Source organism: Lysinibacillus sp. SGAir0095 (assembly GCF_005491425.1).
Lineage (GTDB): Bacteria > Bacillota > Bacilli > Bacillales_A > Planococcaceae > Ureibacillus.
Genome location: NZ_CP028083.1, coordinates 3,030,172 through 3,145,514 on the forward strand (window position 1 = coordinate 3,030,172; position 115,343 = coordinate 3,145,514).

Here is a 115,343-nt window from a genome sequence, read left to right on the forward strand (position 1 = left end):
TAGTCTGTAAATATCTCATGGACATGCTTTTCAATAGCAGTCCATGAGACTCTTTAATAAAACAGCTGTAATTAGTAAACAAAATTTCTAATTAGAGCTATTTTTTTAGCATTAAAAATTAGTCGCACAAAAAGAGATAGTAATTGGATAAGGAATAAATGGAGTGGAATTACAGCATCCTAAGAAAAAAATGCCATTGAGGATGACGAATGTACAAATGGAAATACTTGATATCATAATAATGCTGTTTTTTTTAGTTAGTATAATTTGGACTTTTAAATCAGATAAAAGTAAAAGTATTAAAGATAAAACAAATAAAGCAAGTAATACAGGCAAAGAGAAAAAAATTAAGAAACCCACTCAAGTTCCTGCAACAACAAGTGAGGATAGCGAAGAAAACATCGATTATATTAAGCTAAGTGGTGATGATCATAAGCGATGTGATCAATGTAAAAAAGTAATTTGTATTAAAGATAACTTTTGTAGTCATTGCGGACAGCCTAATCCTTAATAGATTTCTTTGAACATAGTTTCACTTACTTCTTCATTTATGAATATTACACAATCGAAGATAAATGATGAGGAATGATTGTAGGATAATAAGAGGTTGGCAAAACAAGTCTTGTATCATATGAATTGGGCTCTATTTTATAAAGTATTTTTCGAATTAAATATTGATAATTACGCAACACTAGTTTAATAATGATTACTTAGCTTCTTTCTAGATAACCTCACGGACTTTTGAAATGACAGGGGCTAGCGCAAGAACATTATCAATTTTAAAAGTTCTCTTCGCATGTTTCAAAAAACAATAAGCACTAAATGAATCCTCTGTAATTTTAAGAATTTTAACGCGTCTCTTACTAACCTTCCCACTTTTTGCAATGTACATCATTTCTACTACCTGATTACGTTGCATTACTTTTAATAAATGACCCTTCATTTTTACCCCTCCAAAGCAAGAATTAATGTTCCCTTTCTTAGTTAATTATAGAACAAACGTTCCCTTTTATCAATATGAAAATAATGTAACTACTGTGAGTCCAGGAGAGCATAACAAAAAGGCCGAGCACAATGCACTCGACCTTTACAAATTTAAAATCATATTTTGCGGGATATAGCCACCCTCAAAGCCTTGATTTTGTTGGTATTATCCGATAGAACCTTCCATTTCGAACTTGATTAGGCGGTTCATTTCTACTGCGTATTCCATTGGTAATTCTTTTGTGAATGGTTCGATGAAGCCCATTACGATCATTTCTGTTGCTTCACCTTCAGAGATACCACGGCTCATTAAGTAGAATAATTGTTCCTCAGATACTTTCGATACTTTTGCTTCGTGTTCTAAAGAAACGTTATCGTTTAAGATTTCGTTGTAAGGAATTGTATCTGAAGTTGATTCATTATCTAAGATTAGTGTATCACATTCGATGTTTGAACGAGCACCAGTTGCTTTTTTACCAAAGCGAACGATACCACGGTAAGTTACTTTACCACCTTGTTTAGAAATCGATTTCGATACGATTGTTGAAGATGTATTTGGTGCTAAGTGAATCATTTTGGCACCAGCATCTTGGTGTTGCCCTTTACCTGCAATTGCAATCGAAAGTGTCATACCACGAGCACCTTCACCTTTTAAGATACATGCAGGATATTTCATTGTTAATTTCGAACCGATGTTACCATCAATCCATTCCATCGTACCGTTTTCTTCAACAACAGTACGTTTTGTAACTAGGTTGTATACGTTGTTTGCCCAGTTTTGAATTGTTGTATAACGGCAGTATGCATCTTTTTTAACAATGATTTCTACTACTGCTGAGTGAAGTGAGTTTGTTGTATACACAGGAGCTGTACATCCTTCTACGTAGTGTACACTTGCACCTTCATCAACAATAATTAATGTACGCTCGAATTGACCCATGTTTTCAGAGTTAATACGGAAGTAAGCTTGAAGTGGCGTGTCTAATTTTACACCTGGTGGTACGTAGATGAAAGATCCACCAGACCAAACAGCTGAGTTTAGAGCAGCAAATTTGTTGTCTGAAGATGGAATTACAGTACCCCAATATTTTTTGAAGATATCTTCGTTTTCACGTAATGCAGAATCTGTATCTTTGAAAACAATACCTAGATCTTCAAGGTCTTTTTTCATGTTGTGGTAAACTACTTCAGATTCATACTGAGCAGATACACCAGCTAAATATTTTTGTTCAGCTTCAGGAATACCTAATTTGTCAAATGTAGCTTTGATTTCTTCAGGAACTTCATCCCAAGATTTTTGAGTTGCTTCAGATGGTTTTACATAGTAAGTAATTTCATCGAAGTTTAAAGCTGAAAGGTCGCCACCCCATTGTGGCATTGGTTTTGAGTAGAAGATTTCTAACGATTTTAAACGATAGTCCAACATCCACTCTGGTTCATTTTTCATTTTTGAAATTTCACGTACGATTTCATCAGTTAATCCACGTTTTGAACGGAACACTGATACGTCTTTATCATGGAAGCCGTATTTGTAATCGCCGATATCAGGCATTTTTTTTGCCATTTTATTCTCCTCCGTTCAAACTAATTATCTTTGTTCGTTTACGCCTTTTTCCATTGCTTTCCAAGCCAATGTTGCGCATTTAATTCGTGCCGGGAATTTTGAAACACCTTGAAGTGCTTCAACATCACCAAGATCATATTTATCTGTATAGTCTTCACCTAGCATCATATTCGAAAAAATTTGAGCTAGTTCAAGAGCCTCATCTAATTTTTTACCTTTAATGACCTCTGTCATCATGGATGCAGAAGACATTGAAATCGAACAGCCTTCACCATCAAATTTAGCATCTTCAACTATACCATCGTTTAATTTTAATGTTAAATGAATACGGTCTCCACAAGTAGGGTTATTCATATCGATTGTAACACTGTCACCATCTAAAGAACCTTTGTTACGTGGTTTCTTGTAATGATCCATAATGACTGAGCGATATAGCTGATCTAAATTATTATTAAAAGACATCGTTAAAATACTCCTTCGCTATGCGCAATCCTTCAACAAGTCGATCAACATCTTCTTTAGTATTATACATATAAAAGCTTGCTCGTGCTGTTGCTGTACATTGTAGCCATTTCATCAATGGTTGAGCACAATGATGGCCCGCACGTACAGCAATACCATTCATATCTAATACTGTTGCTAAATCATGAGGATGTACACCGTCAATGTTGAATGTGATTAGACCGCAACGTTTTTGTGGGTCACGAGGTCCGTAAATAGAGACACCTTCAATTTTGTCCAATTCATTCAAAGCATATTCTACAAGGCTATGTTCATGTTCTGCAATTTTTTCTAACCCAATTTCAGTTAGGAAATCAATTGCAGCCCCTAATCCGATAGCCCCTGCAATGTTGGGTGTACCGCCTTCAAATTTCCAAGGCAGCTCCTTCCAAGTAGAATCATACAAATCTACAAAATCAATCATTTCCCCGCCAAATTCAATTGGTTCCATGTTTTCCAGATGGGCTTCTTTTCCGTAAAGTACACCAATACCTGTTGGACCACACATTTTATGACCAGAGAATGCTAAAAAATCACAATCTAAATCTTGTACATCAATTGGCATGTGCGGTGCAGCTTGGGCAGCATCCACAACAACGATAGCCCCAGCCTCGTGGGCAATTTCTGTAATTTCTTTAATTGGATTAATTGTTCCCAGTACGTTTGATGCCATTGTAATAGCAACAATTTTCGTTTTATTCGTAATCGTTTTACGTACTGTTTCTAGTGTGACTGTGCCATCTTGCTCAAGGTCAAAGTATTTTAATACCGCACCTTTTTCTTTTGCAAGCTGTTGCCATGGTATCAGGTTAGAGTGATGCTCCATATATGAAATAACAATTTCATCGCCTTCATTAAGATTCATGCGTCCGTAAGCACCCGCAACAGTATTTAACGAAGTTGTTGTCCCACGTGTATAGATAATTTCTTTTGTCGATTTCGCATTAATGAACTTGCGGATTTTTTCACGCGCTCCTTCATATGAATCTGTCGCACGATTTCCTAGTGTATGGACACCACGATGTACGTTAGAGTTATCTAACTCGTAATAGTTTCGAACAGCTTCTAATACTTGTATTGGCTTTTGGGATGTAGCCGCACTATCAAGGTAAACGAGCGGATGCCCGTTTACTTCTTGATTAAGTACAGGAAATTGTTTGCGAATTTCATTCATTAGCGAACTTTCCCTTCAATAACTTTCGTTAATTGATTTTTAACGCTTTCGATTGGAAGATTTGTAACTACAGGTGCAAGGAAGCCGTGAATTACTAAACGCTCTGCCTCTGCTTTTGAAAGCCCACGACTCATTAAGTAATAAAGCTGAATTGGATCAACACGACCAACTGATGCTGCGTGTCCTGCCATTACATCATCTTCATCAATCAAAAGAATCGGATTTGCATCTCCACGAGCAGCTTCAGAAAGCATTAATACACGTGATTCTTGCACTGCATTTGACTTGCTGGCACCATGCTCGATTTTACCGATACCATTGAAAATAGTTTGGGCAGAATCCTTCATAACACCATGTTTTAAGATGAAGCCTTCTGAATTTTTACCCCAGTGGCGAATTTCAGTAGTGAAGTTTTGCTTTTGTTCTCCGCGTCCTACTACTACAGTTTTCGTATTTGCAAGTGATCCATCACCAACTAAATGAGTGATACTTTCAGAAATTGTATCAGAATCATTCATTAAACCTAATGCCCAATCAACTTTAGCATCGCGTTTAATATGTCCACGACGATTTACATAAGTAGTAAATCCTTTTGCAAGAACATCGACAGAACCGAAAGTAACTTGTGCATTGTCTAATGCAATTACTTCTTCGATTAAATTAGCTTGTCCATTTGAATGTTCAATTGTTGATACATAAGTTTGTACATATGTTACAGCTGAGTTAGTATCAGCCACTACTAATACGTGGTTGAATAATGATGCATCAGCGTTGTCGTTAAGGAATACCACTTGCAATGGCTTTTCAACAACAACATTTTTCGGAACGTATAAGAATAACCCACCGTTCACTAATGCTGCATGGTAAGCCGTTAATTTATGCTCATCAACTTTAACTGCTTCTGTCATAAAGTATTTTTGAACTAAATCGCTGTGCTCACGAACAGCAGTTAAAATATCCGTAAAAATAACACCTTGCGCTTTTAACTCATCAGAAATTTTAAGGAATGCAGGTGTGTTGTTGCGTTGAATATAAAGGTTTTCTTGACCTTCAATATCAATGATTTCTTTTACTTCTGCAGAAAGTTCATCTAGAGAGCTATATGGAGCACTTTCTACTGTATGTTGAGGGAACTCCGTAAAGTTCCATTTTGAGATGTTTGTTTTGTCTGGTGTTGGCATTGGAAGCTCAGTAGCTTTTTCAATTGCTTCAGCACGCAATGTACTAAACCAAGTTGGTTCATTATTGCTTTCCGAGAACGAGCGTACTTCTGTAGCTGATAACGCCAATTTAGTTTCAACTGTCATGTTATTCGTCCTCTCTTTTATGCTTCTTCTGTTACCGCGTCTGTATCTTCAATTCCTAATTCTTGTTTAATCCAGTCATAACCTTCAGCCTCTAAGCGTTGTGCTAATTCAGGACCACCTGATTTAACTACACGACCTTGCATCATAACATGTACATGATCAGGAGTGATGTAGTTTAGTAAACGTTGGTAGTGAGTGATTGCGATACAGCCAAATCCTTCACCGCGCATTTCGTTGATACCTTTTGCAACTACTTTTAAAGCATCGATATCTAGACCAGAGTCGATTTCATCTAAAATTGCAAACTTAGGTTTAATCATCATTAATTGCAGGATTTCGTTACGTTTCTTTTCCCCACCAGAGAAGCCTTCGTTTAAGTAGCGTTGAGCCATTTCTTGGTCCATTTCAAGGAAATCCATTGTTTTATCTAATTCACGGATGAATTTCATTAATGAAATCTCATCGCCTTCTTCGCGACGAGCGTTAATAGCTGAGCGAACGAAATCGGCATTTGTAACACCTGAAATTTCAGATGGGTATTGCATAGCCAGGAATAGACCAGCTTTAGCACGCTCATCGACTTCCATTTCAAGTACATTTTCACCATCTATTTCAATTGTACCTTGAGTTACTTCATATTTAGGATGACCCATAATAGCAGAAGCTAATGTAGATTTACCAGTACCATTAGGACCCATGATTGCGTGAACTTCGTTTGTATTAATAGTAAGGTTTAAACCTTTTAAAATCTCTTTATCTTCGATTGAAACGTGAAGATCTTTTATTACTAAAGTTGACATTATATTACCTCCGTAGTTGTGCATTGAATGGTAGAACCAATTCTAATTTATTATCATTCTAATCTTAACCGAAATCGCGAAACCATGCAAAACATTTATTCGAAAAACTTATATTTCAACTAAAACCATTAAATTATTGAGGTTTTACACATTTTTATAGTTTTTGAGGAAAGTAAGTTAGATGAAAAGTTGTAGAATTCATTTTCAATAAAAAGATTCTAATTGAGAATTCATTTCACCGCAACGTTCGACAATATTATTTCAGATGCGATATTGAGATTCGCAGATAGTTTGCCAATATGTATTCCCTTCTTATACATTGTCCGAAGAGATTATATTAAAAATATCCGTATTTAGTTTAGTAAAACTTAGCTAATAGTCAAGCTTTTAGACGAGCATTAGCTGGACTTCTATGTATAAATTAGTATTATACTTTCTTATTCTCCAAATAAAAAGCGATTTCCGAGTCTTTGTAACTTCGGAAACCACTTCTATAATTATGCATTCACTTTTAAAGCTAAAAATTCATGTACACTTGCTGCAACTGAGCGACCTTCTTTAATGGCCCAAACTACTAAACTTTGACCACGTCTTGCATCTCCAGCTGTAAATACGCCCTGAACATTCGTTTCAAAATCTTTAATGGATGCACGAATTTTATTATTTGAGACTGTTACACCAAATTGTTCCGGTAATGATTTTTCTACCCCTTCAAAACCAATTGCAACAAATACAGCTTGTGCAGGCCATACTTTTTCACTGCCTGGAATCTCTTTAAAGAAGTAAAAACCGTCGTCACCTAAAATTTTCTCCATTTGAATGGTATGAAGCTCTTTTACGCGACCCATTTTGTCCTTCACGATTTCCTTTGTTTGAATGCAATATTCGCGAGGATCACGGCCTTTTACTGCTTCCACTTCCTCATATGCATAATCAAGTTTATACACATTTGGATCTTGTGGCCAAGGTCGATCTTCTTGTCTAGTTTTTGGAAGCTCCGGATGTTTACCAAATTGATGGACTGAGCGAGCTTTTTGACGAATAGCTGTCGCTACACAGTCTGCTCCAGTATCCCCACCACCGATAACAATTACATCTTTGCCAGCGACATCCAAGGCTTTGCCGTCTTTAAAATTAGAATCCAGTAAGCTTTGTGTTACACCCGTTAAGTAATCCATTGCTAAGTGTACACCATGTGCATCACTGCCTTCCAAATGTAGAACACGTTGCTTTTGGGCACCGATACAAAGAATGACTGCATCATGCTGTGCTTTTAATTCATCTGCCTTGATATCCCTACCGATTTCTGTGTTTAATACAAAATCGATGCCTTCTTGTCGAAGTAAGTTTACACGACGTTCAATTACTTCTTTTTCAAGCTTCATATTCGGGATACCATACATTAATAAACCACCTGGACGATCAGCACGTTCATATACGGTTACACTATGTCCAAGCTGATTCAATTCGTCTGCAGCCGCTAATCCAGCAGGACCAGAACCAACGACAGCTATTTTTTTGCCTGTGCGTGTCTGTGGAATACGTGGAATAATCCAGTTATTTTCAAAGCCTTTATCAATTATAGAGCGTTCAATCGATTTAATAGCTACTGCTGGATCTGTAATTCCCAGTGTACAAGAACTTTCACATGGCGCTGGACAAACGCGCCCCGTGAATTCTGGGAAGTTATTCGTCATATGAAGACGATCTAAGGCTTCCTTCCATTTACCTCTATAGACTAAATCGTTCCACTCAGGAATGACATTCTGGATAGGGCAGCCTGCTGCAGCACCACGGATTTCAACGCCCATATGACAAAATGGCGTGCCACAATCCATGCATCTTGCACCTTGCTCTTGTAGTGTACCGTCTGGCAGCCTAGTAGCATATTCATTCCAATTCGAAATACGCTCTAGTGGAGGCTGCTCTTTCGTTTTTGCTCGTTTATATTCCATAAATCCTGTTGGTTTCCCCATTCTAGAACCCCCTCTTATTTGGAAATCGCTAATTCTTTAGCGCCAGTTGCCTCAACGAATGCTTGCATTGCAGCAGTTTCTTCTGTTAAACCTTGGAATTTGTGATAGCTGATTTTATCAATCATCGCTTTATAGTCCGTTGGTACAACTTTGACAACTTTTCGTACAAATTGATCCCATTTCGCCAGAACATCTAAAGCAATTGTACTTTCAGTAAGTTCTAAGTGTTTAATAATCATGGAGCGTAACGCTTCGATTTCGTTCTTATCTTCTAGACGTTCAAACTCAATCATCTCTGTATTGCATGATTCTTTAAACTTCTCTACATCTGTTGGTAATACATAAGCAATACCACCACTCATACCTGCCGCGAAGTTTTTCCCTACATCGCCTAAGATTACTACACGACCACCAGTCATATATTCACAGCCATGATCACCGATACCCTCAACTACAACGTTGGCACCACTGTTACGAACCGCAAAGCGCTCTCCAGCGCGGCCATTGATATAAGCAGTACCACTCGTAGCTCCATATAGACAAACATTACCTGCAATAACGTTTTTCTCTTGAGCCCCTTTAATAGGTGCAATCGCTACTAATTTACCACCTGAAAGACCTTTACCAAAGTAGTCGTTAACGTCTCCTACGCATGAAAGTGTCATTCCTTTAGGGACAAATGCACCAAAGCTTTGACCTGCATGGCCTGTAAAGTTCAGTTTTATTGTTTCATCTTTCAAGCCGTTTTCTCCGTACTTTTTCGAAATCTCACTTCCGATAATTGTACCGACAACACGGTCTGTATTTTTAATCGAATACTCGAGTTCAATTGCTTCTTTTTCGTTGATGCTTTTTTCTACTTTTGGTAGAAGCTCACGGATATCAAACGTTTCTTCAATGCGCAGATCTTGGTCAGTTTGTTTTGTGCGGGCACCTTGAACTTGGTAAAGCAATGCCGATAAATCAAGCTGACCTGCTTTCCAGTGGGCTTTCGCACGATCACTAATTTGCAGGACATCCGTACGTCCAACCATTTCATCCACAGTACGGAATCCTAATTTCGCCATGTACTCACGCATTTCTTCTGCAACAAAGTACATGAAGTTTACGATGTGATCTGCATTCCCCATAAATTTGGCACGCAATTCAGGGTTTTGAGTAGCTACTCCTACTGGACATGTATCCAAATGACATGCACGCATCATGATACAACCTAGTACGATTAATGGAGCAGTCGCAAATCCATATTCCTCTGCTCCAAGTAAAGCTGCCATCACAACATCTTTACCTGTCATTAACTTCCCATCTGTTTCTAGTGTTACACGCTCACGAAGACCATTTAACATTAATGTTTGATGTGCCTCTGCTAAACCAAGCTCCCAAGGTAATCCAGTGTGCTTGATGGATGTTTTTGGTGATGCACCAGTACCTCCATCATAACCAGAGATGACGATGACATCTGCTCCACCTTTTGCAACACCTGCCGCAATCGTTCCAACACCGGCTTTAGCTACTAGTTTTACAGAAATTCGAGCTTCACGGTTTGCGTTTTTCAAATCGTAAATTAGCTCTGCCAAGTCTTCAATCGAATAAATATCATGGTGTGGCGGCGGTGAAATTAACCCTACTCCCGGAGTTGAACCACGAACATCTGCAACCCATGGGTACACTTTGTTACCAGGAAGCTGACCTCCTTCACCAGGCTTTGCTCCCTGTGCCATTTTGATTTGTAGTTCTTTTGCATTTACTAAATAATGCGATTTCACTCCAAATCGTCCAGATGCTATTTGCTTAATGGCACTATTTCGGTTATCACCATTTTCGTCGATTTCAAAACGGGCAGTATCTTCTCCACCTTCACCAGAGTTCGAACGACCACCAATACGGTTCATGGCAATAGCTAAAGTTTCATGAGCTTCTTTAGAAATTGAACCGAATGACATCGCTCCTGTTTTGAACCGTTTGACAATGGAGTCAACTGATTCTACATCTTCAAGCGGAATGGATTGATTAGAAGATTTAAATTCAAACATGTTACGTAAGAATCCGATTTGTTCTTCATTTGCCATTTCGGCATACATTCTATATAAACCAAAATCATTTCTTCTTGTTGCCGTTTGTAAAGTATGGATTGTTTTCGGGTTAAATGCATGGTGTTCACCATTTGCACGCCATTGGAAATCACTTCCCGACTCTAATAAGTCATTCTTGGAATCTAGAGCTGCCTTGTGACGACGTTTCGCTTCTTCCCCAATTGTCTCTAAATCGATTCCATCGATTTGAGAAGCAGTACCTGTGAAGTATTTATCAACTATCTCTTTACTTATTCCAACCGCCTCAAAAATTTGAGCTCCGCGATAGGATTGAACAGTTGAAATACCCATTTTTGACATCACTTTTACGACACCATCAGCAATCCCTTTACGATACTTTCTAACAGCATCTTGATAGCTGATTGTTAAATGACCTGCCTCAATTGCTTCTTGAATAGAAGCAAAAGCAAGATATGGATTGATCGCATCTGCACCAAAACCAACTAAAGCTGCAAAATGGTGTACTTCACGTGCTTCTCCACTGTTGGCAATAATGCTTACAAGCGTCCGTTTACCTGTACGAACTAAATATTGATGTAAGCTACTAACTGCTAGCAATACTGGAATAGACGGTGTATTCACATCAACTAATTCATCAGACAGCACTAATAAGGAAACCCCATTATCGATCGCTGTATCAGCTTCATCGAATAGTCGCTTTAGTTCGTCTTCCAATGAATTTTCATATTGAAGTGTAAGAACTGCATGTCGGAAATGCTTATTCTTACTACTTGTAATCTCGTTTAACTCACCATCAGTTAATATAGGTGTTTCTAGGAAAATCCGGCGGGCATTATCAGCATTTGGATGCAATAAATTCCCTTCAGCTCCTAGCAAAGTCATCGTCGAAGTTACAATATGTTCACGAATCGAATCAATTGGTGGGTTTGTAACTTGAGCAAATAGTTGTTTAAAGTAATTAAATAAAGATTGTGGACGATCTGATAGCACTGCTAACGGTGTATCATTTCCCATTGAACCAATAGGGTCTTTTCCACTTTCAGCAACAGGTACAATATACTTCTGAACATCTTCAAATGTATATCCAAATGATTTTTGGCGTACTGCCAGTTCATCAACCTCTTTTGGCGTTTCTCCTTGTGCTTCAACAGTTACTAAGTTTTCTTCTAACCACTGTGCATAAGGCTCAGCCTGTGCCATTTCGCTCTTCAACTCTTCATCAGAAACAATTTTCCCTTGTTCTAAATCGATTAAAAGCATGCGACCCGGGCTTAGACGTTCTTTATATAAAACATTGTCTTCCTCAATATCTACAACCCCAACTTCCGAAGAAAAGACAATCATATCATCCTTTGTTACATAGTAGCGTGCTGGACGTAATCCATTACGGTCCAAAATAGAACCAATTTGTTTGCCATCTGTGAAACAAATCGCAGTCGGTCCATCCCAAGGCTCCATCATGCTTGCATGGTAAGCGTAAAATGCTTTTTTCTCTTCCGAAATATGTGGGTTTTCAGTCCAAGGTTCTGGAATAAGCATCATCGCCGTATGTGCTGGTGTACGACCAGCCAAGACAAAGAATTCAAAAGCATTATCCAGCATAGACGAGTCAGAGCCTGTGTTATCGATAATAGGTAACAATTTTTTCAAGTCCTGACCAAAGGCCTCAGAAACAAATCGTTGCTCACGGGCAGTCATCCAGTTGATATTGCCACGCAAGGTGTTAATTTCACCATTGTGAACAATATAGCGATTTGGATGTGCACGTTCCCAGCTAGGAAACGTATTCGTTGAGTATCTAGAGTGCACAATGGCAAATGCTGAAATAAAACTTTCATCTTGAAGATCAATATAAAATGCACTAACCTCTTCTGGCGTCAGCAATCCTTTAAACACCATTTTTTGGCTGGACATACTTGGACAGTAAAATTTCATATCATTCTCTTTTGCCCAAAATTCAGCTTGTTTACGGATTAAATATAATTTACGTTCAAATGCTAAAGAATCCTCAACATTTTCTCCCTTAATAAAAACTTGGCGAACAACAGGAGCTGTTGACTTCGCAATTTCACTTAAAATCTCTTTATTTGTAGGAGCAGTTCTCCAGCCAATTAGCGTTTGGCCTTCTTGCTCGATTAATTCGTTAATTTTGTTTTCAATGGATTCTCTCTCTCTATTATCCTCTGTGAAAAACAGTTGCCCTACTCCATACTCACCTTTTGCTGGCAAGTTTAACTCCGGGCAATTTAGTTTGAAAAATGCATCTGGAATTTGTACCATTAATCCAGCTCCATCGCCAGTTCTACCATCGCCGCCGCGTCCTGCTCGGTGATCTAAGCGACATAACATTTCTAGTCCGTTTTTTACAATTTCATGTGAAGCGTGTCCCTTTATATTTGCATAAAAGCCGATTCCACAAGCGTCATGTTCAAAACTTGGTGAATAGAGCCCTTGTGCCTTTGGAAACTGATGAAAAGTCATGTAAATCCCCCCAAATCTTCGTGAATACCTTATTTACATTGTAAAGTTTTTAGAATAATATAAACAATATATACTTTGGATAGAATTAATCTAATATTTAGATAAATGAGGTGGAAACGTTGGAATTACGCCAATTGCGATACTTTGTTGAGGTAGCTGAAAGAGAACATATCTCCGAAGCAGCCGAACATTTACACGTCGCCCAATCTGCAGTGAGTCGACAAGTTGCAAACCTTGAGGATGAGCTAGGCACACCACTTTTCGAACGAGTTGGTCGAAATGTGAAGCTAACACCAATTGGTAAAATCTTTTTGGAACACACTGTTACCGCATTGAAGGCAATCGATTTTGCTGTCAAACAAGTAGAAGAATATTTAGATCCTGCTAAAGGGACTATCAAAATAGGCTTTCCTACAAGCCTCGCAAGCTACGTCTTACCAACTGTTATTTCCGCCTTTAAAAAAGAGTACCCGAATGTACTTTTCCATTTACGTCAAGGTTCCTATCGTTATTTAATCGATGCTGTCAAGAACCGAGAGCTCAACATTGCTTTTTTAGGCCCTGTTCCACCAAGTGACGAAAGCATAAATTCAACAATTCTTTTTAGTGAAAAAATTCACGCCCTGCTTCCTGCGAACCATCCATTAGCAAATGCTAAAAAAATCGTTCTGCCAGATATCCGAAAAGAGAATTTTGTTCTTTTCCCAGAAGGCTATATTTTGAATAAAGTGGTTGTAGATGCTTGTAAAGCGGCAGGATTCGTACCAAGCATTACTTCTGTAGGCGAGGATATGGACGCTTTAAAAGGGTTAGTGGCTGCCGGTATTGGAATTACTCTACTTCCTGAAAGCTCACTTTATGATTCTACCCCTCGCTTCACCGTGAAGATGGCGATTGAAAATCCAACTATTACACGAACTGTAGGCGTCATCTATCCTACAAACCGTGAACTGGGACCTTCTGAACAAGTATTTTTGAAATTCATCGAGAACTTTTTCTCAAGGTTGAATCAATTTTTATAGAGGTTCGATGTGAAATGAATGCCCAGAGCTATATTAGCTTCTGGGTGTTTTTTATGTGGTTATTTATAGAGTATATCTCTTGTGAGTTACGTCTAAATTTGCTTCAAAAGGGGATAGAACATGTCAATTTGCATTGACGTGTGTTCATTACTTTTATGTAATGCATATCTAGCCAATTTCCCTTCCCAAATGCAGTTCATTAATTTTTCTCTCAAGTATCTTTAAAATAAAAAAACGGTGAGGAAAAAATCATTTTCCTCACCAATTCAAATTATTCGTTTACCGGTACTACAGCGCCGCCCCACTCATCAATGATGAATTGTTGGATTGCGTCAGAGTGCAGTACTTCAACTAAGCGTTTGATTGCTTCGTTATCTTTGTCTTCAGCACGAACTGCAATTACGTTTACATATGGAGATTCTGAGCCTTCAATGGCAATTGAATCTTCTAAAGGATTAATATCTGCATCGATTGCGAAGTTCGAGTTGATTACTACAGCATCCCCTTCGCCTTCTTCATAATACGTTACTAGCATTTCAGGAGCTGAGCTAGCGTCAATCTCTAAATTTTTAGGGTTTTCAACGATATCATCTACTGTAGCTACCGTTTTATCGATTCCATCAGCTAGAGTGATTAACCCTTTAGCTTCTAGAAGAGATAAAATACGCCCTTGGTCAGATACTGAGTTTGAGATAATTATTGTAGCGCCATCCGGAAGTTCGTCTAAAGATTTATATTTTTGTGAGTAAATTCCGATTGGTTCAATATGGATGCCACCAGCATTAACGAAATCATAGCCTTTTTCAGCAATTTCAGTTTCAAGATAAGGAATGTGTTGGAAATAGTTTGCATCTAATTCTTTAGAATCTAAATCTTGGTTAGGCATTACATAGTCTTGGTAAGGTTCGATTTCTAATTCGATTCCTTCTTCAGCTAAAATTGGTTTTGCTTGCTCTAAGATTAAATCATGTAACCCGTTAGAAGCACCAACCTTTAAAGTTACTGATTCTTTCTGTTCAGTTGCCTCTCCATCTGCAGACCCATTTGTAGAAGTATTTGTTTCCTCTTCTTTAGCAGTTCCACATGCAGCTAATGCAAGTACAACTACTGATAATAATAAGAATGATAAAAATTTCTTCATATAGTCTTTCTCCTTTTCTCCTGTTTCTTCTATATGTGAACGGCCAAACCGTCAGCACCAATTACCAAAAAATAGTTGTTAACGTTTATCAGTCTTTGTTGTTATAAAGTCTCCAATAAATTGAAGAATAAACACGATTAATAAAATGACAATCGTTGCCATAAGCGTTACATCATCACGGCTACGTTGGAAGCCATCAATAAATGCCAGGTTTCCTAATCCGCCAGCTCCGATAATTCCAGCCATTGCCGTGTATCCAACTAATGCCACTGCAGTCACCGTAATACCAGAAAATAATGCTGGTAGGGATTCTGGAATTAATACCTTCCAAATAATTGTTGAAGTTTTCGCTCCCATTGATCGAGCCGCTTCAATGACACCTTTATCAATTTCTCTTAAGGCGATTAATACTAGTCGAGCATAAAATGGTCCAGCCCCAATAATAAGTGCAGGTAATGCTGCCTCAACTCCTCGGATTGTTCCAAGCAGGAATTTTGTAAACGGAATTAAAAGAATAATTAATACGATAAATGGGATAGATCTGAATATATTAACAAGAGATCCTGTTAATAAATTAACCATTTTATTTGCCCAAATTTGGTGTGGGCTTGTCAAAAACAGCAATATTCCAATTGCTAGTCCAAGTACAAAGGTTACTCCTGTAGAAATTACCGTCATATATAATGTCTCGTAGGTAGCTTCCCACAATTTTACCCAATCAACATTCGGAAATAATTGATTAAACATGGTCAATCACCTCCGCTTGAATTTCTCTCGTCTCTAAAAGTTTAAATGCTTCTTCAACCTGATTTGGTTTCCCATCGATTTGTACAATTAATGTTCCATATGGGCCACTTGTAGTTTGTGTAATATTTCCGTGAACAATATTCACTTCAACATCAAATTCCTTAATAATTTGTGAAATGACTGGCTGTTCCGTTTTATTCCCAATAAACGTCAGTTTCACTAGTTTCCCTGTTGGGTAGTTGACTAGAATTTGCTCGATTGATTCCTTGGATTCTTTTGTTCCAGAAACCTGCATCACGAAATTCTTAGTGATTTCAGCTTGTGGATTTTGGAAGACCTGTAGCACTTCTCCCGATTCAACTACTTGTCCAGCTTCCATTACCGCTACACGTCGACAAATTTTGCGAATGACATGCATTTCATGTGTAATAAGTACAATCGTTAGCCCGAGACGCTTATTGATGTCTAGCAATAATTCCAAAATTGCATCCGTTGTTTCTGGATCAAGGGCACTTGTTGCCTCATCGCAAAGCAATACTTCCGGATTATTTGCAAGGGCTCTTGCAATCCCCACACGCTGCTTTTGACCACCCGATAATTGAGATGGGTAAGCATTCTCTCTTCCAGTTAAACCAACCAAATCGATTAACTCTTTCACACGTTTTGTTCGTTCTGCCTTCGAAACTCCTGCAATTTCTAATGGAAAAGCAATGTTCTCTGCAACTGTACGCGACCATAGCAGATTGAAATGCTGGAAAATCATACTGATTTTTTGTCTTGCTTGGCGAAGCAGCGAACCTGAAATAGAAGAAATTACCTGACCATTCACTTCTACCGTCCCTGTGGAAGGTTTTTCCAGACCGTTAAGTAAACGAATCATTGTACTTTTTCCTGCGCCACTATAACCGATAATTCCAAATATTTCACCTTTGTTAATGGATAAATTAACATCCTTGACAGCTGTTATCTCTCCATTTTTTGTTTTATATATTTTCGATATGTCTTTAAGTTCAATCATATGCGACTCCTTACTATGCGTTCTATAGCGAACCGTAACTATGTATTCTTATATCTATACTTGAAGGTATTTTCAGTTTACCCATTTAGCGATTGTGAAATTTATAATCTAGCAATTATTTGAAAACAAAAAATCCCTTCTACCAAGACAAGTAGAAGGGAACGTAACTGTATTGTTTACGTTAACCGTTCTCTTATCTTCCAAAGTATCCACTTCGCGTGACTTGGCACCTTTTCACAAAATGTGATGGTTGCCGGGCTTCATAGGGCACTTCCCTCCACCGCTCTTTATAAGAGTTACGATATTAAATTTTAGATTATGGATGTTACTTTACCATGTTAGTTCTCTATGCGTCAACACTTTTTTTCAACTTCTCATAGAGGAATGGTACAGATTGGAAAGCATATACTTTTTCGACATTTCCATTTTCACTGATTAGTAAACATGGAACACTTTCAATTTGATAATCCATTGCTAAATTTCCTAAGTAATTAATATTTGCCTTGCCTAGAGGTAAATCTGGCAAAAGGTTTTCGATAACATCCATCATTTTCGATGCGACAGCACAAGTTCCACACATCGGCGTATATAGATAAAAGGCAACTAAGGAATTTTTCTCCTGTTGTTGCGCCCAATTTTCAATTGTCCATTCTTTCATTAACCATCATCCTACTCGTTCGTTTAGGTAATAATACAACTATTTACGTCTCAATTGATGAAGATAAATATTGCTTATGCACCGAGAATTTGGCATCACTTAACAAATTTGCCAACACTTTTTTAGGAGCATTCGCCACTTCGATATATGTTCGAGGTATGAAAAGATGAACAGCCTCAGAATAAATTCTTTTTGTTAGCTTTCTCAACTTTTCTCCTGAATTATCCGCATCAAATAACGTATAGAGTTTACATTCTTCAAATGGTTCCAGAAGATCTAATAAGGCATCCTCACTAATCGTACCATTCGTACAAATAATTTTAACATCCTCAGCAAAGATTGGTGCAATGTTTAACTTATCCGATCGACCCTCAACAATTATACACTTATCAACTATCATTTGCTTCACCCCACGATTTGTAGTAACACAGCTAAATAACGTCTTCAAATATGCATAAGGATAATGATTGAAAAGCACGGTTTTCATTAGTGAAAATCGATGTCTTTTCTCACTGATTTTGTGAGACTGTCTACAAATGATCAGTGAAATAAAAGATATGGTTATTTATTATATTTAGATTGTAAAAAAAACGCCAGTGGTTTTCTGGCGTTTTCTTTTTATATCATATTCATATTATGCGTCAATTAATTCATCATATTGCTCAGGAGTTAATAAAGCTTCCACTTCTGAAAGATCAGCCGGTTCAATTACTATCATCCAAGCTTGTTCATAAGGTGATTCATTTACAAATTCTGGACTATCTTCAAGCTCGCTATTGATTTCAACCACTTTACCTGAAATTGGTGCGTATAGTTCTGAAACTGTTTTTACAGATTCCACACTACCGAATGGTTCGTTTAATTGAATTTCGTCGCCAACTTGTGGAAGTTCAACGAATACAATATCGCCAAGTTCAGATTGTGCAAAGTGTGTAATTCCAATGCGTACTTTTCCATCTTCAACTTTTACCCATTCGTGTTCTTTAGAGTAACGTAAATCTTTCGGTGTGCTCACTAAAAACCCCTCCAAATATATGTAATTCATACATGATAAGTTTGACATATTTCATAACCAAAAACAAGATAGAGTATGGCTTTATTTCCAAGATTCGATGAAGTCAGACTCTTTAAAGCCTAAAGTAACTTTTTCTCCATCTGTCACAAGCGGTCTTTTGATCAACATGCCGTCAGAAGCCAATAATTTCAGCTGTTCATCTTCTGACATTGAACTTAATTTATCTTTTAAGCCCAATTCTTTATACTTCATACCAGATGTATTAAAAAACTTTTTTAAAGGAAGCTCACTTTTTTCCCAGATTGTTTTTAATTCTTCTTTCGATGGGGTCTGTTCCACAATATGAATCGCTTCAAAGTGAATATCATTGTCCTTCAACCATTTTTCTGCTTTCTTACAAGTTGTACAACGCGGATATTGAATCAATTTAAGCACCATTAACAAGCTCCTTCACCAATCATTAATTTCATCTAACTAAAGTATATCAGAGAATTCTTGTGTGTGTATTGTATGTGTATCAGGTACATAAATAATTCATAGCGTACCAGGTACACACACAATTCTGAATAGTTAGAATAGTTTGTGTACCTGGTACATATACTATTCAATTAAAAAACGGGCATCCTTTGTTTAGGATGCCCGTCTCGGGTAATTATACGATATATTTTTCTGCTTCAATAAGTTTTACTGAAGCTTCGCGTTTTTTCAAGATTAAGTTATAAGGATTGCTTCGAGTTAGTTTACGTAGTGCTGAAAGAGTCATTTTTCCAGCGTCTCCATCAACTGATGCCAAGATGGTTTCTTTTGCTTCTTTTTCGATTTCCGCAAACGCTTCTTGACAGAAGATTTCAGTATAAAGAATTTTCTGTTTCGATTTCTCTACACCCTCACGCTCAATCGCTTTAGCTGTACGAATAACAGCTGATTCCATTGCATACAGCTGGTTTGCAATATTCGCAATGTTAACAAGTACTTCTTGCTCAGCTTCTAGTTTCGCACCAAACCTCTGAGCAGCTACACCAGCTACTAATACACCGATTTTCTTAGCATTTTTCACAAGATATTTCTCTTGTGCTAATGGCTCATCACCAATTTCTTCAGGCATTAGCATCAATAACTCTTCTTGAAGCTTTTGAGCAACTTGAAGTAATGGCAACTCGCCTTTTAGTGCTTTTTTCATGAAAGTTCCAGGTACGATTAAACGGTTGATTTCGTTAGTCCCTTCGAAAATACGGTTAATACGAGAGTCACGGTAAATACGTTCTACTTCATATTCTGCCATGAAGCCATATCCACCATGTAATTGAACCGCTTCGTCAGAAATGTAATCTAATGTTTCTGAACCGAAAACTTTCGCAATCGAACATTCAATCGCATATTCAGCAATCGCTCCAGCAATTGCTTTCCCATCTTTTTGTTCTTCTGCTGAAAGCTGGCTTAAACGATCCTCGAAGTAACCTACAGTACGATAGTTTAAAGATTCAGAAGCATAAAGCTGAGAAGCCATAGTTGCGATTTTTTCTTTAGTTAGATTGAAACTTGAAAGTGGTGTTTTAAATTGTTGACGTTGGTTTGTATAAGCAACTGCTAGTTCTAAAGCACGTTTTGACGCACCTACAGTACCAACCCCTAATTTATAACGACCAATATTTAAAATATTGAACGCGATTACGTGACCGCGGCCAACTTCTCCAAGTAAGTTTTCAACAGGAACTTCTGCATCTTCTAAAATTAAAGTACGCGTTGAAGATGATTTTATCCCCATTTTCTTTTCTTCAGCACCTACAGATACACCTGGGAAATTACGTTCAACGATAAAAGCAGTGAATTTGTCACCATCGATTTTCGCGTAAACAACGAACACATCAGCAAATCCAGCATTTGTAATCCATTGCTTTTCCCCGTTTAATACATAATGAGTACCTTCCTCATTAAGCTTGGCAACTGTTTTGGCACCAAGAGCATCCGAACCTGAGCCTGGTTCAGTCAATGCATAAGCTGCAATTAACTCACCAGATGCAAGTTTTGGCAAGTATTTCGATTTTTGTTCATGGTTTCCGAATAGGACGATCGGTAATGACCCGATCCCCACGTGCGCACCATGAGTAATAGAGAAACCACCTGCTGGTGACATTTTTTCCGCGATTAAAGCTGAAGAGATTTTATCTAACTCTAAGCCTTCGTATTCCTCAGGTACATCAGCTGCTAATAAGCCTAGTTCCCCTGCTTTTTTCAATAAACGTACAGAATGCTCAAATTCATGATGCTCTAAATTCTCAACTACTGGCTTTACTTCGTTTTCAACATAATCTGTCGTTGTTTGAGCGATCATTTTTTGCTCGTCAGTAAAATCCTCAGGTGTAATGACACGGTCTAACTCCACATCTTCAATTAAAAAACTTCCACCCTTAATAATGTTTGTTGTCTGAACCATTTTTACTTCCTCCCCTTTATTCAATAATGATCATAAAACACTTCGAAAGCGATTCTTTCATATTCCCATCTTATATAGAAAAGCTTTAGACACTCATCTCCCGGAGGCAACGGTAGTAGTCGATTGCCTAAAGCTAATCAACAAATTAACAAAACTTATAAATTATAAAACTTCAATTACTCCGGCAGCACCCATTCCGCCACCGATACACATTGTAATAACGCCATATTTTTTGCCTTGACGTTTTAGCTCATGGATCAGTTTTAAGGTTAAAATGGCACCTGTTGCACCAAGAGGATGGCCTAAAGCAATCGCCCCACCGTTAACATTCACTTTTTCCATATCAATTCCCAAATGGCGAACCACTTGAATCGATTGAGAAGCAAAGGCTTCATTTAGCTCCCAAAGGTCGATATCATCAATTGATAGACCAGCGATTTTTAACGCTTTTGGTACTGCTTCAATCGGACCAATTCCCATTACTTCGGGTGGAACGCCACCAACTGCAAAGCCTAAAAACTTCGCCATTGGTTTTAATCCTTGATTTTCTGCTTCTTCACGGTCCATTACAAGAACAGCCGCAGCACCATCAGATGTTTGAGAAGCATTCCCTGCCGTTACAGAGCCTTTTACATTAAAGGCTGGGCGTAATTTAGCAAGACCTTCCACAGATGTACCTGGTCGAACCCCTTCATCTGTATCAAAAGTAAATGTTCTCGATTGAAGTTTATCGTTGCCATCAACATAATGCTGAACAACTTCAATTGGAACGATTTCATCTTTAAATTTACCTTCTTTAATCGCTTTTTCAGCTAATTCATGAGAACGAACTGCAAAAGCATCCTGATCTTCCCTGCTTACTTCATAGCGATTGGCTACTTCCTCAGCAGTATGACCCATACTCATATAATATTGAGGTGCTTCTTCAGCTAGCTTGGGATTAAGACGGACAGTATTTCCTGTCATTGGAATCATGCTCATTGATTCCACTCCACCAGCAAGAACGGCTTTAGAATGGCCTAGCATTACACGTTCTGCTGCATAAGCTATTGCTTGAAGACCTGAAGAACAAAAACGGTTAATTGTGATTGCCGGTGTTGAATCTGGCAGCCCCGCCAATGCACCGATATTTCGCGCAACATTCATTCCTTGTTCTGCTTCAGGCATTGCACAACCCATAATCAAATCATCTATAGGACCTTCATAGCCAGCTCTTTTTAATGTTTCTTTTACTACTATTGCCCCAAAATCATCAGGACGTACGGTTGCAAGTGATCCTTTTTTCGCCTTAGCAATTGGCGTTCTTGCACCTGCTACAATTACGGCTTCACGCATTTGTGTATCCCCCTTATTCATTGCTTATGTTAATTCAGTCTTCGTACAGTTTATGAATTCACAAATCAGTTACGTAGTGGTTTCCCCTTGATAAGCATGTGCTGCATTCTAGCTTGTGATTTCGGATCAGCTACAAGACTTAAAAATGCTTCGCGTTCTAAGTTGAGTAAATACTCTTCTGAAACGCTTGTTCCGTATGGTACAAGTCCTCCTGCAATTACGTAGGCTAGCTTTTTCGCGATTTTCAAATCATGCTCACTGATAAAGCCTGATTGGAACATACCCTGTGCTCCTAATAAAAGTGTTGCATAACCCGGTGCGCCAACAACCTTCACTTTTTTAGGAACCGGTGCTGTATAACCAGCCTCTGAAAGCGCAAGTACAGCTTGTTTTGCATCATAGATTAAATGATCTGGATTAACTGAAATTCCATCAGCAAAGCTTAGGAAGTTATTGTCGCGTGCTTCTTCACCCGATGTAGAAACAGTAGCCATTGCAATTGTTTCAAACACCTTATTGGCAATTGCTTGATAGTCAATTTCCACTCCGTTTGGTAGACCTTTCAAGAATTTTTCATAGAGTGCTAGATTACCTCCACCACCTGGAATTAAACCTACCCCTACCTCTACTAAGCCCATATACGTTTCACTGGATGCTTGGATATGAGCAGCCGGTAAACAAACTTCCGAACCCCCACCCAGCGTCATGCCAAATGGTGCAGCCACAACAGGCTTTGTACTGTATTTCACTCGACGCATCGCTTTTTGGAATGCACGAATTGTATAGTCTAATTCAAAAATATTATCATCTTGAGCTTCCATTAAAATCATGCCCAGGTTCGCACCGACGCAGAAGTTTTTGCCTTGGTTTCCAATCACAAGCCCTTTGTAATTGGCTTCAACTTCATCAATTGCGAAATTCAGCATTTGGATAATGTCTAGTCCGATTGCATTAGATTTCGAGTGGAACTCTAGTAAAGCAACTCCATCCCCTAAATCTATTAAACTAGCGCCTGAATTCGATTTAATAACCCCTTGTTTTTTCTTATAGCGTTTTAAATCGATTACTTTTTCATTAACCGGGACTTTCACATACTCAGATCCGTTGTAATAAGCTAAATCTCCATCTAATTCTGTATAGAATGATTCAAACCCTTGAGATAAAAACTCCTTAACGAAGCCAGGTACTTCCCTGCCTTCTGCTTCCATTTTTTCTACGGATTGCTTAACACCGATAGCATCCCACATTTCAAATGGGCCTTGTGTCCAGCCGAAGCCCCATTTCATGGCATTATCGATTTCCACAATACTATCAGCAATGACACCTGTCATTTCAGCAGAGTAAAGTAATGTTGGAGCAAAAATGTTCCATAATAATTCACCTGTACGATCTTTGGCATAAACAAGTGTCTTCACTTTATTTGGAAGACCTTTTGTTTGTTTGGCCATCTCAATAGAAGGTGTTTGCAGTTTTTTCGCTGGTACATATGCTAAAGTTTCAGGGTCAATCTCAAGAATGTCTTTCCCCTTTTTCAAGAAGAAACCTTGACCTGATTTCGCACCTAACCAACCATTTTCAACTAATTTTTTCATAAGTTCTGGCACTTCAAATACTTTTTGCTCTTCGCTAGTAGTTTGATCATAAACAGTTTTAGCTACGTGCAGGAATGTATCTAGTCCTACGACATCTAAAGTTCTAAACGTAGCTGATTTTGCTCGGCCAATTAATGTCCCAGTTACCGAGTCAACTTCTCCTACTGAATATCCACGCTCTAACATTTCTCTTAATGTCACTAATAACCCATATGTGCCGATTCGGTTCGCAACAAAGTTTGGTGTATCTTTACCGATTACAACCCCTTTACCCAGCACATCTTCGGCAAACGTTTTCATAAAGGAAACAACCGTTGGCAACGTTTGTTCTGTCGGAATGACTTCTAATAGTTTTAAATATCTTGGTGGATTAAAGAAATGTGTACCTAAAAAGTGCTTTTGGAAATCCTCTGAAAGACCTTCACTCATGGCATTTACGCTAATCCCGGAAGTATTTGAACTAATAATTGTTCCTGGTTTACGTACCAAATCTATTCGTTCAAATAGATTCTTCTTAATATCTAAGTTTTCAACCACCACTTCGATTATCCAGTCAACGTCCTTTAGCTTATCTAAATCATCCTCTAAATTCCCCGCAGAGATTAGTGCTAAATTTTTCTTGGATGTGAGTGGTGCTGGTTTATGCTTTAACAATTTTTGAATTGCACTAGTCGCAAAACGATTTCGAATAGCAGGGTGTTCCAGTGTAAGTCCCTTTGCTTCTTCTTCTTTCGTTAACTCTCTTGGTACTATATCTAATAATATTGTTGGAATCCCGATGTTTGCTAAATGTGCTGCAATTCCTGATCCCATTACCCCTGAACCGAGTACGGCTGCTTTTTGAATTTTGTAAGACATAAACATCCCCCTTAATCCTTTGAATGAATACTCATTCATTTTATGCCGAAAAAAAATAAATTCATAAAATTTAATTCTTTAAATCACTTTTTCTGTTCTTAGTGTAGATGATTTCCTTAAATTTAGCAACCACTTTTAACTTAATTTTCTAAATAATTCAGATGATTTTTTCTAAATTAGTAGAGTTATTACTATTTTATGAACAATCATTCATTAAGTCAAAATACTTTTCCCAATAATTTAAAATGTGTACACTACATATAAGGAGAGTGATTATAATGCAAAATATTACTACAAATGAACAATTTAACGAAATTATCGCATCTGAACAACCTGTGATTGTAAAATTCTACGCTGGTTGGTGCCCAGATTGCACACGCATGAACATGTTTATTGATCCAATTATTGAAGAATACAATCAATACACATGGTATGAAATGAACCGTGATGATTTCCCTGAACTAGCAGAAAAATATCAAGTGATGGGGATTCCAAGTTTATTGATCTTCAAAAACAGTGAAAAACTTGCACACTTACACAGTGCAAACGCAAAATCACCTGAAGATGTAAAAGAATTCTTAAACGCTCAATAATTATTAAGTTTGTAGACTTTTAGCTATGAATAGGTTGTAGAAACTTTATTCATAGCTTTTTTTATGCTTACATTAGTGGAAATTATTTAGTCTAAGATAGAATTTAAGGGGATGAAGTTGAATGCCATATGTAAATATCAAAATTACCAATGAAGACGTGACACCAGAAAAAAAAGCTGCCCTCATTAAAGGCGCAACTCAATTACTTGTAGATGTACTCGGTAAAAACCCCGCAACAACAGTTGTAGTGATTGACGAAGTCGATACCGACAACTGGGGCATCGCCGGAGAGACTGTAACCAGCAGAAGAAAAGAAGGAAAATAAATAGTATATTAGTGGAGAAAACCGAATCATCTTCTCCACTCTATTTTTTGCATAGACTCTTTCTAATAGACACTCCTCTGAATCCCCTCCAGCTTTCGTTCAATAACCACAACTACTAGATGATTCTTCAATTTTATTTCATGGCCGTTCGCAATAAACTCTCCCAACCGTCAGTTTCTCTTTCAATCCCTAAGATCCCGTATATTTCCTCTAGCTTGCGGATTTCATAGGTAGGTATAATTTCAGTGCTAAGACGCACTTGTTCCTTAATGTTAACCCAGCAAGTGTCGATTCCGGCATTCCAGCCGCCTGTCACGTCAGCACTAAAGGAATCTCCGATGATTAACGTTTTACTCAAATCTAAATTTTCGATGTGAGAAAAAGTATAGTCGAAAAAGCCTTTCATCGGTTTTTGATAGCCTGTATCCTCTGAAACGAATACTTTTTTAAAATACGGATCTAGACCTGAATCCTTTAAGCGTTTTTGCTGTGTGGGTGAAGCACCGTTTGTCACAATATATAAATCAAATTCAGTATGCAGCCTTTGAATTAAATCCAATGCTCCCTCTATTGAATGATGACCTTCCGAAAGATATCTTCGGTAGTTTTTCTCCAAAGCCACACCGTCCACATTGATGCCATACTGTTCGAATAATAGAGCAAATCGCTTATTTACAACTTCATCCCGGTCCATCTCATCATTTTCATATGCCTTCCATAATGACTCATTTATTTTTTTGTAATTCGCTTTAATGTCGGGTGTTAATGTAAACTGTTGATCGTTAAATAGGTTTTGGAGGGCGACTTCCTCCGAAGCCCCAAAGTCCAGCAGAGTATCATCTAAATCAAATAACAAAGTTTTATATTGTCCCATTGTGCTCTCCTATTCTTTTTTAAAATTCTCTTATAAAATTATAGCATTCATTTGTACACAATACTTCATATCCCATATGATAATAGTAAGAAGGTGTGAGGTGAAGATATGAAAGTTCAACTAAATGTACAAGGAATCTCCCAATATAACAAAGACATTAGCCCACGATATCAGAACTCTGCTTGTGGCCCTACTACAGTATTTGTCATTTTAAATTACCATAACTATCAGCAAGCTAAAAATATCAATGACCTATACAAACTTCTAGGTGGAACTAAAATCGGTCTATTTAGATGGCGACTGATTAAAAATTTAAGAAAACTCTTAGGTCCCAAATGGAATGTATCTCGCTGCACACTAGCTGAAAGCCTGAAAGAACTTGAGGCTGGAAGACCGGTTGCCATGAAATTTGATAAACACTTCACGTTTCAATGGTTGGCAAAACCCACTTTCAACTACCACTGGGTTCCATTAATCGGTTATCTCATCCAGGATGATGAGCTTTATTTAATCCTCCATGATAACGGTGGACGAAATCGTGAAAGCCAAATCAGAAAAGTTCGCTTTGCCGATAACCACAAAGTATTAAGCTTCGTAAAAATAGAGCCAAAGTGATCCCCAAAATCACCCTGGCTCTAATAATTTAAACTAATGAATATAAAGAACGTGCATGTTTCGCAATTAAGCTTAACCCTCTGTCATTAAGACGTGAAAAAGTTTCTTGCGCATAATCCTTCAAAATTAGCTCTTCTAAGTTAGCATCAATCTGCATATCTCTTTGAATTTTAGCTAACTGATGTGAAAGCTTCAACATTTCTAGGTTCTCGCTTACTTTATTACGTTGGGCTGGTTTTAGTACAGCTAAATTCTCCAATACCCCATCGATAGATCCGTAACTTTGGATTAGCTGTAACGCAGTTTTTGGACCAATACCCTTCACTCCGGGATAACCATCACTTGAGTCACCCATAAAGGCCTTTACATCCGCAAACTTGTAAGGTTCAATTAAGTATTCTTCTTTGAAACGTTCTTCTGTATAGACGTCGTATTCAGAATATCCTTTTTTTGTGAAGGCAATTTGTGTAGAGGGATTTAATAATTGAAGTAAATCCTTGTCACCTGAGATGACCGTAATGGAAGCTTCATCCTTCCATTTTTCGATCATTGAGCCAATCATATCGTCAGCTTCCATACCGACTTCCCCAAAGTTTTGCCAGCCAATCATCTCTGATACTTCTTTCGCCATATCGAATTGAGGCAGCATTTCTTCTGGTGGTGCAGGACGATTTGCTTTATAGCCATCAAAAATTTCATTTCGGAAGGTTTGTGCGCCCATATCCCAGCAAACGGCAAGATGGGTAGGGTTATAAATTGATTGAGCAGTTAAAACATGGCGGGCAAATCCTTGAACCCCATTGGTCGGTGTTCCATCTGCCAAACGAATATAATGCCCCATCGCACTAGAGGCAAAAAAAGAACGGAATAATAGAGCCATTCCATCCACTATTAAAAGATGTGGTTTATTTGTCATCTGAAAAATCCTCTCTAAATCTAGTGTTCTTATTATAACAAAACTATTGCCAGATGAGATGACAATTCAATTGTTAATTAATTCATATTGAACTTTTTTCTAGGTAAAAATCTTAACTCGCCTTTAGCAGGTTGAGTTGATGTCTCAACTTTGCAAATACCCAACAGCTTAAAATGGAATGGATTAGCTCCTAATAGCTTAATCTTTTTTTCAAGCCTCTTAAGTTAAATTGTAGAAGCAATTGACTAATAGGAGATGTTGAGACGTAGCCTGAGAAGACCGTTACCATCTTCCCTCCAAAGTTTTCTTTTAGTTCTTCTAAAAGAGTCGAATCCTTAATATCACCAAAATCATAAATTCGATATCCTTGCATTCCAAAATACTTCATATTATCCCAGCATAAAAAATAATTTGCACTTTTACTTAATTTGTCCGATTGTAATGCTTGTCCATTATCATATAACGCCATGACCATTTCTTTACCAGTAACATAAACCCGATAATATTCGGTATCTTTATGTTCATTTTCAATTTTGGTAATAACTAGGCCACCTTGGTCCCGTAAGAGCTTTAGTGTTTGCAAGTCAAACCTGTTCAGTTTTCTTGCTTCCTTTTGTATAGCATTTGAATTATATAATTGTTGAAATTCTTCAATATCTTGATCAGATGGATGATCAAACCTTGTAATTGTCCAGTTCTCTTCCTGGATCTCATCTAACAAATTAATAACGTGATCGGACATTCGATTATATAGAGTAGACTCACCATTTCTTAAATTTATATGGACGGTTTTCTTTGCCTGTAGTTTACGACTTGGTTTTAATACATGAGTATAACAAATAATTTTCGGTTCATATCGACTACCATATTTTGATTCTTGGAAAAAAACTTGATTAAATGGCAGAGCAAATAATTTTCTACTGATTTGCAGCATTGACTACACTCCTTCGATCATCTATTTTCTGAACATTCCCGTGAAAGTTATCTATTATTTTTTATATTATTTTCATTTTAAAAATATGCATTTTAATTATTACTAGTTTCACTATCCATGGAGCCATAAGTTATTTTCTCATTATATTTTTATTTTAAGATAACAATCACCTTTTTATTTTCCAACGAAATATTTCCTTGGTAATAAATGACTATCTGCATAACGCTAGATAAAATGAAACTTTATCTTATGAAAACAAAATGAATCTCAATTCCTTGATGTTTTAAAAAAATAATTTAATGCACGTGCAAAATTAAATACAATAGACAAGATTTTCTCCTAACTCTCCTTTCTAAAATCTCCATATCAGTTTAAATACTAGAGTAAATTAATAGTTTCTAATCTTGCTTTCATTTACCTAATTATTGACAACAAACTTCATTTATAATCCTAAAAAGGAAATAAATGTTTAAAACAAAAAAACCCTTCTCTAAAAAGAAAAGGGCAACTTCTATTCAATTTGTTTCATATCTCGGATTGCTTGAATTGATAGACGAACGAGTAAAATAGCACATAAAAACAGACCAAAATATGCGGCGATATTTAAATAAATAGCATATGCTGTGTGAACTACTTGAGAGATGGCAAGTAAGGCAACTGAAATTACGCCAAACGTAATGCCGACAAAGAGTAGTACGAATCTAGAAAACAGCTGGGTAATGAATTTTGAGTTGTTCTTATCGGAGAAAATATCGTGATGCAAGATGACCTTTCCATCCTCAACTCGTTTAAACAGCTGGTCAACCCTGCGAGGAATTTTCCGCAGATTTGGCAAGAGTAATGCTAATTCCTCTTCCATTCTTTCTTTTGTTGCAAGTGGTTCTTTGAAAGGCTTTTTCAATGTTAGCTTTAAGAAACTACTCGAAAAGATTTTAGCCTCCTCAAAGATGTTAAAGTTACGGTCAATGATCCGCAATGTACCATCTAATGTAACAATGACCCTCAATGCCAGACTGACAGACGGATAGAATTGCAATCCAAAATCCCGTATCACCGAGAAAATCGAGTAAACAATCTCGTCTGTTCGAATTCTTTCTACATACGAAATCTTCAATAGGATTTGACTAATAGCTTGTTCCAATTCTCCACGGTCGACATCATTCCGCTTCTTGACCAATAGCGATATACCGTCATATAGAATCGAAGCGTCACTTTTTTGGACACCAATGAAAAATAACTTTAACCCTTCTTGCTGTGAAGCAGATAATCGGCAAACTGCTCCAAAGTCTAATAAAGTGATTTCTTTTGTTGCACTATCATAATAAATATTCCCAGGATGTGGATCGGCATGGAAGATTCCTGAAACTAAGGCTTGTTCCAAATAGGAAAAAAGTAAAGTTTCCGCGATATCATGACGACTCGTCACTCTTTCTTGAGGTAAATTAGCGACACTTACACCTTGAGCTAAGTCCATCACTAAGATATTTTCATTGCTAAATTCCTCATAAACCTTGGGAATATTTACTCTTAAATCACTTTTCTCCATAACATTACTGATTTGCGTCATATTGCGAGCTTCTATATTAAAGTCAATCTCTTCCCTTAAGGAAGACGCAAACCCTTCAGCTAAATCTCGAAAGCCTAAACTTTCTGCCCATTGTGATTTACTTGTAATCCAATTGGCAAATTCGATTAGGATACTTAAATCTTCGCGCATAATATCTTTTACATCTGGACGTAATAGCTTAACTACAACTTGTTCATTCGTTTTTCGTAATACCGCTTTATGTACCTGGCCAATAGAGGCAGCTGCAACTGGTGTTATATTAAAATAGGAAAATACTTCATCTACTTCACCACGCAGATTTTGTTTTAGAATTTCATGTACTTGATTCTCAGATAATGTATTGACATTTTGTTGCAATTTCTCAAGTTCTTCTATAAATATTGGCGAAAATAATTCTTTTCGGGTTGACAGTACTTGCCCAAATTTAATAAAAATCCCACCGCATTGCTCAAGTGTTTCACGTAATGCTACTGCCAACTCACGGTCAGAATCACGATTCCTAGCATATTTCACCGTTCTTGTAATCCCGTTTGTGACAGCAATTTTGACTACAGTCCGTAATCTTTTTTGGTGTCGCCAATAGCCAAGTAATTTTTTGAAAAAGGATTTTTTTCCATTGTGCCTGCCTGATTTTTCATCAAATGCAATCGGATCAAAAAGTTCAAATAATAAATAGATCAGCATGGAAATGAGTAGCATACTGCCAATCCACAATAGAGTCGTAACATTGACAACACTATTAACCGTATCAAAAGAATATTCTTTCCCCTTTAGGTACGTATACCAGTAGATGAAGGTTGTAGAAGTAACACTTATGACAACCGACAAGACTCGTTTAAAAAGATTGACGTTCGCTCCTATCAATCGACCACTTATAAAAAAAGTAAAAACGGCCACGAGTAATATTAGAAGGATTGGTTTAATAATTGTCATTCCCTACACTCGCTTTCTCTCTGTCAATTTCTACTGTGCGATCTTGCAATCTACAGTAATTTCTACATTCCCTTTTAACGCTTTACTAATCATGCAGGTTTCTTCTGCTTTTAGGGCTAATCTTCTAGCAATACGTTTATTTGAATCGCTACCATCTTGCAGGAAAATCTCGATATGATGAATGATTTGTTTATATGTAAAAATATTATTTTCCACCTGAACAATTCCATCTGATTGAAGAACTAAACGAGCTTTAACATTTGAACGTTCCAGCATCGCAGCCAACGAAATGATATAACAGCTAGCTGCTGCACTTAAAAGTAATTCGTCGGGATTCGTTCCTATACCGGGACCATCCATCTCGCGTGGGATTGATATCGTGGATTTTAGATTCTCGCAGTGTATTTCACTCGAATCATTTCTTCCACCATCCCAGCTTGTTTGAAGCTTAAAAATATGTTCAACTTTATTAGACATTTCCTTCCACCTCACTCTCCTAACTATACCATTTCTACACGATAGGATGAAAACTAAAAACTATAATTCCGGAGAAATGAAAAAAAGGACCCACCTAAGTGAATCCTAACCCATTACTGCTCTATCTTGATATGCTGAGAAGTTACTGTGCTCTACTAAAAATCCAACTCTATAGTTTTTGTTGTTAACTCTGTCATTAAGCCAACTGAGTGTATGGTAATCTCTTTTGAACCTATTGTGAACACGACTCCGTGAAGTTGGCCTCTTTCAAAGATGGCCCCTCCACCATCTATTCCTAGCTTCCTTTGGCAAGATGAAATCCAGATGTCACTTGATTTATCTTCATTTAATAGAACTGTCGGTGTGTGTCCAAATACGACAATTTCTTTTGCTTTATGTGGGACATTATAAAACTCTTCTCGAATCCAATAAAAATCCTCTTCCTTTGTATCTCGGAAATTCTCTACAACAGAAGAAATTCCTGCATGCACAAATAGGAAGGGTCCCCATAAATAAAAACGTCTTAACCCCTTCACAAACTCAATAATCTTAGAATGCTCTTTTTGAATTTTAGCTGTCATCTCTTTTACAGAAAAATTTGTTGTGGCAATATTAAAAGCGGGATCATTGTAAAAACTTTGAACAGTAGCTGCTCCCCCAACCTTTGGATTAAAATAATATTCGGATACCTCTTCTGGTTTATCAAGCCACCCCAAAAATAATTGCTCATGATTTCCACTCAAGGTCACCACATCATAATCCTGTGCTAGTTGGATGACTTTTTGTAATACCCTTAAACTCTCTGGTCCCCGATCTACATAATCCCCAAGGAAAACTAGTTGTTCTTCCTCCGGATTCCATTTGGTTAAAAGGGATTCCAGCAAACTGTAACAACCATGTATATCACCAATTACGAAAACCTTATCCAATTACACACACCCCATTTACATAAACAAACTTCTTACTCATTGTTAGATAAACTTAAAAAGCTAATTTTTGTCTCATTATTCATTCTATTCATACTATATCATATTCAGTTGGAAAATTTTTTATATCTATAAGAAAAGGAGTTTTCTGCATATTTAAGAAGAAAATTTGATATTCTTTAACTTATTCCCTTTCTATAAGCTTCATTAGGCATAATAATCTACCTGATTTTTAAAGTAATATTTCTTTTTTTATTTATCTCTAGACAATCCTGTAATTACCTTGTATAATAAAGCTTATAATAATTATATTGCTTCATATCTAATGAATTCACATGTTACAAAAAGTAATCGTGAACGTTCGGTACTTTTTGTAATGTGTGAATTTTTTTATAGTTTTTGAAGTAATTGGTTATTGATTAAATTTTTTGGAGGTCTATTAATATGACACAAGGTACAGTAAAATGGTTTAACTCAGAAAAAGGTTTTGGATTTATCGAAGTTGAAGGTGGAAACGATGTATTCGTACACTTCTCTGCAATCCAAGGCGACGGTTTCAAAACTTTAGAAGAAGGTCAAAAAGTTGAATTCTCAGTTGAAGAAGGAAACCGTGGACCACAAGCTTCTAACGTAACTAAACTTTAATTTGAAGCTCAAAGGGCAATCTCTATTAAGAGGTTGCCCTTTTTTCAATTGAATATTTGCTTGATTAAACTGTAATACCCCGACTGCGTTTCACATTGTAGAGTGTTTTTCTCCAGGCGGTTACAATTATTAATAATTCTCTCAAAATTATTGGGTCTACTGATTAAATAGCCTTGTACCGCATCACATTCACTATTCACTAAATAATTGAATTGCTCCATTGTTTCTACTCCCTCAGCTACCACATTTAGATTTAAATGCTTTGCCATGGAAATAATCAGGTCCACTAAAGGTTCATGCTCGCTTTCACTCATATTATTGACAAAATCCCGATCAATTTTTAAACAATCAATTGGTAAGTCCTTTAAATAAGAAAGGGATGAATAGCCTTTTCCAAAATCGTCTAAAGCAATCGTGACACCTAATGCTTTTAGATCATGAAGGATTGGCAATAAAAAGTTTTTATCCATTGTCATTGTTTCCGTGATTTCCAGCTGTAAGCTTGCTGGTGGCAATTTTGTTTCTTCTAAAATGGAACTCACTACTTGAACAAAGTTTTCATGGAAAAGCTGGCGAAGAGAAAGATTCACAGCAACATTCACAGGCTGCCCCAAGGTTTCCTGCAGTACTTTTGTTTGTTTACAGGCTGTTTCCAGAACCCATTTCCCTATAGGAACAATCAATCCTGATTCTTCTGCTATCGGAATAAACGCAGAAGGTGGAATCAGACCTTTTTTAGGATGATTCCAACGCACAAGAGCTTCCATCGAGATATCATGCTTTGTTTTTAATTTTAACTGTGGTTGATATTGAAGAAATAATTCATTATTTTGAATGGCTTTATATAAATCATTTTCTAACATCAGCTGTTCTTCTCGTATACATGACATTGCTGGCTCATAAAAAATACATTGTTCAGGAACCTTTCTCGCTTCATACATAGCAAATTGAGCACATTTAATAAGGTCCTCTGCATTTTTTGCATTCTCAGGGTAATAGGCACATCCTATATTGACTGTAATGTTAAGAGAAAAGTGCTGGATGCAAAACGGTTGCTCCATCAATTCCATTAGCTGTTTACACAGAGTAAGAAAAGCTTCCTTTTCATTTTTTCTATCACTTAAGATGACAAATTGATCTTCTTTCAATTTCCCGATAATATAGTCTGGAAATTGATTCTGCAATCTTTCTGTGATTAGTTCAAGCATACGATTTGTATAAAAAGAACCTAAAGAGCTTTTAATGGTAGTTAAGCGATCTACTTCAAATACCAATAGTGCTTTGTCTGAGATACTAATTTCTAAATTCTTATAAATTTTTTCTATTAAATAACGTTCATTAGGAAGCTTTGTAACTTCATCATAATAAGACATAAAATACTTCTCTTTTTCTGAAACAGTTAATTTTTGTTCCGCTTCACGTAAAGTTTTTATCGTATCTTCATAAATGAATTTTACACAAGTTGCTAAATAGAACAGTATCATAATCACAATTGAAAAAAATATATTATTGGAAAGTGAATTCTCTTTAGAAAAAATAAGAATACTTACAAAAGCTAGGAATATTAAGCCAAGCGCTACATATACTATATTTTTCCGATGCAGGTAAGAATAAATATTCATCATCAACCCCCCATTTTTAAATCAAAATAACTAAATCATCCCAAGAACTTCTTAGGTATTTTGGAATGATAAAATTTTCTTAGTAGTTACTTTTTATTTAATCGTACTTATGGGGGGTTTTGATTTTTTGTACACTATTTTATACTTCTTCAGTTATTGAATTTTTATTTTCAACTTTTTTCAATAATTCTTCTAAGTCCGCTTTATATTTCTGATAAATACTTTCATGTCCTAAGGTGTGAAAAATCGTGAATGCCCGGTTACATTTCTCTTTTCCTTGTGGGATGGAATTTTCAACTATATCGAGCATTCCTTCATAATAGATTATTAATGTTTGCTCGAAGAAATCAGAAACTTTCTTATAATATTTTTTGGTTGCATCCAAGACTATTTTCGAATACTGATAGCCCTCGTATTTAAAACTACATTCTAAAAGATTGAAGAATATATAACTTAGCATATTTTTATCCAAGTTTAAGCCTTTATATTTATCTGCACGATTTAATAAGTTCTTTGTCATTAAAAAAGCAGTTTCCGGGGGGAACAAGAGGATAAAATTATTCATAATAGCCAATTCATGATAGCACCACTCGTCCATACTTAATAAGTAATCTGTAATTTCCTTAATATATTCATCTTTAACTTTAGATGAATCCAAGTCGTTCTCTATACAATGGCACAGTATATATAAATGCCTTAAGAAAATATCCCCATTCTTTTTATATTGCTCATTAACTCTGTTTTTAATTTTTGATATTTCTTCCATGTCATTGGCATAGTACAATTCGATTACTCTATTAAATTCATTCATTTTGGATGATTTAGTATAATCGTTTTTTATGTAGAAAAATTCATTATAGGTAACATTACAATATTCTAGAATTTCTGTTAGTTTATCTGAGGAGATACTATTCTTACCAGATTCAATCCGCGCAATATAGGGACGCGTCATGCCAATCGCAGTCGCTAATTCTTGTTGAGTAATTTTTTTATTTGTACGGATATATTTTATAACCTGCCCTATTTCCATTATAAATCCCCCTCACTTTTATGTATAATATAGTTTACATATTAACCTTATTTTAACTCTTTTTAGTACAATTTCATTATATTAAATATCTAAAGAAAGGAATGAAAAACTATGAAAAAGACTTTTAATATCATTAAATTAACAGTAATAGCTACTGCAATTCTTATCTCTACTACTCCAGTAATTAAACCTATGGCTTGGTTAATAGGATACGAGTAATTAGCCATTATTTTTTATTCTATCTTTTATATTTTCCTTATGTTTTCTACCTTTTATCAACCAGTCTGTAATTGTTATTCCTCCTTTTTCTGGAGGATTTTTTTATTACTATAATTTTCCTTACCTTCATTATATATATAACATAAAAACCACGCTATCTAAATGCATAACGTGGTTTTTATGTATATATAACTGTATCTTCCTATCTTTTTGTTGATTAGTATTAGAGTTAAACACTACTAGGTTCAGCTTTACAAAATAGTTCTTCTAAAAGCTCTTTGTTTTTCTCGGCAAATTTTTCGTTATGTGAAGAAACCATCCCATATTGATCGGCTTTTGGGTCGATATACTTCTTCGCGTTATTAACGGCCAGTACTGCATCTTGGAATGTACCGATCAATAAATTTACTTTATCGTCATAAGTAACAATATCGCCAGCACCGAAAATTCCCGGTACAGATGTTTTACACTGTCCCAAGCTAACTAAGTAGTAATCATCTTTACGTATCGGTTTAATATCCTCTGCAAACGTCAATGATACCTCACGATTATAGCCATGACTTATTAGTACATCATCAACCTCTAGTTCATGCGTTTCCCCATTTTGGGAGATGACCACTTTTTCAATCGCCGTTTTACTGTCATTCGAAACGACGGATTTAATTTCCGAATTCAGCATAATTTGAACACCATGCTCTTTTAGTTTATCAACTTGAGATTCATGGGCTGTTAGTTGGTCCTTGCGATAAATAACAACTACTTCTTTCGCGACAAATAAGAGCTCCACTGCCCAGTCAATTGCTCCATTCCCGCCACCTGATACAAGTACCTTTTTATTGCGGAAACGTTCCAACCCTAAAATCGTATAATGTAAGTTCGACATTTCATATTTCTCTGCGCCTTCGATTTCAAGCTTAATAGGACTTAAAATACCTCCACCTACAGCGACAACGATTGTTTTTGAATAATGGACTTCACCCGAATTCGTTGAAATGACAAAAATATTATCTTTCTTTTCGACTTTTTCCACTTTCGTATTTAAACAGATTGTTGGTGAAAATGTGTTCGCTTGGTTGACTAAATTTTTAACAAATAGCTGTGCTTGCATTGGTGGCTGCCCACCTACATCCCACAGTACCTTTTCAGGATAAATATTCACCTTTCCACCCAAAACAGGCTGTACCTCGATAATTTTCGTTTTCATACTACGTAAGCCACTATAAAAAGCACTATATAAACCAGCTGGACCGCCACCAATTATTGTTACGTCATATAACTCCATGTTAACCTCCTGAAATTCCCATCTATCTCAACACCGATAACTATTCTCATTACTTACAATAATATAGATAATGATAATCAATTTCAATAACAATTATGCAAATAAATCAATTCATATGATTATTCGTTGGTTCACCAAATAAAAAAGCTCCTGATAGTTAAGCAGAAATACTCTGCTTACCTAACGGGAGCGACTATTTATTAATTTTGTATACAAAACCATGATCGGTGAACGAGGACTGCAAATACTAAAAATCATTTAATGCAACTGGCGATAAACATGGAAGCATCTTGATTCATGAAAATGCGATTTCCATGATGGAAAGTCTTAATGTCAATCGATTTAAATCCGACTTCGGTTAAAGTTTTATCAAGTTCATCATGCGTAAAGCCGTTATGCACTTTCGGATGATTTATCTGATCGTTCTTGTCGAAATCAATAATGATTAGTTTTCCATCATCATTTAATATGTTGAACAATTCTTGCAAGATTTTTTTAGTGTCCGGAATATGAAGAAGGACTAATGACATTAAAATAATATCTGCCTTAAGTTTAGGAGTTTCTTGAGTAAAATCTGAGAAAAGCACTTTTGAGTTGGTAATTCCTTTATGAGAAATTTTAGCTTTCGCTACCTCCAACATTTGTTCTGATGAATCGACCAATAAAATAGAATCTACTAACGTACATAATTCTAAACTAATTAAACCAGTACCACTCCCATAATCCATCAAGGATTTCGATTTACTATTTTGCAATTCGGATTTTACTTCCTTAACGATCACTTTAGCTAATTCAATTCTTTCTACTGTATCATATCTTTTGGCCATCTGTTCAAAAACGTTATTTTCCATATCCTGCTCCCCTAATCTTTAAAAATGTTACATTGTGGTCATTATAGCAAATGCAAAACCTTAAGGGGCAATTAGACACTTACAAAACCGCCATTAGAAGTTTTTTGGGAGTGAAAAGAACTGATTTATTGTAGAAAATCGACCATTTGCCTATCCATGAATGCCGAAAACCTTTCGAGGCAGCTCACCGCCTTCTCCACCAACCTATTCCTTTTGGAACCCAAGAATAATTTCGTCGACTACTGGTCTTGACTTTCTCGTTATCAAGTCAAACATAACCTCTGTCACAGTTGCTTCGGTTATAACTTCTTCTCTCTGATTTAGAATCTTTTGCTCAAAGACAAAGCTCGTATTCCCCAAACGCAAAGGTATAGTTTTAACGATTAAACGTTCATCTACCTTGGCTTCCTGTTTGTACAGAATCTCTAATTTTAGTACAACAGACTCTATATTTCTTTTGTTTAATTTCTCGAACGATAACCCCGTCTTCTTAAACCAGTCTGTCCTGCCAGCCTGGAGATACTGGAGATAAATCATGTGATTCACATGTCCTAAACTATCAATATCCTCTTCTTTTACTACGATTTCTGTTATTGAGTTCATTTTATCCAAATCTCTCCCTTCGTCAACGATAGTATAAGATACTATGTAAAAAGGATGAAGATTACTTCTTTTTTACTAATTGATACAATAAATTGATTCCTCTCTTTTAGACTTCCAGGAGTTTGTATGGCGTTTTAGTCTAAAAGCGTGCTTCATTCATTTTTTTCGATAGTAAAATAAAACAAAGTCCCATTCCTATTTGATTGTAAAGAATACTTTATATGGAGGATCCTTGCTATATCCTCGATTATTTTTAATCCTAGGCCCTCATTTTTACTTGTAATATCGAATCCAATTCCATTATCTCTAATAGATACGCACTTTTCCTCAACGATTACTTCAAGTTTTTTAGCTTTTGAATGTTTTAAGGCATTTTGGAAGATGTTATCAAATAATCTTTGGAGCCATAGTTCGTTGCTAGTCCAAACCAATTCTTCATCTAACGGACGATATATTAATTCAATAGAATGAATACTATACAAATAATCCCACTTTTTTACCATAGTTTCTAATAAATTACCTATATTTACCTCTTCATTTAAAATATATGAATCCTCAAGTGTATCCGTAGAATGTAAATTAAATTCATTCGTTAAATCAGCAATATAATCTATTTGTTGATATAGTGATTCGAGTATTGGTGTTTGATCATTATATTGACCCTCCAAATAAAATAATTGTAATCTCACAGCGGTTAACGGTGTATTGATATCATGCCTTAATTTATTTAAGAGTTCTTTTTTGATTTCCCTCTGTTGTTTAAGTTCCAATTCTCGATAGGTTGTTCGCTCAATTAATAGATTTACCGACTTAATTAGTTCCGCTATTTCGTCATTGCTTTGAACGTCCAATGTGTTCGGAATCTTTTCGTCACTCGCTAATTTTCGAATGGTTTCATTCAGTATATTTATTTTATTTAATAGTGCATTAATCGACTTTGAAAATAAGAAAGCTAAAATTAATAGTGATAAAATAAATACGACTAGCATCGTAGGATATGCAAAAGATTCATGGAATGGAATACCATTATTCTTCGTTTTAAAAGCAATATTATAGATTATAGACATCAGAACACTAATCGCTAATAGTACTACTGGTACGCTGATAATAGCTGAAAATAATAATAATTGATATTTCTTTTTTAAACTCATTTCTTTATATAGGTATTTAATCTATACCCTTCTCCATATACATTTTGAATAATTTCACCATTTTTATCATTGATCTTTGTTCGTATTTTTTTGATATGTACATTCAAGATATTTTGATTTCGATCTTCCAGTTGCCACAAATAGTCAAAGAAATGTTCTTTCGTTAGAATTCTATCTCTATTTTCATATAAATAGAAAAAAATTTTACGCTCAATTGCCGTGAGCATAACTTCATTATGCAAACTATTACTGAAAACCCTTCTATGGTCAGCATCAATAGATAAGTGTTTGATTTGCGTAAAAGTACCATAATGATTTTCCAGCATTTTCTTCATTCTTAGTAGAAGCTCCCTAGGATCAATAGGCTTTGTCATATAATCCTCTCCAATTGTCAAACCCTGCAGTTTGCTATCCATATCATTTCGGGCAGATAGGAAAATAATTGGAATGTTTAACCCTAGTTTCTTAATATTCTTTGAAATTTGATAGCCATCTTCACCCGGCAGCATTATATCCATTATTACTAGATCCATCTTATGAATAAGATCCAGTATTTCCTTTCCATCAGTTTGCCAGCATACATTGAACGCTTCACGTTGTAAAATTTTTTGCAGTAAATCACCAATCATTAAATCATCTTCAACAATTAAAATATTATATCCTTTCATGACAAAGGCCTTTCTATTATTTCAATTTTTTATTGATAAATTCTATGGAAAGCTTATAAATCTCTTCCGGTTCGTATAAATAAATGCTGTGTGTACCTCTAATTATTTGGACATCCGCTATTTCTAGCTGTTCTGCAAATTCTTTATAATCTTCGTTTTTTTGTTTTGTATATCTAGAGTTTTTATGTTGGTCAGCAATTGCATCTAAAAATAAAATAGGTGTTTCTTTTGGTACCGGAAGATTAATTGATTTTTTACTGTTTTCGTCAGCCCGTAAAAGTTCTTGCTCCATATCATCATTAAAAAATTGTTTATAGGATAATGCTTTATAGATTTCTTTTTCTTCTTCAGATAAAAAAGACTGCCGAGTGACTTCAGGATTGAAAGTAGCAGAAGGAACAAGCCGATGCAAACCAATTTTCGTTAATAAATTCATGCCTCTTACTGTCCATTGATCAATCACGTTCATTTTGTGCGTTACGTATTGTTGAGGTAAACCAATATCCAAAGCAATAATTGCCTTTACTTCACTTGGATATTTTTGAGCCCAGTAGATAGCCTCAATCCCTGATAATGAGTGTGGCATCAATATATACGGCGGTTTATTGCCACTTTGAATTAGCACTTGTCTTGTTTGTTCCAATATTGTATCGATATCTCGATCATCGTCAAAAACATCGCTGAATCCATATCCCGCTCTTTCAACGACGGCAATCTTATTTTCTTTCGAGAACTTGCTATATAGCCCTTTCATTTCATAAACTGGTGCAGCAATTCCAGATCCAGACATAAATACATATGTATCCTCTCCGTCGCCCTCATGATAGACATTCAAATTTTTACTATTAATCTGAACGATTGCTCCCTCACCTTTAAGTAACTTTGATTCCTTACTTAGTTGAACATTATGGTAAATACAAACTGATACTACTACAAGCAAGATAATGGCAATGAACCAAACGATTAATTTCTTTAATATTTCCAAAATCTTTTTCATAGACTGCTCCTTTCAAGTTATATTGAAAGGATATGATAAAAATATAAATTTCTAATTAACTTTTGATCATTATTTTTTCTGTGCTTCAAATCTTTCCTAATTCTAGAGAGCGCCAGATTACTTAATAAAGGAATTCTTCACTGTTCAATAATCCAAAAAAATCAGTCGAAAAAACTATAAGTAAAAAAATGGCTAGTATCACTAATTGAATAGCTGTGAAGATATAATCATTTTTGTTTTCTGCATATCTTTTTTCCATCATTACTCTAACTATTTCAGTTATAAAGATACAAACAAACAAAAGATTATATGTTTCTAAATACCAAATACGGTCAAGAGGATCACGAGTGATATTAATGAAAATACCCATAATCATCATAGCAATAAAAACGATTCTAATTGCCCAATCTATCTTCGTATGTTTTTCATTCACATGGCCATAAGAAAAAAACTTTCTCTTTTCGACATTAAGCCATTTTCGTAAAGCTTTATTAAATAAAAAAAGAAAAAGCCCAAAAATAGATAGCACTACAATTAATTTTAAGAAAATACTCTCCATGAACAATTCACCGCCTATCAATCAATCTTTAATTTTATAACTAATAATATTAATTATTTCAAATGTCCTTCATCTAAACAATACCAATTTCCAAGAAAATGGAACCTTAAAAAGCGCAAATCCATTATATTGGAAATGCGCCATATTATTAAATTGTCCTATGTCTTAGAAACAACTGAATTCCTATTTTAGTTGATGATTGGTGGTACCTCTCTTTTTTTAAAATAATTATTCTTATTTTGTCAGCTCCGGTTATTCTTCTACAGTTATTTTTCTTTGTAGCATTAAAAATAAAAACACTCCTAATAATACAATCAAGCCACCTATAATCTGTAAGGCGATGACGCGTTCTCCCAGAAGAATTATAGCTAAAATTGTTGCCCCAATCGGTTCACCTAATATGCTCATAGAAACGGTTGTTGTGTTTACATAATTCAATAAATAATTATATATTACATGAGCAATCGTAGGGAAAATTGCTAATAACAGAAAAATACCCCATTCTCGTGTATCATAGCCACCAATAGGTATACCTGCCAATAGATTATAGATAGCTAAAGAAATTGCAGCAAAAAAGAACACGCAAAAACTGTAGATCCAATGGGAAATTTTCTTTACATTATTTTGTCCAATTAGCAAATAACCTACAACGGCTATTACACTTAGAAATGATAAAATATCGCCAATGATCACTGACTTACTATTTAAAGCAAAATCGCCCCAACCAACCATAACAACTCCTATCATAGAAATTCCTATAGTCAATAAGGTTAAGACATTCGTTCTTTCTTTAAATAAAAAATATCCTCCTATTAAAGCAATGATTGGTTGTAAAGAAAGTATAATAGTGGAACTAGCTACAGTTGTTAATTTTAAAGATTCAAACCATAATGCGAAATGGAGAGCTAAAAAAACACCAGCTACAAATAAAAACAACCATTCCTTTTTCGTTAGTTTTACAAACTCTTTTCTTTTCATGATTATGATTGGTAATAATAAAATGCATGCTAAAAACATACGGTACATACTTATTACTGTCGATGGTGCCTCCGACCACTTTACAAAGATTGCCGCAAAAGATATAGCTATTATAGAAATTGTTAGTAGTAATCCAACAGGTTTTTTCATGATTGCCTCCAATTAAATATTTATCAATGAATCGATATCTAGTTTAGCTTCTTTACTAAACCATCAATATAGAGACGCTTTATGCCTAACAAGATTCGCTCAACAGAATAGCCCTGATGGATTAGTTGTTCATCCACGTTATTTAATGTTCCTAAGATTGCTTCAACTGTAAAAGGAACATCTAGTTCTGTAACTTCTCCCTTTTCAAGAGCTTCCCACAAAATTTGAGTACATATTTTTCTCATCCATTGGTAAAGAGGTGATTGAATTGGTCGATAATTTGTAGAAGCTCTTGTAACCTCACATACCCAATCCAATCTAGGTTCCAGATAAGCTACAAACTTAATAATAACTTGGTATAGCTTATCTAATGAGGATTGATTCTTGTTTGTATTACTCAAATAATATTGCGTTTCATCTATTAATACCTGACACTCTTCACTGACTATATCCGCACAAATATCGCTAAGATTCCTATATTGTCTATACAAACTTGCCTGGCCGACCTTAGCCGTTTGAGCTATCTGGTGCATATTTACATTTGCAACACCACTTTGAATAAATAGCTCTTTAGCAGCGTTTAACACTTTTCTTTTTGTGATCTCAGTTCTCGGTGTTCTAATTGAAGCAGAACCATGTTTATCAGACAAATATAATTCCTCCTAACCTAAACGGACAAAATGTCCGATCTATGTATATAAAAAAACGGACATTTTGTCCGTTTTTTAAATTTTAGTATTTTAGCACACCCTCGTCAATTCTTTTTGTAAATTATTTATTTTATTCAACTAATTCAATTGTTACCATACGTACTATTCTTGTTACTTTTCTCTTAGAAATTTTAAAATATTAATAGTATCCACTTATTTTTTGTGCAGGACATTTATCTCACAAATGAAATAAAGTCAATATTCACCGGTTCAATACTATCAACCCGGAGCCGTGAGTTAATCTGCCCTCGATGGTAGTGACCATGCAAGGCTACATGAGTTAAAATATCACGTATGGAACTATTGAATTCTTTTCCCTTACTATTTGTATAGGATATTGATTTATCTAAATCTGTTTCTGCTAGATTAGTAAGAAATGCTGAAAAACTCCCTTCATTTTGTCTAACAAGATCCGCACAAACTTCTAAATTGACATCCGACCATATGGGTAGTCGTGAACTGTCCAATCCTTGTATTCTGGTTAGCCATACTTTTTCTGCCAAAAGGATATGGGAAAATAAACGATTCACCTCTTGATTTTCTTCTTCAATACACTGCAATGTCACGAGAATACGTTGGTTAGCCCAATTTAAATGCTCATACATCTTTTGAATCGTTCTCAAGGAGAATCGCACCACCAATCTTTAAAATTTGCCAATTGGGTTTACCACCAACTATTTATTACAGATAACTCCATGTTATTCGAGGGAAACAATAGACTTATATTCAACAAGACTTCCTCGTTCCCATTAAATAGAGTAAATACAAACTCTACTTATTCAAATATATTCAAATCTGTAAAAAATTATATTAATCATATTGAATTGTGTAGATATTTGTCGAAATATATCTATATATAAGTGTGGGGGAAAGCAAATGAAGAAGAAAAATTTACAGTTACGAAGCATTTCACGGAAGTTAATGCTATTAATCACAATGATTATTCTTGCGACAGTAGTAATTATTGGCTCAACAAGTTATTTTGTTGCCAAAAATCAGCTCTTGGATTCAGGTCAAAGAGAATTACAAAGCATTGTGAAGGGGGCTTATTCCTCCCTAGAATTGATTAACGAAGAAGTGGAAACTGGTAAAATCACACTAGAGGAAGGAAAAGAACATGCAAGAATCCTTCTAAATGGACCAGTAAATGAAAATGGAGAGTACGATTATCAAAAGTCCCGTTTTACTTACAAAGAAAATGGATACATTTTAGCTTATGATGAGGATCTGGTTTTACAACTCCACCCTACTAAGGTTGGTGGAGCTCCTGCAGATGAACAAAACAGAAGTAATCGTGAAAAAATAGTTGCAGGCGGCAAGTCCCAAAACGAACCAGATCGATATGTCGTTTATTCAGACAAACAGTCAGATGGTTCTTTTAAAGAGAAAACAGCCTATACAGAATACTTTGAGCCTTGGGGTTGGACGATTGGAATTGCTGTTTTTCAAGATGAATTTTATGAAGGATTAAACATTCTACAATATATCATCCTTGGTGCAACGGTCGTACTCATTATTTTAAGTTCACTTGTGTTTTATTTAAGTATTCGGAAGAAAATAAGTACACTAAAAGAAGTAGCAGAGGCATCTACAAAAATTGCAGATGGCCATATAATTGTTACCACCCTACCGGAATCAAGTGATGAAATTGGACAACTTGGGGCTGCTTTTAATAAAATGTCACAGCAATTACGTACGTTGGTCGAAAAAACTAAAAATACGAGCGAACATTTATTGGATTCAGCATCCAACTTATCAGCTATCTCGGAAGAAACATCTGCTAGCAGTGAAGAAGTTGGTAGAGCAATTACCGAAATTGCTACTGGTACACAAGAACAAGCCCATGATTTGGACAAGATAAACCAAACTGTAGAGCTATTATCAAATTCTATACAAACCATGGAAAAACAAAGTAAAGCTATGTATGACATTACGAAGCATTCAGAAAAGCTCTCATTCGAGGGAATTGAAATAGTTCATCAATTACAACAATCAAATACTGATTCGCTGGCAGCATCACAAGAAGTCAGTCATGAAATTAAAAATTTAAATAGTAAAATCAATCAAATCACACAGGTAATGGAAACAATTGAAACAATCGCAGAACAGACAAATTTACTGGCATTAAATGCGAGTATTGAAGCAGCTAGAGCAGGTGAGTATGGCAGAGGCTTTTCAGTTGTTGCCGATGAAATAAGGAAACTAGCAGAACAGTCCAAAAATGCAACTCACCAAGTACAAGGAGTAGTTTCATCCATTGTTTCAGAAACTACTAAAACAGTTGAAACTGTTGAAGGAACAATGAAAACTGCTAAGAAGCTAAATGATGATGTCGTTCTAACACAAACTAAATTCAATCAGATGTCTGACTCTGTTAAGCAGATAGCAGAATCGATATTAGCAGTTAATAAAGAAATGGACGCAATGTCATCCTATAATAAATTGATGGGTGAAGGAATAAATAGTGCTTCCAGTGTATCCGAACAAACGGCCGCTTCTGTACAGGAAATCGCTTCTTCCATTGATGAGCAAATTAAAGCAATTACTGATGTTGCGAATGCTGCTGAAAAACTAACGGAACTAAATCGCGAATTAAATTCCTTAATGGAGCAGTATACTCTATAAAAGTATTGTTATTCTAAAACTTTTATAAAAGAGAACCCTTTTTACTTAAGGTATTCCAGAGTGTTTGGAACCTTGTGGAAACAAATGCATCGAATCAATGGATTCGGTGCATTTGTTCTTTTTAGAGGCTTCACTCTTCTTTTATCCAGTTTCGAAATGCTCACCATTATAATAATTACTTCTAGATTGGCGATCCGAGAAAATTTCATTTTGCTCGTCATCTTCTTTTTGCCAATATTGAATTCCACCAAGCCTGGAGCCTTTTATATTATTCCAACCGAAGTCTTCATATATCCCTTTGTATTCATTGAGCTTATTATTTGATAAATAATCTTGATAATCCAGTCGCATCACATTTTTGTTGTCGGTTTTTTCGAAAGAGTATGTGCCCAATCCACTAATATTTGTACAGCGATAGCCTTTTTGTAATTGCTCGTTCAGCCATCGCTCTTCCTTTTCAATATCAAAAAACATCTTAAATTTCTTCATTCGATTCACTTCCTTCGTAAAGTGATAATAGGTGCAATAACCTACTTTGTTCCATTTTCAAAATGACGTTTCCTTCCGCAGTTATCCTATATACTTTCCTTCGTCCTGACTCTCCAACTGCTTCAATCCAACCATGCTTATTCAAGTTTTCAATCGCACCGTATAATGTCCCGGCTGCTAAAATAACTGTACCGTTACTTAACTTTTCTATCTCCTGCATTACGGCATAGCCATGGAGTGGCTCACGCAAAGCCAATAAAATATAATGCATGGTTTCAGACAACGGTAATAATTTATGTTTCATATCCTCACCCTCTATTCAGTTCGACTATATAGTTCAACTTAATAATAAGATAATACAGTTCAACTGAATAGTCAATAATATTTTCTAAAATTTGTCAAAGGGATAAAATAACCCTAAATACAAGGAAAAATCAATCTAAAAAGTCGCTTTCCATTCGTGAGGGAAAACGACTTTTAATGTGGTCTTATACAATTTAAATGGCTCTCTAATGATGTGATTCCTTGTTAATGACAGGTGCATTTTTTCCAATTATGACGCATATCACAACGATAATAGCTAAAACAAGCGTTAGCCAAGTAATCGATTCTCCTAAAAATAATACAGAAAATCCAATCATTAAAAAGGGTTGTAAATATTGAATCTGGCCAACTCTTGCTATGCCTCCTAAAGACATCCCACCATACCAAGCCACATACGCTAAAAACTGGCTAACAACACCTAAATAGAACAAACTGATCCAAGCTTTGAAAGGTGCTTCAAACATCTCCACTGTTACACTTAATCCAACAGGAATTATAAAAAACGGGGCTCCAATTAAAATAGCCCAAGCAATAACTTGCCAACTACCTAGTTTTTTTGATAGTTTTCCACCTTCTGCATAACTTAATCCAAGTAATAATATCGCTGCAATAAGTGCAATGTCTCCCTTCTGTAATTGACCTAACCCTAAATATACCGCATAGATAAGCACTGATATAGCCCCTATTGTACTCGCAATCCAATAGCGTTTCGAAGGTCGCTCTCCACCACGCCATAAAGCAAAGCCAGCTGTCGCAAGTGGTAGTAAAGCCACTTCTATTGCTCCATGAGATACTGGCAATGATTGCATTGCATATGTTGTTAATAACGGAAAAGCAAGTACCGCACCTACAGCAACTATAACTAAGCTTCCAAATTGTCTTTTATTAGGTAATGCTTCCTTTTTTATGATAAAAAGGATACTTACGATTATTGCAGCAATAACTGTCCTACCTAACCCGACAATTGTCTCACCAAAATAAGGGACAGCTACGCTTGTAGCTGGTAATGTAAGGCTAAAGCAAACTATGCCGATAAAACCTAGTAGCATGCCTCTTTTCATAGTATTGTCCAAATAGATTCCCCCTTCACAGGAATAAAAAACTATCTCATAATCATAATTAAAAGAATTAAACTAATTAAACATGATTGTAAAGAATAGCCACTCTTTTTTAAACAAGAGAATTCCTCATCTGTCATGGTACAGATCACTAAGGAGAATATATATGACAACGAAATATAATGGTATTTTAGAATGGGTGAAACAACAAATTGAGGAGGAGAAGTTAAAGACAGGAGATAAATTACCATCGATTCGGCTGCTTGCTGAACAATTTCAATGTAGTAAAAATACGGTGGTGAAGGCATTACTTGAATTGGAAAAACAGCATATTGTCTATGCCAAGCCCAAAAGTGGCTATTACGTAGTAGATAATTATCAAATATCTATTCACCATGAATTGGTTATTGATTTTTTATCTGCTGGTCCAGATAGAGAAATCCTGCCCTATGAAGACTTTCAGCATTGCATCAACCAGGCGATTGACCATTATAAAGAGCAATTATTTACTTATAGTGACCAACAGGGCCTTATTTCTTTACGAAAGGAACTAACGAAGTATTTACAGTATTTACAAGTATTCACAACTCCTGATCGTCTTATCATTACTTCCGGATCACAACAAGCACTTCATATTCTATCTGTCATGTCATTTCCAAACGGTAAAAAGAAGATATTAATAGAGCAACCTACTTACTTCGGTATGATAGACTCTTTACAGTTAAATCAAATTACAACATTAGGAATTGAATTAACAATGGAGGGGATTGATTTTGAAAGACTTGAAAATTTGTTTCGTACCAATGATATTAAGTTCTTTTACATAATTCCAAGATGCCATAATCCATTAGGACATCAATACACTAATGAAGAAAAGAAAAAAATTGTGGCTCTTGCAGAAAAATACGATGTCTATATTGTTGAGGATGATTACTTAGCAGAATTAGATACAGCTTCAAAAGCAGACCCTTTATTTGCTTATGAACCCAACGGAAGAGTCATTTATGTTAAGAGTTTTTCGAAAGTATTTTTGCCTGGGCTACGTATTGCTACTGTTGTGATGCCTGAAAAAATGGTTCCCGCCTTCATTCACTATAAATTTAGTGCTGATTTTAATACATCGCCACTTTCACAAGGAGCCTTAGAAATCTATCTAAAAAATGGGATGTTCCAATACCATTTAGAGAGTGTAAAAAAATTGTACATTAAAAAAATGAGTACATTAGTAGAAGCTTGTTCATTATATTTACCAAATTATGTACAATTTACAAAACCAAAGAGCGGTTTTTATCTCACGATTTTTTTACCTTCACATATAGATGTCGATAAATTGATTTACCTGCTTCAAGAAAAACATATTTACGTAGACAATGCTTCAAGAATGTACTTAGCCGGAAACAAACAGAAAGCCATTCGACTAAGCATTTCACAAGTAAATGAAAATAAAATCCATCTCGGTATTGAAAAATTAGCTACTTTTATCATCGATATGTGTGAAAAAAAGAAATACAATCCACTTTCGTTTAAATCCTATCATTAAAGTAATAGAACATTGTTGCTGCATCGTAACTCACAAATTACTAAGGAAGACCACAATTAAGATAAACTAAAAAAGTCGATTCCTTAATCGTACATGAGGAATCGACTTTACTTACATTGACTTAGCCAAGACGAAAAAGAGATTGGGATTTTGATATCCCAAAAGAAACCATATTAAAAAGAGGTTGAAATTACTTCAACCTCTTTTTATGTTAATAATTATTCTTCATCCATAAATGGATAAGCAATATCTGTAGTTGGCGCAAAGTTTTCTTTGATGACACGCGGAGTTGTCCAACGAATCATGTTAAATACAGAACCTGCTTTATCGTTTGTACCAGAACCACGAGAACCACCAAATGGTTGTTGGTTAATCATTGCACCAGTTGGTTTGTCATTGATATAGAAGTTTCCAGCTGCACCTGATAAGCGATTTTCTAAGTGAAGAATCGCTTGGCGATCTTGTGCAAAAATAGCACCTGTTAATGCATACATAGACGCTGTATCAACCGCTTCTAATGTTTCTTCTAATTGATCATTTTCATATACATAGATTGTTAACACAGGTCCAAAGATTTCTTCTGTCATCGTTTTAAAGTTTGGATTTGTTGTTACAATAATTGTTGGTTGAACGAAATATCCAACTGAATCATCGTAAGTACCACCTGCAATAATTTCTGCTTCTTCAGAAGCTGCTGCATAGTCGATATAGCTTGTAATTGAATCAAACGCAGGCTTATCGATTACTGCTCCCATGAAATTACGGAAGTCGCGTACATCCCCAACTTTAAGCTTAGCAGTTTCTTCAACTAAACCGTTCTTTACTTCTTCCCACAGGCTTTGTGGAATGTAAGCACGTGAAGCTGCAGAACATTTTTGACCTTGGTATTCAAATGCTCCACGAACAAGGGCAGCTATTACTTTGTCAGCTTGTGCAGTTTCGTGAGCAAATACGAAGTCTTTCCCACCTGTTTCCCCAACTAGACGAGGATATGATTGATAGTTTGCAATGTTCTCCCCTACTGTTTTCCAAATTGTTTGGAATGTAGCTGTAGAACCTGTGAAGTGGAATCCGGACATACGAGCGTCTGTTAATACTACTTCAGAAACTTGTGATCCACGAGAAGGTACAAAGTTGATGACACCTTTTGGTAATCCTGCTTCTTCTAAAATACGCATGAAGTAGTAGTTTGCTAGAATAGAAGTTGTTGCTGGTTTCCAAACAACTACGTTCCCCATCATTGCAGGAGCTGCTGGTAGGTTCCCACCAATTGCAGTGAAGTTGAATGGAGAAATCGCTAATACGAAACCATCTAATGGACGGTAATCAAGACGATTCCATACATTCTTCATGCTGTCAGGCTGGATTTGATAAATCTGATTTGCATAATCTACACCGAAACGTAAGAAATCTATTAATTCTTGTGCAGCATCAATTTCAGTCTGGATAGCTGTTTTAGATTGTCCTAACATCGTTGCAGCATTCATCACATCACGGTATGGACCAGAGATTAGATCAGCAGCTTTTAAGAAAATAGCTGCACGGTGTTCCCATGGCATATTTGCCCATGATTCTTTCGCAGCCATAGCAGCTTCGACAGCATCACGTAATTCTTTCTCACCAGCTTCTGAGTAGTTTGCTAGAACATGTTGGTGATCATGTGGCATAACTACTTGCTTTACTGTATCAGTTTTAATATTTTGACCGTTAATAATAACCGGGATCTCTACTACTAATTCGGATTGGCGTTTTAATTCCGCTTTTAATGTTTCTCTTTCTTTTGTACCTGGCGCATATGTATTGCCTGGCTCATTTTTAGGTGTTGGTATTTTGAAAATTCCGTTACTCATTATTTTCACTTTCCTTCCTATGGTAAATAGCTTTCTCTTATTATTCTAAACAATCTTATCACATTCGACAAATTATAAAATACTTATTCCATATGTTACTAGTTTTTTGCCCCTTTGAATACGAACCACTACTACTTGCTTCTATAATAACTATCATAATTTAGTATCATGAAAATATTTTATAAAACATTTTGTTTGTCCAATTCTGTCGAATAATAGATACCGTGAAAAAGACTGCACTTTTAATCGCCAGGGCAGTATTACTTACTTGATGGCCACTATAAAGTAGAAACGGTTCTGTGGAATATTATGGTTTCACTAGTTCTGCGATCACCTTTGAATTCCATTTTCTATAGTAGCACGAAAATCGCTTACTTTATATAGAGCCAAGCAAACTTTTTCAGCCCTAAATTTTCCAAATACGTCGTAGAGTTCGTAATATATTGGATTCCTAACTTTTAGTTGATGCTGTAAATGGTATTTACTCACAAAATGGCCCCAATGAAAAAAGCACTTCCCTTATTTTTACAAGAAAAGCGCCCAATCGGAAGGAGAAATGATTATTCTCTTCCTTGTTTTTCAAAACCATCACTAAATTAAAAGGGATGAAAATTATTTCCTTAGAATTTGTCGATTTTTCTCTATTATTTTTTTATTTTTAGCTATTGTTTCCTTTAGGGTTAGAGGCAGTTCATTATCGTTTGTTTCCTGATTATTTATTAGGTTTTCATCCAAGTGAGGTTCGGATGGCTTATTCTTTTCAATATCCATTTTAATCCCCCTCTAATATGACTTTATTCTATTATAAACGATAGAAGACGAGCTTTATATTAAAATTGGATGACAATTACTAACATTTGGAAATATAATAAACTGCTATACAATTTTATTCTAATAGAAACTAATGCACACATTTACCTTGTGCCTCATTCAGAATATTTATATCTTAAATTAAGGCGCCTAGTAGTATTCTTTTTAATAAAAAAATTATTGTTCAGTATCCTCTTGTGCTTTTTCCAATGATGTTTGTATTTGCTCAGAGGAATTCTCGATTGTTTCTTCTAAATTATGTGAAGCTGCCCTGATAATTTCTTTTTGATTCAAAATAGTTTGCTGAATCAAAGATTTAAACCCCTCTTTTTGCTGCTTCAGATTAGTCTTTAATTCTTCCAAAGAAGTTTTAATAGATTCGTATACCTCACCTTGCAGTTGGGTATCATTAACCGATATATTCTCAGTAGAATTATTTCTTGTCACATTCGATGAAAATGAAAATGAGTGATTTTTCCTATTTTCCATTTTTTCACCCCTCCTTGTCTTATTGTTTTACTTATGATAATTACGAAACCGTGTAACCACTGATGTCACATACTGAAAATGCATAGATAACAGTGGGAGCGGTTAAGTTATTCACGAAAAAAGCAACGCAGCCACAAATGTTAAACACAAATAAATTCGAAATAGCATTCGGCAAACCTTTAACGAGAAGATTTACTCCTAATCCAAATGTTTGTGCTGCTCTCAAGTTACTTAGGATTTCACCTTCACAGCAATTTTTCCTCTTATTGCAATCAAAATCATCATTGAAGCAAGTCCTCGCTAAGGATAGTAAAAAGTCAAAGATATCATCATCAGAATCAATATTATCTGTTGCCCGAATCCCTGATACATTCTTAATGAGAATCGTAGACAAAGGTGTTGTTTCTGTTACAGGACGAAATGTCACGGTATCACAGTTATTAACAATGGTGAGTAATTGATCTGTAGTTGGATTACCTAATCCAATTAATCCATTGAAGTAGATATCAATCCCTTGGTTTAATGGATTCTCCACTTCGCTTTGTGCAAGTCGTACCTGATTTAGTAATCTAGCAAGGTCTTTTACACAGCAATCCTTTAAGTCGATGCATTTTTTACAATCCCTTTTATTCTTATCCCTGCACTTGCAATCTTTGCTTTCTTTGTCATCATCCACTGAACAACCGCACTTTACATTAAGCGTGGTATTGACTGTTACACCACTGACTGAGGTTTCAATTATTTGATTGTTCTCCAGTGGAGACTCATTTGTATGTCCCTCAATGAATTGCATGCCTTGCTCTTGAGTTTGATCACCCATCAATTGAAATTGGTCTTCTTCTTGATTTTGATCTTGAATTTGGGCTTGAGCTAAAATGGGCCCTTCTTGGGTTGGCGTTTGGGTTGTATTTTGTTGATTATCGAGTGTAGAACCTTCTTGGATAGGAATTTGTGCCGAGATATGTTCTAGTTCTAACTCTTGCTCAGTCCCATCTTGAGTCGCCAGTTGAATTTGGTCTATTTCCTGCTCCCCACCATCTTGAATCGGTACTTGAGCCGTTATCTGGTCTTGGTCATTGGTCTGTTCCGAGCCGTCTTGAATCGGGATTTGAGCGGTTAACTGTTCTTGTTCATTCTTTTGCTCTGGCCCCATGATATTGCCACTCTGGTCCTGACTACTATCTAGTTCGGGACCCTCCTGAATAGGAACCTGTACAACCTTTTGCTCTTGATTATTTTCTTGTTCAGCTCCTTCTTGAAGATTACATTGCTTTAATACTTTGTCATTATTAGGGCATTTTTTTATACTCTTATTACATTTTTCTTTAGGGTGCTTTCGACAATTACTACAATTGCATAAAAAAGAATTTTCATCATCGCATGGTTTTTTGTAAGACAAAGCTGATTCCTCCTTTCTAAAACCCCTAACGCAGGTAGTTTTAAAATGTATGTGAATACAATGCTATACATGGAATATTTTATGTGATAGAAGTAGAAGGAGCTGTGCAGATGTCCATTGCAGAAGTTGAGGAAAAGATTATATAGTGCTTTCAATTACCAGAACGATTTAATTAATACTCTCAAATTAACTTATTAATAGATTAAATAAAATAATAGAAATAAAAAAATCCCCAAGCAAAATGCTTGTGGAGCCTTGATTCGGATGGGTATCCTTTGGCAAATCATTTACAAAATTTGCAAATTCTTAAATCTTTCATGTTATTAATTTTGTATCAAACTATTAGCTTTACCTTTCAAAAATCCCCCTACAAATCTTCTCAATTTGAATAATTTCACTTGAAATTGGAATCATAATATTAATTCATGACATGAGGTGTGATATTGTGAATCCTGCTCTCGAAAAAGAAAATATACTTGGTACTAACTTAGAAAATAATATAAGGATTATCATGAATTACTTTCATCATACAGAAGATTTGATAAAGCGAGAGATAAGATTCAGTGATAAAAGTGGTGTGATTCTCTACATAGATGGCCTTGTAAAAAAGGAATTTCTTCAGTTTTCTGTTATAGAACCTTTAATTGAAGATCAACAAACTGATTTGGAATATGTTTTAAGAACGTATGAAACGAAAACGACGAATCGGATATCAATCATTGGTGAGGAATTGTTAAATGGCTACTGCATAGTTCTTCTAGAAAATAATAGTAAAGCTATCCTGGCTAATATAAGCGAAGATAGTGGAAGGTCTATTACTGAGCCTGAAGATGAGAAAATAATTAACGGACCCCATGACGGATTTGTTGAGAGTTTAGGCACAAATGTCCTCTTAATTAGGAAGAGGATAAAAAGTCAAGATTTAAAGGTGAAATATTTTAGAATCGGTGATATTACAAATACAAAAATAGGTTTAATTTATATAGAAAACCTTGCCAATAAAGAACTACTTAAAGAAGTAGAGACAAGAATCAATTCGATAGATATTGATACCCTGCATTCATCCGGGACTTTAGAAGAATTGATTGAAGATCATCCGTACTCGCCATTTCCTCAAATGTTGAGAACAGAGAGACCAGATCGGGCTGTTTCCTATTTAACTGAGGGAAAAATCAGTTTAATTGTTGATGGTAGCCCTAGAATACTAGTTATTCCCATTAATTTCTTCACACTATATCAAACACCTGATGACTATAATACCAGATGGTTAGTTGGATCGTTCTACCGGTTACTTCGAGTTTGTAGCTTCTTTATAGCCATTAGCTTACCAGCGATCTATATTGCTATTGTTTCCTATCATTCCGAAGTACTTCCGATTGGAATTCTTTACTCGGTAAGAGTCTCATTGGAATATGTCCCATTTATACCACTGGTCGAAGCACTATTGATGCAAATCGTATTAGAATTATTAAAAGAGGCTTCCATTCGTTTGCCAACTCCTATTGCTCAAACAATTGGAATCGTAGGTGGACTTGTCATTGGCACAGCAGTCGTAGAAGCAAATTTAGTTTCAAATACGATGATTGTAATCATTGGATTTACAGCAGTTGCTTCATTTGTATCCCCCATCAACGAAATGGGGACTAGTGTAAGGTTGATGGGCTTACCTACAATGATTGCAGCATCTTTGTTTGGATTTTTCGGTATTATTATTACACTTATGGTTATTTTAATGCACCTATGTAAATTAGAGGCCTTTGGTACACCATACTTTTATCCTTTAGCGCCTTTAAATAAAGATGGATTAAAAGATGCATTTATTAGACTTCCCATATGGAAATTTACTAAAAGACCGACAGATGCAAAACCTAAAAAGGTAATTCAACAACGTTTAACTAGAGCTTGGAGGAGAAAATGAATTCTAACCCAAAATTCATCTCAAATTTTCAGCTGTTCTTTTTTCTTGTACAATCTCAATTGGGTATAGGGCTTTTATCGTTACCTAATCTAGTTGAAACTAACGCACAAAGTGATGGATTGATATCCATCATGCTAGCTGGATTAGGAATTCAACTGATCTTATTCATCTATTGGTCTTTATCAAAACGTTTCCCAGGATATATATATACACAAATTACAAAGGAAGTTTTCGGGAAGTTTTTTGGAAGATTAACGAATTTTGTTATATACGTTTATTTTATTTTAACAGCAGGGTTAGCTGTTCTATTATTTGTTAATTTAATAAATGCTGGTTTATTGCCTTCAACACCAAGATGGGTAATCGCCATTCTCATTATTTCTTCAAGTGTTTACTTAGTTGTTAGCGACTTGAGAATTATTGCAAGATTTTTTGTTTTAGCATCAGTCTTTATACTATTTATCTTATTTCTTTCAGTACTGACCTTCACTTTACCAACAGAGTTCCAAAATATTTTACCTATTGGTGATTCAGGATTAAAAAATATTTTACACGGTAGTAAAGAATCCCTTATTTCAATGCTTGGTTTTGAAGGACTTCTCATTATTTTTCCGTACATCATTCAAAAAGGAAAAGGTATTCTAAAAACAATTTCTTTCGCAAATATTTTTATTACCTTGCTCTATGCATATTTTCTTCTAATTAGTCTAATAAGTTTCAGCACAACTCAGATAGAGCAGATCAGAGAACCCGTTCTATACTTGTTCAGAGGATTATCCTTTCAAATGTTAGATCGAGTAGACTTAATTTTCTTATCCATTTGGGCAGTACCCATGACAACATCTGTTATTGCTTATTTATTTTTAGCTGCGAAAAGCATAAATAACGAAAGTACTTATAAAAGAAGCGTAGTAATAAGTGGCTTACTCATCTTATGCCTTTCTTTAATTCCTTTAGAATATGAAACAATTGAAACGTTTAGCAACTATGTCTCCTATTTAAGCTATGTAATTGTTTTTGCGATACCAACAATCCTATTGTTTTTTGCGATTCTGTTAAATAAACGTGTGGGGAGTGCAGAAGATTGAAAAAATGCAACCTAATTTTAGTTTGTTTTCTGGTTTTACTTCTAACAGGTTGTTGGGATCAATCTCCCTTAACGAATAAAAGGTTGGTAAATGGTATAAGCTTCGATTTAACTGAGGATAATCAAATATTAGGTACTGTTAGGGCGCTGGATATCCAAAAGAAAGGTACAGCTCAATTTGAGATAAATGACGAATTGGTAACTGCTAAAAGACCAGCACTTGCAGGAATTGCGATCGATTTAAATAGTAAGACTGGCGGACAGATTGATGCAAGTAAAGCACACGTTATTTTGATTGGTGCAGATTTAGCCAAACAAGGTGTATTACCTTTTCTCGAATTTTTCTATGGAGATGAGGAGTCTTATATGGCATCAAAATTTATCATTACTGAAGGTAAAGCCAATGCACTATTGTCATTAGAACCTGGGAAAAGTCCAATCGCATTTGAAATTTTAAATGAGTTAAAAAGTGGTGAAGAAGCTACGCTCATTCCTAAAGAAACAATCTTCACGACTTGGACAAAAGTGGTCGATTCTGGAATGGATCCTATTATACCTTATCTGAAAATAAATGAATCGAATGTAGCTGAAATCAGTGGTGTAGCCCTATTTGATGGTGATAAATATACAGGTGTAAATTTTTCGAGAGAAGAAAGCAATCTGTTACTTCTATTACTAGGAAAATTAAATAAAGAAAATAATACAGTTGTTAAATTAGAACAGGGCAACAAGAATCGGTATATCTCCTTAAAAGCGGATAAGGTAAAAAGAGATATAAAACTTGCAGTTGACTCTGATACAAATGCAATTGTCTATAATTTAAATCTAAAACTAAAGGTCAGTATTGATTTCGATAGTTACGTACATGATAGAAAGGATAAAATAGATATAAATAAACTAAATGAGGAAATTTCTTCTAAGCTAACTGAACAAGCAAAACAAATAAGTATGAGCCTCTTGGAAACGAATTGTGATGCATTTGGCATAGGACGGGAATTAGCGGCCTCATATCCCGAGTTGTGGAAAGAGATTGAATGGAAGAAAGAATATAAAAACATCAAAATTAATCCAAAAATAGATGTAGAAATCATTAAAACAGGACCAGTGTATTAATGAGCAAAATAAAAACGGGCGCAAAGTCCTTTCAAGAATGGTACTGCACCCCAAAAGTTTGATATGCTCCCCAATAGGTAGACAGATGAAAAAATAAAATCTGTTTAATCTATTTGGGAGTTTTTTTATGAAAAAATATCACTTTTCAAAAGAAGAAAAATTAGAGATTTTAAATTTTTATAATAATAGCTACTTTACACTTAATGAAGTCGCTAGATTATATAAAGTTGATTCTAGAACAATTAAAGATTGGCAAAGTAATTATCATTTCTTTGGAGAAGACGGTCTCGAAAAGCTCAAAAATCATAATAACTATCCTAGAGAATTAAAATTAGCTGCGGTTCAAGATTATATTTCAGGAGGACTTTCATTAAGAGAGACAGTGAGAAAATATAGACTTTCTGGTACAACCGTTTTAAGGAACTGGATTAAAAAGTATACTAGTCATAGTGAATTAAAAGATTCGGGTAGAGGAATGAGCCAACCTATGACTAAAGGAAGAAAAACGACAGTTGGAGAACGTATTGAAATCGCAAAAGCTTGCATAGCGAATGGAAAGAATTATCAAGAAACAGCAGTAAAATACAAGGTATCTTATCAACAAGTTTATCAATGGGTGAAGAAATTTGAAGATAATGGCGAACAAACATTAATGGATCGCCGTGGGCGAACGAAACCAGTTGAAGAACGTACACTTGAAGATGAATATCGTTTAAAAATTCAACAGATAGAACGAGAAAATGAAAGATTACGTGCAGAAAATCTATACTTAAAAAAGTTAGAGGAAATAGAAAGGAGGCGTCGTTAAGTAAGATACGTATTCAAAGCCGTTATAAGGCGATTCAAGAAATAGCAGAGAAAGAAAACTTAGCTGTTGTTTTACTGTGCGAAATAGCTGCAGTATCACGTGCAGCATATTACAAATGGTTAAATCGCCAACTTTCAGAACGAGAAGTCGAAAATCAAAAGCTAGTTGAATTGATTAAAAATTTATATAAACAAGTAGATGGGATCTATGGTTATCGCCGCATAACGATGACAATTAATCGACAACGGGAAAAAGAAGGATTAACAAAATTCAATAAGAAGCGTATTTACCGATTAATGCAGATTTGTGGCATAGAAGCGGTTATTCGTCGTAAATCAAAACGATATCGTAAGGTTAAGCCAGATTATGTTTCAGAAAATCTATTAGCACGTGAATTTACAGCTAAAGAACCAAATCAAAAATGGTGTACAGATGTGACTGAATTTAAGTATGGTAACGGTAGAAAGGCGTATTTAAGTGCAATTATTGATCTATATGATAAGTCAATTGTGAGCTATAAATTAGGACATTCTAATAATAATCAGTTAGTGTTTAATACCGTTATACCGGCAATTCAAAGTTTGAAACTCGAAGAGTTTCCCTTATTACATAGTGATCGTGGATATCAATATACATCAAAACATTTTAAACAAATTATGGAAACAGCTGAGATGCGTCATAGCATGTCAAGAGTAGGGCGTTGCATTGATAACGGACCCATTGAAGCATTTTGGGGCACATTAAAAGTAGAGAAGTACTATTTACATAAATATGAGACGTATGAAGAATTAAAAACAGCAATTGATACATACATTTCGTTCTATAACAATGAACGTTACCAAGAAAAATTAAATGGCTTGAGCCCCTTAGAATACAGAGCTCAAGCCGCATAAACCATTTTTATTATTTACCCTGTCTACTTGACAGGGAGCACTTCAGTTAGAGTAGAAAACTAACTTTTGGGGTGATTTTTTATGACTAAATATAGTGAAGAATTTAAATTGATGGTAGTTCAAGAATATTTAAGCGGCTCTCTAGGATATCGAGCGATAGCGAAGAAGTATGGTATTGCTGATTCTCCATTAAGGAGATGGGTACGTGCTTATAAAGAGTTTGGGCGTAACGGCATATCCGTTAAGAAAACGAAGCAGTTTTATTCTGTTCAATTCAAAATAGATGTATTAAACTTTATGAAACGAACAGGTGCTTCCTATCAGGATACTGCGATTCACTTTAACTTGAATGATCCAACTTTAGTTGCCAGTTGGTATCATCGGTTTTTAAAAGAAGGGATAGAGGGCCTGCAAAAAAAATCAAAGGGGCGCCCGTCTATGTCTAAGAAACCAAAATCAACAGTGAACCAAGAAAAAATAATGTCACGTGAGGAGCAGTTAGAACGCGAAAATGAACTGCTTCGTTTAGAGGTGGCGTATTTAAAAAAGTTGAAGGCTTTTCGAGAGAATCCAAATGCCTTTCTCGAAAAGCTCAAGCAGCCATCGCCTTCGAACTTAAACAAGAAGGATTCCGATTAAAAGATGTTTTAAAACAAGTCGATATTCCAGAAGCGACGTATCATTATCATATAAAACTGATGGGACAAAAGGATCCAGACGAAGAATGGAAAGCCTTGATTTTAGAGACTTTCGAAAAACATAAAGGTCGATACGGCTACCGCCGAATTCATGCCGAATTAAGAGTGCAAGGACACATAATTAATCATAAAAAGGTACAACGAATTATGGAAAACCTAGGGTTAAAATGTGTAAAATTTGTACGTAAATCACGCTATAAATCCTACAAAGGAACGGTTGGGAAAGTCGCTAAAAACCTTTTGAATCGTAGATTCAGCACACCGTATGCCCTTCAAAAATTGGTGACTGATGTAACCGAATTTAAATGTACAGATGATGAGAAATTATATTTAAGCCCGATCATGGACTTATATAACGGTGAGATTATTGGGTTTAGTATGTCAAAACGGCCGAGCCTAGATTTTGTGTTAGATTCACTTAAGAAATCACTTCCAATCATTCAGAAGCGTGCTGAATATCGGACAACGATTCACTCCGATCAAGGGTGGCACTATCAACACAATACGTGGGTAAAAACATTAAGGCAGAACAAGATTTTCCAAAGCATGTCTCGTAAAGCAACATGCGCAGACAATGCGGCCATGGAGAACTTCTTCAGCATACTAAAACAGGAAATGTATTATGGGGAACAATTAATCTCTTACGAAGTACTGCAAAAGAAAATAGAAAAGTATATCAATTATTATAATAACGATCGCATTAAACAAAAACTGGCCGGCATGAGTCCGGTAAATTACCGAAAACATGCCAGCCAATTAACTGCATAATAAAAACTCTAACTTTAAGGGGTCACTACCAATCGCGTCCCGTTTACTTCTTATAACTAATAGTTATTTTTCTTTTTCTTTACACGCTTAAAACATTTAATTCTTTCTCTTTTTCTACGAAAGCAACTTCAATAACATGACTGAATACTCCGTCATGTACAGTAGTATTTAAAAGGACATTCGGATATTGATCTATGATACTTTTAACGGTACTTAACCCTTTCCCACGATTTTCACCTTTTGTTGAGAATCCATCTGTGAATAGTTGCTCGACTTTTGGCGAATCATCGTTAAGGGTATTTTCGATAATAATAATTATGGAATCAGACATGCTCTTATAAATCGCAATATTGATTTCTTTATGCTCAATAACTTGAGTATTCGCTTCAATCGCATTATCCAAAAAGATCCCTAAAATCCTTGAAATATCAATCACATTCATTGATATTTCATCTATACTACCTGGAATTTCAATTTCAACATCAATTCCCTCTTTTTCTGCTTGGAGAGTCTTGGTCAAGATAAGCCCCTTAATGCCCATAATCTGTAAATTCGACAGATTGGAAAGTCGTTGATTTCGTTTTAACGTATCTTGTTCCGCAGAGAATATATGCTTTTTGAAATACTTCTTAAGCCCTTCAAAATCATTTATTTCCATATAACCTTGCATTGTAAATAAAATATTCGCATAATCATGTCGGAATTTCTGCATGTCGTTATTGATTAATTCCAATGAATTCATATAATCAGTAAACTGTGCCGTTTCAAATTCTACTTTTTTGAAATGGTTTTGCTTCTTTAAAATCATAATTGTTATATACAAAACAAAACACATAATTCCAAAATAGGTTAACTGCGTAATGATATTAAATTTTAATAGCGTATCTTTCGTTAAAAATTCAGTTAAATAGATATTAATATAAAACGTGCTCATCGTGAGAAGAGTAAGAAATAGAACAAAAACATACGCTGGTTTTTCTTCTCCAAAAAACTGGTAGATTTTTTTGGACGACACTTGATAAATTAATATACTTGCGATAAATAGGATAATGAAAACACAATAATGTTCCAAATTTCCCGGTAATACATTATTGGGAAATGGCATCATCACAAATTGAGTTAGATTATCTGTTAACACACCTAAAATCACGACAAAACAAATATGTATAAGGGTAAGAACCCCTCTAGAAAGCCAAAAGAAATAGATAAATGAGCTAACTATGAGGAAAATAATCCCTACCCATTGTCCAATAATAAGAAAACTTATTGTAGTCGGACAGATAATCATTAATATATATGCTAAAACACGTTTGATTGTAACTTTTATTTGGGATGTGAATGTGATAGCCCAGAATATTAAGCTAAACTCAATAACTAAAAATAACAGCTTCATCCTGTACTCCGAATCATTTTATTTTTTGTTTGCAAAAGGGTGATTACTTAGCAACTGATTAGGTACCTGTTTCTCATGAAATAATAAAGAACATGAAGTAACCGTTGCCAATGCTCCTATTGACATTACTGCTTGCGATATCTTGGAAGTTAAGAATTTCGGCATCAATCCTTTTTTATTCATTACTTTTTCATCTTTTTTATTCATCTAAATCTCTCCTTTAATAGTTGTAATAGCAACATTAGAGTTTCTAGAAATAAACCGTAAGTAATAAATATCTTTATTGCTGAAGGAGTTATAAAAAAAATAACAACCAAGAGGCATAATCGAACTGTTATTTTTTTTCGTAAATAACGTCGATGCTGTTGACTAATTATCGGTTGATTTTCGGTGCCTTGCGGGGCAAGGATGTATATGGATACCAAGAAAATACCCAGGATAAAAAAGTGAACAGCTGTTGAGAAATCCAAATCTAAATTAGCTAAATATCTTGTTACAAGAGGGAAAGATATAAGGCTCCAACCAATACAAACATATAAGTTCCTAAAGTGATAGCCGAAGCACACTTGCCTTAAGAAGAAAAATGTAAGATGGGTAATTAGAGTTGGAATGACACAATCCAAAAAGAAGGCTGTCAAATAGATGATCAGTGTTTTACTAGATTCTGATATTATCATTTGAATCCCAAACTTCAATTTCTCTCTCTCAATCTCATTATATGTTGCTTGATTCAACCATGTAAACAGCATATTTTCTAGCCTATATATCCTATAGACCTCCCTTCTATTCTTGAGGTATTCATAACGATTTATGACAACCTTTAGACCTATAAATATTCTAGCATTTTTCAATATTATAATCTTTTTTTTCCGAAAATTGAACTTCATTTTAATGGTCTGTTTATAAAAAAATACAATACAAAAAAGAGAAAGGTGAAAATTGAGCGCACACTCAATTTCTCCTTTCTCACTATAGGAAGCTAGCTATGTCCCAGCCTATTATTCATCCTGCTTTACTATTACATATTGCATTAAAATGATTAATATTTATAGGATTGGCCGCCATCGATTGGCACAACAACCCCATTAATGAAGTCTGCTTGGTTTGAAAGCAGGAAGGCAACTAAGTAACCCACCTCTTCTGGTTTTCCGAAGCGGCGCATTGGGTTTGGTTTTACGAATTCTTTCCCTACCTCTTCCCAATTATCACCACCCATTTGACGTAAAGAGCCCTCTACCATTGGCGTCATTATGGCACCTGGTGCAATTGCTTTAATAGAAACACCAAATTGTCCATATTCTATTGCTGAATTACGAGTTAATCCAACAACACCATGTTTGGATGCCGCATAGCCGGATTGATTTCCAACACCGCGAATACCACCAACAGATGCTGTATTTACAATTGATCCTGACCCTTGTTCTTTCATTACTTTTAATACGTATTTCATGCCGTAGAAGACACCATTTAGGTTGATGGAAACCACTTTTTGGAACTCATCGATACCAAAGTCTTCTGTTAAATTTTGTTTTCCTTCGATACCTGCGTTGTTAAAGAAGCCGTCAATTTTACCGAACTTTTCAACCGTTGCATCAACAAAACCTTTTACAGCATTTTCATCTGCTACGTTTGCTGTAATTAATAATACTTCAGCCTGTGGCGAAATGGCCAACACTTTTTCTTCTGTTTCTTTTAAACCCACTTCATTCAAGTCTACTAAAACTAGTTTAGCACCCTCTTGTGCTAATTGAAGTGTCGCTGCTTGTCCAAGACCAGATCCTGCACCAGTTACAATTACTACTTTTTCTTCAAAACGATTCATTTTCTAATTCCTCCGTTATTTAAACATTGTATAAAGATCCATCTACTGTGTATGATGAAGAGCTTACATAAGAAGCTTCATCTGATAGTAAAAATGCAATGACATTAGCTACTTCCTGTGGCTCACCATAACGCTTCATTGGAACTGCATCTTGATAGGCGGATTGTGCTGCTTCAGCCGCACCTGGTGCAACTTTCGCTTCAATCTGGCGCATCATTTGAGTATTAATAACACCAGGGTTTACTGTATTCACACGCACATTATATGGAGCTGCTTCTAAAGCGGCTACTTTATTTATGCCCATTAGTGCATGTTTCGATGAATTATACAGCATCATATTTGGCGAACCGATTAATCCTGCCACGGAAGCAGTGTTAACAATCGAACCTGCTTTTTGCTGCTTCATAATTGGCATTACATATTTTAAGCCGTAGAAAGCACCCTTTACGTTAATGTTATAGACAAAATCGAAATCTTCTTCTGTAATTTCTTCTAAAATTTTCGCTGGACCTTCAACCCCTGCATTATTTGCAAATCCGTCAATACGACCAAATTTTTCTACAGTTTGCTCAACATAATTTTTTACTTCTGTTTCTTTTGAAACATCTGCCTTTAACGCAAGGACGCGATTTTCACCTAAGTTAAGTTCCTCTGCAACCGCTTTCACAGCAGCTTCATTTAAATCCACCAGGGTTAATTTTGCTCCTTCACCTGCAAGCTTACGAGCTATCTCTTTACCGATTCCTCCTGCAGCACCTGTAATAATGACAACTTTGTTTTCAAATCTCATGTTTTGTACCTCCCCTAAAAAATTTAGCTACATTTATAGTTTAGTCGGTTTCACTTTCTGTAAGCCATCCTTAATATTTGCTATAATGTTGGAGAAACCAACACTTTTAATCAATCTGTCTAATAGTAGGAGATAATTTGATGAAATCCAATTCCAATCAAGCTTTGCGTACAAAGCATTTCTTGAAGAAGGCATTTATTGAAATGGTCCATAAAAAGGGATTTAGTGCTGTTACAGTGAAGGACATTGTAGATTATGCACAATATAATCGAACAACCTTCTATGTGTACTATCAAAACATTTATGATCTTGTTGAAGAGTTAATGGATGAAATGTTTGAAGCCATCCAGTATACCAGCATGTCTAAATATAAAAGTAATAGTCGGGTGAATGTACAGGAGTTGACACCAAACTCCTTTGAATTGTTGTATTACATTTACGATCACCGTGATTACTTCACATTACTTCTTGTAGAAGATACATTGCCACGCATTCACCAGCAAATACCTGAAGCGATTTTTAACTTACTAAAAGGGAACTTTGATATTCAATACGGCGTGTCCTTGGTTGATGATTACTCCCAAAAGCGCTATATGGCATATGGGACGGCAGGGTTGATTTTGGACTGGATAGCACAAGATTTTGATGCGACACCCGGTGAAATGACAGAGCGTCTCATACGAATTTTAAACACTTTTGCAAAAGGGTTTGTAATAAAAGAAATTGACGCTTAACAAACAAATTTTAGTTAACTATATTTTATCTGTTGCCAACTCATTATCTGTTAGGTTCTTTTTTGATTTTTTTTTCGGATTGCATTTTTACGAAACAAAAGCGCATATCCCTTGCTTTGGAAATGCGCCATTGTGGAATCCGTCAATACGGATAGAATCAATTATTATTAGCCCCCGTTTGTGTATCTATTATCTCCCATAGTATAGTTGGAACTGTCCCCAGGCTTAGCGTTTGGATTGGTTAAAATATGAGGGTTATTATTCCTTTTCTTACTCCTTAAATCGATTATTAAAGCAAATATTAATATACCTAGAATAAAAATTACAAAGAACCAAGATACATTCAAATAAAAACACCCCTTTAAATAACATTGTATTCAATTGAGAAAAGCTCTACCCAACAAGAAGATGAAAACCTTGGAATTTTTTTAGTCCTAGTCTATCTTTTTTAATAATGTGAATAAATCATTTTGGCTTCCATCAATAGGTTAAGAAGAAGTTATTTTTCCACCCATTTTAAACAAAAACGGAATTAGTGCCAATAAACTAATTCCTACAACAAATGTAGATATGACTAGCTCTTTCCATACAATCAAATTCTTCGAAAACATTTGATAGATCACTAATGAATTTATTGGAATGTTAAGTAATAATCCAGTAAGTAGTCCAGGTGCATACTTTTTCATCAATATGGTCGCCATTAGATGTGGAAAAATTGCATTAATAATCATTGAACCTAGAAAGCCTATAAAAAACCATTTTGCAAGTTCTGATTCTGGCATAAATAAATAACTAAATGCAGCTAAGTAAGCCAAAATTGTGATAAAAATGACAGCAAAATGAAATTCACTCGAAGTTACTGGCTTTTGAAACTTTGAAGAGTGTTGGGACCACTCAGGCAACCATACTGCTTCCTCAATATTATGAAGTGTGATAGCAAAACAAAAAAATACTATGAAATAATACTCCATCTACCTTTTCCCCACCCATAAAGGTTCCTTTCTCAAACTTTCTTATATCTATTCAGGTGCCCTCATTCAATTCAACATAAGTATCCATTAATATATTGAATGTGGGTTTTCAACAATCTGGCCATTTTGTTGAAGATTGTTTTTTCGTTTTTGTGAAAGTCGTTATTCAACTGAAGCTCTTGATAGTTTAAGAGATATCGTTTAAAAAATGCAGATTTACTTCGTAAAAATAGTCACGTTTTTATTTAGATAGCATACCTGAAGCATTTCGATTAAGTTATTAATACGTTTAAACATTTCTATTTGACTTTGTTTTTTCCCGACCTTCTAAATACAAAGACAAAATAGCAGAAATACATAGTGCCGCTAATAATGTCCATACATTGAAAAATAAATCATTTGAATACGGATTAAGATAGCCAATTTCATATTCAAAATAAGGTTGTGCCGTTATATTAAAATCTATTATTCGATATGACGAGTAACTAACTAAAATGATAAATAATAATGTGTAACCTATAATAGAATGCTTTCTACTTACTTTGAGTTTATGATGGATGGCTTCGAATACGAATATCATGGAAAATAAAAAATATGCGAGAATTGGCATTGGGAAAACGATAAAAAATAACCCTGGATTCCCATTGCTCCACATGAGATTATCACCATCTGGATTGAAATTGTTTGTATATCGTTGTACAGTCCATATTGCCCAAATTGTAAGTAAACCTGACAATAAGACACTAACATTGAAAATCAATCGCATAGTTTTGCCTCCATCCAGATTATCTGTACACGTTTAAATTTATTAAACTCTTCTAATATATTTTGGAGAGATAATATTGTAAGTCCCCCTTAATAACCTAACCTTCCCAAAGGGTCGTTTAGCAACATTCATAAAAGGTTGTCATCCCAGAAAATGACCCGATTGCTAAAGGAGGGACAATTCCTTTTCTAGAATCACGTCCTATATCTACTTAATATTTCCTCAGGAATATGACAATAATCGTTTGGACACCTGGCTAGCCTATCTTGATGTTCTTCTGCACTTCTCACATAGTTTGTAAGAGGTAATACCTCAACAACTATACGGTCAAAATCATGTCTCTCACTAAGAAATGCCTTCGCTTCTTCTAAGTGTTCTTGCTTTTCACTATATACTCCTGTTCTGTATTTCTCACCAACATCCGGTCCTTGTTTATTCAAACTATATGGATCAATTATTTCAAAAAAGTATCCCATTAATTCCCTGATAGTTACCATCGTTGGGTCATATCCTGTTTTTACACATTCGGCGTAACCATCATAATCACCCTCAAGTGTGTGACTAGTTCCATTAGCTCTTCCCGCTTCTGTAAACTTAACGCCAGGTAAGGTTTTTACAAATGCTTGTACGCCCCATAAACATCCACCTGCAAAATATACTATTTCCATATTGTTCTCTCCCCTATGCAGCAAATTAGCCCAACAATCTACCCCTGTAGAAAATTCGCTTTTTATCTCCTTAGTATATTACTTTTCACCTCACCTAAATTTTAACATATAAATCAAATTCATTTATTTGGTGTTATTCCAGAAAATGACTCTATTCATGAAGAAAGACCCTCCCCCTCTTTAATGAAACGGATCGATTTTGGAATAAGCTACTGTAGAATATTGCACATTGTTCAGTTATTACTTTGGCATATTTTTTCTATTTACTTCAAATTAGACTTAAATTATACTTTAGTAAATTTCTAAGGAGGCTAGTAATGAGAACTTCTGTACCTTGCCCTAACTGTCAAAAAGCAATTACTCTTGAAGACTTTGAGGATTTTTCATCTCCATTTACTATGAAGTGCCCACATTGTAGAGCTAAATTGAAAGAAACAAAAGTTACGCCTTTTCTTATACTTGGTTTAATAGTTATACTTCCTCTATTTATTTATTTAACAGAAACATTAAAGTCGTTGCTAGCAGACTTTATCCCTGTTGTCGAAAATATTCCTTCTGTGATTGTCTTTTTAGGACTTTTATATCCACTTTATGCTATATATGAGAGATTAAATGGTCTAATTATGTTTAATAAAGGGAATTTAAAATTAAAGAACCGACAATGAAATGAGCGTGAGCAATCACGCTTTTTTTCATCATATTGTTCACTTAATCAATAGCAAAATTAAAGAAGATAACTATCTAGAAGAATTGGAATCGGTTTGATTTTAGTTGCCATGGTGATTTTACCTGTTATTTAATAATCTTGCCTGATTGCTAAAGAAGGCACAATTCCTTTTTAAGAATTGCGCCAGATTGTTGAAGTTCGTTATTTAACAAGAACCCTGTTAATAAAAGGAGGTTCTGCAGTCCCTATCTTTATTTTACCATCAACCTGTTTTCTAGCACTTCTCTATATAAATCTCCGATACTCGTATCATTCATTTTATAGTATTCATTGTGATCTTTGAAAAACACATAGTCATTACCGTCTTCATCATAATAAATACAATAATCAAATTCATTGCCTTGCGTATCTCGAACTCTTTGTTCGACCAAAAGTGTTATAAATGAAGGAAATTCTTTTACAGGTTTTGAAGCTACAATCGTACTTTTGATAAGTTCGGATAATCTTTTTCTTTCATCATCAGTTAAGTCAATTTCAATTGTTCTTTCAAAATCATTCGTATGGGTAAGAGAATAAAATACATAATAAGCATCTTCAGGAGCATCGGCAACTTGGGCGAATGTTTGGTCTTTCTTCTATGTTATAAAAAAGATTAATACCACTGCTATAACTAAAATAGCAATACATAAAAAGATCGTATTCTTCTTCACCTTGTTGTTCCTCTCTGTCTCTAAAAATTCCGAAAGATTAAGTGAATTCTTTTAACAAAATAAATTATAACATAAATTCCAATTTATGTTATAAATGGCATGTAACAATCAGTTTCTATTACTGAAAAAGGCGCGATTCTAATAAGAATTGCACCCCATCGTTGAATTCGAATTCATTTTTTACCTACTTCATTTATAAAAGGATAATTAGTAATACGAAAGCTAAGATACCTAATACCCCAATCATTGCAGAATCTTTTAAGGTATCTTTCACTCGAATATGTGTAATAACGCCACCAATACCTACAGCTACTAATATAGCAGCCCCAATTGTTGCCATACTTTCATTCCAATATCCGATAATTAAAAGTCCGGCCGCCACTACTTCAGTTAATCCAGTGACAACGCGAAACCACTGTGGGTAGCCCCATTTAGAGAATGCCTCCTTATGCATGTTTGAACCGAATACCTTCATTGTACCAGCCATCAAAAGCATTGCTCCTAAAAGACCTTGCAAAATCCAAGTAATAATTGTCAATGAAACTCCTCCTTTTATATATTAAAAACAATTGGCATTTTGCCAATCCATTTATTTTGTCGAATTGCATCATACATACATTTAGCTGCGTTTTTTCGAGATACGCCCATTTTTGCTTTTGAATCTCCAAATGAAATGGTATAACCATTGCCATCTGTTTTAACATTAGGGTTGATTATTCGTACTACTGTCCAGTCCACTTTACTGGCGTTCACTGATTCCTCAATCCCCTTCATTTCTAGATAACCTGCAGGGAACAATAGCTTTGGCATAAGTGAAGGGATAACTGTAGCGATTTGTTTTTTATCAGCATTTGACTTCGTAGCAGGTGTAGCAAGTGTAATAAAACGCTTTACACCCTGCGCTTCCATTACTTTTAAAATCATTTCGTGCGCATCACGAATCGGTAACTCTTTTACTTTTCGGCCACCATTTAGATTAGGACCAAGTGTACTAACAATTGCATCTTGGCCTTGAATTGATTCTGTTAATATTTTTTCATTTGTCAGGCTCCCAACAATAATTTCAAGGTTTTCATGCTTAAAATTTATGGCACCTTCACGGCGTACGAACGCTTTAACTTTATCTCCCTTTTGTAGAGCAATATTTATAAATTGTTGGCCTATCTGTCCATTGGCCCCAAATAGTGTTATGTTCATTTTCTAACCTCCTACACCTTCCGACTATACAACACTTGTCGTATTGTTAATTCAATTCTATAATCGTAATGAAAAGGCAACAACCAACAATACAACCAAAAAATCGTATATACGACATTTCGGTTCAAATGTCGGAAAAATGGAGGGTAATATGGATAAAACATTAGATCCACGTTTTCTAAGAACACGAAAATTGATTATGGAAGCTTTTATGGAATTAGCGATTGAAAAAGATTTTAAGGATATTACAATCAAGGATATTACTCAAAGAGCTACAGTGAATCGAGCAACTTTTTATTATCACTTCTTTGATAAATATGATTTGTTAGAGAAAGTGTTAAGTGAAGATGTATTGCAGGGGATACTAAAAAATGTTTCTTCTCATGAAGCATTAACGCCTGAATCATTAAATGAGATTTTCCTTAGCTTATTATCATTTCAAAATGGTTTGGCCAATCAATGTTCACGGAGTTATGAAGCGTTTACTCCAAAAATTGAAATCATTGTTAAAGAAGAGCTTGGCAGGGTATTTCGAGATTTATTAAAACAAAAATATCCAGAGTGGACGTATGAAAAAGTCGAACTACACAGCATTACGATTAGCTGGAGCTTATATGGAATATCCACTAAATATATAAAGAGTGGGTATACGCCATCGAATAACCTAATGATCGAAACGTTTACTAGACTATTAAGATAAAAACTGCCCCTACATATGAATCATCATTTGTAGGGGCAGTTAAAAGGAAATATCTTCTTGAAAGTTGAATATTAGCATAGAATCATTATTAACTATTCCGATGAGGAGGATTCTTGTGCGTCCACGACCATTTTCTATTGAAAATCCAGAGTATGAAAGGTATGTTAGTCTAGTGCCAGATGGAGATATTGAAGAAATACTTAGTAAGCAACGAACTAAGACCATTACCTTCTTGAGCAGCATATCAGAGGAGTCAGCAAGCAAGGCTTACGCACCAGGGAAATGGACTTTAAAAGAAGTGATTGGGCATATGGCGGACGTGGAACGTGTGATGTCGTATCGAATACTTGCCATTGCACGAAATGAAAGTGCACCACTCCCAGCAATGGATCAAGATCAATACGTTTCTGCGGCAAACTTTAACAAATTATCCTGGGAGCAGCTACTAGCTGGTTTAGACACGGTACGCTCCAACACGATAAGTCTTATTTCAACCATTGATGATGCAGCGTGGGATCGTAATGGAACTGTAATGAACACCACAGTTTCGATAGGTACCTTTGCATATGGCATTGTCGGTCACGAGTTACACCATTTGAAAGTGATTAGTGATAAATACTTATAAGACTTTTTCGTTTAATGAAAAACCTAATTTCTCATTTAATGCTGTGAAGCGATCCCTAAAAAGTTAGGCACGGTTATTTCATTTGGCAGCTTGGGTAAAATTAAAATGAGTTCGGTATTGGTATTGTACCGGACTCATTTTTAATTTTGCTTTTATAACCATGATCTCCTAAAAGAGTCAGTTTTAATGAACATTGGAAGAGGAGCCAATACATCTGAAGAATACAGAACAACAGAAGTACTGGCGCAACATATTCCTAAAGAATGAATTGAAGAGTAATTATTACTTAAAAATTGTATTGATGACTTCATCCAACGACATATTACTATCCAATTTGAAGATACCAGGCTTTAAATCATTTGCCAGTCCCCTTTTTTCCACTTCATTGAAAAAGGTCATAGCATTATCAATGATTTCCCCCTGCACTAATGCATTTCCAACTTCGATACTCGTCATTCCTGATGCCACATTGATAACTGTACGATAGATTACTTTCTCATTATCTTGGTCCGTGTGTTCTTTTTGAGTTTGTTGACCTTTTGTTTCTGTTTCTTTTTCCGTAACAGCTAGTTGTTCGTCCCATTCTGTTTTAGTTAAAATAACATACCCAGCATTCGAGAGGCTCGTTTTCATTTCCTCTTCCGCTATGGACTTCGCTGTCACCTGATCCGTTTGTTCTTTGGTAGTAGACTGTGAAAAATAGACAGTTCCACAAACACCCGCACTGATGAGAAGACCTGCAGCAAAGCTATTTATCAGATTAGCTTTCATTTGCTACCGTTCTCCCTTCCTTATTTAATGGCATATATGGAGCTAGAAGCTTTTCTACCTCTGATGTTTCAAGCTTAAATTTAGCAGCCATAATCTCCACTTTAAAATTTCTCTTGTATAAATCTAGTAATTTTCGTCGCAATTCTCTTTCATCGTTACTAAGCCCTGCTTTTTGTGAAAGTATTTCATTTTCTAAAGTCAAAACTCGAATTTCGTTTTGAAGCTTAGTAACCTCCTCCATTATCGTCATATATACCGTATCAATTTCGCGTTGTTCTATCTTTGAAGCTTGCTTATTTTTGTACATTGAATATATGAGTAGTAGTACTGCCACGATAAATAGTCCAGTTAAAGTCCATTCCATCGTTCAATCCTCCTTTGTATAAACTAATTTGACCAAGTTATTATACTTTGAAAACTACTATATTTCGATTAAATTCTACAAAATACTACAAAGGTCATTCGTAAAAAAGGACTGAACGATTAGAAAGATTCATTTTCCCTTTTTATATTTATAATGTTATTTTACTGCTGCTACTGAATGATCTACTTATTAAGTCGGTATAAATGGAACATTGTGAGAAGTGAAGAAAACTTTAGTTAGATTCCAATTATGGGCTCATTCCAAACGGAGTTCTATTGTAGGAATCTAGTTCAGTCTCTATATCTCTTTCAATCTCTCGAGCCATTCTCTCTTTTTCATGTTCCAAATAACCGTAACTACTAAAATGCTACATAATCTCGATTGCATAATAATATTTTGTAAATATTCTCAACTATATGGGCATTTAATAAAAAAAGCACTTCCTAATTCAAGGAAAGCGCTCGATTGTTGAAGAGTGTTATTATAAAAATTTAAAATAAAAGAAGTGTATCCTACAAGAGGAAAACACTCCTATCTTATTCAATATTTAAGCAATCAGGCTTCGGCATGTTTCTGCACATTTCAAGCAAGCATTGGCACATTTTTGACAGTGTTCGTGGTTGTGTTTTTTGCATTCATTACCACATGCTTCACAAATTTTTGCACATACTTCCGCCAACTCTGAAAGAAATGGTGTTCCTCTGCTTATCGCTTGTTCAAAATAAGCACAAAGTTCTGCACATTCTCTATCAAGACGAATACATTCTGCCATCATTTTCATATCTTCTTCTTTCAAACAAGCATCATAACAATGATTACAGGCTACCATACATTCATGAAGTGACTCAATTACAGACAGATATTGTTCATGGGCCATTATAAATTCCTCCTTTTAATTATACATTATTTCGATACCCTCCCACCGTATCCTAAAACATAATTCATAATTTAAACTGTACTTAAACTAATTCTTTAGTTTAAGTGTAACCCTTCACAATTACTATTTCTTGAATATCTACATAGAGAGTTCTTTTATTCGTTTGTTTACGATGAGCCTTAAGATTATCGAAAAACCCTTTTATAACAACATCTATACAATGATATAGGCATGCTCGATTGATGAGTGTATCAAACTTGATTTTCGCATGATGTGTATTGCGATTAGATTTAAAACCATAACTAGGTTTATAAAACTTAGCTTCCCAAATCGGTTCCAGCATTTCTTGTCAGGATCATTTCGCACCAACAATCTGGTCCGATTGCTGAAAAGGGCACAATTCTTCAAGAATTGCACCCGTTAGTTCAATAAGAATTACTTCTTTATTAACTTGTAAAATAACATCTTCTTTCACCAGCCTGTTTCTAGTGACTTTTCCCGTTTTGCTAAATATACAGAATTCGATAGCAATGTTACGATTCAACTTTCTCGATTTAAAATTCCTGTTTTTCAACAATATTTCTATTTTTGACAATGCTTGGTGTATCTACTGTAAACTTATTATTAATCTTGTCATAAAGCTTGATAACACCATAGCCAAGCAATCCCCCAGAAGTGTTTAGTATTAGGTCATCCACGTCAAAAATTCCAAGAGAAAAAATAATCTGTAAGCATTCTAAGTATAAACTTAAACTAAAAGATAGAGCTAATACGCCTATGATTGACATCCCTTTATTTTTTGACAGCAATATAAGGAACATTCCAAACGGTGCGAACAATCCGATATTCCCAAGCAAATTACTTAAATCATGCCACGAAAGACTTTGAATATTAATGAACATTGTTTTAAACGGTATTAAATTACCTCTTTGCAATTGGTACATGAGATTATCTGGATTCTCAAGATTCCTCTGAAGTTGTTGCCAGAGAAAAGTCATATCTCTCCAACGGAACTTAAATAGAATAATCCTAAATAATGCGTACATATAAAAAGTAAATAGGGCGAGTATAATAATTCTGTTTAGAAATTTCATTTTTTTCATTCCGCGCTCTTTAACTCCTAACGATTAATATGTGTTGTTTCGGGAAACACTGTCACAATTACTCCATCCATATTGTTACCTGATATCTCGTAATGAAGGTTGGACGGCACTTGAATGGAGGTATTTTTGGTTACAGGGTAATAAGAGATCTCATATAATTCCCCTTTTACACTAGCAGAAATGGTTTTTTCTTCTTTTAGGAAAACCAAATATTCTTCCAAAGCCAAATTCTTTTCCTTCATTATCGCACTATGCGGTAAACCAACATAGCGGATATGCCACGGTTCATATTGAATTCCTGTTACTGCCGTTTTATCCTTTGGATAACGTAAGATGAACCCGTATTTCCATGCATTTTTTTCTATCCACTTTCCTTCTTCGGCTTCAGCCATCTCCATTTGAGTAGATCCAACATCAAGCGATAAGCCCAAATTGTGTTCGCTATAACCTGCAGGCAAGGCATAATTGGAACCCATTTCTTGATAAAGTGAATTTTGCTCATCAAAGTCTCGGAAACCACTAGTGATGGAGAAATTACGTACTCCTTCTTTTCCTGCAGCGGTAATCATATCTGAAAATTTTCGTGCTATATCCTCTGACAAGTAAATTTCACTATTTAACAATCCGTACCCCTCTGTCAATTCCTTGCGCGTAGATAGCTTGATGGTATCAGATTTAATACTCTCTTGGTGTACTGGATATGTACTGTTGACCAAAAGCAGATTTCCCTGGTAAATTTGTTCTTCTGTAATCTTTTCAATTTGGACTTTGTCAGAAAACCTACTATCCTCAACTTTATCATCTTCATATTGTTCCTCATTTTGTATTTCATTTTTTGGTTCAAAAACCGTTTCAATATTTATAAAAGGGAAACAAAAGCAAAATAATAATAACAAAAAAAGTCCCCACTTCTTCATTTAAAGTTCCTCCTTATCCTTATAGATACTAGAATAGGGAAAACTATTTAAAAAAAGAGTAGGGTAAATCTTAAATATTTCTTAAATCATCTACCTGAATTTAACTTTTCTCAGTATTCTATTCATTTCCCTTTGGTAACCTTACTTCAAAAACTGTCTGTATTACGCTACTTTCGGCATTAATCGTACCATTATGCTGTTCCACAATATTCTTCGCAATAAATAAACCCAGACCTGTGCTATTTTCTTGATGAGTTCGTGCTTTGTCTCCGGTATAGAACATATCAAAAAGGTACGGGAGTTCAGCAGAAGGAATGCTATCACCATAATTAACAACTTGAACAATCACTTCTTCACCATCTATAAAACCATTAATATCGACATATTGACCTTCATATCCATAACGGATTGCATTAGTTAAAAGATTTTCAAAAACCCGTGCTATCAAAGCTCCATCACCAAAGATGGGTAAATGTCCAGTACTATTCATTCGAGCAACCAAATGATTTTTTTCAAATACAGGATATAATTCTTCCTTTAGTTGATTAAGTAGGTCTGTTAAATTAATTCTCCTTTTTTCAACTGGCAGCATTCCATAGTTCATTCGAGTAATCTCGAATAATTCATCAATTAGCCTTTCTAATCGTTGAGATTTTGTAAAGGCAATCGTTAAAAAGTGATTTGCTTGTTCCTTAGTCAAACTCTCATCCTTAAGTAATAAATCCAAATATCCTAAAACAGAAGTAAGTGGCGTCCTTAAATCATGAGCCAAATTTACGACCAATTGATCCTTGCTGCTTTCCGAAAAATCCCCTCGCAGAATCGCTTCTTCCAATTTTTCACTTGCTAGATTAATGCTTTGTGCAATATCACTCAATTCATCATTTGAAGATATTTGAACTCGATACTTAAAATCCCCCTGCGCTAGAGAATGAATTCCTTTTGAAATTTCATTGAAATAGGCAGAATATGGTTTTGTAAGTATAAAGAAAAAGTATATTGAAAGTGGGATAAATAATAATAAAAAGAAGTTAAAATCACCAATATTTCCTATAATTCCGCGAAAATATGCTAGTGTATCTCCATAATCAACATTAGTATAATAATACAATTGGAGCATCTTATAGAGTATGTATGTTATGGCGCCAGACAACACCATGCTTAAAACCAACAATGTTATCATTTTGGAACGAAAACCTCTCATTTTTTTACCCATTGAATTTATAGCCTACTCCCCATACAGTTTTAATCAATTTGTTTTTTCGCTGATCCTCTTCAAGTTTTTTCCGTAAAGTTCGTATATGAACCATAACGGTGTTTCCATTTTCATAGTATGCATCTCCCCATACCTTCTGAAAAATATCTTCTGCACTATAAACTTTATTTGGATTACTAGCTAGTAAATATAAAATTTCAAACTCTTTTGGGGTCAATTCAATATTCTTGCCATATAGAGTAACAGTACGTTGTTCAGGAGATATCATTAATCCTCCAAATTCCAAATTTAAGTTCTGCTTGGTTTTAGGTTGATTCAATTTCATATAGCGTCGCAACTGTGCATTTACCCGAGCAACCATTTCAATCGGAATAAATGGCTTCGTCATATAATCGTCTGCTCCAATTACCAGTCCCTGTACTTTGTCAAAATCCGACGTTTTAGCACTCAAAAAAATGATGGGCAAATTGTGTTGTTCGCGAATACGTCTCGTTACTTCATACCCATCCATTTTCGGCATCATAATATCCAAAATCAACAAGTCAATAGCTTGAGTCTCGACAACTCTTAAAGCCTCTTGCCCATCTGAAACTTTAATAACATGGTATCCTTCTTTTTCCAAATGAATGGCAATCAGATCAGCAATTTCATCATCATCGTCAGCAATTAATATCGAAATATCTCTCATCTTCCCACTCCTAAATAAAAGTTAACATTCAGCTAGATTAATGTGCCCTAACCATTTTTTATTATTTCCTTTTCTTTCTCGAAAATATGAACCAAGTTTAACTTAAATTCACTTTTCTAATTTTGAATTTTGTATGTGAATTCTTCTAATACACCAATATAACATAACTAATTATTGTGTTGTTTAAGAGTCTTATCCCATTAATTTCTCTTTTCATGAAGAAAAGCACAATTCATACTGCAGAATTGCGCCAGATCGTAATATAAGGTTTGTGAAATAAAAATAGATTACAACTAAATAAGGAAAGTTTATGATTTATAGCTTCTTGTTTTGTAGCATTCTACCAACATTTTACACAAAACCTACGTTAAGACATTTTATCATATAATTATCTGTAAGAATTGTCCCTTTGACAATTGTGGCAGGTTCGATTCACTTATTGTACGAAGGGTAGCTTTAGTGGAAAAGGAATTTAAATAGACCATATTCATTTAGAACATGTTTAATCAAAATTTTCAAAAAGCTGCATCAACATCCTTTATTCCATTAAATGGCACTATTCTTGAAGAAAGACCTTTGCTTATTCAAAGAAAGAACCAGATTCTGGAATAAGCTACTGCTCAATAACTTCGTAGTAAGATAAATCTGGGGATGACCTTCAGAGTATTTTCTATTCAAACAAGTATCTTTGAAAAATCATCCTTATCCAGAGTGCTTGCTCCAAAAAGTATTTTTAATTTTAAATTCCTTTATATACGACTATCTTTTAAAAACCGGATACTATCGATTTTCCATGCATCTGCGGGGGAAAAACGGAATAGATAAATATCCCCTTCAAAGTATTTTCTTTCCGAATTACTATTTACCCATTCGATTTCAACTGGCACTTGAAGACTTATATTATTTACTAGGTCTTCGACAGGTAACATAGAGATCTGTTTCAAATTTATATTTTCAATCGATTGAATATGCTCTTTCCAGTCAATTTGCTGAAGGGAAATGTTTGAGATTATCCGCGAATCCTGCTGCTTAAATCCAGCTACAAAGGCATTAATTAGTTCATACGGGTCTGTGCTGGTAACATACTCTTCAAGTTTGCCTGCTGCTTTTAAAATCATTAGTTCATGTGATAAGTCCATTGAGTTTGTGCTGTGGGTTTTACTTCCATAAAAATGGATGCAAAAATGACCAGGAAAATCATTTTCTAATGCACCAGCACCATGTGGCATCCCATGCATTGAAGCCGCAATCCATTGATCACCATGAATGACAATAATAGCTCTTCGTTTCCAGCTCCATTTGCCGCCATATATCTCATTCATTATTTTCGTATCCTTTGAAGTCAAGGGCTGAACGTCCGCATGGCGGTTTCCTGCACGTCTCTGCACCTTAAACATTTTCCCTGTTTCCACATCCAATACTGTAAACTTACTGTATTTTGGCAAAATCCCATTAACTTTTTCCCAAGGGAGCATTTCAATCTGAATGCCCACATTTTCATCTTTTGCTAAAACATTGGAACAGTGACTGAACAAGGTAATTATTAAAAGAATGACCGTAATAACAGTTCGCATTTATCTCACTCAATTTCATTATATTTTGAAAAACTTTAGCCTACAGAAAGCTTTCCTAAAATAGTTTGGATGTATTCATCATTTCCTGTAATTATTTAAAGGGCAATAAATGAAGGACTAGCGAAAAAAGCCAGCGATATTTAGAATTCATCGCTAGCTACTTTCTTTTCATGTATATGAACAAAAATCGTTTTAATCTGTTTGTTTTAACTTCATCTATAGACCAACATGGATGTTTGTAGACAAGAAGTCTTTGTACAATATCTATATCAATACACTTAATAAAATGGACATCTTTAATAGGTTCTTGTATTTCTTCTAACATTTTTTCTTTGTAGGCAGGCTCGATAACTTTCATTCTCTTCAATTCCACCAACAGGTAAAGAATAATTCCCCATTAGTGTATATGTAATACTTTACAATCTCAATTCCTTCCTCAACAATCTGGAATTGCCCCAAATTATGGATTAACTTCGATACCTTTATTAGCTGATTTAGTTCAGCAAGATGAATCTTTGTATAATTCAAACCTTGACTTAGATTTAAAGCTGTGTATAATACAAGGTAATTGCATAAGTTGAATGTTTTCTAGGGTTCCGCAGCAGTCAATGTTGGTCTGGTCCGAGAGAAAACTCACAGCTTTGCTGTGTCACGGAAGGATAAAAGCCTGGGAGAAACTGTTTTTACAGTTGTCTCTCAGGCTTTTATCGTTTTTTTTTGGCAAGAATATATTTGGAGGTGTCTTTAGATGAATATAGACTGGATTAAAGTAATTGTGGCTGCTTTCTTTGAAGTTTTTTGGGTTATTGGTTTAAAACATGCGTATGACTTTTGGACATGGACTGGAACTATCATTGCTATATTCGTTAGCTTTTATTTAATGATAATGGCCGGCCGTAAACTTCCTGTAGGAACTGTATATGCGATTTTTGTTGGGTTAGGTACAGCTGGTACTGTCTTTTCAGAAATCCTATTCTTTGGTGAACCATTTAAAGTAGAAAAAATACTATTAATATTGCTGTTATTAGCAGGAGTAATTGGCTTGAAATTAGTAACAAAAGACAAATTTCAGGAAGGTGATGAATCCTAATGGCTTGGATTTCTTTAATTCTCGCAGGTCTGTGTGAAATGTTTGGTGTTGCCATGATCAATAAATTACACAAAGACCGCAATTGGCAATCAATAGTTCTTTTAGTTCTTGGATTCGGGGCAAGTTTTATATTTCTTGCTTATTCAATGGAAACACTTCCTATGGGTACAGCTTATGCTATCTGGACTGGGATTGGTGCTTCTGGCGGAGCAATTTTAGGCATGATATTTTATGGTGAATCAAAAGACTGGAGAAGACTTATTTTTATCGGAATGGTATTAGGTGCTGCAGTAGGTTTAAAACTTGTCTCATAAATGAGTGATGGATTGTAGTATAAAGAAGATAATCTAATAATTTATACAGATTATCTTCTTTATCTTTGTCCAACAATATGAAGAATTGCGCCAGATTGTGGAACATCTTTTTACTATGAAATTGTTAATCTAAATCATCCGTTAGTTTAAGTGAAATGTATCTAATTTTCCCTTTCTTAACTTATTCAGTTTCATTATCAATTACTGTTACTAGGTTTGCGTTTTCATTTTCACTAATTGATTCACCATGACCAGGTCCAAAAAGATTTAATAATATTACCCCTATAAGAATTAAGACAATTCCGGAAACACTGGCGATGTTTATTTTTTCTTTCCATATTAAAACCGAAATTATAGTGGTAGCAATAATCCCTATACCAGACCAAAGTGCATAGGCTGTATTTAATGGAATAGTTTTCATTGCTAGTGATAAAAAGAAAAAGGAACCTACAAAAGCAATAATCAAACTAATAGTGGGGTATATTTTTGTAAATCCTTCAGACGCTTTAATCATAGATGAACCAATGAGTTCACCTACAATTGCTAGTAATAAATATAAATATGACATAATACTTGTCCTCCTGTTTCTATATGATAATCTCACTTAAAATATGGGTTAGGCCTATATTTAATTGTTAGTTTACAAAAAAATTTATTTACTTATAAGACTTTAATTTATTTAAATCTGTGCGCAAAAATCAATATAGTTTTGTGGGAAGAAGAAACATTTATATTTTTTCAATAATGCAGAGCTAATTCTATACACCTATTTGAACTTCTTTAATCGTAGATAAAAATGTAAATCCTTCTTCCACTTTACTTCTCGTTACTTTATGTACAAAACTTCAAAAATTTATTTTAGCTCTAACATACATATCCAATTTTCTTTATAGTGTTATTTAATTAAATGGCACTAAAATGAAAAACGAGCACTTATCCTTGTTCAAGGAAAGCACTCGATTGTGGAAGATCGATAAATATTATTTTGTTCCCTAAAAAATATACTTTCTCTAGAAAAACTACCCGTTTATCAAAAAAAGACTATCCCATTTCCAACATTGATCACCAATTTTAGAGAAGATTCTATATCATTAATCAAAACTTTTCTTAACTAACCATAAAAAATTGAACTAGTACTTGTGACTAGATTCTCTTTTTAACATCTTCTCTTATTAATCCAATAATATTATCAGATAAATTTGCTGGAAGAGACGTACCATCTTTAAATAACCATGTATTAATTATTTCAAGGTCTGCTTTTTTAAATGTAATGCTATAATCTTTATTTTGGTAAGTAAAATCAATAGTCACGAATTCTTCACCATCTAATTCAACATCAATGATCATATTTTTTATTTCATATGGCTTCATGAATAGTCTCCTCGTTTATCATACTTTTATATAGAGTTAACTTTATATTTCTCTTTATTCACTATTTTCAACTAATCTACACAGATTATTTTAAAAAAGAAAAAGCAGCCTTTCTATTCAGTTAACGCACCCTTTCAAAGACGCTTTCTTTATTCAGAAAAGCGTCCGATAGTTGGAGACCTCTATTTAATTCTTCTTCCCATAATATTGAATATACAATGACTATCAAATTCATTAGTTTTCTTTAAAAAACTTGAATAGCTTGCAAACCATAATGACGATGAATACTTTCTAATTGAGTAAAGATAAGTTTTTTCTATTTCATTATCCAGTTTAATTAACAATTAATCTATTTCAGCTGAATTATGGTCACGCATCGAGAATGTATTTAACCTACTTTGTAGTTCATACAAGTTAAAATCTCCATTTTCAAATTGCTTAAATATTTCTATTAGTTGATTAATTGTACACATCAATTTACTCCTATATTCAATAACTCATTCGATTATGAAATTGGTAATCCATGAACGATCTTTAATTTTTAATAAATCTACAACAGTGAAAGCCACTTTCTCAAATTCTTCTTCAGATTTTTCCTTCTCAAAACTAAACCATATACCATCTTCATCTTTTGATTTAGCCCCTAACCTAAATCGTTCATTTACATCATGTGCAGTAACTTTATTAGGTAAGATTTGCTCTCCCCAATATGTTGTTACTCCTTCAACTGAACATGTTGCTAACTCAACTACAAATGATCCACCCCATCTGTCAAATTGAAAAGTAATTAAATCTATATTTGTTTCATTTTTTCTTCTAAAGTGAGGTAATGTTCCTTTAAACCCTTGTTCTCTTAGAAAAGGTACTGCAACTTTTTTTAAAGCATTATTCATCATTTCCCTTTCATTCGATGCCATTTTCTACTCCTAGTTGAGTTTTAATATTTAAATAACATTATTATTTTATCCTTATGACATTTATTATAAATGTGATTTTTCTTTTCTATGCGTTCCTCCACAATCTGGCTCTATGCACGATTCCTTATCAAGAATTGCGCCCGATCGTAATATAAGTTAGCCAGATTTTTCTGGTTGACCTTTTGTTGAAGATTGTAATTCAACTAAAGCCCTCGTTAGTTCAATAGAGAATAACATTCACGTAAATAATTTGGGATTTTTTCTTCTTGGACACTTGCAATCTCCTTAAATGTGACTCCTTGTTCTAATAAAGCTGTTACTATCTCCCAGCCAACAAAGTATACTTCCCTGTCGTGATTAGTAGTTCCAGTGCCAAATGTAAATTTTGTAATAACTTCAGAAGAAGAATCATCAAAATATGGGACAATTCCTTTTATAATCTCTGCCCTCACCAATTTACAAGAATTGAACCATCCTTGCTTATGTTCTATATACTTTTCATCTGGTTTACCAGGGACTATAAACTTACTTACTTGTGTTGCCAATCCTTCTTGCAAAATTGTTGAAGCAATCGTTCTCTCCCAGTTTGGTGTTAAGTTAGCAGTCTTAGAATGAACAACGTGAGTAAGTTCGTGAGAAAGTGTTATATCGGAGTCTCCACATTCAATTGGGATACAAAGAGCTAATCGTTCTTGATCATATGGAGCTACAAAGGCGTTATTTTCAAATCCACCTACAAAATAAATTAAAACTAAGTTAATTGGCTTATCATAACCTAATAAAGACTTTACTTCTTTTAAACAATTTTCAACTCTTGTTAGGTTTCCTTTCCAATTTTCAATGTAGTTTATGTTCTTTTTATATTTTTCCCAAGCCCCGTAGAATAAGGATTTAGCAATCTTTTGTCCTTCTTCACCTGGAGGTACGGCGGCAAAATTGTAATTCTCTTTCCATAACTTCCATCGTTCTTCATCGTCTAACCATTCAAGGTTTGCTCTCTCATAAAAATCTAAGAATTTAGGAATTAAATTTATAAGTTCAATATTGTTCAAAGAATAACCCCCTAGTAAAAAATCTCTTATTAAACTAAACTGCCTCGTTAGTTTAAGTATATTTCTTCACAATTTCACCTAAATTTTAACATGAATATCCAGATTTTTTTAAGGTATTACTCCACAATCTGACCCTATTCATGAAGAAAGACCCTCTCCTTATTCAAGGAAAGAGCCCTTTAATGGAATAACTAAGTTATTTATCAAATCTTGTACACATATAGTCATTCTCTAATCAACAAAGTATTGTCCCTTCCTATTTTGGGAAGCGGTTTTGAAAATTTTTGATAAAACGAGAGCATTACTCCGTTTAACAACTGTATTTTTTGTTTCCAGTCAGAGTTGTCAATGGGTTCTGTTCATTATTCCATGAATAGTGGAAAAACGAAGCAATATGTTCTTCCGACACATCTTCAAGTACGGCAGGATTCCATTTCGGAGCACGGTCTTTATCAACAAGAACGGAACGAACTCCCTCATAGAAATCATGGCATTTCATAAAATTCATCGCTACGTTCATTTCCATTTCAAAGCAATCATAAAGTTGCTTATCTTTTCCTTCTTGAAGTTGGTGAAGTGTCACTTTAAGTGAAGTTGGTGACTTAGAGAGGAGTGTATTCACTGTTTTCTCTGCCCATTTATCACCTTTCTCTGCCGTCGTATTAAGCGACGAAACGATGTCTTCTATTGTTTCAAATTGAAAGTGTTGATCAATCTTCTCTTGCTCGGATGACAATAATGAAGAAGGGGGTGAAGAAGATAGACTATATTGCTTTAATAGCTGGTTGATTTCTTGCTCCGCCGAATCAAGTGACCATATTTTTTCCATCATTGCTTGCCTTAATTTCGGCCAATTCTTGCTTTCTAAGTAGCAATCTGCTACACCGGTATACAACACATCAGACGCTTTTACAATATTCGCTGTTAGAGCAAGATAACGTCCAATATAGCCAGGCATTTGATTTAAAAAATAACTTGCCCCGACATCAGGGAAAAACCCGATGTTCATTTCAGGCATTGCCCACTTGGTTGTTTCCGTCACAATCCTGTGAGAGGCACCAATTGAAAGACCGACACCACCGCCCATAACGATACCGTTCATATAGACAACAACAGGCTTTGGATAACGATGAATCTCATAATTCATCGGATACTCGGTTGAGAAAAACTGTTCGGCATATGCTTCAACACCGTTTTCTTTTAAATCATATAGTGTACGCATATCCCCGCCTGCGCATAAACCTTTTTCTCCTTCTCCGTAAATGCATATTAACGCAATTCGGCTGTCTTGCTTCCAATCTTTTAACTGTTTATAAATAGCGGCTACCATTTCAACATTTAATGAATTTAATGCATGAGGCCGATTCAGCTTAATCCAGCCAACACCATTTTGAGCTTCTGTGACCACACTTTCTTGAGTAACCAACATCTATCACCGCCTTGACTGATTTTTTACAGGAGAGCTCTATTCTATTAAAATAGCACTCTCCTGTACTAAATTAATAATGTTCTATTACCATTTTCTTTCTTGTATAAAACGTGACACCTTCTTTTCCATTTGCATTAGACTGAAAATGTGAAGAAAGCCATTGGTGAACAATATTCAAATAATAAGTGTTTTTTTACCAAGCTTTTTTTGCTACCAACTTCTCGAAGCGCTCCACTCCTATATAGTACGGCATTTGGCATTAAAAGCTCGTATACCTTATCATTCATGAAATCCACCCTAAGTTTTGCTGATATGTGGAGTCAGCCTCGCATGACACCGCACACCTATTCATTATTTGTCTTTAAATTCAGCCTTCCGCTTTTCAATAAAAGCGTTGACTCCTTCTTTCATATCCTCAGTTGTAAACAACTGTGCCCAAAGATCTGCCTCAATTTCCAAACCTTCATCTAGCGTTGTTTCCAAGCCTTTATTTACAGCCTCAATAGTTGCTGCAACAGATGGTTGACTTTTATTAAGAGCAATAGCTTCAGCAAGCTGTTTTGCTTCATCCATTAACTCAGCAAGAGGTACCGATTTGTTTACTAAACCAATATATTCTGCTTCTTTCCCACCAATAAATTGACCAGTCAGAATTATTTCGAGAGCCTTCGACTTATTTGTAAGACGTGCCAAACGCTGTGTACCTCCAAATCCCGGAATTAATCCTAAGTTCAGTTCAGGTTGTCCAAGCTTGGCTTCATCTGCAGCAATACGCATGTGACAACTCATAGCAAGCTCTAAACCGCCGCCCAAGCAAGCCCCATTAATCGCTGCAATGACCGGCTTTTTAAGTTGTTCAATTTTATTTAAGACAGCTTGTGCATCTACAGAAAGTGCTTTTCCTTTCTCTTCACTATCAAACGCTGGTACAAATTCCTTAATGTCAGCACCCGCCACAAAAAATTTCCCTTCTCCTGTAATAACGATTACTTTTACTTCCGGTTCACTTGCCACATAATCAATACTTGCTGATAAGCCGCTGACGGTTTGCGAACTCATCGCGTTTGCCGGTGGATTATTAATGGCAATATAAGCTACACGATTTTCCACTTTCAGATTAATGTTTTTGAATTTTTTTACAATTGTAGTCTCCATTTTTTCTCCTCATTTCATATTTATTGTTATATAGAGGCGTTCTTAAGTCTTAACACGATCAGCCAATTAGTGTACCAGATTAATGGAATTGGTTCGTTTGACTGGTGCAAGGACAGCAAGTGCTATTACTCCTTGTCCTTTTGTGCAGACACTTAATGGATTGATTTCAAACTCGACAATTTCTTTTACAATAATTGCTTTGAATGTATCCATCGACCGACTCATTTTGATACAAAACATTTTTGCAACAAAAATGTTTCATAACAAAAACTAACATGATATTATAGGTAATGTCAATATGGAGGAGATATTTATGGAATTAAAAGATTGCATTAACTTTTTACTAAGTGCTAGTCAGAATAAAGTTTTTAAATTTTTCAGCAAGCTTTTAGAGGACTATGGAGTAACACCGGCACAATATGGTGTATTGAATTGTTTGTGGAAAGAAGGACAACTATCCCCTAAACAAATTGGAGAAATGGTTTATTTAGAAGCCCCTACTGTCTCAGGGATATTAGATAAAATGCAAAAAGCTGGATTAATAGAGCGTTCGATTGATCCAAAAAATCGTAGAAATGTTTTAGTGATGGCTACTCAAAAATCTAAAGAAATTAGGAATGAAGTTGAAGCTGCAACAATTAAGTTGAATAATAAGGTTTTTCAAAACTTGGCAGATAGCGATATAGAAGTGTTGAAAAAAGCATTAGAAGTAATAATAAAGTCTGATTATTAATCATATAACCTTTTTTCTCTTAACCTATGGATCGAATAATACTTTGAAGCAGATTAAAATTACTGCTATCTCTAACTATTCTGTTTTAAGAAAAAAATTCTAGTAACCCTCGTCATAATTTGTTGATGGGGGTTATCGCACTGGAAATTAATTCATTTGAAGCACTCCCTCTTTTAAACTAACTTAACACAATATTTCTAGTACATTTCTTAAGGGTGTTATTCAATTAAATGGCCCTATTGCTTAAAAGCGAAACTCTATTCAAGAATTGCGCCCGATCGTAATATAAGGTTAGCCAGAAAAATTTATCAAGACCTAAATTCTAAAAATCTATAAAAATAAAGGAGAAAACATATTGGATATGTTTAATATGTTTTCTCCTTTTTATTATATTAACGCCCTTTAACGGAAAACTGAAAATTGAATAAAGGCCGTTGGAATAATAGAATGAATAATTTAACCGATATTTGACATCGACAACATAACTCCTTAAAATAATTGCATACTAAATTGGAGGTTTTTGTTTGTTAAACTTATGCTTAGAGCTGGTTAAGTAAACTTTCTTAATGCGCATAGTTATTAAGAAAGTGCCATTTATAGAATTAAAAAAGCCTTGGTCCAATTAATTAAAGAATAGGAGACTATAAATGGATATCTTAATCAGAAAAGAACTTACTAAAGAATATAACACAACTGAAAAGGTTGTTAAAAAGGCCTTTTTAAACGAAGAATATAGCGACAAGAAAGAGCATCTACTTGTAAGTCGGATTAGAAAATCGGATTCATTTATTCCTGAACTTTCATTGCTCGCAATAGATCAAGACAATGAAATTGTTGGTCACATTCTTTTATCTAAAATTACAATTGTAAATGATGATAAAACCGTGGATTCTTTGGCTCTTGCCCCAGTATCTGTTATACCCGAGCATCAGAAAAAAGGAATTGGAAGTCAATTAATTCATGCTGCATTAAAAAAAGCAAAAGAAATTGGTTATCATTCAGTTATTGTTTTAGGTCATAAAAACTATTATCCAAAATTCGGCTTCAAACAAGCTAGTTTATGGAATATACAAGCTCCATTTGATGTACCCGATGAAGTATTTATGGCCCTAGAATTAACTGAGAATTCCCTTGAAAATGTGCAAGGTGTCGTTCATTATTCCAACGCCTTTTCAGAATAAAATTGGATTAATTGACCGGACTTTAAAGTTAAAATAATAACAGAGGTTGTTCCTAAAATTGTTTTTCAACATTTTTCAGGACAACCTCTTTTAAATTAACGGCTACACACAAATAAGGCTATATTCGCTTTAATTGAAATATCCTGTCCATTGTTCAAGAATATGGCCCTTCGTATTATAAGGTCAGTCAGAGAAATCTGATTGACTATTTTTCATTCTATTTATAGATTGATAGTAGCCAGGGTAGAACGTTCTGGCCCTTGGGACTTGACCCCGTTCATTAAACTGTTCGCCCTCTACTTGTTAACACACGATTAGGCTGGTTGGGACATAGTGAACCCGTATAACAAGCGAAGATATGAATGACAAGATAGATGGAGGTTACCGGTCAATTACTACATTAGGAGGAGATAATTTATGGATCCAGTTGTTGGTCTGGATGTCGCTAAAGGTGAAAGTCAGGTTCAAATGTTCTTGGATAAAAAAATGCCCTATAAAAACGGTGTGAAGATTGGACATACGGTGGAGGGTCTAGAAGAGTTACACTTTTAACATAAATATCCAATTTGAATTTCCAATCTTATTCTGTAAAATGGCCCTATTGCTGAAAAGGGCAGAATTCTACTCAAGAATTGCACCCTTTTCTGGAATAAAACCTAATATATAATCCTTATTTATTATTCTGTATTGTTTTTTTTCATGACCTCGGCTAATTGTTGAGAGTTTATATTATCTTCTTCTTGTAATTTTTTAATGATATTCTGATAATCCTCTTCGTCTCGATTCTGACTTAGCTTATAAGCAGCTTGAATTTCTTCCACTTTAATTTTAAAACCTACTATACCTTTTAGTTGCCGTTCTAATAGTTGAGGGGATAATTTATTCCATAATATTGGATTTTCACGATGGTTCTCGTACTTTTCTAACAGCTTAGTTAGATCTTGTTTTAACTCCTTAGCCCCTAAAATGGTTGCCTTCCCATATACATGTACCGCCTGATAATTCCATGTAGGTACATTTTCATGCTTATACCAAGAAGATGAAATATACGCATGTGGTCCTTGATATATAACTAAAACATTTTCACAACTTTCGAATGTCCGCCATTGGGGATTCCCATATGCTAAATGTCCAGTGAGGAAATATTCCATCCCAATTTTTTGAAGCTGTAATGGTAGATGAGTCGCAATTGGCTTTTCGTTTTGGGTTGTGATAACAGTTGCAAAGGAGTTCTCCTCCATAAATCCAATCACTTTATCCATATTTTTCACCTGAAAATATTTTGGTATAAACATAAACATATTTCCCCTTTCATTATGAATTCTTACTAATTCATCCTGGCTAAATTAAATTCATTTAACTGTTATTAGAATTTCATTTGTTAACATCGTATACTAGTAATTGACATTTTTGAAGGTACAAAATAAATAAAATAGACATGTCAGAGGTGATGGACATGAAAAATATCATTTTCACGCTAGAGAACGGTCCTTCTAAATATTTACAGATCTATGAGCGTTTTAAATTACTAATTGAACAAGGTGACATTCTAGCTAATGAACAATTACCTTCCATTCGTCAACTTGCAGACTCATTGCAAGTTAGTCGCAATACAACATTAATGGCTTATGAACAACTTGTTGCAGAAGGCTATATTCGTGGAGAAGGAAGAAGAGGCTATTTTGTCATTGATTTAGAACCTTATTTAGTTCAAGAGGATACATATTCTATTCCTCGTCAGAAATCAGAACCAATAACAAACTTTATTGTTGATTTTAAAGCTGGAGCTGTCGATCAAGCTAACTTCCCGTTAAAAGTTTGGAGAAGAATTTCAAATTCAGTCCTTACCCTACAGGAGACTTTTCTTTACGGAGACCCCTTTGGCGAAATGTGTTTGCGTGAACAAATCGCTACTTATTTACTTCAATCTCGTGGAGTCAAGGCAGACCCTAATGCAATTATTATTGGTAGTAGCACCCAGCAAATGTTGACTCATCTTGGTCAAATAATGAAAGAGGATTTTCAAAGCATAATTGTGGAGGATCCAGGATATGTCGGTGCAAGAGAGGCGTTTGCATTTCATCAATTTACACTTGAAACCTTATCAGTAAATGAAACTTGTACTGATTTTTCACAATTAAATGATACGAATTCACGGTTAATTTATGTAACTCCATCCCATCAAAGTCCACTAGGTGTAAGTATGTCAGTGAAAGAAAGACAAATGCTTATTCATTGGGCTAACAAGATACAAGGGTATATTATCGAAGACGATTATGATAGTGAATTTCGGTATACTCAACAACCATTTCCGGCACTAGCTTCCATCGATTCAACAAGAGTCATATATCTAGGGAATTTCTCAAAGTCCTTTTTGCCAGGAATCCGTCTTAGTTATATGGTGCTACCACAGTTACTCTTAACACATTATAAGAATCGATTTCTTCGCTTTGAGAGTACCGCTTCACTTATTAGTCAACTTACAATGGCTAAATTTATGGAAGAGGGAGAATGGAATCGCCATATTAAAAGGATGCGTCTTGTATATAAGCGAAAAATGCAGTGCATCGTTTCAGAGTTAAAAAAAGAATTCCCTGAAACTATCATCATTATCGGGGAACAATCAGGATTGTACATACTAGTTAAGGTACATCTAAACCGTTCAGAACAATGGTTAATCGATCGTGCTTCCATACATGGTGTTAAAGTGTACCCTACCTCTGTATATTTTATAAACAATCACTCTGATGAAGCAATTATTAAACTAGGATTTAGTAATCTGACTTTTGATGAAATTCGGTTAGGTGTGGAGCTATTAAAGAAAGCGTGGTCTTTATAAGTATTTTAGTGAAACCGTAACTACAGCTAGTTACGGTTTCACTATTAATTGAGGTGCTAACAATAATAATTACTTCACCCTTATTCAACTCTAAAAAATGGCCTTGCTCCACAATATGGTCCTATAACTGAAAAAGACACGATTCATTTTCAAGAATTGCGTCAGAGTGTAGAAGAACGTTATACAACTATGCCCCGTTAGTTTAATAAATCGCTCTACATTATTTAAAATTTCATAAAAGTTATTATTCCTCTAATACGAACGTATTTTCTAACCCCATCATTTTCTTTAATGTTTTACCTAAAGCATAATAATTGGGTAAATCCTTCTCTAAAATACAAATTATGTTCCCAGCTTCTCCAGGCGACAAATTTGTTAGCTGTAAAAATTCCTCGTTATCATAAATATACGAAACTAAGTATTCAAAATAATCATCTTTTGTATCTTTAACATTTAAACCCACATTGTATCATCTAACTCTTGTCCCCGCCCATATCTCGCTTTTATCACTAATATTTGCTAAAGGGATCCATTTATCTTTTTTCATTTGGCACCTCTTTAAAGTAGTATATCCTATATTAACTCTACCGTTAGAGTAATTATATTTGTTGATAATCTCAATTGGATTATACAGAAATAGGGGATTACTTTCCTCCACAATCTGGCCAGTTTGTTGAATAAGTAGAAAACTTACATATTAATAATAAACTAAAAAAGCATACCTGCATTTTATATGTGCAAGTATGCTTTGCCTAACTGTTTATACAAATATTAACCACAAAATAATTGTAAATGCAATTGTTGTAATTCCTTGTAAAAGTGTAGCCATTGTTTGAGCTTTATAGGCTTGTGTTACTTCCATTCCACTATATTGTGTCACTACCCAGAAGAAGCTGTCGTTTACGTGAGACACTGTCATTGCCCCAGCTCCAATGGCCATAACCACTAACGCCAATGGTAGTGCACCTTCAATGCCAGCTGTTACTAACATTGGTGCTACAAGTGTAGATGTAATAACTAAAGCTGTTGTTGATGAGCCTTGAGCCGTTTTTAATGCCGCTGCAATAATAAATGGAACGAGTAAGAATAAAGAACCTGTCGCTAATGAACCAAGATCCATTTGCTGTAACATATCACCGACACCAGTTTCTTTAATAATTGTACCGAATGAACCACCCGCTGCAGTAATTAATAGAATAGGCGCTGCATCTTTTAAGCTATCTCCAATCCAGCCCGTTAATGTTTCTTCGTTCAACTTTGGCAGTAATGGGAATGCCGCAAATACCCCTAATAGTAAGGCAACAATTGGGCTTCCTAGGAAGCGTAAAATCATATTTACCGTAGATTCAGGATCACCTACTAATGCAGCAATCGACCCAATACCGATTAACACAATCGGTAGTACAATCGGGAAAAATGCTTTAAATGTTGATGGCATTTCACCAAAGGATTTAATGACTTCTTCGTAATTCATTGCTTCTTCATCATCCATTGGCACTCTTATTTTTGTCGCTACTTTTGAAGCCCAAAGATACCCGACAAATGTCGCTGGAATCGCAACAATTAACCCAACCAGAATCACTGTTCCTAAATAATTGGACGCTCCGATATTCCCTGCAGCCGCAATTGGCCCTGGTGTTGGTGGAACCAGTACATGTGTTGCATATAAACCGGTTGCTAAAGCAACACCCATAGAGGCAATTGTTACTTTTGCACGTTTAGCTAATGATTTCTGTAAGCTTGATAGAATGATAAATCCAGAATCACAGAAAACTGGAATCGATACAATATACCCGATAATCGACATAGCTAATTGAGGTCGTTTTGGCCCCACAATACGAAGTACTACTTCCGCCATACGATAAGCTGCACCCGAACGCTCTAGGATAACACCGATCATTGTCCCGGCAACAATGACAATCCCAATGCTTGTCATTAAACTACCAAAGCCGGTATTAATATTCGTTACCACATCTAGTAATGGCATTCCCGAAGCAATCCCTACAAAGAACGCACTTAGTATTAATGCTAAAAACGGATGTAACTTTAACTTTGCCGTTGCAAATACAACGAATAAGACCCCTATTAAAATAATTAAAAATAACATATTTAATCCCCCTTAGTTAACTAATTTACGAAACATTTCATAAGCCCTTTGTGTTAAACAACTCGCTGCTTCCTTCATCGCCTTTTCAGTTGAAATGGATTCCCCTGCTACGGAATGGATTTCCTGGAAGTGTTCAGCTAAAAGTGGTTGATCTTGTTCTTCTATACAGCCTGAAAGTAAAACTGTCGGTATTTCATATTCCTTTGCACATTCTAAAACCCCGAATGGTGCTTTTCCATGCAAGGTTTGACGATCTGATTTCCCTTCCCCAGTCACTACCATATCGGCACCTTGTATTTTCTCGTTGTACTTCATGACATCGAGAACGAGATGTATTCCTTGATGAAACTCCCCTTGTAAGAAGGCAATCAGTGCACCACCCATACCACCAGCGGCACCCGCTCCTTTATAGTCATGAAGCCGAATTCCTTTTTCTTTCTCAACAACATCCGCAAAGTAAGTCAGTGCCTGGTCAAAATATTCAACTTCATGCTCTTGTACGCCTTTTTGCGGACCAAATATGGCCGAGGCTCCCTTTTCACCGATTAACGGGTTATCCACATCACAGGCAATAGCAAACTTTGACTCTGCTAATCTCTCATCCCAGTTTGACAAATCCAACTTCTTTACATCGAATAAGCCTTCAATCGACTTTTGTACATCTAGTCCAAGTCCATCGATTAAACGAAGTCCAAGAGCTCTCAGCATTCCCACACCTGCATCGTTTGTGGCACTCCCTCCAATACAAATGATGAAATCTCTGAACCCTTGATCCAGTGCATATTGAATCATTTGCCCCGTACCAAAGCTCGAAGCTATTCGAGGGTTCCGTTCATTGTTATGCAACAGTGTAATTCCTGAAGCGGAAGCCATTTCAATGACACAAGTCGTCTGATTCCCCAACACCCCAAAAGAAGCTTCAATTTCTCGCCCAAGAGGATCGAGTACAGTCGTTTTTAGATAGTGACCATTTGTTGCTAATACCAATGCGTCTACTGTTCCTTCTCCGCCATCAGCAACCGGTAACAAAACCGTATCTACGTTGGCATTTACTAGTTTAATGCCTCTTTCTATCGCTTTTGCAGCTTCGAGTGCTGTTAATGTTCCTTTAAAAGAGTCTGGACTTATTACAACTTTCATCCTCCTGCTCCTTTCAAACCAAAACCGGTTATTAGTTAAGCGCTTACAACAATTATAATGAGAAACTATGGAAATTAGCATTATGTTAGGTGTACAATATAACTGTATTAGTACAGTATCTTTTTTATACGGGGTGTATAAAATGTTATCTATTAAGTTAGCTGAGGAAATTGTCGATCAAACCATGTTGCGACTTCATCACAATATTAATGTTATTAGTCCAAATGGTGTTATATTAGCTTCTGGTGATAAAGAACGCATCGATCTGATCCATGAGGGTGCCATAGAAGTTGTGCGTACAGGTATGCCTCTTTTAATTGATGAAAATCTTTCAAAACAATTTCAGAATTGCAAGCCCGGTGTCAACATGCCGATTCGATTTCATGAAGATATTATTGGGGTTATCGGAATTACTGGAGATCCACATGGATTGAGTGAAATAGCCAATTTAGTACAATTGACAACTGAAATGATGGTCCATCAAGTATTAACAGAAAGCGAAAGTGAATGGCAGCGAAAAAATGGGGATTTCATCTTCAAGGCTTTGATCGAAAACGAGCCCATTCACAGTATCATCACGGAACGAATACATAAACTACCCTTTCCATTGAAGGAACCCTTCCAAATTATTTTACTAAAGCAGGAAGGAAATCATTCTTCCAATACTTTATCGATCAACCTAGAAAACATTTTGTATAAACAACCCATTCTTTTTGGGCAATTGGAGCTAAATGAATATTACATTTGCTTATGTGGGGAGGCTGTTAAACATGTAAAGTCGATACTCCATCAACTTACTAAACTACGGAAGAAATTAGAGATTTATATGGGGATAGGTCCTGTTGTAAATTCGCTGGAAGAGCTGTCTTACGGGTTTAACAGTGCAAAAACGGCATTATCCTTTTCAGTTGAGGTACGAAAGGATACCTTTTTTGAAGAAATTGAGGTTTATACTTTACTTAAAAATAAAAATCATCATGATGTGCGAAAGTTTTTATCGAAAACGATATTTGGGTTAAGCGAAAAAATGATGAACACCTTAGAAACCTTTTTTGAGAGCGATCTTCAAATAAATATTTGTGCAGACCGCCTACAAATTCATCGTCATACTCTTACCTACCGCTTAAATAAAATACATGAGCTAACTGGATACCATCCTCAGAATTTTAAAGATGCCTTTGTGTTAAAATTGGCTCTTATGCTTAGTAAGCAGCATTAGCTTTTTCTATAGGAAACAAAATAAAAACGTCCCGTAAATTTTAATAATCCATCTTACGGGACGAAATATTTATTAGACTTGAACTGTCGATTTTACTTCTTGTTCTTCCTCTTGCCTCGCCGATGGTTGGACTTGTTCTGTCCCCACTTTTGAGGGTGCTGTTTCTTTAAAGAACATTGTGCAAAGAAGCGCTATGATTGCGGCACCTGCTGCTACGAATAAGGGTGTTTGAATGCCATAAGTATCCGCTAATGCACCGTTGATCATTGGATTTAAAAAGCCGCCAAATAGCTCCCCGATCCCGATAGTTAAGCCAATAGCGAGACCAGAATACTGTAAAGGCACTGACTCCACTGGAATAACGGACATAGACATCCCAATTACCCCAGAGCCTGCCGAACCTATGAATAACAGTAGCATCATCAACGGAACAGAATCTACGAAAACAATTGAAAGAGGTACTAATATTAATAGTAGCCCTGATAGTAATGAGGCAGGCTTACGACCTGTACGCTCTGAAATCGATGGAATCAGGAATCCAAAAATCGCATACCCCACCCCAAAAGCAGCCATGACAAAACTCATCGTCGTTTCGGACAAACCTTTAGCCTGTACTAGATAGGTTGGTCCAAAGATTTGAAATGCCATCAGCGTCGTCATCACTAAGCTGAAAACGATAATGGATAGCCAAATATTACGGTGTTTCAAGACATCTTTTACCTTCACTTTTTCAGTTGACTTACCTGAATGCATCTCATGGAATTGTGCAGGATCTGGATTTTTGACTGTTCTAAAAATGAAGAAGCTTAAAATAAGCCCTGGAATAATTGTTAAATAAAATGCCGTATGCCAGTCAAATGCGTTTGCCAAAGCCACGATTAAAACCGGAGCAAGAATACTACCAAATAGCGCATTACTAGTATTCATAGTAAAACCAAGGTTAAATCCTTTGCGACGCTCAGAAGACTCCATTGCTAAGATGGATTGGGTTTGAGGAATTAGTGGGCCTTCTACAATTCCCATTAATAGACGCAGTACAAATAACATGCCGAATGTCTGTGCAAGCCCATGCATTAACGAAATCAGGGAGAATAAGAGGACTAAGATTGCCAGCATTGCTTTCTTGCTCTTCACTTTGTCTGATAAGAAACCGCCTAATGGCCCGGACACTGACCAGGTTAGGGCAAGTGCCGCGCCCAGTAAGCCTAATTGTGTGTAGTTCAGTCCTAAGTCTTGAGAAATCATTGGGAATAAATAGTTAATTGCTAAACGATCAAAGAATACAAACCCAATTGTGAAGAAGAAGATTATTACTAACTTATTTTCGTAAGACCACAACTTTCTCTTTTCCATATGAAACACCCTCTCTTAAAATCAATTAGTGAAATTGCGTATTGAATCAAGGATTTTAATTCTGAATTTTCCGAATTCAAAACTTAGACTTATGCCTTCCATACTCCACTCCAAAAATTTTGTACACCCCCGTTGCTTCTTAACAATGCTACTTCACCCATCCACCACCACCTTAAATAATCGTTTTTCTCTTGAGTTAAATAAAACGCTTACAAAAATGCCTAAGCTGCGCGAATAAGTACCGACAATAGAAAAATCCACTTTTTAATTCAATAATTGAAGGACTCAAGTAAAGGATTTGACTATGTGAAATCGCTTTTTCTATGTATTTAGTAATAGATTGATATACGACGTATTAATCCATCTTTCCTTTGTTTATATTATTATACCAAAGGAAATCTTTGTTGATATTAATATACCAAAGAAGAATAGAATATGGAATCCATTTTTTCAGAATTATTCAAAATATTTCTCTTATTCACATTTATTCGCTCGTTATTGAATAGAATCCTTACTTACAATCTTCCCCCAACTAACGAGGAATTTTGTTTACCTAACTCCTTAATCCCACTTAGATTAAAGCGTTTAAGAACAGCATAATGATTCCTTCCTATCTACTTCAGCCATTAAAGCACTGTGATTATACTAGGAATTTAATCTCATTTTCCCCGTTGATAAAACCGCTTGCTACAAAGTTCCTTTAGCATTTCTACATAAAATTGTCGATTAATTACTACTAAAGCATTAGTTTATCTCTTCCACTACTAAGGAATAGCGTTATTGTAAAGAATTAATTAGAGTGGAGGAGATTTTCTTGAACAAAAAACAACAACAATTAGATCAATTTAAATCGGATGACAGTAATCAACCCCTTACAACCAATCAAGGTCTGAAGGTTTCTGAGGATGAACACTCCTTAAAAATTGGTAGTCGCGGTCCGACCATTATGGAGGATTTTCACTTCCGGGAGAAAATGACTCACTTTGACCATGAGCGTATTCCAGAACGTGTCGTGCATGCACGCGGAACAGCAGCACATGGCGTATTTGAATGCTACGAAGATGCCAGTGATATTACCAAAGCGAAATTCTTATCAGAAAAAGGAAAACAAACTCCTGTTTTCGTTCGCTTTTCTACCGTAGCTGGTTCTCGTGGATCAGCAGACACTGTACGTGATGTTCGAGGTTTTGCTACAAAGTTTTATACAGAAGAAGGAAATTATGATTTAGTCGGCAATAACATTCCCGTCTTCTTTATTCAGGATGCCATTAAGTTCCCCGATTTTGTACACTCAGTAAAACCGGAGCCTCATAACGAAATTCCACAGGCTCAAAGTGCTCATGATACTTTCTGGGATTTTATCGCCAATAATCAGGAAAGTGCTCATATGGTTATGTGGCACTTATCGGATCGGGCCATCCCTAGAAGCTACCGCATGATGGAGGGCTTTGGCGTCAACACTTATCGTTTCGTGAATGCAGCTGGCCAAGCTCATTTTGTTAAATTCCATTGGAAGCCGAAATTAGGTGTGCACTCACTCGTTTGGGACGAAGCCCAAAAAGTTGCCGGAAAAGATCCAGACTTCCATCGTCGAGACCTTTACGAGAATATCGAGCAAGGGAATTTCCCCGAGTATGAATTAGGTGTACAGCTGATTGCTCAAGAGGATGAATTTAACTTCGACTTCGATATCCTGGATCCAACAAAGATTTGGCCAGAGGAGGAAGTGCCTGTTCGTATCTTAGGGAAAATGACCTTGAATAAAAACGTGGATAATTTCTTTGCCGAAACAGAACAAGTCGCCTTTCATGTCGGACATGTTGTGCCAGGTATAGATTTTTCAAATGATCCATTACTGCAAGGACGTTTATTCTCATATACGGATACGCAATTGATTCGCCTTGGTGGTCCAAACTTCCATGAGCTGCCTATTAATCGTCCGGTTTGCCCATTCCATAATAATCAACGCGATGGCTATGGACGACAAACGATTAATGTGGGACCTGTCAGCTATCATAAAAATTCCATTCAACAAAATACGCCTGCCCCTGTACCACCAAGTGAGGGTGGCTATGAACACTACCAAGAAAAAGTTGAGGGCGTAAAGGTCCGTGCAAGAAGCCAATCCTTCGAGGACCATTTCTCTCAAGCGCGTATGTTTTGGTTAAGCATGACGGATATTGAAAAAGATCATATTGTCAAAGCCTTTAGTTTTGAGGTTGGAAAAGTTGCTCGCCGTGAAATTCGACAACAAGTTGTGGAGATGTTTGCTAACGTTGATGTGGAGCTCGCTACACAGCTTGCCATGAATGTCGGCGTTCAACCACCAACAGTTAAACAAGCTGTGGAGACAAACAAAACCTCTCCTGCCGTAAGCCAATATGTAAAACCTGTCTTCTCAACGGAAACGAAAAAGGTAGCCATTATTGTCAATCAAACAACCGAGAATCTAGGTAAAATCCTGGATACATTAAAGGCTCAGAAAGTAGCAGTCGAACTAATTAGCGACAAACAACAAACAATCCAAAACTTTGAGATTGACCATACAATGGACACAGCCTCACCCGTCCTGTATGATGGCATGCTTGTTGCAGGAAAATTTGATGATCCCAAAACTCAAAACAAGCTAAACCATTTTATCGAGGAAACATACAATCATTACAAGCCACTTGCCTTTTTAGTTGCACAAGATATGAAAAACCCTAAAGCGAATGTTGGAGACGAAGGCGTTGTCCAAACGGTAGAGTCCTTCATTGAAGCCTTACGTGTAGGTCGCCATTGGAATCGCCCAACAGCAATCGGCTAATTATCTTGAATGAAAACACTTCATCAACCATAGGAGGTTGTAGGTTACATGACAAATCAATCAAATAACGAACAATCTTATCCAAAGAATCCGAATTACAAGAAAGTCACACAAACACAAGAAGTGACACTGACAGTTCCGGAACAAACTCAACAAAGCCAGCCGGGGATTGAAGGGTTAATGGAACCAAGACCTATTATTGAAAATCCTGCTTATCAAGGCAGTGGCAAGCTAAAAGGAAAAGTCGCCCTCATCACTGGTGGTGATAGTGGGATTGGCGCTGCAACAGCCATTGCCTTTGCAAAAGAAGGGGCAAATGTTGCAATTTCCTATTTCGGCGCACAGGAAGAAGAAGATGCAGAACGTACAAAGTCAAGAATTGAAGAACTTGGCCAAGAGTGTTTGCTGTTAGCTGGTGACTTAAGAGAAAAACAACAGTGTAAGGACATTGTCACACAAACAATCGAGAATTTTGGAAAGCTTGATATTCTAGTAAACCATGTGGGTGTTCAGTTTGAGCAGAAAGACTTTTTAGATATCTCAGATGAACAGTTCGATGAAACCTTTAAACTCAATGTATACTCACACTTTTACACAACGCGCGAAGCACTGAACTATTTAAAAGCAGGCAGCGCCATTGTAAATACTGCATCTGTTGTGGCATTTGACGGGAACGATAAACTAATGGACTACACCATGACAAAGGCAGCAACTGTTGGTATGACACGTGCTCTAGCTAAAAATCTTGTGTCGAAAGGGATTCGTGTCAATGCCGTTGCTCCTGGACGCGTGTGGACACCGCTTATTCCAGCAAGCTTCTCTGCTGAAGAAGTACCGCAAGCAGGAAATCCCATGAACCGCCAAGGACAACCGTTTGAATTAGCACCTGCTTATGTCTATTTAGCATCAGATGATTCTCGCTTCGTTACGGGGCAAATCATTCATGTGAACGGTGGACAGATTTTTGCCTAAACCATAATGAAAACGGATCGACTTCCATTCTCTGGAGTTGATCCGTTTTTTATGGCTTAGGCAAAAGAAAAAAGTAGGAAGCACCATTTCCTACTTTTTTCTCTTTATCTAGTTAAGGGGGAAGTCGTCTTTTTATGGACAATCGTTATAAGAAAATTTTCGTTTGTACTTGAAACGATCGAAAAGATGATTATTCTGTAGTTTCGTCCTCTCCGTTTTCCATGTTGCTTTCTGGACTTTCTTCTACGTTACTATTAGAAGTACCATCTGATCCATTTTCCGTACTATCTGTATTGGATTCTGGATTTGTTTCTGTATTAGTTTCTGAATTGGTCGTTCCTTCATCTTCCTCGATGATGTTCACGTCGTCTTCACCATCTGTTGTTGCTGGTTCCTCTTCGTTCACATCTACATCTACATCTTCTTCGTCTTCTGCACAACCTGCCAACATTAATAATAGTGCAGATACAGGAACTACTGATTTCATAAGTTTTTTCATCATTATGCCTCCTACAATTTTGTAGATTTGTCTTTCCTATTTACTTTATACCCCTGTTTAACCAGCTGTTAAACATCCTACTAAATAGAAAAAAGGAAGAGCAACGTCTTTCCGTCCTCTTCCTAATGCAAATAATATGATCAAATTTTAAAAAGGGATGATTCCTAATAGTAGACAGACAACAATCATTACAACAGTTGAACCAAATGCCCACTTTAAGAAAATGCGTTGGAATTTCCCGAAATCTTCTCCTACCATTCCTACTAAAAGATAGGTTGAAGGAACCAATGGACTTAGTAGATGCACCGGTAATCCTAAAAGAGATGCTCTTCCAATAAGGGCAGGGTCAATTCCGTATACAGCTCCTGCCTTAGCAAGTAATGGCAGTACTCCATAGTAAAAGGCATCATTTGACATAAAGAAGGTAAACGGTGCACTAAGAATCGCTGAAATTACTGCAAAGTGAGAACCCATTGCATCCGGAATATATTGAATGACGGAACTTGCCATGGCATCTACAATTGTAGTACCTGAAAGAATTCCCGTAAAAATACCGGCAGCAAACACCATCGAAACAACAGATAGCGCGTTATCCGCATAATTTGCTACACGTTCTTTTTGATCCTTAATTTTTGGATAGTTCACAGTAATCGCGATTGCAAATCCAAGCATAAACAATGCAACTGGTGGAAATAGCTCTGTAATAAGTGCTACTAAAAGTGCAATCGTTAATGCATAGTTAAAGATAATTAGTTTTGGGCGTTTCAGTTGGTCAGCTTCCGTAGTTGCAGCCAGTTGAGCCATCGCATGAAAATCGACTTCGATAATACCGATTCGCTTTCTTTCTTGTTTTCCCAGCATAAATGCCATAAGTATGACAAAGAGTGCTCCACCAATCATAGCTGGTATCACTGGTGTGAAAACCTCGGACATTTCTAGATTTAAAGCTGACATTACCCTTGCAGTAGGACCGCCCCAAGGTAATAGGTTCATAACTCCTGATGCCGAAACAGCAATCCCTGCTAAAATAATCGGCTTCATGCCAATTCTTTTATAGAGTGGCAGCATTGCTGAAATTGTAATCATATATGTTGTAGTACCATCACCATCTAAAGAAATCATAAGAGCTAAAATCGCTGTTCCAATCGCAATTTTCACAGGATCCCCTTTAACGACCTTAAGAATCGTCTTAATAACCGGATCGAATACGCCTGCATCAATTAATGTACCAAAATATAGAATAGCAAATAAAATCATAATACCTGTTGGCGCTACACTTTTAATGCCCTCTAGCATCATTGGTCCAATTTCAGTTCCGAATCCACCAATGACAGCAAAAACGATCGGTATAATAATCAAAGCAATCATTGCCGATAGACGACCTGACATGATTAAAATCATAAATGTTATTATCATTAAAAATCCTAATAAAGCAAGCATACGAATCATCCCCCTAATCAATTATGCAAACAATCTAGTTTGTTTTCCCCGTGTATTCATATTAAAATAGAAAGTGTGATTTGTAAGCGATTGCAAAATATTGTTTTTTAAAAACATTGTGAAAGTTTTGTTCATTGTGTTCACGCCAAAAATAGGAATGCTTTTCCTTGACTTGCAAAATAAAAATGGACACTCGTTTTGTTGAGTGTCCATTAAAGCTTCTATGGCTTTTCTATATTTTATAATATCTTCTCTCCGGCCTGCCTACTACCCCATAAACCACTTCAGCCCTGCATTCCTTCACTGTAATCAAATATTCAAGATAGCGTCTAGCCGTTGTTCTTGAGGCGCCAATTTGCTCACTCACTTGCTCTGCTGATAGTCCAGATTCACTCGATTGCAACACATTTGTTACCTTGACTAAAGTAATCTCATCGATTCCTTTTGGCAAAGTAAATTCCTTCGTGTCATTGGATTCGCTTGATTTTTTAAAGAGTTGATTGACAAAGTCCTGGTCAACTTCCTGTTTGGATTCAATCAGCTGGGATTTTTGGAGATACTCCTCAATGGTTTGGTGAAACAGCTCCATTTTTACTGGTTTTATCAAATAGTGCTCCACACCGTAGTTGAGTGCATTCAGCAGTATGTCTTTATCCGTAGCTGCTGTGATCATAATGATATCGATATGAGGAAATTGCTTCCGAATGCTTGGCAAGAGTTCGGTACCCAATTGGTCAGGCATGTACACATCCAGTAAAAGTAGATCTGGATTGTGTTTATCCAATAATTCCATTGTGTCTTTTCCATTCAACGCTATGCCTACCACTTCAATTCCTTTAAAATTTCCTAGGAATTTTTCATGGATGGCAGCGACACGAAAATCATCTTCTGCTATGACTGCTTTAATGTTCACCGTTTTTCCCCTCCTAACGGTTTCTTAGGAAGATACACTGTGAAGACAGTATTTTCTATCCCATTTTGCACTTCTATGATGCCTCCCAACTCTTTTACTGCACTATTGGCATTGGAGAGCCCGTAACCTCTAGGATTTTCGCCTTCTTTTGAAGTAAATCCACGTTCAAAAAGTGCAGGCATATCCTCATCCGATATTCCTTTCCCATTGTCGCTTACTTCAAAAATAATATCTTCTCCTAGATCCGTTGCAAAAAAATTGATTTTTGGCTTAGTTACGCCATAAACAGCCTCGAAGGCATTATCAATTATATTTCCTAATATAATCGTTAGCTGTGAAAGATTGATATGCTCTGGCAATTTATCAATGTAGCTCTCTGAGTCAATTTCAAATATAATCTTCTTTTCAGAGGCCTTGCCTAATTTCCCTAAAAGAATCACTTGCACTTTCGTATCTTTTAGTTGTTTGAAGACGATTTGATTTTGAAATTCCAATTCTGATGTTTCGCCTTGAATCATCTGAATCGCTTCCTCGTATTCGCCTAATTGTAATAATCCTGAGAGTGCATATAATTTGTTGGTGAATTCATGAGTTTGGGCTCTCAGCTCTTCTGCGTAGATTTTCATTTCCGATAAGGTGTTAATCATTTGCTCTATTTCTGTTTTTTCTCGGAACGAAGCAACTACCCCTCTAACACTTTTTTCATCCAAAATCGGTGTACAGCTGACAATAATTGTTTTTTCTTTCCAGTGCATTTCTTTATCGAACTGTGGGACTCCTGTTTTCAACACTTCATATAATTGACTCGATGGAAATAATCCATCAATTTTGGAATGCCGTACAGATCCACTTATCCCCAGCAGGCTTTTTGCACGCTGATTCATGGAGGTAATCATGCCTTTATTATCGACAGACAAAATCCCTTCTTGTACAGAATGTAATACGGCATTTTTTTCTTTATATAAATTGGCAATCTCATAGGGTTCCAATCCTAACGTATCTTTTCTGATACTCTTTGAGAGTAGAAAACTACCTATGATGGATGTAATGATGGCCAGTAGAGAGATAACCATTTCTTTAGATATCGTTTTAAAAATTTGTTTTTCAATATCCTCTACTAAGAACCCGACCGAAACCACTCCAATGATGTCCCCATCTCTATTAAATATAGGGGATTTTCCTCTCATAGAAAGACCTAAGGAACCGCGGGCTTCCGATACATAATATTCACCGTCTTCAATGGCTCTTATACTATCTCCACCGATCATTTTTTTCCCGATTTCCGATTCCTTTGGATGAGAATAACGGATTCCTTCCTTATTGCCGACTACGATAAATTCGGCACCTGTTTTCTGGCGGATTTCTTCTACAACCGGTTGAATGCTCTCAGCAGGATTTTCCAGTTCAAATGCTTCGATAATGGTTGGCATTAAAGAAATCGATTTTGATAATTCTAAAGCTAAGCGGCCTCGATCTTCTTCGATTTGCTTTCCATTCATATAAGTATAATAAGATGTTAATAGAACAATCAGTATTACGCTGAGTGTTAAAGTTAGGCCTAAAATCTTTGTATGTAATGAGACTTTTCCCATAAAACAGCAACCTTTTTTAGTTCATTTCTTTTTATTTTATCGATATATAAATATTCTATCAATTTATTTTCGAAGATATTTATTTCATTTTTACATCTCCTCTCATTTAAAATAATTTTCTATATAGCAAAAAGCACCTTCTCCAAGAGAAAGTGCCCTTTAAGTTACTTATTGATTGTAACCATCGTCTGGATTTAATGATGTACGGTGGTTTGTGTTTAAAGCCGTGATTGCGGCGACTTCATCGTTTTGTAGGCTGAAGTCAAAGATGTTGAGGTTATCGGCAATGCGTTCTGGTGTTGAAGATTTCGGAATGACGATGTTGCCGATTTCCAATTGCCAGCGTAATACAATTTGTGCTGGTGTTTTTTCATACTTCGCAGCTAATTGTTTCACCACTGGATGAGTAAATACGATGCCCGTTCCTAGTGGAGCCCAAGCCGTTATGACGATATTCTCTTTCGCACAGAACTCACGTAAAGCATCTTGCGATAAAGACGGGTGACATTCTACTTGGTTGACCATTGGTTTTACAGTACTCTCAGCAAATAATTGCTCGAAGTGATGCTCATGGAAATTCGAAACGCCAGGAACACGAATTAGTTTTTCTTCGTATAAACGTTCAATCGCTTTATACGTTTCCACTAATGTCGGCTTTGGCCAGTGAACCAGGTATAAATCCACATACTCCAAATCTAATTTTTTTAAAGAAGTTTCGAAGGCTTTTAATGTATTGTCATAGCCCTGATCTGAGTTCCAAACTTTTGTTGTGATAAATAAATCTTCACGCGCTAATCCTGAGTCCTTAATCGCTCTTCCTACTGCTTCTTCATTTTCATAAATCGCGGCTGTATCGATCGCACGGTAGCCTGCATTTAACGCATCTACAACGCCATGGTAAGCAAGCTCATGATCCTTCATACGGAATGTACCGTAACCAACTCGTGGCATTTCAACTCCATTGGCAAGAGTAATTGTCTTAGAGATTGTCATTCTACATTTCCCCTTTATTCTATTATTTCGAGTATAGAATTAATTACTCTTAAACTTTACCGAAAATGTAATAGAAATTCAAAGAATATTCACTATTTTTTAACGAGAAATTTTCGGATTTTAAAACGGTATACTAACGTTTATTACTCTACTGTAGGTTTGGAATAAAGATTGATTAAAAGATAGCCCTCAATCCTTATCTAATAATTATGTGATCGTTTCGGCTAGATTTTCACCTATGTTCCCCTAGTTGAGTATCTTATTGTTGAAACGCTAATCAAACGGGGGGAACAACTTGGGATACTATGTTACAGTGGAACCTGGTGTAAAAATATATGTAGAGGATGTAAACCCGGCGGGAAGTAAAAGTATTCTATTTATACACGGTTGGCCATTAAGCCATAAGCAGTTTGAATATCAGTTTAATTTTCTTCCAGCAATGGGCTATCGATGTATAGGAATTGACTGGAGGGGTTTCGGTAATTCGGATAAACCATTCAATGGCTACAACTTTGACAGAATGGCTGATGATATCCATGCAGTAGTAGAGGCGTTGCAGTTAACAGACTTTACACTCGCTGGACACTCCACAGGAGGCGCGCTCTCGATTCGATATATGGCACGATATAAAGGTTATGGCGTTTCAAAACTTGTCCTAATAGACGCTCAATCTCCGTCTAATTTACCAAAAGAAGTAGCCAATACCTTTATTACAGAAACACTTAATGATCGTCCTAATATGTTGCGGAAACTAACGGACACTTTCTTCTTCCAGTATATTACTGCACCATTATCTGACTGGTTCTTTCAGATAGGCTTACAAGCTGCGGGTTGGTCGACTGCTGCGGTCATGATGTCATTGAGAGATGAGAATGTGTACAATGATCTAGGCAAAATATCGGTTCCTACACTAATTATTCACGGCATACATGATAAAGTTGTTCCTTTTAAAAATGCACAAGAAACTAACAAATTAATAAGAAATTCACAGCTCGTCCCATTTCAATACAGCGGCCATGCTCCTTTCTATGAAGAACGTGACAAATTCAACCAGCTACTAATCAAATTTATTGGATAATCGTTCACTTTACCGCTCATATCATGTGCGGTCTTTTATTTGGTCAAAAGCAACAATAAATTAAAACAGAGCCTTCCCGATTCGTTCAAAAAGAAAGTGTAGCATAAGCAGTAAGATGTTCTTCATCTAAATCACTCGTTAGTTTGATAAGAAAAAAAAGTTACCTAAACAATCTATGTTGAATTTCTTTCAGATTTTTTTTCTCTTATAAAAAAATACACACTTCTAAAAAAGACAAAGTAGCTAAGCAATAACAATATCAGCATGCCATAGGCTTGTTTAGGGAAATTCTCAAATATAAAATCTTTTTGAGTAATGACAAAATAATTTATCATTACTAATAAAATTAAATAATAACCTAAATATATCAGGTTCTTTTTATTTTTTAATAAGAATGAAAATATTAATGTTAATACCGATACGAGAGTAAAAACCTGCATAAAATTGAGAACAAAATTTGTGAATTCCAATTAACTCCCCCTAATAGGATTTTCTTCATTCTTCGCCCTTGCTTTTAACTTATTCAATAGCATTTCAAAAAATCCTTTTTTCACATTTCACTTAAAATTTAATATAAATATCAAAAAATTTTCTTACTGAGTGTGTTCCATAAAAATGCTCAATTGCTGAAAAGGCACAGTTCTTCTTTGAACTGCACCCCATGTTAGACACGACGCTAACATTTGGGGGTCGAAACAATTCAAGGAAAACGTTCGATTGTTGAATAAGCTACCTGCTTATTTTGTATTAGTATTGTTAAGTAAAAATTTTTATAGAGATAATCAATTACAAAACAATTACCATAAGATTTAACAAAAAAGCATAATAAGTTCACCACATGGCAAACTAAAATCATGGAGGTGTATATAGTGAGTAACAGCCCGAAGAACAACTTAAGTGGTAACGTTAGTGATGAGCAAGCAGTAAGGAAGAATTCATCAAGAGATTTTGATCATGAACTTGCAAACGAACCCTTAACACCGGCAGAGAAACATAATAATAAGAAAACTAAGAAGCGGCAATGAGCTTAAATGATGTAAGCCAATAAAAAATAAGCGCCCACTTTTTTAAACGAATACACGGCTTACTTCTTTTATCAATGAAGAAATCCAAAACGTTACTTCTGTAAGTGTATCGTCTTTAAAAAGTCATCAAAATGATACAGCAAGCCCCCATCTATAGTAAACTGGGGGCTATTTCCTTATTCAAGGAAAGCGCCCGATTGTGGAATATAGCTATTAAAATAGATACTTGCTGGAATAGCTATTCAAAGACTTCATAATCTCCATTATCCTTTTTAGCTAAGACTATTTCAGTAATACCTACTGCTGAATAAATTTCGACTCCTTCTCCTAAATAATTTGAAGTGAGTTCAACAGTAGGTCGTGTTTCTATAGGGATTTTTTCTTTAATTGTCCCAATAAATTCTCCAACTACCAAATTTGATTCATCAGCTGTTACTCCAACAGATTGTAATTCCATACCATTAACAAATAGCAATGCCTTATATGATCCTTGTGAGCTGGTTTCTACTTTTATAGCATTATTACTACTATTAGATGATGTTGAACAACCAGTTATTAAAAATAAACCAAATAACACCACAGTAACTTTTAGTATTTTCATTACAATCCCCTTACCTTTCTGTCGGTTCTAATTCATAAAACTCTTGATAATTAGTCGATTAAAACATAAAAAAGTTACAATAAGATTTAAAGCAATCTGCTCCGTTAAATAAATGTAAGCCTCCACAATATGGCCTGATTGTTGAACAAAAAAATCCTGCATATCTACACAGGATTTTCGAACAAACTTTATTATAAACATTCATTCTTTTTTATAAAATTACATCTACCTATCCAGCTAATAGAATGGATCAGATTTAGTCTGGAATATAGGCTATAAATTCTAAAACTGAATCTGGTGAATCCCCATTGAATTGGAGACTATATAAACCCGTTACAGTCTTGACTTCTGCAGTATAGGAATAGCCACCTTCCATCATATTCTCCCATTCTTTAACTTCTAGCTTTTGATCGAATACACTGGTTGTTTCGTCCACAGTCACTTCATTTTTAGGCGTAACATAAAAGGCGTGCATTCCACCATTTTCTTTATGATAATCACAAATGAAGAATGTTTCATAAAAAGAGCACATGGCGCCCTCATAATACTCCTCTGATTTTAAAGATTCTTTAATTTTCCCTTGGGCTACAGAGTAAGAATCTGTCAAACTAATATAGTAGTCATTCATCGTTGTCCCTGTTAGTTTTGATAATTCTTCATCGATAATCATTCCTAATCGATTACCTTCGTTATCTACAAGTTCTCCATTTTTAAATATATAGTTTACTGCATAACCATCTTCTGCAAAAACAGTGATTTTGTTTTCTTCTAAACTTTCACTATATGTTTCCTTTGATTGCAATGGGATTGTCACTAATTCTTCAATCGTTTGGGTATCATCATTATAATCGAGTATGGAAATACTTCGACTCATAGATGTTGCTAGAGCTTCCATTTTGCTAAAAGCTAATGCCTCTTTTAAGGTTCCGTCTTCATATGTTAACTTTCCAATGGATCCTAAAGATATTTCCATATCCGACTCAAATTCAAAAGCAGTAACTTCAATCCATTTCTCATTTTCAAGTTTATAAATGGTTACCTTACTATGTGTTTGATTGACATTCGAACAATGGACCATTTCTGGTACTTCATCACCTTCAAAATCTACTGCTTCCAGAAAACCACCTTCAGTACCCTGAATACTTTCTTGATAATCGGTCGTATTCTCAAACTCTTCTATATACTGTTCCGCACTTTTCTTTTCAATAACTTTTTCTACTTTCTCTTTTTCATTACTTTCTTCTGAATTCCCATTCGTACTTTCATCATCAGTGCAACCTACTAATAGGAAACTTAAAGCAAATAACGCGAATATGATTTTAAGCATAACTCTTCCCTTTCCGGATCCCCCTTGACATAAGGTGTCTTATTTATTTATCCCCTCTATATTTTTACTATTATATCCAATTGAATTAAATTATGTAAGAAAAGTATGTACCTAAAATCAAAAAAGGGCTGCTCTATATATAAGCAACCCTCCCAACTAGATTATTTAGATTGTACTGTACTTGTACGGTTTAACGCATGCTTTACAGCATTGACATATTCTTGATTTGTGCGTTTACTGATTTCAGCCTCTGGATTGACAATTTCATAGGCATGGAAGCCACCAGGGTATAAATGGAACTCAACATCTACGCCAGCTTGCGCTAGTTTTGTTACATATGCTAGGGTTTCATCGCGGAATGGATCTAGCTGACCTACACATGTATACGTATAAGGCAAGTTCGCAAGCTCTTCAACTGTCGCTCTTGCTGGAGCTGCATAGATTGAGACATTCTCTTTGCCATTTTCACCATTGAGATAGAAAGACCAGCCTTTTTCATTCAAATCATGATTCCAAATATAATTGCCTGTGATCTCAAAGCTGGATGGCGTATTATTTCGGTCATCAATCATTGGGTATAATGGCATTTGGAAGCAAATTTCAGGTCCTTTTCTGTCTCTTGCAAGCAATGCTAAACCAGCTGTTAAGCCCCCTCCTGCACTTAATCCTGAAATCCCCACTCTTGCAGAATCGACACCTAACGAAGCTGCATTATCTACAAACCATTGAAGTGCAGTATAGCAATCTTCTAATGGAGCCGGGTATGGATGCTCCGGCACTAAGCGATAATCGACAGATACGACAACACATCCTGCTTCATTCACAAATTGCTGGCATAGCCCATCATTTTCTTCAGGGGAACCTAATACATAGCCGCCTCCATGAATCCATAACAGCCCGGCCAATTCTCCCGTTTTTGAAACAGGTTCATAGATTCGAATACGTAAATCATTGCCATCTGGACCTGCAATGATTTTGTCCGTGATTGTAATATTCGGATCTTGTGGAGCTAATGGTGCTTGTGCAGCGGCCGCCCTTGCCGCTTCATATTGATCTAAATCAAGTGGTGGAAAGACATCTAAAATATCGACAAGCTCAGGATTTACACGATTTTTCATAACAAATTCCCCCTTAGGATTTTCATAAATTCATCAAGCTTATTATTGAAAACGATTACAAAATACTATTGAAGCACTACATTCGCTTGCGTTTTTTCAAACGAGAAGCCTTCATAATCGTTGTCGGCAACCTGATCACAAATCACTTTGTAATTATTTAAACCACCGACATAAATAACAAACCCTCGCTGTGCGCCATCGATGTTAGCCCCTGTATACCAAGAATTTGTATGAGGGAATAAGGTCGTATTGGCTAGATCGTCACATTGTTTTCCCCATTTCACCTCAGACACTCTTTGCGCTTCAATTGTTTGCAGATCATTCGTTTCTAGATATTCGATACAATGGTCAATCCAGTCCACATGCTGCTCGATGGCAGCTGGCATATTCGTTAATACAGAAGGACTTTGTGGGCCAGTAATCATAAAGAAGTTCGGGAAGTTTTCCATCGTTAGACCAAGATATGTTTTCACATCTCGCCCTTCTGCCCATTTCTCTTGAATCGTTTTACCGTCTCTTCCTTGAATATCGATTTTCAACAATGAACCTGTCATTGCTTCATACCCTGTCGCAAAAATAATCACATCACACTCGATTGTTCCATTACTTAACTTCACACCATTTTCAACAATGCCCTCAATTGGATTGTCTTTTAACGACACTAAATTTACATGATCCTCATTAAAGATTTCATAGAAGTTCGTTCCGATAATTAACCGTTTCGTTGTAATGTAATAATCAGGATGTAATAATTGGGCTTTTTCCGGATCTTCTATAATTTCATCGATTTTATCGCGAACATATTGTGAAACGACGTAGTTTGTCTCTTTACTCGCACCTGTATCCGTATAGACAGAACCTAGTGCAAGTCCGCCGGTTTTCCAAACATAATCCAGGGTTTCCTTTTGCTGTTCTGCGCTAAATTCAGTAGCTGATTTTCCAGTTGTATACATGCTAATGCCACCAGGTGTGGTTGTAAAAGAATCACGAATTGCTTCATAGTTTTCAATCGCTTGATCTTGTTCTTCTTTAGTCAATTTCTTGTTTCTTGCTTCAGCCACATAGTGCGGCGTACGCATTAAAAGGGATAGTTCCTTCGCTTCTTTTGCAATTTCCGGCATAGCTTGAACACCACTTGAACCATTTCCAATGACTACTACCCTTTTGCCGGTAAAGTCTACTTTTTCATGTGGCCAACGCCCTGTATGATATTGCTCACCTTTGAATGTTTCAGTTCCCTCAAATGGCGGTAGATTGGTTGTGGATAAACAACCGACTCCACTAATGAAATATTTCGCAACGAAGGTCTCATTTGTATCTGTTGCAATCTCCCATTGCTTTTTATCATTATTAAAACTAGCTTTATTCACTCGCGTTTCAAATTGAATATCACGTCGTAAATCCAACTCGTCTGCAACAAAATTTAAGTACTCCAAAATTTCAGGCAGTGAGGCATAACGATCCTTCCAGCGCCATTTTTTATAGAGTTCCTCCGAGAATGTAAAATTGTAAAAAATGGAATCAGAGTCACATTTCGCCCCTGGATAACGACTCCAATACCATACTCTCCCCACACCATCAGCAGCCTCAATTACTTTAACCGATAGGCCACGCTCTCGTAACCTATGCAACATATATAGTCCTGCAAACCCAGCACCAATGACAACTGCATCAAATTTCTTTTCTCCCATAATATTCCCCCTTATATGTTAGAAAAATTTGTAGGTAACTTTTTTCGTAAACCGATACTGATCGCCTGCGGTAAAACGCTTACAATTTTTACACCCTTTCATCCTCAGAGATTACAGACTTTCGTATGCCACTTCATCTTACCAACTATTGCACATCCAGCACATTCCTACTTTTAGCTATTCTACCTACCATCAATTGGATAACTTTTTTAAGTAGATTACTACTATTTAATAGATTCAAATCATATAAAACATAAAGGGGTGATAGAATTGCAAATATCTAGTTTGGCTTTAGAAGAGAAACTAGCGAAGTGTGTTCATTTACAAACTCAAGAAGAAAAAATATGTCATATTCTCCTCGCATTAGATGAACTATCCTTTTGTGAAAAGATATCTTTTTTCCGTTATAGCCCTATTGGATATGTGGGGGAAGGCGTCGCAGCCATGCAAGATGGCCAGCTTCAATCCATCTCATATATAAGAGATGATCTCCGTTCATTACCGATTATCAAAAATGCCATTGAAAAGCGTAAAACGACTTTTAATGAAGGAAAGGAAATCATCACCCTCATCTCAAGTCGTTATCATCGCAGTGAGCCATTAAAAGCCTTACTGGTTATTCCAATCATTGTCAATAATATGACCATTGCTTATATATGTTGTGAATTTACAAAAAGCAG

At 35.7% G+C, this 115,343-nt stretch carries 112 protein-coding genes, 1 pseudogene and 2 riboswitches (1 of these 115 running past the window's edge); of the genes and pseudogenes, 30 read left to right on the forward strand and 83 right to left on the reverse strand.

The features are described 5' to 3' along the window. Window positions 1-163: 163 nt before the first annotated feature. Complete coding sequence (locus C1N55_RS15100) at window positions 164-511, forward strand: hypothetical protein (RefSeq protein WP_137729573.1); 348 nt, start codon at window positions 164-166, stop codon at window positions 509-511. Window positions 512-721: 210 nt separating this feature from the next. On the opposite strand, the gene C1N55_RS15105 is transcribed toward C1N55_RS15100, so the two are convergent. From C1N55_RS15105 to gltB, 8 genes are all read right to left on the reverse strand, one after another. Continuing rightward, entirely contained in the window at window positions 722-943 is a 222-nt protein-coding gene (locus C1N55_RS15105) for a transcriptional regulator (protein WP_137729574.1), read from the reverse strand. A gap of 207 nt (window positions 944-1,150) precedes the next feature. Then, window positions 1,151-2,548: a Fe-S cluster assembly protein SufB gene (gene sufB, locus C1N55_RS15110; RefSeq protein WP_137729575.1), complete on the reverse strand. Its 1,398-nt coding sequence runs from the start codon at window positions 2,546-2,548 to the stop codon at window positions 1,151-1,153. Between the two features lie 24 nt (window positions 2,549-2,572). Then, a complete protein-coding gene (gene sufU, locus C1N55_RS15115; protein ID WP_137729576.1) occupies window positions 2,573-3,010 on the reverse strand; it encodes a Fe-S cluster assembly sulfur transfer protein SufU in 438 nt (145 codons plus the stop codon). Further along, window positions 3,000-4,223: a cysteine desulfurase gene (locus C1N55_RS15120; protein ID WP_137729577.1), complete on the reverse strand. Its 1,224-nt coding sequence runs from the start codon at window positions 4,221-4,223 to the stop codon at window positions 3,000-3,002. The genes sufU and C1N55_RS15120 overlap by 11 nt, the downstream gene beginning before the upstream one ends. Continuing rightward, complete coding sequence (sufD, locus tag C1N55_RS15125; protein WP_137729578.1) at window positions 4,223-5,530, reverse strand: Fe-S cluster assembly protein SufD; 1,308 nt, start codon at window positions 5,528-5,530, stop codon at window positions 4,223-4,225. Before sufD ends, C1N55_RS15120 begins: the two co-directional genes overlap by 1 nt. Before the next feature lie 17 nt (window positions 5,531-5,547). After that, window positions 5,548-6,330 (reverse strand): Fe-S cluster assembly ATPase SufC, encoded by a 783-nt coding sequence (gene sufC / locus C1N55_RS15130; protein WP_137729579.1) that lies wholly within the window; start codon window positions 6,328-6,330, stop codon window positions 5,548-5,550. 497 nt (window positions 6,331-6,827) lie between these two features. After that, on the reverse strand, window positions 6,828-8,306 hold the full coding sequence (locus C1N55_RS15135) for a glutamate synthase subunit beta (protein WP_137729580.1): 1,479 nt from the start codon (window positions 8,304-8,306) through the stop codon (window positions 6,828-6,830). Window positions 8,307-8,320: 14 nt separating this feature from the next. After that, window positions 8,321-12,841: a glutamate synthase large subunit gene (gene gltB / locus C1N55_RS15140; RefSeq protein WP_137729581.1), complete on the reverse strand. Its 4,521-nt coding sequence runs from the start codon at window positions 12,839-12,841 to the stop codon at window positions 8,321-8,323. Window positions 12,842-12,960: 119 nt separating this feature from the next. Between gltB and C1N55_RS15145 the strand changes: the two genes are divergently transcribed. Continuing rightward, the gene (locus C1N55_RS15145; RefSeq protein WP_137729582.1) at window positions 12,961-13,863 is read left to right on the forward strand and encodes a glutamate biosynthesis transcriptional regulator GltC; all 903 of its coding nucleotides are present in this window, start codon (window positions 12,961-12,963) and stop codon (window positions 13,861-13,863) included. A 271-nt stretch (window positions 13,864-14,134) separates the two neighbouring features. On the opposite strand, the gene C1N55_RS15150 is transcribed toward C1N55_RS15145, so the two are convergent. From C1N55_RS15150 to C1N55_RS15195, 10 genes are all read right to left on the reverse strand, one after another. Continuing rightward, complete coding sequence (locus C1N55_RS15150) at window positions 14,135-15,004, reverse strand: MetQ/NlpA family ABC transporter substrate-binding protein (RefSeq protein WP_137729583.1); 870 nt, start codon at window positions 15,002-15,004, stop codon at window positions 14,135-14,137. A 78-nt stretch (window positions 15,005-15,082) separates the two neighbouring features. Continuing rightward, window positions 15,083-15,751 carry a methionine ABC transporter permease gene (locus C1N55_RS15155; RefSeq protein WP_137729584.1) on the reverse strand — a complete coding sequence of 223 codons (669 nt, stop codon included), beginning with the start codon at window positions 15,749-15,751 and terminating at the stop codon, window positions 15,083-15,085. Further along, on the reverse strand, window positions 15,744-16,769 hold the full coding sequence (locus C1N55_RS15160) for a methionine ABC transporter ATP-binding protein (RefSeq protein ID WP_137729585.1): 1,026 nt from the start codon (window positions 16,767-16,769) through the stop codon (window positions 15,744-15,746). The genes C1N55_RS15155 and C1N55_RS15160 overlap by 8 nt, the downstream gene beginning before the upstream one ends. 190 nt (window positions 16,770-16,959) lie before the next feature. Beyond that, window positions 16,960-17,065, reverse strand: a riboswitch (SAM riboswitch). Between the two features lie 50 nt (window positions 17,066-17,115). Beyond that, complete coding sequence (locus tag C1N55_RS15165) at window positions 17,116-17,427, reverse strand: thioredoxin family protein (protein WP_137729586.1); 312 nt, start codon at window positions 17,425-17,427, stop codon at window positions 17,116-17,118. Window positions 17,428-17,470: 43 nt separating this feature from the next. Beyond that, window positions 17,471-17,827, reverse strand: a complete 357-nt coding sequence (locus C1N55_RS15170) for a toprim domain-containing protein (RefSeq protein ID WP_137729587.1) — start codon at window positions 17,825-17,827, stop codon at window positions 17,471-17,473. A gap of 234 nt (window positions 17,828-18,061) precedes the next feature. Next, complete coding sequence (gcvH, locus tag C1N55_RS15175) at window positions 18,062-18,442, reverse strand: glycine cleavage system protein GcvH (RefSeq protein ID WP_137729588.1); 381 nt, start codon at window positions 18,440-18,442, stop codon at window positions 18,062-18,064. A gap of 81 nt (window positions 18,443-18,523) precedes the next feature. Continuing rightward, window positions 18,524-18,880 (reverse strand): arsenate reductase family protein, encoded by a 357-nt coding sequence (locus C1N55_RS15180; RefSeq protein ID WP_137729589.1) that lies wholly within the window; start codon window positions 18,878-18,880, stop codon window positions 18,524-18,526. Between the two features lie 214 nt (window positions 18,881-19,094). Further along, window positions 19,095-20,876 carry an acyl-CoA dehydrogenase family protein gene (locus C1N55_RS15185; RefSeq protein WP_137729590.1) on the reverse strand — a complete coding sequence of 594 codons (1,782 nt, stop codon included), beginning with the start codon at window positions 20,874-20,876 and terminating at the stop codon, window positions 19,095-19,097. 162 nt (window positions 20,877-21,038) lie between these two features. Beyond that, window positions 21,039-22,211, reverse strand: coding sequence for an acetyl-CoA C-acetyltransferase (locus C1N55_RS15190; RefSeq protein ID WP_137729591.1), 1,173 nt, complete (start codon window positions 22,209-22,211; stop codon window positions 21,039-21,041). A 65-nt stretch (window positions 22,212-22,276) separates the two neighbouring features. Further along, window positions 22,277-24,661 carry a 3-hydroxyacyl-CoA dehydrogenase/enoyl-CoA hydratase family protein gene (locus tag C1N55_RS15195; RefSeq protein ID WP_137729592.1) on the reverse strand — a complete coding sequence of 795 codons (2,385 nt, stop codon included), beginning with the start codon at window positions 24,659-24,661 and terminating at the stop codon, window positions 22,277-22,279. Between the two features lie 278 nt (window positions 24,662-24,939). On the opposite strand from C1N55_RS15195, the gene C1N55_RS15200 reads away from it, so the two are divergent. Further along, the gene (locus C1N55_RS15200) at window positions 24,940-25,254 is read left to right on the forward strand and encodes a thioredoxin family protein (protein WP_137729593.1); all 315 of its coding nucleotides are present in this window, start codon (window positions 24,940-24,942) and stop codon (window positions 25,252-25,254) included. Window positions 25,255-25,375: 121 nt separating this feature from the next. After that, window positions 25,376-25,579, forward strand: coding sequence for a 2-hydroxymuconate tautomerase family protein (locus tag C1N55_RS15205; RefSeq protein ID WP_107935080.1), 204 nt, complete (start codon window positions 25,376-25,378; stop codon window positions 25,577-25,579). A 133-nt stretch (window positions 25,580-25,712) separates the two neighbouring features. Here C1N55_RS15205 and C1N55_RS15210 read toward each other — a convergent pair whose 3' ends face one another. Beyond that, window positions 25,713-26,453 (reverse strand): YjjG family noncanonical pyrimidine nucleotidase, encoded by a 741-nt coding sequence (locus C1N55_RS15210; RefSeq protein WP_137729594.1) that lies wholly within the window; start codon window positions 26,451-26,453, stop codon window positions 25,713-25,715. A 108-nt stretch (window positions 26,454-26,561) separates the two neighbouring features. Here C1N55_RS15210 and C1N55_RS15215 point away from each other — a divergent pair, with 108 nt between their 5' ends. After that, window positions 26,562-27,068 carry a C39 family peptidase gene (locus C1N55_RS15215; protein WP_137729595.1) on the forward strand — a complete coding sequence of 169 codons (507 nt, stop codon included), beginning with the start codon at window positions 26,562-26,564 and terminating at the stop codon, window positions 27,066-27,068. 28 nt (window positions 27,069-27,096) lie between these two features. On the opposite strand, the gene C1N55_RS15220 is transcribed toward C1N55_RS15215, so the two are convergent. The 5 genes from C1N55_RS15220 to C1N55_RS15240 form a co-directional block, all read right to left on the reverse strand. Continuing rightward, window positions 27,097-27,984: a 5'-3' exonuclease gene (locus C1N55_RS15220; protein ID WP_137729596.1), complete on the reverse strand. Its 888-nt coding sequence runs from the start codon at window positions 27,982-27,984 to the stop codon at window positions 27,097-27,099. Window positions 27,985-28,174: 190 nt separating this feature from the next. Next, window positions 28,175-28,918, reverse strand: coding sequence for a hypothetical protein (locus C1N55_RS15225; protein WP_137729597.1), 744 nt, complete (start codon window positions 28,916-28,918; stop codon window positions 28,175-28,177). 511 nt (window positions 28,919-29,429) lie between these two features. Then, window positions 29,430-31,418 (reverse strand): ABC1 kinase family protein, encoded by a 1,989-nt coding sequence (locus C1N55_RS15230; protein ID WP_137729598.1) that lies wholly within the window; start codon window positions 31,416-31,418, stop codon window positions 29,430-29,432. A gap of 30 nt (window positions 31,419-31,448) precedes the next feature. Continuing rightward, window positions 31,449-31,895: an SACOL1771 family peroxiredoxin gene (locus C1N55_RS15235; RefSeq protein ID WP_137729599.1), complete on the reverse strand. Its 447-nt coding sequence runs from the start codon at window positions 31,893-31,895 to the stop codon at window positions 31,449-31,451. Window positions 31,896-32,050: 155 nt separating this feature from the next. Beyond that, entirely contained in the window at window positions 32,051-32,824 is a 774-nt protein-coding gene (locus C1N55_RS15240) for a metallophosphoesterase family protein (protein ID WP_137729600.1), read from the reverse strand. A gap of 441 nt (window positions 32,825-33,265) precedes the next feature. On the opposite strand from C1N55_RS15240, the gene C1N55_RS15245 reads away from it, so the two are divergent. After that, window positions 33,266-33,466 carry a cold-shock protein gene (locus C1N55_RS15245; protein WP_036201146.1) on the forward strand — a complete coding sequence of 67 codons (201 nt, stop codon included), beginning with the start codon at window positions 33,266-33,268 and terminating at the stop codon, window positions 33,464-33,466. 44 nt (window positions 33,467-33,510) lie between these two features. Here C1N55_RS15245 and C1N55_RS15250 read toward each other — a convergent pair whose 3' ends face one another. The 12 genes from C1N55_RS15250 to C1N55_RS15305 all read right to left on the reverse strand — a co-directional run bounded on the left by C1N55_RS15250 (window position 33,511) and on the right by C1N55_RS15305 (window position 44,909). After that, window positions 33,511-35,088: a putative bifunctional diguanylate cyclase/phosphodiesterase gene (locus C1N55_RS15250; protein ID WP_168193873.1), complete on the reverse strand. Its 1,578-nt coding sequence runs from the start codon at window positions 35,086-35,088 to the stop codon at window positions 33,511-33,513. Window positions 35,089-35,227: 139 nt separating this feature from the next. After that, a complete protein-coding gene (locus C1N55_RS15255; protein ID WP_137729602.1) occupies window positions 35,228-36,118 on the reverse strand; it encodes a helix-turn-helix domain-containing protein in 891 nt (296 codons plus the stop codon). Between the two features lie 448 nt (window positions 36,119-36,566). Next, window positions 36,567-37,619, reverse strand: a complete 1,053-nt coding sequence (locus tag C1N55_RS15260) for an NAD(P)/FAD-dependent oxidoreductase (RefSeq protein WP_137729603.1) — start codon at window positions 37,617-37,619, stop codon at window positions 36,567-36,569. Window positions 37,620-37,873: 254 nt separating this feature from the next. Next, the gene (locus C1N55_RS15265; RefSeq protein ID WP_137729604.1) at window positions 37,874-38,470 is read right to left on the reverse strand and encodes a class I SAM-dependent methyltransferase; all 597 of its coding nucleotides are present in this window, start codon (window positions 38,468-38,470) and stop codon (window positions 37,874-37,876) included. A gap of 204 nt (window positions 38,471-38,674) precedes the next feature. Then, the gene (locus C1N55_RS15270) at window positions 38,675-39,073 is read right to left on the reverse strand and encodes an acyl-CoA thioesterase (protein WP_168193874.1); all 399 of its coding nucleotides are present in this window, start codon (window positions 39,071-39,073) and stop codon (window positions 38,675-38,677) included. 152 nt (window positions 39,074-39,225) lie between these two features. Then, the gene (locus tag C1N55_RS15275; RefSeq protein ID WP_137729606.1) at window positions 39,226-40,224 is read right to left on the reverse strand and encodes a sensor histidine kinase; all 999 of its coding nucleotides are present in this window, start codon (window positions 40,222-40,224) and stop codon (window positions 39,226-39,228) included. Further along, window positions 40,221-40,892 (reverse strand): response regulator transcription factor, encoded by a 672-nt coding sequence (locus C1N55_RS15280; protein ID WP_137729607.1) that lies wholly within the window; start codon window positions 40,890-40,892, stop codon window positions 40,221-40,223. The genes C1N55_RS15275 and C1N55_RS15280 overlap by 4 nt, the downstream gene beginning before the upstream one ends. 16 nt (window positions 40,893-40,908) lie before the next feature. Then, a complete protein-coding gene (locus C1N55_RS15285; RefSeq protein WP_137729608.1) occupies window positions 40,909-41,889 on the reverse strand; it encodes an alpha/beta hydrolase in 981 nt (326 codons plus the stop codon). A 121-nt stretch (window positions 41,890-42,010) separates the two neighbouring features. Next, a complete protein-coding gene (locus C1N55_RS15290) occupies window positions 42,011-42,448 on the reverse strand; it encodes a DUF4181 domain-containing protein (protein WP_137729609.1) in 438 nt (145 codons plus the stop codon). A 252-nt stretch (window positions 42,449-42,700) separates the two neighbouring features. Then, the gene (locus C1N55_RS15295) at window positions 42,701-43,576 is read right to left on the reverse strand and encodes a DMT family transporter (RefSeq protein ID WP_137729610.1); all 876 of its coding nucleotides are present in this window, start codon (window positions 43,574-43,576) and stop codon (window positions 42,701-42,703) included. A gap of 38 nt (window positions 43,577-43,614) precedes the next feature. Next, entirely contained in the window at window positions 43,615-44,226 is a 612-nt protein-coding gene (locus C1N55_RS15300) for a TetR/AcrR family transcriptional regulator (RefSeq protein WP_137729611.1), read from the reverse strand. A gap of 233 nt (window positions 44,227-44,459) precedes the next feature. Next, a complete protein-coding gene (locus tag C1N55_RS15305; protein WP_137729612.1) occupies window positions 44,460-44,909 on the reverse strand; it encodes a DinB family protein in 450 nt (149 codons plus the stop codon). A 253-nt stretch (window positions 44,910-45,162) separates the two neighbouring features. Between C1N55_RS15305 and C1N55_RS15310 the strand changes: the two genes are divergently transcribed. Beyond that, window positions 45,163-46,911, forward strand: a complete 1,749-nt coding sequence (locus C1N55_RS15310; protein ID WP_137729613.1) for a methyl-accepting chemotaxis protein — start codon at window positions 45,163-45,165, stop codon at window positions 46,909-46,911. 168 nt (window positions 46,912-47,079) lie between these two features. Here the strand turns inward: C1N55_RS15310 and C1N55_RS15315 are convergent. The 3 genes and pseudogenes from C1N55_RS15315 to C1N55_RS15325 form a co-directional block, all read right to left on the reverse strand. After that, a pseudogene (locus C1N55_RS15315) lies at window positions 47,080-47,400 on the reverse strand (DUF2812 domain-containing protein); the annotation flags it as partial. Next, window positions 47,387-47,704 (reverse strand): PadR family transcriptional regulator, encoded by a 318-nt coding sequence (locus tag C1N55_RS15320; RefSeq protein WP_137729614.1) that lies wholly within the window; start codon window positions 47,702-47,704, stop codon window positions 47,387-47,389. The gene C1N55_RS15320 and the pseudogene C1N55_RS15315, both read right to left, overlap by 14 nt. Window positions 47,705-47,909: 205 nt before the next feature. Further along, window positions 47,910-48,785 (reverse strand): DMT family transporter, encoded by an 876-nt coding sequence (locus C1N55_RS15325; RefSeq protein WP_370452624.1) that lies wholly within the window; start codon window positions 48,783-48,785, stop codon window positions 47,910-47,912. A 163-nt stretch (window positions 48,786-48,948) separates the two neighbouring features. On the opposite strand from C1N55_RS15325, the gene C1N55_RS15330 reads away from it, so the two are divergent. Then, window positions 48,949-50,322 (forward strand): aminotransferase-like domain-containing protein, encoded by a 1,374-nt coding sequence (locus C1N55_RS15330; protein ID WP_137729616.1) that lies wholly within the window; start codon window positions 48,949-48,951, stop codon window positions 50,320-50,322. A 218-nt stretch (window positions 50,323-50,540) separates the two neighbouring features. Here the strand turns inward: C1N55_RS15330 and pruA are convergent, their stop codons facing one another. The 4 genes from pruA to C1N55_RS15350 all read right to left on the reverse strand — a co-directional run bounded on the left by pruA (window position 50,541) and on the right by C1N55_RS15350 (window position 54,870). Beyond that, entirely contained in the window at window positions 50,541-52,172 is a 1,632-nt protein-coding gene (gene pruA, locus C1N55_RS15335; RefSeq protein WP_137729617.1) for an L-glutamate gamma-semialdehyde dehydrogenase, read from the reverse strand. Between the two features lie 612 nt (window positions 52,173-52,784). Continuing rightward, a complete protein-coding gene (locus C1N55_RS15340) occupies window positions 52,785-52,943 on the reverse strand; it encodes a multidrug transporter (protein ID WP_240758312.1) in 159 nt (52 codons plus the stop codon). Window positions 52,944-53,159: 216 nt separating this feature from the next. Next, on the reverse strand, window positions 53,160-53,471 hold the full coding sequence (locus tag C1N55_RS15345; protein ID WP_137729618.1) for a hypothetical protein: 312 nt from the start codon (window positions 53,469-53,471) through the stop codon (window positions 53,160-53,162). Window positions 53,472-53,511: 40 nt separating this feature from the next. Further along, window positions 53,512-54,870 carry a hypothetical protein gene (locus tag C1N55_RS15350; protein WP_137729619.1) on the reverse strand — a complete coding sequence of 453 codons (1,359 nt, stop codon included), beginning with the start codon at window positions 54,868-54,870 and terminating at the stop codon, window positions 53,512-53,514. Window positions 54,871-55,315: 445 nt separating this feature from the next. Between C1N55_RS15350 and C1N55_RS15355 the strand changes: the two genes are divergently transcribed. From C1N55_RS15355 to C1N55_RS15380, 6 genes are all read left to right on the forward strand, one after another. Then, entirely contained in the window at window positions 55,316-56,788 is a 1,473-nt protein-coding gene (locus C1N55_RS15355) for a spore germination protein (RefSeq protein ID WP_240758313.1), read from the forward strand. After that, entirely contained in the window at window positions 56,785-57,876 is a 1,092-nt protein-coding gene (locus C1N55_RS15360) for a GerAB/ArcD/ProY family transporter (RefSeq protein ID WP_137729621.1), read from the forward strand. Before C1N55_RS15355 ends, C1N55_RS15360 begins: the two co-directional genes overlap by 4 nt. Next, entirely contained in the window at window positions 57,873-58,988 is a 1,116-nt protein-coding gene (locus C1N55_RS15365; RefSeq protein WP_137729622.1) for a Ger(x)C family spore germination protein, read from the forward strand. The genes C1N55_RS15360 and C1N55_RS15365 overlap by 4 nt, the downstream gene beginning before the upstream one ends. Window positions 58,989-59,115: 127 nt before the next feature. Next, window positions 59,116-60,689 (forward strand): IS3 family transposase gene (locus C1N55_RS15370; RefSeq protein ID WP_137729259.1). Its coding sequence is split into 2 segments (ribosomal slippage): window positions 59,116-59,755 and window positions 59,755-60,689, totalling 1,575 coding nucleotides; the frame shifts between segments, so codons are not numbered across the junction. 81 nt (window positions 60,690-60,770) lie between these two features. Next, window positions 60,771-61,328: a helix-turn-helix domain-containing protein gene (locus C1N55_RS15375; RefSeq protein ID WP_137728177.1), complete on the forward strand. Its 558-nt coding sequence runs from the start codon at window positions 60,771-60,773 to the stop codon at window positions 61,326-61,328. Next, a complete protein-coding gene (locus C1N55_RS15380) occupies window positions 61,292-62,155 on the forward strand; it encodes an IS3 family transposase (protein ID WP_137728178.1) in 864 nt (287 codons plus the stop codon). The genes C1N55_RS15375 and C1N55_RS15380 overlap by 37 nt, the downstream gene beginning before the upstream one ends. A gap of 79 nt (window positions 62,156-62,234) precedes the next feature. Here C1N55_RS15380 and C1N55_RS15385 read toward each other — a convergent pair whose 3' ends face one another. The 5 genes from C1N55_RS15385 to C1N55_RS15405 all read right to left on the reverse strand — a co-directional run bounded on the left by C1N55_RS15385 (window position 62,235) and on the right by C1N55_RS15405 (window position 66,160). Beyond that, entirely contained in the window at window positions 62,235-63,548 is a 1,314-nt protein-coding gene (locus C1N55_RS15385; RefSeq protein WP_137729623.1) for a sensor histidine kinase, read from the reverse strand. An 18-nt stretch (window positions 63,549-63,566) separates the two neighbouring features. Beyond that, the gene (locus tag C1N55_RS15390; protein WP_137729624.1) at window positions 63,567-63,755 is read right to left on the reverse strand and encodes a hypothetical protein; all 189 of its coding nucleotides are present in this window, start codon (window positions 63,753-63,755) and stop codon (window positions 63,567-63,569) included. Then, window positions 63,752-64,435 carry an accessory gene regulator ArgB-like protein gene (locus tag C1N55_RS21040; protein ID WP_137729625.1) on the reverse strand — a complete coding sequence of 228 codons (684 nt, stop codon included), beginning with the start codon at window positions 64,433-64,435 and terminating at the stop codon, window positions 63,752-63,754. Before C1N55_RS21040 ends, C1N55_RS15390 begins: the two co-directional genes overlap by 4 nt. 152 nt (window positions 64,436-64,587) lie before the next feature. Then, window positions 64,588-65,370 (reverse strand): SDR family oxidoreductase, encoded by a 783-nt coding sequence (locus C1N55_RS15400; RefSeq protein ID WP_137729626.1) that lies wholly within the window; start codon window positions 65,368-65,370, stop codon window positions 64,588-64,590. Window positions 65,371-65,389: 19 nt separating this feature from the next. Further along, window positions 65,390-66,160, reverse strand: coding sequence for an SDR family NAD(P)-dependent oxidoreductase (locus C1N55_RS15405; protein ID WP_137729627.1), 771 nt, complete (start codon window positions 66,158-66,160; stop codon window positions 65,390-65,392). A 140-nt stretch (window positions 66,161-66,300) separates the two neighbouring features. On the opposite strand from C1N55_RS15405, the gene C1N55_RS15410 reads away from it, so the two are divergent. Further along, window positions 66,301-66,894 carry a TetR/AcrR family transcriptional regulator gene (locus C1N55_RS15410; RefSeq protein ID WP_137729628.1) on the forward strand — a complete coding sequence of 198 codons (594 nt, stop codon included), beginning with the start codon at window positions 66,301-66,303 and terminating at the stop codon, window positions 66,892-66,894. A 488-nt stretch (window positions 66,895-67,382) separates the two neighbouring features. Here C1N55_RS15410 and C1N55_RS15420 read toward each other — a convergent pair whose 3' ends face one another. The 3 genes from C1N55_RS15420 to C1N55_RS15430 all read right to left on the reverse strand — a co-directional run bounded on the left by C1N55_RS15420 (window position 67,383) and on the right by C1N55_RS15430 (window position 69,299). Continuing rightward, entirely contained in the window at window positions 67,383-67,865 is a 483-nt protein-coding gene (locus C1N55_RS15420) for an HXXEE domain-containing protein (protein WP_137729630.1), read from the reverse strand. A 289-nt stretch (window positions 67,866-68,154) separates the two neighbouring features. After that, window positions 68,155-68,631, reverse strand: a complete 477-nt coding sequence (locus tag C1N55_RS15425) for a hypothetical protein (RefSeq protein WP_137729631.1) — start codon at window positions 68,629-68,631, stop codon at window positions 68,155-68,157. Between the two features lie 194 nt (window positions 68,632-68,825). Then, entirely contained in the window at window positions 68,826-69,299 is a 474-nt protein-coding gene (locus tag C1N55_RS15430; RefSeq protein WP_137729632.1) for a peptide-methionine (S)-S-oxide reductase, read from the reverse strand. A 317-nt stretch (window positions 69,300-69,616) separates the two neighbouring features. Between C1N55_RS15430 and C1N55_RS15435 the strand changes: the two genes are divergently transcribed. Next, complete coding sequence (locus tag C1N55_RS15435) at window positions 69,617-69,964, forward strand: hypothetical protein (RefSeq protein WP_137729633.1); 348 nt, start codon at window positions 69,617-69,619, stop codon at window positions 69,962-69,964. A 905-nt stretch (window positions 69,965-70,869) separates the two neighbouring features. On the opposite strand, the gene C1N55_RS15445 is transcribed toward C1N55_RS15435, so the two are convergent. Together C1N55_RS15445 and C1N55_RS15450 are read right to left on the reverse strand one after the other, a co-directional pair. Beyond that, the gene (locus C1N55_RS15445) at window positions 70,870-71,214 is read right to left on the reverse strand and encodes a DoxX family protein (protein ID WP_137729635.1); all 345 of its coding nucleotides are present in this window, start codon (window positions 71,212-71,214) and stop codon (window positions 70,870-70,872) included. Between the two features lie 14 nt (window positions 71,215-71,228). Further along, window positions 71,229-71,873, reverse strand: a complete 645-nt coding sequence (locus C1N55_RS15450; RefSeq protein WP_137729636.1) for an NAD(P)-dependent oxidoreductase — start codon at window positions 71,871-71,873, stop codon at window positions 71,229-71,231. Between the two features lie 151 nt (window positions 71,874-72,024). Between C1N55_RS15450 and C1N55_RS15455 the strand changes: the two genes are divergently transcribed. Both C1N55_RS15455 and C1N55_RS15460 read left to right on the forward strand, forming a co-directional pair. Continuing rightward, complete coding sequence (locus tag C1N55_RS15455) at window positions 72,025-72,573, forward strand: TetR/AcrR family transcriptional regulator (protein WP_137729637.1); 549 nt, start codon at window positions 72,025-72,027, stop codon at window positions 72,571-72,573. 115 nt (window positions 72,574-72,688) lie between these two features. Beyond that, window positions 72,689-73,198 (forward strand): DinB family protein, encoded by a 510-nt coding sequence (locus C1N55_RS15460; protein ID WP_137729638.1) that lies wholly within the window; start codon window positions 72,689-72,691, stop codon window positions 73,196-73,198. 282 nt (window positions 73,199-73,480) lie between these two features. Here C1N55_RS15460 and C1N55_RS15465 read toward each other — a convergent pair whose 3' ends face one another. The 8 genes from C1N55_RS15465 to C1N55_RS15505 all read right to left on the reverse strand — a co-directional run bounded on the left by C1N55_RS15465 (window position 73,481) and on the right by C1N55_RS15505 (window position 80,708). Then, entirely contained in the window at window positions 73,481-73,969 is a 489-nt protein-coding gene (locus C1N55_RS15465; RefSeq protein WP_137729639.1) for an endolytic transglycosylase MltG, read from the reverse strand. Next, window positions 73,959-74,333: a hypothetical protein gene (locus C1N55_RS15470; RefSeq protein WP_137729640.1), complete on the reverse strand. Its 375-nt coding sequence runs from the start codon at window positions 74,331-74,333 to the stop codon at window positions 73,959-73,961. The genes C1N55_RS15465 and C1N55_RS15470 overlap by 11 nt, the downstream gene beginning before the upstream one ends. A 547-nt stretch (window positions 74,334-74,880) precedes the next feature. Beyond that, window positions 74,881-75,210, reverse strand: coding sequence for a four-helix bundle copper-binding protein (locus C1N55_RS15475; RefSeq protein WP_137729641.1), 330 nt, complete (start codon window positions 75,208-75,210; stop codon window positions 74,881-74,883). Window positions 75,211-75,764: 554 nt separating this feature from the next. Beyond that, on the reverse strand, window positions 75,765-76,313 hold the full coding sequence (locus C1N55_RS15485; protein ID WP_137729643.1) for a VanZ family protein: 549 nt from the start codon (window positions 76,311-76,313) through the stop codon (window positions 75,765-75,767). A 17-nt stretch (window positions 76,314-76,330) separates the two neighbouring features. Next, entirely contained in the window at window positions 76,331-77,230 is a 900-nt protein-coding gene (gene vanY / locus C1N55_RS15490; RefSeq protein WP_137729644.1) for a VanY-A/VanY-F/VanY-M family D-Ala-D-Ala carboxypeptidase, read from the reverse strand. A 118-nt stretch (window positions 77,231-77,348) separates the two neighbouring features. Further along, window positions 77,349-78,446: a sensor histidine kinase gene (locus C1N55_RS15495; protein WP_137729645.1), complete on the reverse strand. Its 1,098-nt coding sequence runs from the start codon at window positions 78,444-78,446 to the stop codon at window positions 77,349-77,351. Next, entirely contained in the window at window positions 78,439-79,134 is a 696-nt protein-coding gene (vanR, locus tag C1N55_RS15500) for a vancomycin resistance response regulator transcription factor, VanR-F/VanR-M family (protein ID WP_137729646.1), read from the reverse strand. Before vanR ends, C1N55_RS15495 begins: the two co-directional genes overlap by 8 nt. 749 nt (window positions 79,135-79,883) lie before the next feature. Then, the gene (locus C1N55_RS15505) at window positions 79,884-80,708 is read right to left on the reverse strand and encodes a hypothetical protein (protein ID WP_137729647.1); all 825 of its coding nucleotides are present in this window, start codon (window positions 80,706-80,708) and stop codon (window positions 79,884-79,886) included. A 577-nt stretch (window positions 80,709-81,285) separates the two neighbouring features. Beyond that, a riboswitch (guanidine-I (ykkC/yxkD leader) is annotated at window positions 81,286-81,384 on the forward strand. A gap of 72 nt (window positions 81,385-81,456) precedes the next feature. Here C1N55_RS15505 and C1N55_RS15510 point away from each other — a divergent pair. After that, window positions 81,457-81,798 (forward strand): DMT family transporter, encoded by a 342-nt coding sequence (locus tag C1N55_RS15510; RefSeq protein WP_137729648.1) that lies wholly within the window; start codon window positions 81,457-81,459, stop codon window positions 81,796-81,798. Next, the gene (locus tag C1N55_RS15515) at window positions 81,798-82,112 is read left to right on the forward strand and encodes a DMT family transporter (RefSeq protein WP_137729649.1); all 315 of its coding nucleotides are present in this window, start codon (window positions 81,798-81,800) and stop codon (window positions 82,110-82,112) included. The genes C1N55_RS15510 and C1N55_RS15515 overlap by 1 nt, the downstream gene beginning before the upstream one ends. A 181-nt stretch (window positions 82,113-82,293) precedes the next feature. Here C1N55_RS15515 and C1N55_RS15520 read toward each other — a convergent pair whose 3' ends face one another. From C1N55_RS15520 to C1N55_RS20590, 8 genes are all read right to left on the reverse strand, one after another. Further along, complete coding sequence (locus C1N55_RS15520) at window positions 82,294-82,680, reverse strand: DMT family transporter (protein ID WP_137729650.1); 387 nt, start codon at window positions 82,678-82,680, stop codon at window positions 82,294-82,296. A gap of 575 nt (window positions 82,681-83,255) precedes the next feature. Further along, window positions 83,256-83,483 carry a hypothetical protein gene (locus tag C1N55_RS15525; RefSeq protein WP_137729651.1) on the reverse strand — a complete coding sequence of 76 codons (228 nt, stop codon included), beginning with the start codon at window positions 83,481-83,483 and terminating at the stop codon, window positions 83,256-83,258. Window positions 83,484-83,827: 344 nt separating this feature from the next. After that, window positions 83,828-83,956, reverse strand: coding sequence for a hypothetical protein (locus C1N55_RS20900; protein WP_255502416.1), 129 nt, complete (start codon window positions 83,954-83,956; stop codon window positions 83,828-83,830). Between the two features lie 24 nt (window positions 83,957-83,980). After that, a complete protein-coding gene (locus C1N55_RS15530; RefSeq protein ID WP_137729652.1) occupies window positions 83,981-84,400 on the reverse strand; it encodes a DUF4304 domain-containing protein in 420 nt (139 codons plus the stop codon). A 215-nt stretch (window positions 84,401-84,615) separates the two neighbouring features. Continuing rightward, window positions 84,616-85,452, reverse strand: coding sequence for a DUF2268 domain-containing putative Zn-dependent protease (locus C1N55_RS15535; RefSeq protein ID WP_168193876.1), 837 nt, complete (start codon window positions 85,450-85,452; stop codon window positions 84,616-84,618). A 310-nt stretch (window positions 85,453-85,762) separates the two neighbouring features. Next, window positions 85,763-86,881, reverse strand: coding sequence for an enoyl-CoA hydratase/isomerase family protein (locus C1N55_RS15540; protein ID WP_137729654.1), 1,119 nt, complete (start codon window positions 86,879-86,881; stop codon window positions 85,763-85,765). Between the two features lie 351 nt (window positions 86,882-87,232). Further along, window positions 87,233-88,036: an enoyl-CoA hydratase gene (locus C1N55_RS15545; protein WP_137729655.1), complete on the reverse strand. Its 804-nt coding sequence runs from the start codon at window positions 88,034-88,036 to the stop codon at window positions 87,233-87,235. A gap of 66 nt (window positions 88,037-88,102) precedes the next feature. Further along, window positions 88,103-88,249 (reverse strand): hypothetical protein, encoded by a 147-nt coding sequence (locus tag C1N55_RS20590; protein WP_168193877.1) that lies wholly within the window; start codon window positions 88,247-88,249, stop codon window positions 88,103-88,105. Window positions 88,250-88,349: 100 nt separating this feature from the next. Here C1N55_RS20590 and C1N55_RS15550 point away from each other — a divergent pair, with 100 nt between their 5' ends. The 3 genes from C1N55_RS15550 (at window position 88,350) to C1N55_RS20905 (ending at window position 90,502) form a co-directional block, all read left to right on the forward strand. Then, window positions 88,350-88,769 carry a MarR family winged helix-turn-helix transcriptional regulator gene (locus C1N55_RS15550; RefSeq protein ID WP_137729656.1) on the forward strand — a complete coding sequence of 140 codons (420 nt, stop codon included), beginning with the start codon at window positions 88,350-88,352 and terminating at the stop codon, window positions 88,767-88,769. A 647-nt stretch (window positions 88,770-89,416) separates the two neighbouring features. Then, window positions 89,417-89,950 carry a GNAT family N-acetyltransferase gene (locus C1N55_RS15555; RefSeq protein ID WP_137729657.1) on the forward strand — a complete coding sequence of 178 codons (534 nt, stop codon included), beginning with the start codon at window positions 89,417-89,419 and terminating at the stop codon, window positions 89,948-89,950. Between the two features lie 417 nt (window positions 89,951-90,367). Continuing rightward, complete coding sequence (locus C1N55_RS20905) at window positions 90,368-90,502, forward strand: hypothetical protein (protein ID WP_255502551.1); 135 nt, start codon at window positions 90,368-90,370, stop codon at window positions 90,500-90,502. A 125-nt stretch (window positions 90,503-90,627) separates the two neighbouring features. On the opposite strand, the gene C1N55_RS15560 is transcribed toward C1N55_RS20905, so the two are convergent. Then, a complete protein-coding gene (locus C1N55_RS15560; protein ID WP_137729658.1) occupies window positions 90,628-91,245 on the reverse strand; it encodes an FMN-binding negative transcriptional regulator in 618 nt (205 codons plus the stop codon). 161 nt (window positions 91,246-91,406) lie between these two features. On the opposite strand from C1N55_RS15560, the gene C1N55_RS15565 reads away from it, so the two are divergent. After that, window positions 91,407-92,789, forward strand: a complete 1,383-nt coding sequence (locus tag C1N55_RS15565) for a MocR-like pyridoxine biosynthesis transcription factor PdxR (protein WP_137729659.1) — start codon at window positions 91,407-91,409, stop codon at window positions 92,787-92,789. A 244-nt stretch (window positions 92,790-93,033) separates the two neighbouring features. Here C1N55_RS15565 and C1N55_RS15570 read toward each other — a convergent pair whose 3' ends face one another. From C1N55_RS15570 to C1N55_RS15580, 3 genes are all read right to left on the reverse strand, one after another. Beyond that, on the reverse strand, window positions 93,034-93,252 hold the full coding sequence (locus C1N55_RS15570; protein ID WP_370452538.1) for a hypothetical protein: 219 nt from the start codon (window positions 93,250-93,252) through the stop codon (window positions 93,034-93,036). A gap of 297 nt (window positions 93,253-93,549) precedes the next feature. After that, the gene (locus C1N55_RS15575; protein ID WP_137729660.1) at window positions 93,550-94,896 is read right to left on the reverse strand and encodes a GntP family permease; all 1,347 of its coding nucleotides are present in this window, start codon (window positions 94,894-94,896) and stop codon (window positions 93,550-93,552) included. Window positions 94,897-94,908: 12 nt separating this feature from the next. Continuing rightward, complete coding sequence (locus C1N55_RS15580; RefSeq protein WP_137729661.1) at window positions 94,909-96,036, reverse strand: glycerate kinase; 1,128 nt, start codon at window positions 96,034-96,036, stop codon at window positions 94,909-94,911. A 142-nt stretch (window positions 96,037-96,178) separates the two neighbouring features. Here C1N55_RS15580 and C1N55_RS15585 point away from each other — a divergent pair, with 142 nt between their 5' ends. After that, complete coding sequence (locus tag C1N55_RS15585) at window positions 96,179-97,255, forward strand: CdaR family transcriptional regulator (protein WP_137729662.1); 1,077 nt, start codon at window positions 96,179-96,181, stop codon at window positions 97,253-97,255. Between the two features lie 72 nt (window positions 97,256-97,327). Here C1N55_RS15585 and C1N55_RS15590 read toward each other — a convergent pair whose 3' ends face one another. Next, window positions 97,328-98,608, reverse strand: coding sequence for an MFS transporter (locus C1N55_RS15590; protein WP_137729663.1), 1,281 nt, complete (start codon window positions 98,606-98,608; stop codon window positions 97,328-97,330). 814 nt (window positions 98,609-99,422) lie between these two features. Between C1N55_RS15590 and C1N55_RS15595 the strand changes: the two genes are divergently transcribed. Beyond that, entirely contained in the window at window positions 99,423-101,414 is a 1,992-nt protein-coding gene (locus tag C1N55_RS15595; protein ID WP_240758314.1) for a catalase, read from the forward strand. 48 nt (window positions 101,415-101,462) lie between these two features. Further along, entirely contained in the window at window positions 101,463-102,386 is a 924-nt protein-coding gene (locus C1N55_RS15600) for an SDR family oxidoreductase (RefSeq protein ID WP_137729664.1), read from the forward strand. A 190-nt stretch (window positions 102,387-102,576) separates the two neighbouring features. On the opposite strand, the gene C1N55_RS15605 is transcribed toward C1N55_RS15600, so the two are convergent. From C1N55_RS15605 to C1N55_RS15625, 5 genes are all read right to left on the reverse strand, one after another. After that, window positions 102,577-102,885 carry a hypothetical protein gene (locus C1N55_RS15605; protein ID WP_137729665.1) on the reverse strand — a complete coding sequence of 103 codons (309 nt, stop codon included), beginning with the start codon at window positions 102,883-102,885 and terminating at the stop codon, window positions 102,577-102,579. A gap of 147 nt (window positions 102,886-103,032) precedes the next feature. Further along, complete coding sequence (locus C1N55_RS15610) at window positions 103,033-104,325, reverse strand: CitMHS family transporter (protein WP_137729666.1); 1,293 nt, start codon at window positions 104,323-104,325, stop codon at window positions 103,033-103,035. A 232-nt stretch (window positions 104,326-104,557) separates the two neighbouring features. Next, window positions 104,558-105,238: a response regulator gene (locus C1N55_RS15615; RefSeq protein WP_137729667.1), complete on the reverse strand. Its 681-nt coding sequence runs from the start codon at window positions 105,236-105,238 to the stop codon at window positions 104,558-104,560. Beyond that, window positions 105,235-106,830: an ATP-binding protein gene (locus C1N55_RS15620; protein ID WP_137729668.1), complete on the reverse strand. Its 1,596-nt coding sequence runs from the start codon at window positions 106,828-106,830 to the stop codon at window positions 105,235-105,237. Before C1N55_RS15620 ends, C1N55_RS15615 begins: the two co-directional genes overlap by 4 nt. Before the next feature lie 168 nt (window positions 106,831-106,998). After that, a complete protein-coding gene (locus C1N55_RS15625; protein ID WP_137729669.1) occupies window positions 106,999-107,823 on the reverse strand; it encodes an aldo/keto reductase in 825 nt (274 codons plus the stop codon). A 295-nt stretch (window positions 107,824-108,118) separates the two neighbouring features. Between C1N55_RS15625 and C1N55_RS15630 the strand changes: the two genes are divergently transcribed. Both C1N55_RS15630 and sspO read left to right on the forward strand, forming a co-directional pair. Continuing rightward, window positions 108,119-108,901: an alpha/beta fold hydrolase gene (locus C1N55_RS15630; protein WP_137729670.1), complete on the forward strand. Its 783-nt coding sequence runs from the start codon at window positions 108,119-108,121 to the stop codon at window positions 108,899-108,901. 869 nt (window positions 108,902-109,770) lie between these two features. Further along, entirely contained in the window at window positions 109,771-109,926 is a 156-nt protein-coding gene (gene sspO, locus C1N55_RS15635; protein WP_240758315.1) for a small acid-soluble spore protein SspO, read from the forward strand. A gap of 238 nt (window positions 109,927-110,164) precedes the next feature. Here the strand turns inward: sspO and C1N55_RS15640 are convergent, their stop codons facing one another. From C1N55_RS15640 to C1N55_RS15655, 4 genes are all read right to left on the reverse strand, one after another. Further along, window positions 110,165-110,527 carry a hypothetical protein gene (locus C1N55_RS15640; protein WP_137727317.1) on the reverse strand — a complete coding sequence of 121 codons (363 nt, stop codon included), beginning with the start codon at window positions 110,525-110,527 and terminating at the stop codon, window positions 110,165-110,167. A gap of 256 nt (window positions 110,528-110,783) precedes the next feature. After that, window positions 110,784-111,854, reverse strand: a complete 1,071-nt coding sequence (locus C1N55_RS15645; RefSeq protein ID WP_137729672.1) for a hypothetical protein — start codon at window positions 111,852-111,854, stop codon at window positions 110,784-110,786. Window positions 111,855-112,015: 161 nt separating this feature from the next. After that, complete coding sequence (locus tag C1N55_RS15650) at window positions 112,016-112,972, reverse strand: alpha/beta hydrolase (RefSeq protein ID WP_137729673.1); 957 nt, start codon at window positions 112,970-112,972, stop codon at window positions 112,016-112,018. 65 nt (window positions 112,973-113,037) lie between these two features. Then, a complete protein-coding gene (locus tag C1N55_RS15655) occupies window positions 113,038-114,663 on the reverse strand; it encodes a flavin-containing monooxygenase (RefSeq protein WP_137729674.1) in 1,626 nt (541 codons plus the stop codon). Window positions 114,664-114,933: 270 nt separating this feature from the next. On the opposite strand from C1N55_RS15655, the gene C1N55_RS15660 reads away from it, so the two are divergent. Continuing rightward, on the forward strand, window positions 114,934-115,343 hold the 5' portion of the coding sequence (locus C1N55_RS15660) for a response regulator transcription factor (RefSeq protein ID WP_137729675.1). 280 nt of this gene lie beyond the right edge of the window; 410 of the gene's 690 nt are visible here — the first part of the coding sequence; its start codon is at window positions 114,934-114,936; its stop codon lies beyond the right edge, outside the window.

Excerpts from the sequence above, each read along its gene's own strand:
- C1N55_RS15105 (WP_137729574.1), bottom strand. The coding sequence starts at position 943 with ATGAAGGGTCATTTATTAAAAGTAATGCAACGTAATCAGGTAGTAGAA.
- sufB (WP_137729575.1), bottom strand. The coding sequence starts at position 2,548 with ATGGCAAAAAAAATGCCTGATATCGGCGATTACAAATACGGCTTCCAT.
- sufU (WP_137729576.1), bottom strand. The coding sequence starts at position 3,010 with ATGTCTTTTAATAATAATTTAGATCAGCTATATCGCTCAGTCATTATG.
- C1N55_RS15120 (WP_137729577.1), bottom strand. The coding sequence starts at position 4,223 with ATGAATGAAATTCGCAAACAATTTCCTGTACTTAATCAAGAAGTAAAC.
- sufD (WP_137729578.1), bottom strand. The coding sequence starts at position 5,530 with ATGACAGTTGAAACTAAATTGGCGTTATCAGCTACAGAAGTACGCTCG.
- sufC (WP_137729579.1), bottom strand. The coding sequence starts at position 6,330 with ATGTCAACTTTAGTAATAAAAGATCTTCACGTTTCAATCGAAGATAAA.
- C1N55_RS15135 (WP_137729580.1), bottom strand. The coding sequence starts at position 8,306 with ATGGGGAAACCAACAGGATTTATGGAATATAAACGAGCAAAAACGAAA.
- gltB (WP_137729581.1), bottom strand. The coding sequence starts at position 12,841 with ATGACTTTTCATCAGTTTCCAAAGGCACAAGGGCTCTATTCACCAAGT.
- C1N55_RS15150 (WP_137729583.1), bottom strand. The coding sequence starts at position 15,004 with ATGAAGAAATTTTTATCATTCTTATTATTATCAGTAGTTGTACTTGCA.
- C1N55_RS15155 (WP_137729584.1), bottom strand. The coding sequence starts at position 15,751 with ATGTTTAATCAATTATTTCCGAATGTTGATTGGGTAAAATTGTGGGAA.
- C1N55_RS15160 (WP_137729585.1), bottom strand. The coding sequence starts at position 16,769 with ATGATTGAACTTAAAGACATATCGAAAATATATAAAACAAAAAATGGA.
- C1N55_RS15165 (WP_137729586.1), bottom strand. The coding sequence starts at position 17,427 with ATGAAAGAATGGACAATTGAAAATTGGGCGCAACAACAGGAGAAAAAT.
- C1N55_RS15170 (WP_137729587.1), bottom strand. The coding sequence starts at position 17,827 with ATGATAGTTGATAAGTGTATAATTGTTGAGGGTCGATCGGATAAGTTA.
- C1N55_RS15180 (WP_137729589.1), bottom strand. The coding sequence starts at position 18,880 with ATGGTGCTTAAATTGATTCAATATCCGCGTTGTACAACTTGTAAGAAA.
- C1N55_RS15185 (WP_137729590.1), bottom strand. The coding sequence starts at position 20,876 with ATGGTTCAGACAACAAACATTATTAAGGGTGGAAGTTTTTTAATTGAA.
- C1N55_RS15190 (WP_137729591.1), bottom strand. The coding sequence starts at position 22,211 with ATGCGTGAAGCCGTAATTGTAGCAGGTGCAAGAACGCCAATTGCTAAG.
- C1N55_RS15195 (WP_137729592.1), bottom strand. The coding sequence starts at position 24,661 with ATGTCTTACAAAATTCAAAAAGCAGCCGTACTCGGTTCAGGGGTAATG.
- C1N55_RS15200 (WP_137729593.1), top strand. The coding sequence starts at position 24,940 with ATGCAAAATATTACTACAAATGAACAATTTAACGAAATTATCGCATCT.
- C1N55_RS15205 (WP_107935080.1), top strand. The coding sequence starts at position 25,376 with ATGCCATATGTAAATATCAAAATTACCAATGAAGACGTGACACCAGAA.
- C1N55_RS15210 (WP_137729594.1), bottom strand. The coding sequence starts at position 26,453 with ATGGGACAATATAAAACTTTGTTATTTGATTTAGATGATACTCTGCTG.
- C1N55_RS15215 (WP_137729595.1), top strand. The coding sequence starts at position 26,562 with ATGAAAGTTCAACTAAATGTACAAGGAATCTCCCAATATAACAAAGAC.
- C1N55_RS15220 (WP_137729596.1), bottom strand. The coding sequence starts at position 27,984 with ATGACAAATAAACCACATCTTTTAATAGTGGATGGAATGGCTCTATTA.
- C1N55_RS15225 (WP_137729597.1), bottom strand. The coding sequence starts at position 28,918 with ATGCTGCAAATCAGTAGAAAATTATTTGCTCTGCCATTTAATCAAGTT.
- C1N55_RS15230 (WP_137729598.1), bottom strand. The coding sequence starts at position 31,418 with ATGACAATTATTAAACCAATCCTTCTAATATTACTCGTGGCCGTTTTT.
- C1N55_RS15235 (WP_137729599.1), bottom strand. The coding sequence starts at position 31,895 with ATGTCTAATAAAGTTGAACATATTTTTAAGCTTCAAACAAGCTGGGAT.
- C1N55_RS15245 (WP_036201146.1), top strand. The coding sequence starts at position 33,266 with ATGACACAAGGTACAGTAAAATGGTTTAACTCAGAAAAAGGTTTTGGA.
- C1N55_RS15250 (WP_168193873.1), bottom strand. The coding sequence starts at position 35,088 with ATGAATATTTATTCTTACCTGCATCGGAAAAATATAGTATATGTAGCG.
- C1N55_RS15255 (WP_137729602.1), bottom strand. The coding sequence starts at position 36,118 with ATGGAAATAGGGCAGGTTATAAAATATATCCGTACAAATAAAAAAATT.
- C1N55_RS15260 (WP_137729603.1), bottom strand. The coding sequence starts at position 37,619 with ATGGAGTTATATGACGTAACAATAATTGGTGGCGGTCCAGCTGGTTTA.
- C1N55_RS15265 (WP_137729604.1), bottom strand. The coding sequence starts at position 38,470 with ATGGAAAATAACGTTTTTGAACAGATGGCCAAAAGATATGATACAGTA.
- C1N55_RS15270 (WP_168193874.1), bottom strand. The coding sequence starts at position 39,073 with ATGAACTCAATAACAGAAATCGTAGTAAAAGAAGAGGATATTGATAGT.
- C1N55_RS15275 (WP_137729606.1), bottom strand. The coding sequence starts at position 40,224 with ATGAGTTTAAAAAAGAAATATCAATTATTATTATTTTCAGCTATTATC.
- C1N55_RS15280 (WP_137729607.1), bottom strand. The coding sequence starts at position 40,892 with ATGAAAGGATATAATATTTTAATTGTTGAAGATGATTTAATGATTGGT.
- C1N55_RS15285 (WP_137729608.1), bottom strand. The coding sequence starts at position 41,889 with ATGAAAAAGATTTTGGAAATATTAAAGAAATTAATCGTTTGGTTCATT.
- C1N55_RS15290 (WP_137729609.1), bottom strand. The coding sequence starts at position 42,448 with ATGGAGAGTATTTTCTTAAAATTAATTGTAGTGCTATCTATTTTTGGG.
- C1N55_RS15295 (WP_137729610.1), bottom strand. The coding sequence starts at position 43,576 with ATGAAAAAACCTGTTGGATTACTACTAACAATTTCTATAATAGCTATA.
- C1N55_RS15310 (WP_137729613.1), top strand. The coding sequence starts at position 45,163 with ATGAAGAAGAAAAATTTACAGTTACGAAGCATTTCACGGAAGTTAATG.
- C1N55_RS15320 (WP_137729614.1), bottom strand. The coding sequence starts at position 47,704 with ATGAAACATAAATTATTACCGTTGTCTGAAACCATGCATTATATTTTA.
- C1N55_RS15325 (WP_370452624.1), bottom strand. The coding sequence starts at position 48,785 with ATGAAAAGAGGCATGCTACTAGGTTTTATCGGCATAGTTTGCTTTAGC.
- C1N55_RS15330 (WP_137729616.1), top strand. The coding sequence starts at position 48,949 with ATGACAACGAAATATAATGGTATTTTAGAATGGGTGAAACAACAAATT.
- pruA (WP_137729617.1), bottom strand. The coding sequence starts at position 52,172 with ATGAGTAACGGAATTTTCAAAATACCAACACCTAAAAATGAGCCAGGC.
- C1N55_RS15340 (WP_240758312.1), bottom strand. The coding sequence starts at position 52,943 with ATGGATATTGAAAAGAATAAGCCATCCGAACCTCACTTGGATGAAAAC.
- C1N55_RS15345 (WP_137729618.1), bottom strand. The coding sequence starts at position 53,471 with ATGGAAAATAGGAAAAATCACTCATTTTCATTTTCATCGAATGTGACA.
- C1N55_RS15360 (WP_137729621.1), top strand. The coding sequence starts at position 56,785 with ATGAATTCTAACCCAAAATTCATCTCAAATTTTCAGCTGTTCTTTTTT.
- C1N55_RS15375 (WP_137728177.1), top strand. The coding sequence starts at position 60,771 with ATGACTAAATATAGTGAAGAATTTAAATTGATGGTAGTTCAAGAATAT.
- C1N55_RS15385 (WP_137729623.1), bottom strand. The coding sequence starts at position 63,548 with ATGAAGCTGTTATTTTTAGTTATTGAGTTTAGCTTAATATTCTGGGCT.
- C1N55_RS15390 (WP_137729624.1), bottom strand. The coding sequence starts at position 63,755 with ATGAATAAAAAAGATGAAAAAGTAATGAATAAAAAAGGATTGATGCCG.
- C1N55_RS21040 (WP_137729625.1), bottom strand. The coding sequence starts at position 64,435 with ATGAAGTTCAATTTTCGGAAAAAAAAGATTATAATATTGAAAAATGCT.
- C1N55_RS15400 (WP_137729626.1), bottom strand. The coding sequence starts at position 65,370 with ATGAATCGTTTTGAAGAAAAAGTAGTAATTGTAACTGGTGCAGGATCT.
- C1N55_RS15405 (WP_137729627.1), bottom strand. The coding sequence starts at position 66,160 with ATGAGATTTGAAAACAAAGTTGTCATTATTACAGGTGCTGCAGGAGGA.
- C1N55_RS15410 (WP_137729628.1), top strand. The coding sequence starts at position 66,301 with ATGAAATCCAATTCCAATCAAGCTTTGCGTACAAAGCATTTCTTGAAG.
- C1N55_RS15420 (WP_137729630.1), bottom strand. The coding sequence starts at position 67,865 with ATGGAGTATTATTTCATAGTATTTTTTTGTTTTGCTATCACACTTCAT.
- C1N55_RS15425 (WP_137729631.1), bottom strand. The coding sequence starts at position 68,631 with ATGCGATTGATTTTCAATGTTAGTGTCTTATTGTCAGGTTTACTTACA.
- C1N55_RS15430 (WP_137729632.1), bottom strand. The coding sequence starts at position 69,299 with ATGGAAATAGTATATTTTGCAGGTGGATGTTTATGGGGCGTACAAGCA.
- C1N55_RS15435 (WP_137729633.1), top strand. The coding sequence starts at position 69,617 with ATGAGAACTTCTGTACCTTGCCCTAACTGTCAAAAAGCAATTACTCTT.
- C1N55_RS15450 (WP_137729636.1), bottom strand. The coding sequence starts at position 71,873 with ATGAACATAACACTATTTGGGGCCAATGGACAGATAGGCCAACAATTT.
- C1N55_RS15455 (WP_137729637.1), top strand. The coding sequence starts at position 72,025 with ATGGATAAAACATTAGATCCACGTTTTCTAAGAACACGAAAATTGATT.
- C1N55_RS15465 (WP_137729639.1), bottom strand. The coding sequence starts at position 73,969 with ATGAAAGCTAATCTGATAAATAGCTTTGCTGCAGGTCTTCTCATCAGT.
- C1N55_RS15470 (WP_137729640.1), bottom strand. The coding sequence starts at position 74,333 with ATGGAATGGACTTTAACTGGACTATTTATCGTGGCAGTACTACTACTC.
- C1N55_RS15475 (WP_137729641.1), bottom strand. The coding sequence starts at position 75,210 with ATGGCCCATGAACAATATCTGTCTGTAATTGAGTCACTTCATGAATGT.
- C1N55_RS15485 (WP_137729643.1), bottom strand. The coding sequence starts at position 76,313 with ATGAAAAAAATGAAATTTCTAAACAGAATTATTATACTCGCCCTATTT.
- vanY (WP_137729644.1), bottom strand. The coding sequence starts at position 77,230 with ATGAAGAAGTGGGGACTTTTTTTGTTATTATTATTTTGCTTTTGTTTC.
- C1N55_RS15495 (WP_137729645.1), bottom strand. The coding sequence starts at position 78,446 with ATGGGTAAAAAAATGAGAGGTTTTCGTTCCAAAATGATAACATTGTTG.
- vanR (WP_137729646.1), bottom strand. The coding sequence starts at position 79,134 with ATGAGAGATATTTCGATATTAATTGCTGACGATGATGATGAAATTGCT.
- C1N55_RS15505 (WP_137729647.1), bottom strand. The coding sequence starts at position 80,708 with ATGCGAACTGTTATTACGGTCATTCTTTTAATAATTACCTTGTTCAGT.
- C1N55_RS15510 (WP_137729648.1), top strand. The coding sequence starts at position 81,457 with ATGAATATAGACTGGATTAAAGTAATTGTGGCTGCTTTCTTTGAAGTT.
- C1N55_RS15515 (WP_137729649.1), top strand. The coding sequence starts at position 81,798 with ATGGCTTGGATTTCTTTAATTCTCGCAGGTCTGTGTGAAATGTTTGGT.
- C1N55_RS15520 (WP_137729650.1), bottom strand. The coding sequence starts at position 82,680 with ATGTCATATTTATATTTATTACTAGCAATTGTAGGTGAACTCATTGGT.
- C1N55_RS15525 (WP_137729651.1), bottom strand. The coding sequence starts at position 83,483 with ATGAAGCCATATGAAATAAAAAATATGATCATTGATGTTGAATTAGAT.
- C1N55_RS20900 (WP_255502416.1), bottom strand. The coding sequence starts at position 83,956 with ATGTGTACAATTAATCAACTAATAGAAATATTTAAGCAATTTGAAAAT.
- C1N55_RS15530 (WP_137729652.1), bottom strand. The coding sequence starts at position 84,400 with ATGGCATCGAATGAAAGGGAAATGATGAATAATGCTTTAAAAAAAGTT.
- C1N55_RS15540 (WP_137729654.1), bottom strand. The coding sequence starts at position 86,881 with ATGTTGGTTACTCAAGAAAGTGTGGTCACAGAAGCTCAAAATGGTGTT.
- C1N55_RS15545 (WP_137729655.1), bottom strand. The coding sequence starts at position 88,036 with ATGGAGACTACAATTGTAAAAAAATTCAAAAACATTAATCTGAAAGTG.
- C1N55_RS20590 (WP_168193877.1), bottom strand. The coding sequence starts at position 88,249 with ATGGATACATTCAAAGCAATTATTGTAAAAGAAATTGTCGAGTTTGAA.
- C1N55_RS15550 (WP_137729656.1), top strand. The coding sequence starts at position 88,350 with ATGGAATTAAAAGATTGCATTAACTTTTTACTAAGTGCTAGTCAGAAT.
- C1N55_RS15555 (WP_137729657.1), top strand. The coding sequence starts at position 89,417 with ATGGATATCTTAATCAGAAAAGAACTTACTAAAGAATATAACACAACT.
- C1N55_RS20905 (WP_255502551.1), top strand. The coding sequence starts at position 90,368 with ATGGATCCAGTTGTTGGTCTGGATGTCGCTAAAGGTGAAAGTCAGGTT.
- C1N55_RS15560 (WP_137729658.1), bottom strand. The coding sequence starts at position 91,245 with ATGTTTATACCAAAATATTTTCAGGTGAAAAATATGGATAAAGTGATT.
- C1N55_RS15565 (WP_137729659.1), top strand. The coding sequence starts at position 91,407 with ATGAAAAATATCATTTTCACGCTAGAGAACGGTCCTTCTAAATATTTA.
- C1N55_RS15575 (WP_137729660.1), bottom strand. The coding sequence starts at position 94,896 with ATGTTATTTTTAATTATTTTAATAGGGGTCTTATTCGTTGTATTTGCA.
- C1N55_RS15580 (WP_137729661.1), bottom strand. The coding sequence starts at position 96,036 with ATGAAAGTTGTAATAAGTCCAGACTCTTTTAAAGGAACATTAACAGCA.
- C1N55_RS15585 (WP_137729662.1), top strand. The coding sequence starts at position 96,179 with ATGTTATCTATTAAGTTAGCTGAGGAAATTGTCGATCAAACCATGTTG.
- C1N55_RS15590 (WP_137729663.1), bottom strand. The coding sequence starts at position 98,608 with ATGGAAAAGAGAAAGTTGTGGTCTTACGAAAATAAGTTAGTAATAATC.
- C1N55_RS15600 (WP_137729664.1), top strand. The coding sequence starts at position 101,463 with ATGACAAATCAATCAAATAACGAACAATCTTATCCAAAGAATCCGAAT.
- C1N55_RS15605 (WP_137729665.1), bottom strand. The coding sequence starts at position 102,885 with ATGAAAAAACTTATGAAATCAGTAGTTCCTGTATCTGCACTATTATTA.
- C1N55_RS15610 (WP_137729666.1), bottom strand. The coding sequence starts at position 104,325 with ATGCTTGCTTTATTAGGATTTTTAATGATAATAACATTTATGATTTTA.
- C1N55_RS15620 (WP_137729668.1), bottom strand. The coding sequence starts at position 106,830 with ATGGGAAAAGTCTCATTACATACAAAGATTTTAGGCCTAACTTTAACA.
- C1N55_RS15625 (WP_137729669.1), bottom strand. The coding sequence starts at position 107,823 with ATGACAATCTCTAAGACAATTACTCTTGCCAATGGAGTTGAAATGCCA.
- C1N55_RS15640 (WP_137727317.1), bottom strand. The coding sequence starts at position 110,527 with ATGAAAATACTAAAAGTTACTGTGGTGTTATTTGGTTTATTTTTAATA.
- C1N55_RS15645 (WP_137729672.1), bottom strand. The coding sequence starts at position 111,854 with ATGCTTAAAATCATATTCGCGTTATTTGCTTTAAGTTTCCTATTAGTA.
- C1N55_RS15650 (WP_137729673.1), bottom strand. The coding sequence starts at position 112,972 with ATGAAAAATCGTGTAAATCCTGAGCTTGTCGATATTTTAGATGTCTTT.
- C1N55_RS15655 (WP_137729674.1), bottom strand. The coding sequence starts at position 114,663 with ATGGGAGAAAAGAAATTTGATGCAGTTGTCATTGGTGCTGGGTTTGCA.